General features: G+C 44.2%; 67 protein-coding genes and 1 other RNA gene (1 of these 68 cut by a window edge). 29 read left to right on the forward strand and 39 right to left on the reverse strand.

Going from position 1 to position 88,521, the window contains the following annotated elements; genetic code table 11:
• Positions 1 to 87, reverse strand: partial view of a LytTR family DNA-binding domain-containing protein gene (locus tag EGI32_RS01815; RefSeq protein ID WP_255153649.1) — the 5' end (the start) only. Its footprint begins 270 nt before the window's first position; the window shows 87 of its 357 coding nt (coding positions 1-87); it begins with the start codon at positions 85 to 87; the stop codon falls past the left edge of the window.
• A 299-nt stretch (positions 88 to 386) separates the two neighbouring features.
• Here EGI32_RS01815 and EGI32_RS01820 point away from each other — a divergent pair, with 299 nt between their 5' ends.
• From EGI32_RS01820 to EGI32_RS01830, 3 genes are all read left to right on the forward strand, one after another.
• Positions 387 to 1,412: a sensor histidine kinase gene (locus EGI32_RS01820; RefSeq protein ID WP_255153650.1), complete on the forward strand. Its 1,026-nt coding sequence runs from the start codon at positions 387 to 389 to the stop codon at positions 1,410 to 1,412.
• Positions 1,412 to 2,116: a LytTR family DNA-binding domain-containing protein gene (locus tag EGI32_RS01825; protein ID WP_255153651.1), complete on the forward strand. Its 705-nt coding sequence runs from the start codon at positions 1,412 to 1,414 to the stop codon at positions 2,114 to 2,116. Before EGI32_RS01820 ends, EGI32_RS01825 begins: the two co-directional genes overlap by 1 nt.
• Before the next feature lie 101 nt (positions 2,117 to 2,217).
• A complete protein-coding gene (locus EGI32_RS01830) occupies positions 2,218 to 4,797 on the forward strand; it encodes a TonB-dependent receptor (protein WP_255153652.1) in 2,580 nt (859 codons plus the stop codon).
• A gap of 341 nt (positions 4,798 to 5,138) precedes the next feature.
• On the opposite strand, the gene EGI32_RS01835 is transcribed toward EGI32_RS01830, so the two are convergent.
• From EGI32_RS01835 to EGI32_RS01905, 15 genes are all read right to left on the reverse strand, one after another.
• Positions 5,139 to 5,912, reverse strand: coding sequence for a prolyl oligopeptidase family serine peptidase (locus tag EGI32_RS01835; RefSeq protein ID WP_255153653.1), 774 nt, complete (start codon positions 5,910 to 5,912; stop codon positions 5,139 to 5,141).
• 8 nt (positions 5,913 to 5,920) lie between these two features.
• Positions 5,921 to 8,146, reverse strand: a complete 2,226-nt coding sequence (locus EGI32_RS01840; RefSeq protein WP_255153654.1) for a glycoside hydrolase family 3 N-terminal domain-containing protein — start codon at positions 8,144 to 8,146, stop codon at positions 5,921 to 5,923.
• Between the two features lie 99 nt (positions 8,147 to 8,245).
• Positions 8,246 to 10,531, reverse strand: coding sequence for a beta-glucosidase BglX (bglX, locus tag EGI32_RS01845; protein WP_255153655.1), 2,286 nt, complete (start codon positions 10,529 to 10,531; stop codon positions 8,246 to 8,248).
• A 282-nt stretch (positions 10,532 to 10,813) separates the two neighbouring features.
• On the reverse strand, positions 10,814 to 11,476 hold the full coding sequence (locus EGI32_RS01850; RefSeq protein WP_255153656.1) for a GDSL-type esterase/lipase family protein: 663 nt from the start codon (positions 11,474 to 11,476) through the stop codon (positions 10,814 to 10,816).
• 107 nt (positions 11,477 to 11,583) lie between these two features.
• The gene (locus tag EGI32_RS01855; protein ID WP_255153657.1) at positions 11,584 to 13,350 is read right to left on the reverse strand and encodes a discoidin domain-containing protein; all 1,767 of its coding nucleotides are present in this window, start codon (positions 13,348 to 13,350) and stop codon (positions 11,584 to 11,586) included.
• A gap of 43 nt (positions 13,351 to 13,393) precedes the next feature.
• A complete protein-coding gene (locus EGI32_RS01860; RefSeq protein WP_255153658.1) occupies positions 13,394 to 14,827 on the reverse strand; it encodes a glucoamylase family protein in 1,434 nt (477 codons plus the stop codon).
• Positions 14,828 to 14,837: 10 nt separating this feature from the next.
• Complete coding sequence (locus tag EGI32_RS01865) at positions 14,838 to 17,000, reverse strand: glucoamylase family protein (RefSeq protein ID WP_255153659.1); 2,163 nt, start codon at positions 16,998 to 17,000, stop codon at positions 14,838 to 14,840.
• A 17-nt stretch (positions 17,001 to 17,017) separates the two neighbouring features.
• Positions 17,018 to 18,388, reverse strand: a complete 1,371-nt coding sequence (locus tag EGI32_RS01870; protein WP_255153660.1) for a glucoamylase family protein — start codon at positions 18,386 to 18,388, stop codon at positions 17,018 to 17,020.
• Positions 18,389 to 18,470: 82 nt separating this feature from the next.
• The gene (locus tag EGI32_RS01875) at positions 18,471 to 20,168 is read right to left on the reverse strand and encodes a glucoamylase family protein (protein ID WP_255153661.1); all 1,698 of its coding nucleotides are present in this window, start codon (positions 20,166 to 20,168) and stop codon (positions 18,471 to 18,473) included.
• Between the two features lie 35 nt (positions 20,169 to 20,203).
• Positions 20,204 to 21,628: a glycoside hydrolase family 30 beta sandwich domain-containing protein gene (locus tag EGI32_RS01880; RefSeq protein ID WP_255153662.1), complete on the reverse strand. Its 1,425-nt coding sequence runs from the start codon at positions 21,626 to 21,628 to the stop codon at positions 20,204 to 20,206.
• A 177-nt stretch (positions 21,629 to 21,805) separates the two neighbouring features.
• Complete coding sequence (locus tag EGI32_RS01885) at positions 21,806 to 22,636, reverse strand: LamG domain-containing protein (protein WP_255153663.1); 831 nt, start codon at positions 22,634 to 22,636, stop codon at positions 21,806 to 21,808.
• Between the two features lie 23 nt (positions 22,637 to 22,659).
• Positions 22,660 to 24,144 (reverse strand): RagB/SusD family nutrient uptake outer membrane protein, encoded by a 1,485-nt coding sequence (locus EGI32_RS01890; protein ID WP_255153664.1) that lies wholly within the window; start codon positions 24,142 to 24,144, stop codon positions 22,660 to 22,662.
• 18 nt (positions 24,145 to 24,162) lie between these two features.
• Positions 24,163 to 27,477: a TonB-dependent receptor gene (locus EGI32_RS01895; RefSeq protein WP_255153665.1), complete on the reverse strand. Its 3,315-nt coding sequence runs from the start codon at positions 27,475 to 27,477 to the stop codon at positions 24,163 to 24,165.
• A gap of 125 nt (positions 27,478 to 27,602) precedes the next feature.
• Positions 27,603 to 28,739 (reverse strand): FecR family protein, encoded by a 1,137-nt coding sequence (locus EGI32_RS01900; protein ID WP_255153666.1) that lies wholly within the window; start codon positions 28,737 to 28,739, stop codon positions 27,603 to 27,605.
• A 159-nt stretch (positions 28,740 to 28,898) separates the two neighbouring features.
• Positions 28,899 to 29,477: an RNA polymerase sigma-70 factor gene (locus tag EGI32_RS01905; protein WP_255153667.1), complete on the reverse strand. Its 579-nt coding sequence runs from the start codon at positions 29,475 to 29,477 to the stop codon at positions 28,899 to 28,901.
• Between the two features lie 166 nt (positions 29,478 to 29,643).
• Between EGI32_RS01905 and EGI32_RS01910 the strand changes: the two genes are divergently transcribed.
• The gene (locus tag EGI32_RS01910) at positions 29,644 to 30,024 is read left to right on the forward strand and encodes a response regulator (protein ID WP_255153668.1); all 381 of its coding nucleotides are present in this window, start codon (positions 29,644 to 29,646) and stop codon (positions 30,022 to 30,024) included.
• Between the two features lie 50 nt (positions 30,025 to 30,074).
• Here EGI32_RS01910 and EGI32_RS01915 read toward each other — a convergent pair whose 3' ends face one another.
• The 6 genes from EGI32_RS01915 to EGI32_RS01940 all read right to left on the reverse strand — a co-directional run bounded on the left by EGI32_RS01915 (position 30,075) and on the right by EGI32_RS01940 (position 38,868).
• Complete coding sequence (locus EGI32_RS01915; protein WP_255153669.1) at positions 30,075 to 30,662, reverse strand: chemotaxis protein CheB; 588 nt, start codon at positions 30,660 to 30,662, stop codon at positions 30,075 to 30,077.
• Complete coding sequence (locus EGI32_RS01920) at positions 30,644 to 31,456, reverse strand: protein-glutamate O-methyltransferase CheR (RefSeq protein ID WP_255153670.1); 813 nt, start codon at positions 31,454 to 31,456, stop codon at positions 30,644 to 30,646. Before EGI32_RS01920 ends, EGI32_RS01915 begins: the two co-directional genes overlap by 19 nt.
• Positions 31,453 to 31,839, reverse strand: coding sequence for a response regulator (locus EGI32_RS01925; RefSeq protein ID WP_255153671.1), 387 nt, complete (start codon positions 31,837 to 31,839; stop codon positions 31,453 to 31,455). The genes EGI32_RS01920 and EGI32_RS01925 overlap by 4 nt, the downstream gene beginning before the upstream one ends.
• A gap of 137 nt (positions 31,840 to 31,976) precedes the next feature.
• A complete protein-coding gene (locus EGI32_RS01930) occupies positions 31,977 to 35,579 on the reverse strand; it encodes a response regulator (protein ID WP_255153672.1) in 3,603 nt (1,200 codons plus the stop codon).
• Between the two features lie 133 nt (positions 35,580 to 35,712).
• The gene (locus EGI32_RS01935; RefSeq protein WP_255153673.1) at positions 35,713 to 37,170 is read right to left on the reverse strand and encodes a response regulator; all 1,458 of its coding nucleotides are present in this window, start codon (positions 37,168 to 37,170) and stop codon (positions 35,713 to 35,715) included.
• A 456-nt stretch (positions 37,171 to 37,626) separates the two neighbouring features.
• Entirely contained in the window at positions 37,627 to 38,868 is a 1,242-nt protein-coding gene (locus EGI32_RS01940; RefSeq protein WP_255153674.1) for an MFS transporter, read from the reverse strand.
• Between the two features lie 369 nt (positions 38,869 to 39,237).
• On the opposite strand from EGI32_RS01940, the gene EGI32_RS01945 reads away from it, so the two are divergent.
• Complete coding sequence (locus EGI32_RS01945) at positions 39,238 to 40,083, forward strand: AraC family transcriptional regulator (protein ID WP_255153675.1); 846 nt, start codon at positions 39,238 to 39,240, stop codon at positions 40,081 to 40,083.
• Positions 40,084 to 40,162: 79 nt separating this feature from the next.
• Here the strand turns inward: EGI32_RS01945 and EGI32_RS01950 are convergent, their stop codons facing one another.
• Entirely contained in the window at positions 40,163 to 40,933 is a 771-nt protein-coding gene (locus EGI32_RS01950; RefSeq protein WP_255153676.1) for a DUF4595 domain-containing protein, read from the reverse strand.
• 408 nt (positions 40,934 to 41,341) lie between these two features.
• Here EGI32_RS01950 and EGI32_RS01955 point away from each other — a divergent pair, with 408 nt between their 5' ends.
• Together EGI32_RS01955 and EGI32_RS01960 are read left to right on the forward strand one after the other, a co-directional pair.
• Positions 41,342 to 41,854, forward strand: a complete 513-nt coding sequence (locus EGI32_RS01955) for a hypothetical protein (protein ID WP_255153677.1) — start codon at positions 41,342 to 41,344, stop codon at positions 41,852 to 41,854.
• 32 nt (positions 41,855 to 41,886) lie between these two features.
• Positions 41,887 to 42,738, forward strand: coding sequence for a prolyl oligopeptidase family serine peptidase (locus EGI32_RS01960; protein ID WP_255153678.1), 852 nt, complete (start codon positions 41,887 to 41,889; stop codon positions 42,736 to 42,738).
• A 166-nt stretch (positions 42,739 to 42,904) separates the two neighbouring features.
• Here the strand turns inward: EGI32_RS01960 and EGI32_RS01965 are convergent, their stop codons facing one another.
• Together EGI32_RS01965 and EGI32_RS01970 are read right to left on the reverse strand one after the other, a co-directional pair.
• Complete coding sequence (locus EGI32_RS01965; protein WP_255153679.1) at positions 42,905 to 43,441, reverse strand: hypothetical protein; 537 nt, start codon at positions 43,439 to 43,441, stop codon at positions 42,905 to 42,907.
• A 159-nt stretch (positions 43,442 to 43,600) separates the two neighbouring features.
• Positions 43,601 to 44,077, reverse strand: a complete 477-nt coding sequence (locus EGI32_RS01970) for a Dps family protein (RefSeq protein ID WP_255153680.1) — start codon at positions 44,075 to 44,077, stop codon at positions 43,601 to 43,603.
• Positions 44,078 to 44,547: 470 nt separating this feature from the next.
• Between EGI32_RS01970 and EGI32_RS01975 the strand changes: the two genes are divergently transcribed.
• The 10 genes from EGI32_RS01975 (at position 44,548) to EGI32_RS02020 (ending at position 57,954) form a co-directional block, all read left to right on the forward strand.
• Entirely contained in the window at positions 44,548 to 45,243 is a 696-nt protein-coding gene (locus EGI32_RS01975; RefSeq protein ID WP_255153681.1) for a LytTR family DNA-binding domain-containing protein, read from the forward strand.
• A 101-nt stretch (positions 45,244 to 45,344) separates the two neighbouring features.
• A complete protein-coding gene (locus EGI32_RS01980; RefSeq protein WP_255153682.1) occupies positions 45,345 to 47,546 on the forward strand; it encodes a hybrid sensor histidine kinase/response regulator in 2,202 nt (733 codons plus the stop codon).
• 417 nt (positions 47,547 to 47,963) lie between these two features.
• A complete protein-coding gene (locus tag EGI32_RS01985) occupies positions 47,964 to 49,001 on the forward strand; it encodes a cupin domain-containing protein (RefSeq protein ID WP_255153683.1) in 1,038 nt (345 codons plus the stop codon).
• An 11-nt stretch (positions 49,002 to 49,012) separates the two neighbouring features.
• Complete coding sequence (locus EGI32_RS01990) at positions 49,013 to 49,732, forward strand: YoaK family protein (protein WP_255153684.1); 720 nt, start codon at positions 49,013 to 49,015, stop codon at positions 49,730 to 49,732.
• Positions 49,733 to 49,817: 85 nt separating this feature from the next.
• The gene (locus EGI32_RS01995) at positions 49,818 to 50,639 is read left to right on the forward strand and encodes an alpha/beta fold hydrolase (protein ID WP_255153685.1); all 822 of its coding nucleotides are present in this window, start codon (positions 49,818 to 49,820) and stop codon (positions 50,637 to 50,639) included.
• Positions 50,640 to 50,792: 153 nt separating this feature from the next.
• Positions 50,793 to 51,281 carry a GNAT family N-acetyltransferase gene (locus EGI32_RS02000; RefSeq protein WP_255153686.1) on the forward strand — a complete coding sequence of 163 codons (489 nt, stop codon included), beginning with the start codon at positions 50,793 to 50,795 and terminating at the stop codon, positions 51,279 to 51,281.
• A 59-nt stretch (positions 51,282 to 51,340) separates the two neighbouring features.
• Positions 51,341 to 51,712, forward strand: a transfer-messenger RNA (tmRNA) gene (gene ssrA, locus EGI32_RS02005).
• A 527-nt stretch (positions 51,713 to 52,239) separates the two neighbouring features.
• Positions 52,240 to 55,440: a chemotaxis protein CheB gene (locus tag EGI32_RS02010; RefSeq protein ID WP_255153687.1), complete on the forward strand. Its 3,201-nt coding sequence runs from the start codon at positions 52,240 to 52,242 to the stop codon at positions 55,438 to 55,440.
• Positions 55,441 to 55,646: 206 nt separating this feature from the next.
• Positions 55,647 to 56,903 carry a DUF4476 domain-containing protein gene (locus tag EGI32_RS02015; protein ID WP_255153688.1) on the forward strand — a complete coding sequence of 419 codons (1,257 nt, stop codon included), beginning with the start codon at positions 55,647 to 55,649 and terminating at the stop codon, positions 56,901 to 56,903.
• Positions 56,904 to 57,045: 142 nt separating this feature from the next.
• Positions 57,046 to 57,954, forward strand: a complete 909-nt coding sequence (locus EGI32_RS02020) for a pirin family protein (RefSeq protein ID WP_255153689.1) — start codon at positions 57,046 to 57,048, stop codon at positions 57,952 to 57,954.
• Positions 57,955 to 58,177: 223 nt separating this feature from the next.
• Here the strand turns inward: EGI32_RS02020 and EGI32_RS02025 are convergent, their stop codons facing one another.
• Complete coding sequence (locus EGI32_RS02025; RefSeq protein ID WP_255153690.1) at positions 58,178 to 58,375, reverse strand: hypothetical protein; 198 nt, start codon at positions 58,373 to 58,375, stop codon at positions 58,178 to 58,180.
• 174 nt (positions 58,376 to 58,549) lie between these two features.
• Positions 58,550 to 59,296, reverse strand: a complete 747-nt coding sequence (locus EGI32_RS02030) for an NUDIX domain-containing protein (RefSeq protein ID WP_255153691.1) — start codon at positions 59,294 to 59,296, stop codon at positions 58,550 to 58,552.
• Positions 59,297 to 59,456: 160 nt separating this feature from the next.
• Here EGI32_RS02030 and EGI32_RS02035 point away from each other — a divergent pair, with 160 nt between their 5' ends.
• Positions 59,457 to 61,910 (forward strand): glycoside hydrolase family 3 protein, encoded by a 2,454-nt coding sequence (locus EGI32_RS02035; protein ID WP_255153692.1) that lies wholly within the window; start codon positions 59,457 to 59,459, stop codon positions 61,908 to 61,910.
• A 180-nt stretch (positions 61,911 to 62,090) separates the two neighbouring features.
• The gene (locus EGI32_RS02040; RefSeq protein WP_255153693.1) at positions 62,091 to 63,881 is read left to right on the forward strand and encodes a MutS family DNA mismatch repair protein; all 1,791 of its coding nucleotides are present in this window, start codon (positions 62,091 to 62,093) and stop codon (positions 63,879 to 63,881) included.
• A 260-nt stretch (positions 63,882 to 64,141) separates the two neighbouring features.
• Here the strand turns inward: EGI32_RS02040 and EGI32_RS02045 are convergent, their stop codons facing one another.
• The 4 genes from EGI32_RS02045 to EGI32_RS02060 all read right to left on the reverse strand — a co-directional run bounded on the left by EGI32_RS02045 (position 64,142) and on the right by EGI32_RS02060 (position 69,902).
• On the reverse strand, positions 64,142 to 64,804 hold the full coding sequence (locus tag EGI32_RS02045; protein WP_255153694.1) for a protein-L-isoaspartate(D-aspartate) O-methyltransferase: 663 nt from the start codon (positions 64,802 to 64,804) through the stop codon (positions 64,142 to 64,144).
• A gap of 107 nt (positions 64,805 to 64,911) precedes the next feature.
• Entirely contained in the window at positions 64,912 to 65,949 is a 1,038-nt protein-coding gene (locus tag EGI32_RS02050) for a hypothetical protein (protein ID WP_255153695.1), read from the reverse strand.
• An 82-nt stretch (positions 65,950 to 66,031) separates the two neighbouring features.
• Complete coding sequence (locus EGI32_RS02055; protein WP_255153696.1) at positions 66,032 to 68,101, reverse strand: carboxy terminal-processing peptidase; 2,070 nt, start codon at positions 68,099 to 68,101, stop codon at positions 66,032 to 66,034.
• 79 nt (positions 68,102 to 68,180) lie between these two features.
• Positions 68,181 to 69,902 (reverse strand): phospho-sugar mutase, encoded by a 1,722-nt coding sequence (locus tag EGI32_RS02060; protein ID WP_255153697.1) that lies wholly within the window; start codon positions 69,900 to 69,902, stop codon positions 68,181 to 68,183.
• 141 nt (positions 69,903 to 70,043) lie between these two features.
• Between EGI32_RS02060 and EGI32_RS02065 the strand changes: the two genes are divergently transcribed.
• Positions 70,044 to 71,078, forward strand: a complete 1,035-nt coding sequence (locus tag EGI32_RS02065; protein ID WP_255153698.1) for a DUF2279 domain-containing protein — start codon at positions 70,044 to 70,046, stop codon at positions 71,076 to 71,078.
• Between the two features lie 120 nt (positions 71,079 to 71,198).
• Here the strand turns inward: EGI32_RS02065 and EGI32_RS02070 are convergent, their stop codons facing one another.
• The 3 genes from EGI32_RS02070 to EGI32_RS02080 form a co-directional block, all read right to left on the reverse strand.
• On the reverse strand, positions 71,199 to 71,396 hold the full coding sequence (locus tag EGI32_RS02070; RefSeq protein ID WP_255153699.1) for a hypothetical protein: 198 nt from the start codon (positions 71,394 to 71,396) through the stop codon (positions 71,199 to 71,201).
• A gap of 295 nt (positions 71,397 to 71,691) precedes the next feature.
• Complete coding sequence (locus tag EGI32_RS02075; RefSeq protein WP_255153700.1) at positions 71,692 to 73,863, reverse strand: S46 family peptidase; 2,172 nt, start codon at positions 73,861 to 73,863, stop codon at positions 71,692 to 71,694.
• A 90-nt stretch (positions 73,864 to 73,953) separates the two neighbouring features.
• Entirely contained in the window at positions 73,954 to 74,442 is a 489-nt protein-coding gene (locus EGI32_RS02080; RefSeq protein WP_255153701.1) for a phosphoribosyltransferase family protein, read from the reverse strand.
• A 75-nt stretch (positions 74,443 to 74,517) separates the two neighbouring features.
• Between EGI32_RS02080 and EGI32_RS02085 the strand changes: the two genes are divergently transcribed.
• Together EGI32_RS02085 and EGI32_RS02090 are read left to right on the forward strand one after the other, a co-directional pair.
• Positions 74,518 to 74,781, forward strand: coding sequence for a hypothetical protein (locus EGI32_RS02085; RefSeq protein ID WP_255153702.1), 264 nt, complete (start codon positions 74,518 to 74,520; stop codon positions 74,779 to 74,781).
• Positions 74,672 to 75,994: a (Fe-S)-binding protein gene (locus tag EGI32_RS02090; protein ID WP_255153703.1), complete on the forward strand. Its 1,323-nt coding sequence runs from the start codon at positions 74,672 to 74,674 to the stop codon at positions 75,992 to 75,994. The genes EGI32_RS02085 and EGI32_RS02090 overlap by 110 nt, the downstream gene beginning before the upstream one ends.
• On the opposite strand, the gene EGI32_RS02095 is transcribed toward EGI32_RS02090, so the two are convergent.
• The 3 genes from EGI32_RS02095 to EGI32_RS02105 all read right to left on the reverse strand — a co-directional run bounded on the left by EGI32_RS02095 (position 75,987) and on the right by EGI32_RS02105 (position 77,977).
• Complete coding sequence (locus EGI32_RS02095; protein WP_255153704.1) at positions 75,987 to 76,370, reverse strand: hypothetical protein; 384 nt, start codon at positions 76,368 to 76,370, stop codon at positions 75,987 to 75,989. The two genes, EGI32_RS02090 and EGI32_RS02095, sit on opposite strands and share 8 nt — an antisense overlap.
• Positions 76,371 to 76,560: 190 nt before the next feature.
• A complete protein-coding gene (locus EGI32_RS02100; protein WP_255153705.1) occupies positions 76,561 to 77,259 on the reverse strand; it encodes a LysE family translocator in 699 nt (232 codons plus the stop codon).
• Between the two features lie 178 nt (positions 77,260 to 77,437).
• Positions 77,438 to 77,977 (reverse strand): YceI family protein, encoded by a 540-nt coding sequence (locus EGI32_RS02105; protein WP_255153706.1) that lies wholly within the window; start codon positions 77,975 to 77,977, stop codon positions 77,438 to 77,440.
• A 222-nt stretch (positions 77,978 to 78,199) separates the two neighbouring features.
• On the opposite strand from EGI32_RS02105, the gene EGI32_RS02110 reads away from it, so the two are divergent.
• Genes EGI32_RS02110 through EGI32_RS02125 form a run of 4 tightly spaced genes read left to right on the forward strand, consistent with a single transcriptional unit; the run spans position 78,200 to position 81,980 of the window.
• On the forward strand, positions 78,200 to 79,060 hold the full coding sequence (locus EGI32_RS02110) for a UbiA family prenyltransferase (RefSeq protein ID WP_255153707.1): 861 nt from the start codon (positions 78,200 to 78,202) through the stop codon (positions 79,058 to 79,060).
• Positions 79,057 to 80,151, forward strand: coding sequence for a type III polyketide synthase (locus tag EGI32_RS02115; RefSeq protein ID WP_255153708.1), 1,095 nt, complete (start codon positions 79,057 to 79,059; stop codon positions 80,149 to 80,151). The genes EGI32_RS02110 and EGI32_RS02115 overlap by 4 nt, the downstream gene beginning before the upstream one ends.
• Complete coding sequence (locus EGI32_RS02120) at positions 80,144 to 80,851, forward strand: methyltransferase domain-containing protein (RefSeq protein ID WP_255153709.1); 708 nt, start codon at positions 80,144 to 80,146, stop codon at positions 80,849 to 80,851. Before EGI32_RS02115 ends, EGI32_RS02120 begins: the two co-directional genes overlap by 8 nt.
• The gene (locus EGI32_RS02125; RefSeq protein ID WP_255153710.1) at positions 80,844 to 81,980 is read left to right on the forward strand and encodes an NAD(P)/FAD-dependent oxidoreductase; all 1,137 of its coding nucleotides are present in this window, start codon (positions 80,844 to 80,846) and stop codon (positions 81,978 to 81,980) included. The genes EGI32_RS02120 and EGI32_RS02125 overlap by 8 nt, the downstream gene beginning before the upstream one ends.
• 93 nt (positions 81,981 to 82,073) lie before the next feature.
• Here EGI32_RS02125 and EGI32_RS02130 read toward each other — a convergent pair whose 3' ends face one another.
• Complete coding sequence (locus EGI32_RS02130; protein WP_255153711.1) at positions 82,074 to 83,123, reverse strand: hypothetical protein; 1,050 nt, start codon at positions 83,121 to 83,123, stop codon at positions 82,074 to 82,076.
• Positions 83,124 to 83,210: 87 nt separating this feature from the next.
• Between EGI32_RS02130 and EGI32_RS02135 the strand changes: the two genes are divergently transcribed.
• Both EGI32_RS02135 and EGI32_RS02140 read left to right on the forward strand, forming a co-directional pair.
• Positions 83,211 to 83,990, forward strand: a complete 780-nt coding sequence (locus tag EGI32_RS02135) for a (Fe-S)-binding protein (RefSeq protein ID WP_255153712.1) — start codon at positions 83,211 to 83,213, stop codon at positions 83,988 to 83,990.
• Positions 83,991 to 84,110: 120 nt separating this feature from the next.
• Positions 84,111 to 84,620, forward strand: coding sequence for a hypothetical protein (locus tag EGI32_RS02140; protein WP_255153713.1), 510 nt, complete (start codon positions 84,111 to 84,113; stop codon positions 84,618 to 84,620).
• A 76-nt stretch (positions 84,621 to 84,696) separates the two neighbouring features.
• Here the strand turns inward: EGI32_RS02140 and EGI32_RS02145 are convergent, their stop codons facing one another.
• Positions 84,697 to 87,051: an outer membrane beta-barrel protein gene (locus EGI32_RS02145; protein ID WP_255153714.1), complete on the reverse strand. Its 2,355-nt coding sequence runs from the start codon at positions 87,049 to 87,051 to the stop codon at positions 84,697 to 84,699.
• A 354-nt stretch (positions 87,052 to 87,405) separates the two neighbouring features.
• Here EGI32_RS02145 and miaB point away from each other — a divergent pair.
• Positions 87,406 to 88,521, forward strand: a 1,116-nt coding sequence (gene miaB, locus EGI32_RS02150) for a tRNA (N6-isopentenyl adenosine(37)-C2)-methylthiotransferase MiaB (protein WP_255153715.1), incomplete at its 3' end; no start/stop codon positions are given.

The raw sequence follows: 88,521 nt of genomic DNA on the forward strand, positions 1-88,521 counted from the left end.
GAATTTGACTTTATAAGCTTTGTACTCGGATTTGATAAAAACAAATTCGAATTTTTTTGTAGCAGTGTTGGTAAGAATAGAAGGCATGTAGTGTTGGATTTAATATCAGGTTAATTAATAAGCGCTACATAAAAATAGATGCACCGCAAAAAAGGGAAATCACAAAATCGGTGAACTGGTCAATTTTATCGGTGTTACCGCATTAATTATTTTTTTTATCCCAATGCATGTGCAACAGGCATTTTGAAAGACAAGAGCAAGGATTTATATGCTGCATATGGGAAACAGGATTTGGTCGCCGAAAAAGGGGATTATGTCGCATAATCACGCCAGATGTGTCAAATGAAGATTTTCATTACTACTTTAGCAGGATGAAAAAAGCTGGTTTGAAAAAATGGCTCCCCGTACTCATCCATGTAACTGCATGGATACTGCTTTTTTCGCTGCCATACCTGCTTCGCCCCACCTATAATCCCGACGAAGCGAAGCGTAAAGTTGAAACGAACGCCGGGTTCATTGTTGCCAGGATAAATGACCTGCTTTTGGTCTGCCTTTTTTACCTGAATGTGATCGTGCTGATGCCGGGATTATTTTATAAAAAAAGACATATTTCATACCTTTTAAGCCTCATTGCCTGCTTTGCCTTCCTGTTTTTCTCCAGTTTTTACCTGAACCTGAAATTCAATAATCCGTCCGGACATCTGAACTGGAGATGGCATTTACTTTTTTGCACCTTTGCTTTCTTATTTATACTGGCATGCAGCATCGCTTACAAAACCATACGTGACAAAGTGATCGCGGATGCATTGATAAAAGAAAAAGAAAATGAAAACCTGAAGACCGAACTTTCATTGTTGCGTTCACAGGTAAGTCCACACTTCATGTTCAACGTGCTGAACAATATGGTATCGCTGGCACGAAAACAATCTGATCTGCTGGAACCCTCGCTGATAAAGCTTTCTTCGTTGATGCGGTATATGCTATACGAAACAGGCGAAGAAAAAGTATCGCTTGAAAAAGAAACCGAATACCTGCAAAGTTATATAGACCTGCAACAGCAAAGGTTTGGAAAGAAAGTAGTGGTAACTGTTTCAATTGCTGAGCCCGACCGTTCCTATGAAATAGAACCGATGCTGCTGATACCATTTGTTGAAAATGCTTTCAAGCATGGTACGGGAATGATTGAAGATGCACAGATTGACATCGCCCTGAAAGCGCAAAATAACACGCTTGATTTTTCCGTAAGCAACAGGTATACCCGTAACAGCACAGAAGAAAAAGACAAATCGAGCGGCATAGGGTTACCGAATGTACAACGCAGGCTGGAACTGCTTTACGGCAATAAACAACATTTAGAGATCAGTAAAAATGAGTATACTTTTACAGTTCAACTTCAAATTCAATTAACCTGATGATCCGTTGCATTGCTATCGATGATGAGCCGTTGGCGCTTGAATTGCTCGAAGATAATATCAGCAAAGTACCATTCCTGCAACTGGTGGCGGCATGCGACAATGCGCTCGATGCGATGAAGATCATGGAAAAAGAACCGGTAGACCTGATCTTCCTTGACATTCAGATGCCTGGCCTCACCGGCCTGCAGTTTATCAACAGTATGACGGCAAAGCCAATGATCATACTCATAACGGCTTACGAAAAATATGCGCTGGAAGGATTCAACTTAGCAGTTACCGATTACCTGGTAAAGCCCGTTTCGCTTGATCGGTTTGTAAAAGCCTGCTACAAGGCAAAAGAATTTTACGACCTGAAACATTCCGTAAAAGAATCAACAGGTACACCCAACGATTATTTTTTTGTAAATGTAGAATACAGCCTGGTAAAGATCAGTCTGCCGGATATCGTATACGTGGAGGGCCTGAAAGATTATATAAAGATCCATTTGAAAAGCAGCACAAAACCTGTGGTAACAAGGATGCCAATGAAAACGATCGAAGAACAACTTCCTTCAAAATCCTTTGTCCGGATACATAAATCTTACATTGTCGCCGTCGCTTTCATCACGTCTATCCGTAAGACCAGCGTTTTCATCGACTCTACCGAGCTTCCGGTAAGTGAACTCTATCGTGAGGCCATCACCACTATTACCAACCGGTAATTATTGAAGAAAGCGGATTTGGTCGCAACATTTCCCTTACTCATCTCTTTTGCGCTTACTCTCCTTTTATTGAAATGTAGGTTTGCATAAATATTTAAACAATGAAGAAAATATTCATGCTCATCACCACACTCGTAACTGCTTTCACGGTTTATGCACAAATGCCTTCAGCGCCAATGAGCGGTATGCAGGGCATGCCTGCAACCGGGCATTTGTATGGCAAATTAACAGATAACGCAGGAAAACCCGTAGGAGAAGCAACCGTGCTTCTGATGGAAAACAGGTTTGATTCTGCAACCGCGAAAACAAAACAATTATTATTCAAAAGTATCATTACACAAGCGAACGGAGATTTCAGCTTTGAAGATGTGCCGATGCGCAGTGATTATACTTTGAAGATCAGCAGTACCGGTTATGCCAGTTATGACCAGACTGTTTCCTTTAAACCCGATGGCCCATCTGCAAAATTTTCCACTGACAAAGATCTTGGCAAAATAAAACTCACCAGCGATGTAAAAGAATTGCAATCCATTACGGTAGTATCTTCATCGCCGACTATCAGATTGAATGCTGATAAAAAAATATTCAATGTAGAAAAAAATATCATGAGCGCCGGTGGAACCGGTGTGGATGTGATGCGGAATGTGCCTTCGGTCAATGTTGACATAGACGGTAACATCACCATGCGCAACAGCGCTCCGCAATTGCTGGTGGATGGCAGGCCAACCACGCTCACACTCGATCAGATACCCGCAGATGCGATTGAAAGTGTTGAAGTGATCTCAAATCCTTCAGCAAAATACGATGCTTCCGGCGGCGGCGCAGGTATATTGAACATCGTTTTGAAGAAAAATAAAAAAACGGGATACAACGGAAATGTAAGAGCGGGGATCGATAAGCGTGGTGCATTAAATGGCGGTGCAGATTTTAATGTGCGCCAGAATAAAATAAATTTCAGCGCCTCCGTTTTTGGCAACCAGATGAAAGATCGTACTAAAGGTACGACAACCCGTACCAGTTTGCTCGATGATCCGCAGACTGTAGTATCGCAGGACAATTACAATAAAAACAAAGGTGGTTTTATCTTTGCGAAAACGGGCGTTGATTATTTTGCTACCAACCGGACCACGCTTTCCCTTTCGGGCATAAAAGTTCATGGAGAATTCAATCCGCTGGAGTCTATCAATATCAACACCGACAGCATCTATAATTCGTACAAATCAAATACTTTGAGCCAGCGCACCACCAGCGGTTCACGTGAATTCAACGGCCAGGGAATTGTGTTTGGCTTCAAACATATTTTTCCGAAAGATGGGGAGGAAATGACAGTCGACGCGAATTATTTCGGCGGAAAGAACACCAACAGTTCTTTGTATACTACCAATTACCTCTCCAGTACAGGCAGCCTGGCCAGCCAGGAATTGCAGACACAAAATGGCTATGGCAGTGATAAGAATTTTGTGATACAAACAGATTACACGCTACCCATATCAAAAAATCTGAAACTGGAAGTCGGTGCCAGAGCCGCTATCAGGAGCAGGACAAATGTGCTCGACAATTATTTATATAGTGATAGCGCAAAAGATTATCTATTGATCCCTTCCGCTACAAGTCACTATAAAAACACCGACAACGTATACGCCGCTTACGCCACTTTAAGCAGCACCATCAAAAACTTCAGCTACAAGATCGGTTTGCGTGCGGAAAGTTCCAATTACACCGGCACATTGAATACCACTGGTGAAAAGTTCAAAAACAGTTACCCGGTAAGTCTGTTTCCCTCTGTTTTCTTAAGTCAGAAATTGAATAACAAGCAGGAACTTCAATTAAGTTACAGCCGCAGGGTGAACAGACCAAACTTTTTCCAACTGATCCCTTTTACTGATTACACCGATAAATTGAACATCACCCGTGGTAATCCGAACCTCGTTCCGGAATTCACACAATCGCTGGAATTATCTTACCTGAAGACTTTCAAAGGAAATAATACTTTACTGGCATCGGTATATTATAAACATACCGACAACCTGATCACCCGTTACCTGACCCAGGAAGTGGATCCGGTAAGCGGTAATACAGAACTGATCAACAGTTATATCAATGCCAATTCAAGTTATGCTGCCGGTACGGAACTAACGATGGTCAATAATCTTACAAAATGGTGGGATATTAGCACCAACCTGAATTTCTACAATTCAAAAGTGAATACGGATAACGTGACCGCTGTTTCGCAGGATGCATTGTGGAGTATGTTTGGGAAATTCAACAGTAATTTCAAATTGCCTTCCAACTTTGCTATACAGCTGACCACTACTTATCAATCGAAAACCAACCTGCCGGTAAACACAGGCAGTAGTATGGGTGGCAACCCGATGGGACAAAGCCAGAGTTCTTCACAGGGATATATCAAATCATCCTGGGGGATGGATATAGCGTTCAAGAAAAGTTTTATGAAAAACAATGCCGCCTCTGTTTCGTTGAGTGTGAGCGATATCTTCAGGACCCGCATCAACACCCAATATTCGAGCAGCGATTATTTTGTGCAAACCTACAGCAGGTTACGTGACCCGCAGATGGTAAGGCTCACATTGGCTTACAAATTTGGAAAAGTGGATGCTTCTCTATTTAAGAGAAAAAGCAACGGAGTAAATATAAATGCAACTGAAAGTATTCAGCAATAGAAATTGCAAATAAAAAAGTAGTTTTCATGAATGGGGATTAAGAGTAGTCATGTCGGTTTTCCGGCATGACTTTTTTAATTAATTACGGGCTGCGGGTGACCGGTTAATTGATCGTTTGCGAAGGGAGACGGGAAGTTCATATATGATCTGTCCCTTCTTATGTGGACAGAGTTTTTAAACCGCAGAGAACAAGAGGGAGCAGAGTTTTCGCAGAGCCTGCAAATATTGGTCTGCGAAAACTCTGCTCCCTCTTGTTCTCCGCGGTGAAGATATCTTCGCTAATTATAAAGCAACAGAAGACAACCGAAATTGCTACCGAAACTCCGGTCACGCACAACTCCCTATTTCTTCTTGTGTGAAAATAACCACGGCAAAAGTTCGGGCTCAGCAAATGTTGCATCCCAACTGTTGTGGTTCGCTTCCGGATATACCGTCATTTTAACTTCGGCATTGAGTTTCAGCAAAGCTTCGGCCATATCGAGCGAATATTTCGGCGGCACTACATCGTCTTTTGCACCATGAAATAACCATAGGGGAATATTTTTTATTTTTCTTGCAGTTTTGGGATTTGCGCCGCCACAGATAGAAAATGCTGCCGCAAAAAATTTCGGGTTACGCCTTAACAATTCCAAGGTACCCATTCCGCCCATGGATAATCCGCCGACGTATATCTTATTGCGCTGAACAGGATATACATTTATCAGGTCACGCATGAGATATTCGAGTAGCGCCATAGAAACTGTTGGCGCACCTGCTTCCAAAAATTTGAACACGCGGGGTGTATCTTCCGAAACAGGTAATTGCACATTGCTCCAGAAGCTGTTATCAGGGCACTGCGGAAACACTACGATCGCCGGGAACTTTGTGCGGTTACTATCAGCTAAAAATAATTTGCTGCCATGTACCAACTGAGCTTCATTATCATTTCCTCTTTCGCCCGAGCCATGAAGAAAAATGACCATCGGGTATCTTTTACCGGGATCGTAATTTTTGGGAAGCAGAATGCGGTAAGGTAAAGTATCGCCGTTCCCGATAAACATTTTTTTCTGAAAGAGACTATCCTGCGCCTGCAATACGAATGGAAAAATAAAAAGTACCAATAACAATTTCTTCATGCGGATGATTATTTTATCAGTTTAAAATCTGTTTCTTTAACATTATCACTATTCGTGCCAATGAACAATTTAAAATCACCAGGCTCTGCTACATATTTCAATTGGTCGTTATAAAACTTAAGGTCTTCAACAGTCAGTGTAAAACTGACCGTCTTCGTTTCTCCTTTTTTGAAAAATATTTTTTGGAATTTTTTCAACTCTTTTACAGGTCTGCTTACACTTGCGGCAAGATCGCGGATGTAGAGCTGCACTGTTTCTTCGCCATCGGCATTGCCCGTATTTGTTACGGATATGTCCGCAACCAGTTTACCTGATGAATTGATGGTTGTTTTATTAAGCTTTATATCACCATAAGAAAAACCGGTATAACTAAGTCCGTACCCGAACGGGTAAGCCGGGCTGTTACGCAGATCGATATAACCTGTTACATAAAAATTAATCGTATCACTTGCTGCTGCATGCCCCGTGTTGAGATGATTGTAATAGATCGGCGACTGCCCTTCTGTTCGGGGAAAACTGATAGGTAATTTTCCGGAAGGGTTATATGCACCCGTAAGTACATCACCAATTGCATTGCCCGCCTGCGATCCGAGCCACCAGGTATAAAGAATCGCATCGGCCTGAGCAGCCGCTTTATCAAAAACCAATGGCCTTCCGGCGTTGATCATGAGGACTATTTTTTTTCCGGTAGAATGCACCGCTTTTATCAGCGCTTCCTGCATACCCGGCAAATGCAGGTTGCTCCTGCTCTTGGCTTCACCACTCATATCCCTGGCTTCACCAACACTCATGATCACTACATCTGCTTTCGCTGCAACTTCCATTGCTTCCGCAAAGCCGGATGTATCTGTGTCATTGATATTACAACCTTTGGCATATAACATTTCTGTATTCCTGCCGAGGGCATTTTTTATTCCATCCCATTGTGTCACGATAGTCAAAGAATCATCGGGCCATTCCATGCTCCAGAAGCCGAGATTGTCTTTTACCGCTTTCGCAAATGGGCCGATCATAGCGACCGTTTTTATTTGAGCGGAGAGAGGCAACAAATGATTTTCATTCTTTAACAAGACGATACTTTTACGGGAGAGGTCACGTGCGGCGGCCATGTGCGCCGGTACATTTTTCTGTGCTTCTTCTCTTGCCTCGTTAGAAAATTTGTAAGGGTCGTCAAATAAACCGAGTTCAAATTTTTTGATCAGGATCCTTTTTACTGATTCATCCACGAGTTTCAACGGCACTTTTCCCTCCTTCACCAATTTTGCCAGGTGGTCTTTGTAGGCGCGGCTTTCCATATCCATATCACACCCGGCAAGTATCGCATCCATCGCGGCTTCTTTGTAAGTAGCCGCATATCCGTGGCGTATGATACCGCCGACTGATCCCCAATCGCTCACAACGATGCCATCAAATTTCCATTGTTTCTTCAAGATATCTTTTACAAGATAAATATTGGCAGTGGCAGGGATGCCATTCAAAGTATTGAACGAGTTCATCACCGAGCCCACACCTGCGTCTACAGCAGCTTTGAAGGGAGGAAGATAATATTGCCAGAGTGTATTGAGGCTCATATCTACAGAATTATAATCACGGCCACCAACGGCCGCACCGTAGGCCGCATAATGTTTCACGCAAGCCATTACGGCATCTGTATTCCCGATCCCCTTACCCTGAAAACCTCTTACCCTTGCAGCCGCGATCAGCGAACCGAGATAAGTATCTTCTCCCGACCCTTCCATTACCCTGCCCCAGCGGGCATCACGGGCTATGTCTACCATGGGGGAAAATGTCCAGTGGATGCCACTTGCAGCCGCTTCAGTACCGGCTATGCGTTCGGCCAGTTCGATGGCTGTGATATCCCAACTCGCTGCCTGTCCGAGGGGAATGGGAAATGTGGTACGAAATCCGTGTATCACGTCCTGCCCGAAAAGCAGCGGTATTTTCAACCGCGACTGCATAGCCATTTCCTGTATTTCCCTTGTGTGTTGCACTCCCATCACGTTGAGCATGGATCCTAACTGGCCATTACGCAACTGGGTTTGCTTATCGCCATCTTTGGTGATAGGCCCTGTATGCGCCCAATCGCCGCTATATTGATTGAGCTGCCCGACTTTTTCATCGAGCGTCATCAGCTTCAACACCGAGTCTGCCCGTTGCGCAAAAGTCTTACGTTGTGCCTGGCTGAAGGAAATTCCATTGGCCAATAAAATGAGGAGGAATAATTGCTTTTTCATGCTGGTTATTTTACAATCGATAAAATAAGATGATCGCCTCAATGATAGACGGGCAAACCTATTGGTTTGCCCGCAAACTATCCTGTTTATTTTTATGCTTTACAATAATTTAAAAGATGCTTCTTTTACATCGACACTGTTACCTCCGATGAATACTTTGAAGTCACCAGGTTCTGCAACGAATTTGTATTCGCTGTTGTAGAACTTAAGATCTTCTGCAGAGATCGTAAAAGTTACTGCTTTACTTTCGCCTGCTTTCAGGAATATCTTCTGAAAACCTTTCAATTCTTTCACCGGGCGTGTAACGCTTCCTACAAGATCGCGGGTGTACAACTGCACTACTTCCGCACCATCCCTGTTGCCGGTATTTTTTAGTGTAACCGTAGCCGTTATGTTACCCGTTTTACCAAGTGTAGCGCTGCTCAATCTGATATCGCTGTAGCTGAAAGTTGTGTAGCTCAGGCCATATCCAAAAGGATATAAAGGAAGATTGGATACATCGAGGTAATTGGAACGGAATTTCTGAAACCAGAGGCTGTCAGTCAGCGGACGACCGGTGTTTTTGTGGTTGTAATAAAGCGGTATCTGGCCTACATTCTGAGGAAATGTGGTCGTCAATTTACCCGAAGGGTTCACATCACCAAACAATACATCTGCAATCGCGTTACCAGCTTCAGAGCCACCAAACCATACGTTGAGGATGGAAGGAACATTCGCTTTTTCCCAGTTCAATACCAACGGCCTTCCGGTGAATAATACCAGTACCACAGGTTTCCCGGTTTTTACCAATACCATCAAAAGATCTTTTTGTGCCTGTGGAATTTCGATGTTGGAGCGGCTGGAACTTTCCCCGCTCATTTCGGAAGATTCACCCAGCGCCGCTATGATAACATCCGATTGATTGGCAATCGCCAATGCTTCATCCATCATCTGCTGTGCAGTACGGCCATCTCTTACCAGATCACGGCCAAACATGGTAGCCCTTTGTTCAAATAAAGAATCAGCATCGAGGTTCGAGCCTTTGGCATATAATATTTTTGCATTGCTGCCCAGCACATTCTGCAATCCTTCCCTCACAGTGATGGCGGTTTTGAGGTCGGTTGCCACACTCCATGTTCCCGGCATATTTTCTTTTGTATCCGCCAGAGGCCCTATCAACGCTATAGTTCCGCCTTTTTTCAGCGGCAATAAATTGTTCTGATTTTTCATCAACACAAAACTTTCTGCGGCTGTTGTTCTGGCTGCTTTGATATGTGCAGGAGTGTAAATATCCGTTTTAGCCCTTTCTTCATTCAGGTATTTGTATGGATCCTTAAAAAGCCCGAGTTTGTATTTTGCCTCCAGTATCAGGCGACAGGCATCATCGATATCCTTCTGGGTTACTTTTCCTTCCGCCAGCGATTTTTTCAATGTAGTAAGAAATCCTTCACCCACCATATCCATATCCACACCTGCCTTCAAAGCCAGTGCTGACACGGTCTGCAGGTTGCCCATACCATGATCGATCATTTCATTGATACCCGTGTAATCCGTTACCACAAAACCTTTGAAGCCCCATTGTTTACGCAAAACATCCGTAAGCAGCCACTTGTTACCAGTTGCAGGAATACCATCCACCTCGTTGAAGGAAGCCATCAGGCTACCGGCGCCCGCATCCACAGCGGCTTTGTAAGGAGGCAGATAATTGTTGTACATGCTGATGCGGCTGATATCTGTTGTGTTATAATCACGGCCGGCTTCGGCGGCTCCATAAGCTGCATAATGTTTCACACAAGCCATGATGCTGGTATTGCTGCTGTAATCATTTTGCTGGTAACCTTTCACCATTGCCCTGGCGATCTGCGAACCGAGGTACGGATCCTCACCGCTACCTTCTGAAATACGGCCCCAGCGTGGATCCCGGCTGATATCCACCATCGGGCTGAATGTCCAGCAGATGCCATCGGCGCTGGCTTCCACCGCAGCTATCCTTGCGCTGTTCTCAATCAGTTTCAAATCCCAGGTGCAGGACAAACCCAATGGAATCGGGAAAGTTGTCTGGTAACCGTGGATCACATCCATACCGAAGATCATCGGGATTTTGAGGCGGCTTTCTTCCACTGCTACTTTTTGCACGGCACGGATCTTTGCAGCAGTCTTAATGTTGAACAAACCTCCTACTGCCCCTTCCTTTATCTTTTTACCTATATCGGAGTTAGATGCCTGCCCCGTTACGATATCTCCTGACCCAGGCAGATTGAGTTGACCGATCTTTTCATCGAGGGTCATTTTTTTCATCAATGCATCGATGAAGGGTTTCATCTTTGGATCGGTAGTGGTCTGTGCTGTTGAATTGATGGCCGCAAACAATGCGATCAGCATCATCAACCTTTGCATACTTTTCATGTTGTGTCGTTTTATCATATCAAAAAATATCCAGGCAAGCTCACCTGATTTTCAGTTAATTTATTTTATCAAAAATAACAATACTTCCGCCACCGGCCGAGAGCCTTGAAAGGAGGCGGAAAATATTCGCTTCTATTTGAAGCAATGGCCTCAAGATACCAATGTTTTCAATACTATCGAGCAATTAAAGCATAATAATTCATTCGTTCCTCTGTTGTTTTTATCTTATTAAAATAATTTAAAAAAACAGGCAAATATGAATACTATTAACTTTCATCTTACTCATTTGACCAGGTAAGGCTCTATCGCTTTTTGCCAGATGGCATATCCTTTTGCATTCATGTGTAAACGATCTCCAATGAATATATCCGCCATGACTGTCCCATCCGCATTGAACATTTTAGTGTAAACGTCTATGTAAGCCGCCTTTTTTTTCTTCTTCAAAAACTTCCGGATCGCTTTATTGGATGCTATCATTTTTGTCCATAAGTGCTCGCGGCTCGGACTTGGCTTGATGGAAACGAATGCGATAGGCACACCCGGTAAATTTTCGCGGATCATGTTGAACAAAGTCTTGAAACGACCGGTGACCATCTCCGCAGTAACTGTGTCGGAAGATGCAAAATCATTTTCACCACAATAGATCACCACTTGTTTTGGATGATACGGATAAATGATATCCGGTGCATAACGGATCACATCGGGCAACGATGAGCCGCCGAAGCCACGATTGATGATAGGATACGCTGGAAAATATTGCTGCACATCCTTCCACTTGGTAAAAGAAGAGCTACCTACAAACAATACCTGGCCCTTTGCAGGAAAAGAAATGGAATCGGCTTTTTTGAAAGCGGCTATATCGTTGGCGAAGGGTTGGGCTGTTGCCGCTGAGATCACCACAAAAAATGCGATAGAAAAAAATCCGGTAATTTTTCTGAAGTTCATTTTGATGTTATTTTATAAGATAAACACCCGGAGGTTTGTTTTGCATTTTGATGTTCATAAAGGAAGATGCTCTGTCAGACCCGGAAGTTTTAAAAACCTCCGGGGTTTTATTCCACCTTCATCACTTTGGTCCTTTCCGAAACGCCGTTTTCATTAATGGCTTCGATAGAGAAATAATATGCCTTCTGGCTATCCATTGTTTTCAACCAATACTCATTTACATCGTGCACCATGATGCAGGTGTACAATTTATCAGGAGCTGTGCCGTACCAGATATTCCATGCCCAGGCTTTTTCATCGGGGCTCCATTTTACCCAGGCACTGCGTTTGTCTTTTTCTGTACGGAGCACAACCAGTTGTTTCACTGCGGATGGTTTTTCCCCGGTACCTTTTCCAAAAACCCGCAATCCGCTGATAGCAAATTTGCCGGTTGGCATATGTACATTTTCGAGCCTGATATAACGTGCCTGAACTGCCTTTGGCAATTCTATATAGTCGTGCGGCACGTCTGTTTTATTTTTACTTTTATCCATCAACATGTTCCACTTTTTTCCATCAAGTGAATAAAATAATTTATACTGATGATAGGTGGTCGTTTGTTTTCCAAGAAACTCTGCATCCTGATCGGCGTAATTTATCTGCACTGCATTTACTGTTGATACAGCGCCCAGATCGGATTGTATCCATTCCCCCGCATTGCCGGTGGTAGCGCTCCAGTAGGTCTTGATACTTTCGTCTACCGCGTTATTGGCATTATACGCATTCAGTGTGGAAGAAACCATCACTGGCTTTTTGTAATTGAGCAGCATCCAGCCGGTGAAACCTCCATTACCACCGGGTGCATTTTCTGCCGCAGTAGAAGCGGAAGGAATGTGATGCGGATAATCGCCGAAGGAAGTATTGCAGTACATCACATCATCCTTGTCAAACCCTGCCGGCCAGATACCGATCCTGCGCTCGAAATTATTTTTTACAGAAATGGATATGGTAGATACATGCCAGTAATTTTTCAGGTTATCCGTGAAGGTTGCTCCATGACCAGCGCCTCTTGCAAATCCGCCGGGTTTGAAACTCAACGGATCCGATTGTGGCGTGAACGGCCCCAATGGTGTTTCGCCAACAATCACCCCGTCCGCATAACCACTGAATTCGGTCCCCGGCGCACCATACTGGAAATAGTATTTGCCATTGTGTTTGATCACTTCCGAACCTTCGATGAACGGATCCAGGAAAGTATTGTCCATGTATTCGCCGAAACGCTGCCAGCCGTAACGCCAGTCTTCCAGCAGGTACATTTCTTTTCGTGTGCCGATGGGCTGCATCGTTTTCCTGTTCAGTTCCACTCCGTAAGTCGGATAACGGTTGCTGCTTCCGTTATACATATAAAAACGTCCGTCGTCATCCGTGAAGAAAGCTGGATCCCAGCCGCCGATGGCGAAGGAATCTACCAGTGGTTTCCAGACATTATTTTTAGGATCGGTGCTCATCCAGATGGTAAATTTATCGGTGTAGGTAGAACCGAACACCAGCATCGTATCGCCGATGATGCCTACTGCCGGTGCACAGAGTTCATCGTATACACCGCCATTCCAGGGGCGCAGGAATTTTTTGGAATTGAAAGTCCAGTTGAGCATGTCATGGCTCCACCAGTATCCCCATTGGTTGGTGCTGAACAAATAAAAATCTCCCTTGTAATTTACGATCACAGGATCCGCTGTGGCCCTGTGTTTTCCCCACTCACTGAAGTTTGGGATCGGCGTGTAACCGTAGTCGATATTGATGGGATTGCAGTAGGTGGTTTGTTGCGCAGACGAATCTGTGAAGCTGAACAGGCAACACATGACTGCGAGAGAATATCCGGTTAGTTTTTTCATTACTATCACTTTTGTTTTTTAAGATCGAAGCCGGGGCTTCAGCCTACTTAATCCATTTACTTTTAAAACCAAGCTTTGTCAAACCATTCTGCACATCTTTATTTTGCATGAACAATTTCCATATCAATCCGCTCCGGTAATTTTCTATCATCACGATGATCGGCCCCTGATCGATGGCCAGGTGCGTTTTTGCATACCAGTTTTTTTCTTCGCTGAAACCATCGGCGAATCCGTAATCGCTCCAGATCTTACTGCCGAGGTTGTAATAAAAATGTTTCAGGGCCTGCATCGAATATTCGGGCGTAAAAGGAAATGAAGACAGGGCGGCGGTAGGTTGAATTACACCGAGGTCAACCTCGGGGCAATGCGCCACGTAGCCTTTATAACTGTCACCTGCTGTCAGGCCCCAGCAATTCTCTCCATAACCTTTAAATTTTTTCGGGTTCTCGATACAGTATGCCCGATTGATGAGTGTGTGGTTCTTCGTTTGCAAAGCATAATCGATCCTGTTATCATCGGTGAGCCCGGTGGGATCGATTCCCATAAATGTATATTGCTCAAAAAACAACGGGCCGCCTTTATCGAAGTTGCCTAACGGTAACGTGTAGCCGTAATATTCTTTGCCGTTTTTCCACGAGGGGCTGCCTACCCAGCAATTGTTGTATACCTCTCTTGATATGGGGTGCCATTTGGAAGATGCCGACATGATATAAGTGATGAGCGCTTCATCATACCCGTATACAGGAAAATTCATCTGGAAATCATTTGTCGGGCTCCAATGCCAGTACAGGTTTTTATTATCGTTGTTGGTATGCCAGTTCCAGTTGGCGGAATTCCACATCTGCTCTACCCTTTTTTGAAAATAACGTTCCTTCAGTGTGGTACCATTAAAATATTCTTTGGCGGTGAGCAATCCCATCATTAGATAGGAAGTTTCTACAATATCTGCTCCATCATCGATCCGGTCGAATGGAATCGTTTTGCCGGTAATGCCATTCATGAAATGGGGATAGATGCCATGATAACAATCTGCTTTTATGAGGAAGTCGACGATCTTTATCAGTCGGCCCAATGCCGTATCCCTTCCTATCCAGCCGCGATTGACCGCTACTACGGTCGACATGATGCCAAATCCTGTTCCGCCGATAGCGCAGGCGTCTTTTCCAAATGTACCTTTACTGAGGTTGGGTTCATCGTATGCTTCATTGATGTAATCCCAGTAATATTCAGCATGTACCGTATTGTCTCTTTCAAGCGCCAATCCGCTTACAGGATGCGCCCCATGCCAGAAGAACCTGAATGTTTGCCGCTGAACGATATCCAGCAAAATGCTGTCGCTCACGCCACGCATGATCCCTGTTGGTGCGATGCTATCCGGACCGTTTCCATATTTACCTTTTGTGAGCGATACACTTTTCTGGGCATTCACATTTGTCAATGCAAGGAGCAATACAATCGATAAAAAGCTTTTCATCATCTGTAATTTTTTATTTCGTGATGCTTGTTTCTTTTTGCAATTTTTGTAACCCGATCATCACTTCCGGATTTGCCATGAACATTTTCCAGATCAATCCCGACCGGTAATTTTCTATCATCACCGTCATGGGAGCCTGGTTCAATCCCATGTATATTTCAGAGCACCAGTTGTTGGTGAGGTCGAATGCATCCCTGAAACCATATTCACCCCAAAGAAATTTACCATGATTGTAATAATAATTTTTGAGTGCTTTCATCGATTCAACAGGAGTATATGGAAAAGATGAAATGGCGCCTGTTGGGGCGATCTTTCCATGATCCTGGGCGATGTTAGGCTCATCGGCAGAATAACTGAAAGGCCCGTCACTGGCAGTAAGCCCCCATGCACTATCACTGTAGCCAAGGTATTTTTTCGGGTTCTCCACACAATAAGTATAATTGATCTTCGCGATATTCTGGTTATTGACAAAATAATTATTCGTGTATTTATCCTTCAGGTAAGCGGGATCGTAGCCCATGTAAGAATAATGTGTAAAGAACAACGGGCCGCCGTTTGAAACCCCTACATCGAGTTTGATGCCAAAGTAAGTTTTGCCATTGCTGTACTTTGATCCATCAGTTGTTCCGCCCCATGCAGAACGATATTGCTGCCCCGTTGAATCCTGGTTGGCCCAGCCTGAATAATACATCGATGCCGGAACGCCATGTGTGGGTGAAGCAATGGCCAGCAGGTAAGTTACCATGGTTTCGTTCCAGCCGATGAGTTTGTGATTGATCACCCATTGTTTGTCCGGGGACCAATGCCAGTAAAGGAATTTGCTGTTCGGATATTGTTTGAACCAATCCCATTCCACACCAAGCCAGAGATCACTGATCTTATCGCGGATGAATTTTTCTTTTTCATTATCCGCCGAAAAATATTGTTTGGCTGCCAGCAACCCTTCCATCAAAAAGGAAGTTTCCACGAGGTCGGCGCCATTATCTTTCCTTCCGAAAAACGGCTCTGCTTTTCCATCCGGGCCATTGATGAAGTGAGGAAAAGCGCCATGAAATTTTTCTGCCTTCGATAAAAAGTTCACCACTTTCACAAATCGTTCTACCGCTTCTTCGCGTGTGATGAATTTACGTTCAGTGGCCGCAATGATGGCCATCAACCCAAAACCTGCAGCACCGGAAGCTATCATACTTTGCCTGCCGGGAATATTTTCTTTTGCCAGCCCGCTGAAGTTTTCAGCTCCTTCCCAGTAATAACGAAAGGATGCTTCCTGCACCATGTCTAATAATTCGCCATCTGTCATCGTTCTCGTAGCGGCAGCAACAATATCCGACATGGGGGATTCCTGGAAATCATTTCCCAGGTAACTGATCTTGTAAGAATATTTTTTACCTGTTTCACCAGTGTAATCCGAATAACGTCCGATCGCTGCATCCTGTATCCCTACAGGGTTGTATGCCCGTCCCTCTTCAGACCGATAGACCTGTACATAACGAATAGCAGATGATGTATCTTTTAGCCAGGTAATGTCTACATGTTTTGCATACCCTTTTGCAGACAATAACTGCGGCGCTTTTGCAACAGGTTGGAAAAATTCTTTTACTGTAAAACCGATATCATCGATATATATCGTATTACTCTTTCCATCTTTCGATTGCTGTTCAAAAACGATAGCAATCACCCTGTTCGGGTACGATAATTCACTTCCAAAAGTGCTGGTATGGATGAGTACACTTTCCCAGTCCTTTGTTTTTTTTACCCGGAAAGAAACCGGTTTGCTATATGTGCTATCTGTGTATTGGAAACGCACCAGCGGCAGATCTTTATCATAAGTGCTGTCGCTTTCTACTTTTATATGAAAAGAGAGGAATGTAGGTTTACGGAAAAAATCCATGCCGCGTTTTTCCTGGTGAAAAACGGAAGCCCTCCAGGTACCTGTAGAACCATTGATGTATTGCAAGCGCAGAGAATTGCCGGGGGTAAAAAAAAATTCGCCACTTACCGGAAGTTTATTTTTTTGCTGCGCAATGAATGAATTTCCTTTGGAACTTGTGTTGCTGAAAAAATAATTTCCTTCCATCATACTATTGGTGAAGAAATCGTAGTTGTATAATTTTTCCTGCGCACCAGCGCCAAGGGAGGATGCAAGAGCCAAAATGGCGAATAATTTTTTCAGCATGCAATCGGTTTTAAAGATTAATCGGATATAGCGGGACTTTTTTGCGGAACCAGCCATGGGCTTCTGAAATCAAACTTTTTCAATCCTGCCTGTATCTCCGGACAACTCATGAAAAGTTTCCACAAAAGCCCGGTGCGGTAATTCTCCATCATCACTATGATGGGGCCCTGGTCGATGGCGAGATGCGATTCAGCATACCAGTTCTTTGTTTCGTTGAACGCATCCACGAATCCGTATTCGCTCCATATCTTATTGCCGAGGTCATCATAAAAATGGCGCAGTGCTTTCATTGATTTATCGGGGGTGTATGGAAATGCTGAAAGCGCTGCTGTCGGCGTTATCGTACCTGCATCGTTGGTAGGTGAATAGGCATTGTATCCATCGTAAGTATCTCCTGCGGTTAGGCCCCAGCAATTGGGACCATAGCCTTTGAATTGTTTTGGATTGTCTACGCAATACGAATAATTGATGAGTGTGTGATTCTGATTCTGTTCCCAATAATCGGCATACCTGTCTTTCAATCCACGGGGATCAAGCCCCAGGAAAGAATACTGCGAAAAAAATAACGGGCCGCCATAATCGAAACCTAACGGTAACTTATACCCGTAAAAAGTTTTCCCGTTGGTGAAAAAATTACTTTCTGCCCAGCCGCGATGGTATACTGCCGACGACACAGGATAACGGTCACCCGCAGACGCTAATACATACATGATGAGGCATTCGTTGAAACCACGTACCGGGAAATTCATCGCCCAGCCATTATTGGGGCTCCAATGCCAGTACAACACTTCCTGGCCACCTTGCGTAAACCAGTTCCATTCTATACCCTCCCACAGCCAATTGATTCGGCTGCGCAATTCCCTTTCTACCCTATTGTCTTTATTATTAAAATATTGCCGTGCGCAAAGCAATCCCTGGAAGAGGTAGGATGACTCAACAAGGTCTGCCCCGTCATCTTTTCTGCTGAATGGGATCGTTTTGCCGGTGCTGCCATTCATCCAATGCGGGAACACGCCGTGATAGCTGTCTGCCTTGAGTAAAAAATTAACCATCTTCAGAAGAAATTTGGCCGCGGTATCACGGCTGATCCAGTTCCTTTCTGCTGCCACGATCACCGACATTACACCGAAACCCGTACCACCGCTGGTCACCACATCATTTCCGTAACCAAAATTCTCATTGCTGCGTTCCCTCGAAAGACCGCTTACAGGATGTGCAAAATCCCAGAAATAACGAAAGGTCTGTTTTTGTACCAGCTCTATCAAAGCGGTATCCGACAAGTTCTTCGGCCGTTTCAGCGGATCGAATACCGGTGTTTTTTTCTGCGCTTCGCAGGAAAAGCTGGTAGCAGTAATAAGGAGTACAAGAATGAAATTGAAATGTTTCATACTATCAGGTTAAAAGTTGAAAGTTCAAGGTTCAAGGTTCAAGGTCCAAACCTCCGGGGTTTTAAAAACCCCGGAGGTTTTTTTATAAATACGGTGCTGTAAAACCAAGCGCTGTCATGCCTGCTTTTACCTCAGGTGCGCTGGTAAACAGGTTCCACAATAATTGAGTGCGGTAATTTTCTATCATCACTATGATCGGCCCCTGGTCGATCGCCAGATATGAATCTGCAAACCATTGATCATGCAGGGAGAAAGCGTCGACAAATCCGTATTCCTTGAAAAGTTTATCGCCAAGTACATAATAATAAAACTTCAATGCTTTCATTGATTCGGTGGGGGTATAAGGAAAAGATGAAAGTGCCGCTGTTGGCGCTATTACCCCTACATCATTGGTGGGAGAACTCGCGGTATATCCACCGGAAATATCACTTGCAGTAAGTCCCCATACAGAATCACTATAGCCGTAATAATTTTTCGGATTGGCTTTGCAATAATTGTAATTGATAAGTGTATGATTTTTCGTTTGCGTAGCATAGTTAGCATATACATCCGTCAATCCGTTTGGATTAATACCAAGAAAAGAATAATGTTCAAAAAATAACGGGCCGCCGAGATTGGGACCTAACGGCAACGTGTAGCCGTAATAAGTATTTCCGTTTACAAATCCTGCACCTCCATTATTCGCCCAGCCATTGGTGTACACAGCTTTCGGAATGCTATGTGTAGCAGAAGATGCCCCCAATACATATGTGATGAGCGATTCGTTCCACCCCTGTATCTTCATATTGATGCTGAACCCGCCGGTATTGCTGTAATGCCAGTACAAAACATTCTGGTTGTTCTGCCTGAACCAATCCCATTCTACCCTGTTCACGATCGTATTGATATCGGCCCGTAACGTGGCTTCATCACCTGCATTGGAAAAATATTGACGGGCGCAGATAAGTCCCTGGATGAGATAAGATGTTTCAACAAGATCGGCGCCGTTGTCTGCAGCGCTGAAAGGAATGATCGCGCCGGTTGTACCGTTGAGCCAATGCGGGTAAGCGCCTTTTACGGTTTGCGCCGTATTTTTCAAAAACCCTACTATCTTTTGCATACGCGCCAACCCTTCGGCACGTGTGATAAAATTCCTGCTCACGCCTGTGATCAGTGCCATGATACCGAAACCGGAACCTCCGCTGGTAACGGTTTCGCCGGAGGTATTACGCTCCCTTGCCAATCCACTTACCGGATGTCCGAAGTCGTAGAAATATTTAAACGTTTGTTTTTGTACGAGGTCCAGCAATGCATTGTCGGTGATGTCAGGAAATTTTCTTGTAGAATCAATCCCGGTGGTAAGATTGATGGTGACCGCAGAAAGGAGATTTCCACCTGTTGCAGATTTAAGACCTGTTGATGCGAGTATGGAATATTTTGCTAAATAAGGTAATGGTGCTGTTGGCTGAAGCACTACAGTACTATCGCCGTTTTCGTAGCTGTATGTTGTCAACACCGTGGCATTGCTGTTGTTCCTGAAACTGATAGCGCCATTGGCTACACTGGTCCTGCTCAATGCCGCATTGAATGAAAGCTTTATGACAGGACTAGCATTTAACCCGATATAATTCAAACCGGAACTTACTCCATTTACTCTTACAGAATTAAACGAAAAGCTTGCCGGCGGGGGATCCACAGGCGGTGTAGGGCCACCTCCATCACTGCTTTTTTTGCAGGAATTAAAACATACCAGCAAAGCCAGGCAAACCAACAACCCTTTTGTTTTCATGATAATATTCATCGGTTATATTTTTTATTCAAAACAGTATTCAGCAATTACCAGGTAAAAGTGGCTACAGCCCCGGCAGGAATATTTGCCGTGGCCTGTTTTTTATTTGATTCAATATTAAATATTGCGTCCGTTTTATTTTCATTCAGCACCAGCAGGACTGTTTTTCCCGCAGGTGTTTTAAATGCTACGTTTGGCAGATTTGCAGGCAACGAACTTTCGATACGCACCGAGCCGGCCGGAACAAATTTTGAAGCATGGGCAATGATATAATAACTCACATTCCTTTTGATATCGTTGCCGGGGCCTATCGTAAGTGCGCCCTTGCATTCGGTGCAGCCACCCGGCGTATGCGGTTTGAACTCCGGATCGTTGGCCAGGTTCCATTCAAGCGCATTCCTGCTCCAGTTGCGCATGGTGCAAATGATCACATTTTTGATGGCCCATTGGAGGTCGCCATCGAAAGTGCCGTTTGACCCGGTCCATTGCTCGGTGAAGTAAAGATGTTTGTCAGGATGCGCTTTGTGCACAGCCGACATCGCTTCCACTTCGCCTACGTACAAATGGAACGCCGAGCCATCGATATATTTTCTTGCTTCTTTATCATTGAGTATGGTGATGGGATATTCGGGGTGATCGCAGTTGTGATCAAACAAAATGATCTTCGTTTTGATACCTGCTTTTTTAAAAGCTGGGCCAAGATGATTTTTGATGAAGTCTGCCTGTTGCAAGGCTGTCATCCAAAGACTGGGATTGTTCTTCGGATTTTCCGGTTCATTCTGTATTGTGATGGCATCCACCGGAATTCCTTTTGCTTTCATCTGCTGAATGTATTTCACAAAATAGTTAGCGTACACGCTGTAATATTTTGGCAGCAGTTCTCCGCCTTTTGAGTTCTCATTATCTTTCATCCACTCCGGGGGGCTCCAGGGTGAACCTAATATTTTTATTTTCGGATTGATGGCCAGTATCTTTTTCAAAACGGGGATAAGATTGGCTTCATCGGGTGCCAGGCTGAAATTTTTCAGCTGCACATCTGTTTGCCCTTTAGGCATATCATCATAACTGAACACTACTGAATCAAGATCGGAAGCGCCGATGCTGATGCGTATATAACTCACACCGATGGAATTTTTATCACGTCTGAATAATTCGTTGAGTATTTTTTTCTTCTTTGAAGGTTCGAGGTTGTTGATCAGCCAGGCACTGCCGCCGGTGAGGGCGTAGCCGAAGCCGTCGATCTGTTGAAATGTTTTTTGTGGCTGGATGGTAATAACGGGATGATCACTTTTCTGAACAGAGAATGGGATAGCTGGTTGCTGCTGCAGCAATGCCGACTGATCCGGTTTGGTAAGCCAATATTCAACTCCGGTATTTTTCACCTGCTGGCTGTACACATTTTCTCTTGCCAGTAATGCCAGGCAAACAAGCAGGAAATGAGCTGCGACCGCAACTGTTTTTCTTTGAATCATGATCTGTTTATTTGGTGGGCAACCGGATAATTTTTCTCCATTTCACACTTTATCGGAAAGAGAAAATTAAGGCTGTCATTGTTGAAATATGACAGCCTTAAAGGTACTTAATTATATCGTGGTGAAGATTAAAAAAGGGTGCTCGATTTTACCGAAGCACCCTTTTAAAATTAAATTTTATTTCCCTTTACCCTGAAGGATCACCATAGCGTTCACTTCCTGATCGGTCAATACTGATTTGTAAAGACGAACTTCATCCAGTTGGCCTGTAAGGAAACTTGCCCATGGTTCAGGACCATGATTGGTCAAAGATGGAGTAGTCATAAAATGGGTACATCCAAACACCAGATTACCTGAGTTGGTAAAATTCAGATTACCGTAACCGGCAAAAGTTTGTGTATGGATCAGGTTACCATCTTTGTAAACTTTAGCGGTAGATGTAGCACCATCGTAAGAGATCGTAATGTTTGTCCATGCATCAAACAAGCCATTGATACCATCCTTTGAAATGGTCCTGTCTCCGGTTCCATTATAAATGAAAGCCCTTAATTTACCAGCGGTGGCTGTACTTCCATTTTCATAGAATACATCAATATCACCCCAGAAATTTCCATTGTGAGATAAAGATACTGTACCAACGATCCCGACTGAAGGCGGTGGATTTTTAACCCAATAGCTCAAAGTCATGCTCGTAAGTGCTTTGATAGCTGCGCCTGGAGTAAATTGAACATATTTATTGATACCACCCTGCATTGCCTGTCCTTTGAAACCAGGTGTGAAGCTGGTACCTGTATTAACACCTGAAGTTCCCGATACGCTATCCACAAGGCTTCCATCAAATGACCAGTACCCTACGAGGTTAGCAGGTTGTATTTGAGATACGCTTGAGTAACCACTAATGGTAAACGGTGGCGCGTATGTCTTCGGATCGAATTTGTCGTAGCACGAAGCCAGCGCAAGGCCGAGCGTCAGGCTACCCAAAATCATTTTGAAAGATATTTTTTTCATATCAATATTTTTATGAGTAATGATTAATAATTCGGGTTTTGCGTCAATAAGCCTGCGCTCAGATCGATCTCGTTCTGCGGGATCGGCATGAGTTCGCTCTTACCTGCCACGAAACCTTTGCTACCGAATACTGCGGGACCACGGCCCTGGCGGATCACGTCGAAAAGACGATCGAATTCCATTGCCATTTCAGACCTCCTTTCGCGATAGATAGCGGCACGCAGCGTGGCCTGATCGGTAGTAGTTACCGGCGGCAATACTGTCAATGGGTTTGAACCCCTTGCACGTGCCCTTACCGCGTTCAATGAAGTAAGCGCCTGTGCTGTATTTGCACCGCCCAATTCATTGGCAGCTTCTGCATTCATCAGCAGAATTTCTGCATACCTCATTACCCTGATATTCTGTTCAGCACCTTCGTTACATGCACCCGGGTATTGACCAAACGGAACATATGATTTCTGGTTGTACATCGGGTTGTCGCCAGTTGCCGGGATCACATCACCTTCAGGGGTAGTTTCTCCGCGGAAGATGATGGTAGCATCCCTGCGTGGATCGCCTGGCTCGTAAGAAGCAGCGAGGTCAGCAGTAGGAACGTTGAAACCCCAGCCGCCGCCAACTGATCCCCTTACACCCTGTACCTGTGAGTACTGGGAATTGGATGCGTCGCAATTACCTGCGATGTATTTTGCCTGGATCTCAAAGATAGATTCCACGCTGTTTTCGTTCGCCACCCTGAAGAGCGCTTCGTAATCAGGATACAGCTGATAACCCATTCCCATTACCTGGTTGGTATAGGTCAGTACATCTGCCCATTTTTTCTGATACAAAGCAACTTTTGCATGCAGGCCAAGAGCGGCACCTTTGGTGGCACGGCCTACATCGGCTGCAGGGTATGACTGTGGCAATACTGCTGCGGCATCGGTCAGGTCTTTTTCAATTGCTGCCCATACATCCGCTTTAGGCGTACGTGGAAGGTTATATTCAGAGGCATCTTTAGGTACATTCAACCTCAATGGCACATCGCCGAAGGCACGCACCAGCCTGAAGTAAGAATATGCCCTTACAAATTTCGCTTCCGCGAAATAACGTGCTTTCAATGTTTCGTCCATGGTGATAGCAGGAACGTTGTCCAGTATCTGGTTGGCGAAATTGATATTCTGGTATTGCCCTGTCCAGAAATCAGCCAGCTGGCCATCTGTAGGGCTGATACCGAAATTGTCATAAGAATTGAAGAAAGTTGCATCCGTCGGGCTGCTTCCTTTTTCAGCATCATCGGAACCCATGCTTTCGATGGCGATAGGTGCAAATGATACGTTCTTCCATTCCCTGAGGTTGGCGTACATCGCGTTCACCGCTTTGGCAGCATCTTCCGGAGTTTTCCAGAACTCAACGCTTGGCTGTGTAGCCTGCGGAGGCACATCAAGAAAAGTTTTCTTACATGCCCCAAGCAACAGCATCGATGCAAGTACCGAAGCTGAAGCGACTCTTTTAATATTATTATTTTTCATATCGAAACTGTTTATTTATTAGAAAGTAACGTTTACACCTAAGTTATAAGTAGCAAACAACGGATATACATTCGCATCGATTCCGGCATTGGTTGGTGTACCACCAACTTCAGGAGAGAAACCGTTGTATTTGAATACAGTCAGGATGTTCTGCGCATTTGCATAGGCCCTGATCTTTTTGATACCCCACCTGTCGGTCATTTTTGAAGCGATGGTATAACCCAGTTGCAGGTTCCTGATCCTGAAATAGCTTCCGCTTTCTACATAGAAGGAATTCGGCAGGTAGTTGTTGCCACCACCGATGCTTGCAGAAGGGTAAGTATTGGAAGTACCTGCACCATGCCAGCGGTTGTCGTAAAACTCTTTAGAGAAGTTTTCGTTACCATACCTCAGGCCAAGGTTAGCATTGTAAACGTCTACATCCGCTACACCCTGCAGGTCAACTGTAAGATCAAATTGTTTGTATGCCCAGTTGGTGCTGAGGCCATAAGTGTATTTAGGATTCGGGTTACCCAAAGCAACTTTATCCCTGCCATCGATCACACCATCGTTGTTCTGGTCAACATATTTGAAATCACCTGGTTTGGTATTGATCTTCTGTGCAGAAGCATCTACTTCAGCCTGTGTCTGGAAAATACCTGCTACCTGGTATCCGTAGAACTGGCCGATCGGCTGTCCGAGTACGGTACGTGTTGCAAGCCCACCACCTGTAGAAGCTGCGCCACCTGCATAGATCGGGTTAGCACCTGTGGTTACTTTCAATACTTTGTTTTCGTTGGCACTGAAGTTACCAGCGATTGAATAGCTCAGGTTGCTGTTGATGGTACTTCTCCATGATGCTGCAAATTCAAGACCCTGGTTCTGGAAGGTAGCCTGGTTACCAATGATAGAGGCAGAACCTGTACCGATGGAAGTTAGTACCGGAATACCGAAGATCGCATCTTCTGTTTTTTTATTGTACCAATCGATCTCAACAGTCAAAGCGTCGTTCAGGAAACCAGCTTCGAGGCCGATATCCGTACCAACACCTGTTTCCCATTTGATGAATGGAGGAACGATAGAGTTAACGCTTGCACCTGTATAAGCTGCACCGCCAAAGATCGCTGTAAGGTATGCACCCTGGTTAACGGTCAATACGGAAGGATTGATAGGTACTACGCTGTTACCAATCTTACCGTAGCTACCCCTGAGTTTCAATGTGCTGAAAATTTTCTGGGTTTCCATGAATTTTTCTTTGCTGATCACCCAGCCCGCACCTACTGAAGGGAAATAACCCCAAAGGTCGCTGCCGAAAAACTGTGAGCTCGCATCCGCACGCATAGAAGCCGTAAGGAGATATTTGTTTTTGTAAGCATAGTTCAACCTTCCGAAATAAGAAGTGCTGGTGTTCAATGAACCGCCATCTACCACATTCCTTGTGGCATTGTTGCCTAAAGCAAGGTAAAGATCGCCTTCACTGCTGTATGGAACACCTTGTGCGGTACCTGTCACTGTATAATATTTATTGCGTTGGGCAGACTGGCCAACCAGTACCTTGAAAGTATGGTCGCCAAATTTATTATCATAAGTAACGGTATTTTCCAATATCCAGTTTCTTGTCTGATTTTTATTGATGCTCAGCTGGCTGATGAGGTTACGTTGTTTCAATGTAGCGGTATATACCGGGGTATAACCACGTACATCGCCATCGCCGAACTCACCACCGAAACTGCTGCGGAGGGTGAAATGTTTCGCGAATTTGAATTCACCGAATACGCTACCGGTAAAACGGTAGTTCTGTGATTTCTGGTTGAAGTAATCGATCGTTACCTGCGGGTTGAAGTTATTACCATCACCCAATGCGTAATCGCTTGGATCTCCATATGTACCATCTGCGTAATATACAGGTACTACCGGACCTGCAGCGTACAACTGGTGGAAGATACCACCCGGGATGTCATTCGATTTGCTGAATGCACCTGTAATGTTATACCCTATTTTCAGGTTAGGGATGATCTGGAAATTATTTACAAAACGGGCTGTATACCTTTTGTAGTTATTGGTTTCCACATTACCATCCTGGTTGAGGTAGCTCAATGACAGGTTGTAATCGGATTTATCCGTACCGCCACTTACAGAAACCTGGTGGCTGGTTACCAGTGCATCCCTCATTATCTGGTGGTACCAGTCTGTTCCTTTACCAAAGTTGGTATTGGCAAACAAAGGCTGAGCACCATTTTGTGCATATAATTCGTTGATGATAGTGGCGTATTCGGTTGCGTTAGCCATTTTCACCTGGTTGGTTACCGTCTGGAAACCTACATAACCGTTGTAGTTAACAACAGCTTTGCCGGCACGTCCTTTTTTGGTTGTGATCAAGACCACCCCATTGGCGGCCCTTACACCGTAGATAGATTCACTGGATGCATCTTTCAATACACTCAATGTTTCGATATCATTATTGTTAAGGAAAGAGATATCATTATACCATACCCCATCAACAACATACAACGGGCTTGCAGTACCATAGATGGTACCTACACCACGGATGCGGATCTCAGGTGAAGCACCCGGAGCCCCGGAGTTAGTGATCTGCACACCCGCCACTTTACCTTGCAAAGCGCCGATCGGGTTGATGGAAGCCTGTTTTGCCAATTCTTCCCCTTTGATATTTGTAACTGCACCGGTCACATCAATTTTCCTCTGGCTGCCATAACCAACCACGATCACCTGTTCGCCGGTTTTGATAGAAGGGAACAATTGAACGCTTACATCTGTACGGCCACCTACTGCTACTTCTTTTGGTTCGTAACCAACATAACTGAATACCAGGATGGCATTATCTGCCACGTTCAGGCTATAGTTACCATTACCATCGGTAGAAACACCGCCGCCGTTCTTTACATTTACGCTGGCACCCGCTAACGGACGGCCATTTTCATCAGTTACCGTACCCGTTACACGGACATCGGCCACCACTTCATTTCCGGTTGGTTTATACAAAACAACCAGGTCATCTTTCATCATTTTGTAAGACAAACCGGAGTTTTTAAGCAAGGTACTCAACACTTCCGGAAGATCCGCTTCCCTGAAATTCGCATCAATTTTCAATTCAGAAGGGATAAGGCTGTTGTTGTACACAAAGCGGTATTCGCTTTTACTTTCCAGCATGCTGATCGCTTTGGTGAGGTCAACACTTTTTAATTTGAGGGTTATCTTACTCTGGCTCTTTGCCTGTACCGATAACTGCATGAAGAACAGAAGCAGTACTGTAGATACCAGCTTCATGCTATTCATCACCTTTCTCCTGAATTTCTCACTTCTGAAGAAAGCAATTTGTTTGGCAATAATCATGTTTTACTTTTTAAGATTAAACAATAGCTAATTAATCGTTTTTTTGGTTTTAGCAGTGCCGGGTTGCAGCCCGGTGCTGGTTTTGGATGTTTGTCTTTTCGTTTTATGGCATAGATCGTATTTAATTAATAAATGATGATGGAATTATTTTCTGTCTTGTAATTAAAATTATAAGAAACCTGCAGCGCCTGTATTACCTGCATGAGGCTTTCGTTGTTGAAATTGCCGGTAAACTTCTGGCTTTTCAGTTTCTCCGATTGAATATCTATTGGTCGTCCGTACCAACGCTGTAAGGTCGTTGCGATAGCGCCTAGGTCTTCATTGCGGAACATCAGCTTGTTTTGTGTCCAGCCGATCTCTTTGATGATATGTTCTTTCTCATCCATATCCAGGTGGGCTACAGCTATAAGGGGAGCCACAGTGGTATTGTGCTGCTTTGGATCTGCAGATTTAACATCTTTGGCCAGGGCAGAATTTTCATTTTCGCCCGTACTCAGCACCGATATTTTTTCGTTGGGCTTGAGTATGATCTTTTCGTTGCGGCGGTTCTTCAGTGTTACTTCTATGGAACCTTTTATCAGCGAGGCTTCCGAAGATTGTTCACCCGGGTATGCCTTTACATTGAAAGTGGTGCCCAACACTTTTATATCCATCGCCGGAAGGTGTATCACAAACGGCTTGGATTTATTTTCTGTCACTTCAAAATAAGCCTCCCCTTCCAGCGTCACCTCACGGGTATTGCCAAGGAAATTATCGGGGTAACTCAGTTTACTGTCAGAATTCAGGATAACATTCGTTCCATCCGGCAATTTCACCTGCGAGCGGGATCCCGGCCGGGTGGCGATATTGTTCTCCGAATGTTTGAGGGTATCTTCTTTTACAGAACCGTTACCGGAGAGTATCATGAACAGCAACGCCAATCCTGCCGTAACAAGAAAAGACGATAAGACTATTTTCTTTTTGTAAGTAGCCCAGAAACTACGTGGTTGTTCCTGTTCTTCCGGCAACTCAACAGGTAATGTATCTTGAACTTCTTCACTGAGCGGTTCTACAGAAGCAATTTTCAAACGAAGGTTGCGAAGGGCTTTTTCTTCCGCTTCCGCTGTCAGTTGTTTGTATTTATGGGAAATAGCAAGATTGGAAATGATATCCCTGTATTGGGGATAGTGTATATATAACAACTCCAGTTCAGTTGTTTCATCAACCGAAAGCTCTCCAGCAATCTGTTTGGAAGCTAATATCCAGAACCTGTTTTCGTCCAATATGGCAGTTTATACATGGAAGGACTTAAAAATGGAAGGATACCCCCAAAGGGACGTTAACTTTTTTTTAAGAATTTGAAGAGGATTAGAGATTAGGGGTTAGGAGAGGTTTAGAGGTCGTTCTAACAGCGAATAATTCTAAACTCTAATCCCTGATCCCTAAACGTGTCGGTATGATTTCATCGCCGTGGCAATTTTTTTCAGGGCTATACCCATTTGATTTTCAACGGTTTTGATAGACAGGTTGAGGACTTTGGCTGCTTCTGCGTATTTGAGCCCGTCTTCTTTCACCAGCTTGAAGACCGCTTTGCATTTATCGGGAAGATTGTTGATAGCTTTTTGCAAACTCCCTGATAACTCCTTGGCAATCAATAATTCATCTGAATTACCCGTAGTTACCTGGATATCTGTTCCATTGGCATATTCTTCTATCCAGCAGACTTTTTGCTTTTTTGCCTTGTATAAATAAGTGAGGGAAAGATTTTTTACTGCCACATAGAGAAATACCCGGAGGTTTTTGATCTCGGGAAGTGAGGCCCTTTTTTTCCAGAGTTGCACAAACACATCAGATACAACCTCCTCGGCAATATGCTGGGATTTGATGATGCTGAAAGCAAACCTGTGCAGGTCGCGGTAAAGCAGCAGGTATAATTTTTCGAAAATAGCCGTATCGCCGCTGGCGGCAAATGAAACTTGCAGGTCCTCTATAGAAGTATGTATGTCATTGGTTTTTGACATTGCGGCAAAACAATTTGATTTTTTAAAGGTAGGTAAAAATAGTATTTCTCAAATAGAAGCAATGAAAAAATGCAATATGGACAATAATAGCTTCAAAATAATTAACTTACAGCCCGATTGATTTTTCAGAAAACGGTCAAACAACCGCATTGAAACAACTTTATTTATGGCTTATAAGATATTGATCTACGATGACGACAAGGATATCCTGGAAGTAACCGCCGCGATCTTAAAGATGCGTGGCTTTGAAGTATCGTGCAGGGATAATTGTCGCGAGATCACCCAGGATGTTGAACAACAACAACCGGATGTGATATTGATGGATAACTGGCTCCCGGATATCGGCGGCGTGAAAGCCGTTCAGTTTTTGAAGAGCACCGAAGAATTTAAAAATATCCCCGTAGTATTTTTCAGCGCCAACAGCCACGTGGAAGAATTAGCCCGCGAAGCCGGTGCAGATTACATGCTGAAAAAACCTTTTGAAATAGCGGACCTGCAGGCGTTGGTGACGGAAGCAGCCGAGAAATTCAGAGCAAATCTGGTTTAGCAGGAGATTAGGGTTTAGGGTTTAGAAAGATCTTCGGTTTGAACAACCTTCTAATCCCTAAACTCTGTATTTATCCATTCTGCAATTTCAACCACTCCTAAAATCATATCCACATCATTCTGTTCTATCGCCTGCCTCGGCATATACCCAACTAATGCTTCATCGGGATCCTGCACAATGAGTTTCCCCCCGCATTCCTTTACATAGATCATGGCATCGGCGCCATCTGCGTTAGCACCGGATAAAAGTATGGCTGTAAGACCTTTTCCAAATACATCGGCTGCAGAGCTGAACGTGACATCAATGCTCGGACGGCTGAAATTCACTTTTGCGGAAGCATCCAGCGAAAGTGTCTTATCCTGCTCTATGAGTAAATGATAATCCGGTGCCGCAATGTAAACCGTGCCAGGCACAAGGATATCTTTTTCATCAGCTTCCTTTACGGTGAGTTTTGTCTTGCTGGCAAATAATTCTACCAGGCCGTTATCCGATTGATTGTTGCGGTGCAATACGATGATAACGGGAACGGGTAGCCGCTTACCTAACAGCGGCAGCAGATTCATCAGCACTTCCAGGCTACCGGAAGAGCCGCCGATCACGATCAGTTTTTCGGGAGAAGTCATCGTTTCTTTCTCCATATCTTTTCTTTGTTAGCTATTTGCGAATAATAGGGCGCAATGGCCGAAAACTTCAGCGACTCTTTGCTACCCAGTGCCAGGAAACCCAATGAATCCAGGCTTTTATCAAACAATTGCAATACCCTCGCCTGCAGATCCTTGTCGAAATAAATGAGCACATTACGGCAGAGTATCAGCTGAAATTCGTTGAAAGAAGAATCCGACACCAGGTTGTGCGTGGAAAAAACCATCTTATCAGACAAAGCCTTATCGAACCGGGCAAAATTATAATTAGCGGTATAATAAGAAGAGAATTCGTGCCGGCCACCGGCCTTGATATAATTCTCCGAATTCTGCCTCATCTGGCTCATCGGAAAAATTCCTGCCTTGGCTTTCTCCAATACTTTCTGATTGAGGTCGGTTGCATAGAGGATCGCTTTGTGCAGCAAACCTGCTTCCTTTAAAAGTATGGCCATGGAATAAACTTCTTCGCCTGTTGAACAACCGGCATGCCATATCCTGATGAACGGATAAGTGGCGAGCACAGGCACGATCTCGGTCCGCAGCGTATTGTAGAATCCCGGATCGCGAAACATTTCCGTCACATTCACCGTAACTTCCTCTACGAAATGAATAAAGAATGCCTGGTTTTCCAATACCCTTTGCCTGAGGTCGGCAAAACTGTTACACCTTTCTTTTACATAAAAGGCATTCACTCTCCGCATCAGCGATGCCCGAGAATAACCGGTGAAATCATACCCATAATATTGTATGATCTCTTCCAGTAAACCTTCCAGTTCTTCATTTGTTGTCATCCTCTCGAATTATTTCCGGTAAGCAATCCCCCCATCACCTGCAGCAATTTATCTACATCCACGGGCTTGGATACATAACCATCAGCACCCGCTGCAAGGCATTTTTCTTCGTCGCCTGGCATAGCCTGCGCTGTTACTGCTATCAGCGGAAGATGCCGCAGCAATGGCTCATGGCGTATCTGCCCGATGAGTTCGTACCCATCCATACCGGGCATCATCATATCTACCAAAGCCACATCTATGGCCGGATCTTCTTTGAGCAGCTGCAATCCGTCCTGTCCGCTGAAAGCAGAAAGGCAGTTGAAATTCCTGGCTTTCAGTACAGCATTCAACGCGAATATGTTCCGTTCATCGTCATCGATGATGAGGATCTTTTTATGCATATATTTTTATTACACGAATTTGACGAATTACACGAATCAAAGCGCAAGCCTGAAATTTTCACCCCGCTAAAAAAAACCGATAGTTTCACCATTCACTATTCACTATTCACTATTCACTATTCACCTTTCACCATTCCCTACCTGTTCTCATACAACCAGATCCTCAATAACGATACCAGCTGATCCATGTCCACCGGCTTGGAAATATAATCCGAAGCGCCTGCCGCAATACATTTTTCCCTGTCGCCACTCATCGCCTTTGCCGTCACTGCTATGATAGGAAGATTTTTGTAGCGCTTTTGTTTACGTATGTTCCGGATGCTTTCGTAACCGTCCATCTCGGGCATCATGATATCCATCAGTACGATGTCGATAGCAGAATTTGCTGTCAGCAGATCGATCGCTTCCTTACCATCCATCGCCGGAATGATGCGCAGCCCGTATTTCTCCATCGCTTTTGTCATGGAAAAAATATTGCGCACATCATCATCCGCAAGCAGTACAGTTTTTCCTTTCAACACACTTTCCTGCATTACGGAATGCTCAAAATTAGGGAGCCCCTTTTTACTATTCTCCTGCACCATATGGAGGAAGAGGGTCACTTCATCGAGGATGCGCTGGTAAGAATTAGCGGTCTTCAATACGATCGCGTCTGCATATTTTTTCAACTTGAACTCTTCCGGCTGCGATAATTGTTTGCCGGTAAAAAGTATCACCGGCATGCTTTCCAGCCCTTCGCTCTGTTTCACTTTTTCCAGCAATTCTTCATAACTATTATCCGTAATACCCATATCGAGTATCACACAATCAACTTCACTTTTGTGCAACGAAGTGATACTGTCTTCGAGGCTCTGGTTGATCTCTGTATGCACATTATAAGTGCCGAGGTAATAAGCCAATGCCTTAGCATGTTTGTAATTCTCTTCGATGATCAGTACTTTTTTCTCTTTCTTACTCAATACAAATTCTATCTTATCAAATATCGTATTCAGCTGCTCGAACGCTACCGGCTTGTTGATGAAATCGATCGCACCTTTCAACAGGCTTTCTTTTTTCACTTCAAAAGAAGACATGATATGAACCGGGATATGCCTGGTGGCCGCATTGTTTTTCAGGGTTTCCAATACTTCCCAGCCATTCTTCACAGGTAACTGGATATCGAGCAAGATCCCCGCAGGTAAATATTGTTTCGCCAGTTCGATCCCCACATCGCCCCTTACAGCAGCCACTGCCTTATACCCTTTCTGGCGGGCATATTCCACCAGCGCTTTTGCGAATGCGGTATCGTCTTCAATGATCAATAATATCTTGTCATCGGCTGTAATAACTGCACGATCGTCTTCAATGTCTTCGGGAATGATATCGGTATGATAACGTTTGTCTTCCGCTTTGATCCCGATACCGCTTATGGGCGCTGCCTGTTTCTTTTGAACCTTTGGTTCCGGCTCTTTTTCCCCCGCAGGAAACTGCACATAATGTACGGGAATGCACAATACAAACTCGCTTCCTTCGCCAGGCGTGCTGGTAACAGTGATCTCTCCACCCAGTAATTTCGCCAGCTCGCGGCTGATGGATAATCCAAGCCCGGTGCCGCCAAACTTACGGCGGGTAGAGCCATCTTCCTGCTGAAACGCTTCAAAGATCAGGTCGAGTTTATCTGAACTGATACCGATGCCGGAATCTTTTACAAGAAAACAAATGAAGCCTGGCCTGTTTTCCGGACAATTCAGCGTAAGCTGTACAAATCCTTTCTGGGTAAATTTGAAAGCATTCGATAATAGATTTTTCAACACCTGCTCCAGGCGCATCTTATCCGTTTCTATTACGGCAGGTACGTTAGAATGTACATCTATCCTCCACTCCACGTTGTTCATTTTCGCCATCGGCTCAAACAGGCCATTCACATCATGGATCATTTCGCTGATCGGTACAGGCAGGGGCTCGATGGTCATTTTGCCTGCTTCAATTTTTGAAAGGTCCAGTATCTCGTCTATCAGTTGCAGCAATCCATTGCCCGAACTTTGTATCACCTGTGCATACTGCACCTGGTCGGGAGTAAGATTTTGCTCATTGTTTTCCGACATCAGCCGCGAAAGCAATAAGATCGAATTCAGCGGTGTACGCAACTCATGCGACATATTTGCCAGGAACTCCGATTTATATTTTGTAGACAAGGCAAGTTCTTCCGAACGTTTCTGTATCTCATTATTTTTCTCAATGATGAGCTCATTTTGTTGCGACAGCATCCCTGCCCTTTCTTCCAGCAGGGTATTTGTTTCAATGAGTTCTTCAGACTGCACTTTCAATTCTTCTTCCGATGTCTGCAGTTGCTGTGCCTGCATTTCCAGCTCTACGTTGATCTGTTCGAGCTCGCTTTGCTGGCTCATCAGTTCTTCTGCCTGCGCCTGTGTCTCTTCCAATAGTTCCTGTACCTTCTGGCGTGTCTGAACAGTATTTACAGCTATGCCGATATTTTCCCCGATCGAGCCGAAAAAGGCTTTATCCCTTTCCGTATAGTTATTGACAGAACCCAGTTCGATCACCGCTTTGATATTTCCCTGGTAAAGAACGGGCAGCAGTGCAATGTTGGTGGGTTGTACGCTGGCGGCAGCAAAACTTATGCTGATTTCATTTTCAGGAATATCTTTCACCACGATCATCTTACGGGTGCGGGCGCATTCTCCGGGAAGCCCTTCACCCATTCTGAATGTCTGCATGGATGGGTTTTCGGCCAGGGCGAAACCATTTTGCAAAGAAAAGCTTTCATCGCTTTCCGCGATATAAAATGCCCCCACCAGGCTATCCGTATAAGACGAGATAAAACTCATCAGTTTTTGCGAAAGGCTGTTCATGTCATTTTCGCCCAGTATTGCATCATTGAGGCCGGCTACCCCGGTCTTGAGCCATTCCCTGTCGGCAAGCTCGGTAAAGGAAACCTCCAGCGAATGTGCCATCTTGTTGAGTGCGCCTGAAATGCTGGCCAGGCTATCCGTATCAGCATCCTGTACCCGAACGCTGTAATCGCCGGAAGATATCTGCCCGGCAATATGATTGATCATTTCTATACGGTTACTGATGGCGATATCTTTGTTCAGCAATTCTTCCTGTAATCTTGTTTTATCTGCAATGTCTTTTTTCACTTTCAGGTAAAACACGATGGTGATGAGTAACGCAAAAAATGCGGCAACTACTATCAACACAGGTGTAAAGGCGGAAAACCTGTTCATCGTTGCCGTCCTTGCATCAAGCAGCGTACGTTCACGATCCGTCATATTTTTTACGATGGCACGCACACTATCCATGAAAGATTTACCCCTGTACAATTCATTCAGTTCAATCGGGGCATTATTTTTACGCATATCTATCAAAGCCTGCAGACTGGAAAACCTTCGTGTTACCAATTCGCTCAACTCTGCCAGCCTTACCTGCTGCATGTTATTATCGATGGTCAATTCTTTTAATGCTGAAATATGCACTTTTACTTTATCGAATGCGCCATTGTACGGATCGAGAAAAATTTCTTTGCCGGTCAGTAAAAAACCACGTTGCCCGGTTTCCGCATCTTTCATATCGGAAATGGTCTGATCAAGATGCTGCACCACTTCAGTGGTATGCGCTACTTCGGCCGAACTGTGCAGCAGGCTGCGGATGCTGATAAAAGATGCGGCGGAACTAAGTATCAGGATCAGCAGTGAGATGCTGAATCCAATGAGAAGGTTTCGGTTCAGGGATGACTTCATAAATCAGTTACAGTTTTATTTTAAGGTGATGCTGGTTGCTGGATGCTGGATGCTGGTTATCGTAGCGAAGAAAGAAGCAGTTCACAAAAATTATGAACATCCACTATCCAGTATCCAGCAACCAGCATCGGTTTTACTTTTGCGGCAATTCGATCCAGAATACGGAACCCTTGCCCGGCTCACTTTCTACACCAAAACCGGCGTGATGTTTTCGCAGTATCTCTGCGCAGATGTAAAGCCCTATGCCGAGCCCCTGCGGCGTTGAATCCGTATCGGATACCCGGAAAAATTTATTGAAAATATTTTCACTGTCGGCCCGGGAAATGCCGATACCAAAATCCTGCACGCCAAAATAAACCTTTCCATCTTCCTGTTTGCGGGTGATGAGTTTTATCTCTTTCGAATTGGGCGCATATTTTACCGCATTACTTACAAAATTGATGATCACCTGCTCGAGGCGCACTTCATTGGCCATCACTTTCACTCCTGCCCTGCCTTCGCGGGTGATATCCCGGGAAGGATATATCTGCTGCAGCATTTCCACCGTACGGTCGATCAATTGATCGAAATCCGTTTCTTTCAGATCAAAATTCAGCTTGCCGTTTTCAATTTTAGAAATATCCAGCAGATCGTTGATGAGTGTATCCAGTTTGTTTACCTGCATCAGAGTCCTGTCTACATAAGGTTTTGTTTCCGTTTCAGGCGGGGTAACAGTGTCGAGTAATTGCACATAAGCCTTGATGCTGGTGAGCGGCGTTTTCAGTTCATGGCTCGCGATGGTAAGAAAATCATCCTTACGTTTTACCGCCATTTTTTGCTCATTGATATCGGTGAATGTGCCCACCCATTTTACCACGGCACCATTTTCGATGATGGGTATCGCGGTAAGCAGGTGATAATGCCATACCTCACTTTTCAGCTTGCGGATGCGCACTTCCGCTTCCAGTTCCCTGCCCGACATCACGGCATTGTTCCACAGGTCTTTTATAGGAGCGTCTTCGGGATGGCTGGAAATGAATTTGGTAATGGAATCGCTGTACAGGTACCAGTTTTCATTTACGAAGTCGATCAAACCTGCGGAAGTCGCTGTGAAAGCGATCTGCGGAATGGCTTCCAGTATACCGTGCAGTTCCTGGGCTTTTTCCTGTATCTGCTGCTCCGTCTTTTTGCGGAATTCTATTTCCGACCGAAGGCTTTCCTGCATCAGGTTGAGCTCGCGGTTTTGTTCGTATAAGCGGACGAATGTTTTTACTTTAAGCAACAAGATATCCGGATCGATGGGTTTGATGATATAATCGATAGCGCCGGAATTATACCCTTTTGTAATGAACTTTTTTTCTGTGCTTACCGCTGAAAGAAAAATGATGGGAATATCTTTTGTCTGGCTGTTGCCCGAAAGTATCTCCGCCACTTCAAAACCATCCATTCCCGGCATTTGAACATCCAGGATGATGAGTGCATATTTTTGCTTGAGTGTTTTTTTGAGGGCTTCTTCACCGCTGCCTGCCGAGTCTACCGGGAACGAATGCAACTCAAGAATAGACTTGAGGGAGAAAATGTTTTCCGGCCGGTCATCTACAATCAGGATCATGCTTGCGGGTTAATGAATACAGTCAGTTAAATTTTTAATATTTTATTGAATGTGTGCTAAGATACGTTATGAATAGCGGTAAAAAACCTATATATTATATAACATCCGCACACAACAATTCCACCTGGATTTTATCCGGATGGGTTATGATATCCTAAAATGTGCCAAAAATTTTTACGTAGTAAAGCTTTGTATCCCGCGGGCAAGGTAAAGATGAATGGGGAAAAAGATGCCTGATTGGGGAATCGGCATGTTTCAATATTATTTGGATAGTATCAACCAAGAACATAAAAACCCGGTCATTTATCATTGGTACTTTTTTGCCTGGCGGTAAATTTTTCCTCGACAGGCCGGCAACAGTATTCCCTGCCAACTCCTTCCCTTGCTACTGCCAGTCAGCTGGTCACTATTTCTCCACAAAAAAATACAAAGATCATATCAGGTGCAACTCTGGGATCATAAGATCACTTGCTGTCCCGCCTTAGTTCTTTTCCTGTTTAACCTTACCACCGCATACATCACAACCGCGGACAAGCCGATCAGTAACGCGTAGCTTAAACCCAGGTTGCGCTCGTCTTTGGCGGGAATGGTAAACACTACTGCATAACTCAGTATAGAAACGATCACATACACTATACCTCCCGCCAGGCCACCGGCTATGGCCGCGTTTTCAGGAAACTGGCGCATGCTGAAAGTGAAATAATTATTGTAAGTGTAACCCGCCGTTACATGAATTAAAAATGCGAACAGCACCAGTGTGAAAAGATTGCTCACAAAGCCCACACTGAGCAACATGAGCACGACAAAAAATATCTGCAGGATTATATTCACCGAAAGTTTTTTGAAGAAAGGCCTGTTAATCGTGGCTTTACCAATAAACCCACCAGTCATCCATGCAAGACCGAGTATGAGTGAACAATACCCGGCAACTACCGGTGTAAGATGAAATTCGTGCTCGATGATGAATGGGCCGGTCATATTATACACCATCACCATGGAGTATGCAAAACCGAGGATCACCAGCCCCAGCGTGAAATGTGCCGTGCGGATCATTTTGGCATATACTTTTATAATGCGGCCCAGATCAAAACCTTTGATCTCTTTCAATGTTTCCCCACCGAAAATGATCTCCAGTACCAGTATCACTACCGCATAAACTGCCAGGAAATAAAAATTAGATTGCCAACCAAATACATCCTGCAGGTAACCGCCCAGGAACGGCGCCAGTATGGGCCCGGTAGACCAGATGATGGTGAATATGCTGAGGTAATATTTCAATTTATCGCCGGTAAATACATCCACGAAATACGCCCGTTTGGAAACCACTATCAATGCTACCGTAATGCCGTGCACTGCCCGCATGGCGTAGATCAGGTAGATATTATGCGTCATGCCGATGATGATGCTCGCCAAGGCAAAAACCACCAGTCCGCCGAGGCCGATCTTATACCTTCCGTAACTATCGAGCAGGCTGCCGACAAATAATTGCGAGAGGCCATAACTGATGAGAAATATCGTGATCGTCATTTGCACCTGTATGCTGCCTGCGTGCAAACCTACCCCCATAGAAGGTAATGAAGGAATATAAATATCAATCGCAAAACCTGATAACGGTATCAGTGCCAATGATAAGAAGGTGGCGATGCCCTGGTTATTTTGTTTGATCCTTTTTATAGGCCCCTGTGTTGCTATGTCCATATCCTTGATTCTTTAGATATATAATTTGAAATACGAATTACACGAATTATACGCGTACCCTGTTCAATAATTAGATGAACGGGCATTTTCACCCGTTGAGGCGTGTTGGTTAGATGCCGGGATTAAACTACCGTCGCTATTGGAATAGCGGGATTTGACTATTCCCCGTGCTAACAACATTCAACATGTCAGGAACTACTTCCCCATTCCCCCTTACCCTCGACACCTTTATAACGAGATTTTCTATCCCACCGAATGTTTCCGGAATGATTGCTTTCATATTAATTATCTTAAAACAGAAAAACAAAATTATACCATTAATGACAAACAAATTGGTACAATTATGATATAAATTGGTATTTTTACCCCATGCAAAAGGAAAATATTTACGAACCGTTCTCTATAAAGTTTGTGACGGCAGATGATTGCCCCAGGCCCGGGCACGGGCATAATTTTTTTGAACTGGTGTATGTGATCTCGGGCACCGGCACTCAATCCATCAATGATAATACTTTTCATTACCGTGCCGGGCATATGTTCCTTATCACACCGGAAGATTCCCATTCGTTTGAGATTGAAACAACGACGGAATTTTTCTTTCTTCGTTTTACCGATATCTATCTAAAGAACAGCAGCCTGCTTTCCGATAATATCCAGCGGCTCGAATTCATTTTGCACAATGCCAATCACCGCCCTGGTTGCATATTAAAAAACCATAGCGACAAACCTTTTGTGGGATCCACTGTGGAAGCCATCCGGCATGAATTTGAAAACAAAGATCTGTACAACCGGGAGTTGGTGCAGCAAATGGTGAATACACTGATCATCATCGTGGCACGCAACATAGCCCGTTATCTTCCGGAGCAGGTGAATATGGGTACTGAAGAAAAAGCGATGGATATTCTGCAATACATCCAGCAGAATATTTATTATCCCGAAAAATTGAAAGCATCCAGCATCAGCAGCAACTTCGCGGTTTCAGAGGCATATATCGGACGCTATTTCAAACGCCATGCAAATGAGACTTTGCAGCAGTACATCACCAATTATAAAACTAAGATGATCGAGCACAGGCTGCAGTTCAGCGACAAACGCCTGAACGAGATCGCGGGTGAATTCGGTTTTACTGATGAAAGCCATTTCAATAAATTCTTTCGCAAACAAAGCGGGCAAAGCCCGAAGGCATACAGGAAGGAAATGAGGGAAGCTGTTTAGATCATAAAAAAGCCGCCGCATATCTCAGCGACGGTTAAATGTTGAACTGACTCCATTCAGCCTGACAACTATTTTTTAATTATTTGTCGTACTTATATACCACTTTTGATACATCGCCGAAAGAATTTTTTGACTCCAGCTTTACAGGATAACCTTGTGAATCGAGTGTATACATAAAATCAACAGAAAAAGAAGGAGTGCTGTCTGCATAACTTGTTGTCGATTTCTTTACCAGGTGTTTGGAATTTACCCCGATGATATCTGTGACAGCACATTCAAACCTATACAGATCAATTCCTGTGATATCCTCGAGGTTGAAGTATTCGTAAGTTATATAGTATTTCAACACGCCATTGATCCATACATCAAAGCGGGTGATGTCGCCATTTGTCCAGGTATACACTTTTTTTATCACATTTCCATTGCTTCGTGTATCCGTAACAGATAGTAGTTCACCTGCCTGGCCATATGTATAAACGTATTCGGTTGTATAGGGCGAGTTCGCTACGTAAGCCGCATTCCCATTAAGTTTCACCACACGTTTGTTTGCATCCAGGGTTGCTGTCGCATCCAGCACCAGCCTGTTTTCCAATGGCCTGAAGTCTTTTACAGATATCGAGTTGCCATTGTATACTAATGTATAAACATCTTCAGGGTAACCAGCTTTGATAACACGCCCCTGAACATCATATTCATAATTTACTGTGTCGGTATAATACCCGCTGAACGCCTGCTGTACAAGGTGCTTTTTCGCATTTGCGGGAACAGGTGTTGGAGCAACAACCTCTTTGTTACAGGAAGACAATAAGATGCCCGTAAGCGCCAGGGCGCTGAAAAATACAGATTTCATTTTGTTATTTTTTAAGTGGATCAACGAGGATGTTTTGTTGGTATCCTCAATTCGGATGCAATGATAAAACGCGTTACCGGAATGAGAAAGCATTGCTATCCCAACGGCTGACCTGAATGATTTAACGGAAATAGCATCCTTATAATAAAGAGAAGATATATCGCAGATTACAAATGGATGAAGGGGATTGCGCAGATTGTTTTCACTGCGTGAAAACGGAAATGCAGTTTATGCTAATAGAAACAATTACATATACTGGATTTCTTATAAAACTACCGAAACATTTTAAAAGAAATCTGTGCAATCACACCAATCCCTTATAATCTGCGATTTCCCTATTAAAAAACAGGAAAAACCCTGTAGGACGGAAATTTCAGTATAACTAATATTGCATTCTAATTCTAACTTATGTTCTGGAAAAAGAAATCAGCAACCCTATTATCGGCTTTCAAAGAGAGGTTTGTCTGCCTGGGACCTGAATACCTCAAAGAAAGTTTTTCAGACCAGGGAGATTTTCATGATGCCGCCAAAGAGAAGCTGATGGCCTGCATCAGCAACAGGGAACTTACCCACAAGGAAATAGAAGAACTCAATAACCGCTATGACTTTGACCTCTGGCAGGGAATGGTGTGGATCAATGCGCCCGATTATAAAAGATATTCGAAAAACATCATCGAATCGCCCCGGTACCGCCTCACGGATTTTGCAGCTACGCTGAACCAACAGGAGATCGGCAAAATAATGGAATACTTCAATTTTGAATTGTTTTATAGCGCCAACGATATCGCCCTCGTATCAGGTATATTGGGAAGAGATCTGCTGATCGATTGCCTCTGGAACCAATATTCGAAAGTGACATTGCGGGTAGAGCACAAACAGGCGGAATATAATTATTACCGCAGGGAATTTAAAAGACCCTGATAGCTGCAACTAAATATTCTTATATTTATGGCATGAGATACGGCATCATTTTACTGGCATTGCTGGCCGCATGCAGCAACACAAAAAATACTGCCAGCACACTCACACAACTCAGGCTCAACGATGTGGCCTACGGATCGTTCCCCAGCAGCAAAATGGATGTGGCATTGCCTGCAGGCAGGACGTCCAAAACGCCTTTCGTGATCATATTACACGGCGGTGCCTGGACATTGGGCGATAAGGTTTGGGGCGGCAGAACGCAGGATAGCCTGCTGGCGCATGGCATCGCTTCTGTAAATATCAATTACCGGTATGCCGACAACGACCGCACCCACTACCAGGAATTACTGAAGGATATAGATACTGTTATCAGCTTTTGCAGACGCTACTCTTCGGAATGGAATACCCGCAGAACGAATTTCGTCATGAATGGCGAAAGTGCCGGGGCCCATCTGGCGCTCCTGTATGCCTATACCACTTCCAATAAGATCAGCACTGTCATTGCAGAATGCTCCCCTACTGATTTTTCAGACACCGCCATGCTCAATCATTATGCGCAGGCCGATGCGAACGTGCTTTCGGCGATCGGTAAAATGACCGGGGCTGTTTATACAAAAGGGAGACCGCTGCCTGCGCAATATATTGCTGCAAGCCCGGTGAGCCATGTAAAAAATATCCCGGCTTTATTTTTTCACGGTACTGCCGATCAGCTGGTACCTTACTCACAGGCACTCAAGCTGGAAGCGGTGCTGAAGCAAAAGAATTTTACACACAAACTCGTATCGATGCCGGGCGCAGGCCATGATGTAGGATTCAATACCCCGGAAGGAAGAAAACTGATCTATGGGGAAATGGTGGATTGGGTGTGGAAATATGGAAAATGAAGCCTGATAAAGCAAAATGGGGCACGAATAAAAAACACAGATTTTAAAAAGACAAAAGGATTGCGCATTTTTATTTTGCGCACGCGAAATAAAAATGCAGTTTATACAATAATTCGCCTGTATAAACTGCATTTCTAACCTTTTAAGACCAACGTGCATTCAAAGCTTATTTATTCAGCACAGCATTTTTAATCCCGATCAATATCACTCCCTGTACATTATAGGGAGCCGTGGCCAATCCAAAATCTTTCGGATCGATGATCAGTTCTGCATTTAGCCGTGGCTGATAAATATTGTCATTCCCATTCGCCGCAAAAGGCGCATCGGTCGAAATAAACAAAGTAAACGGTAATTCCATCTCTTTGGACACTTCATTCAGTTGGGCCGTCAACAACATCTTCGACATTTTCCCATTGTCTGCCGTAGTCATAAAATCTATTTTTTCCAAAGGAAAAGTGCCTTTCAGAACCAGCTTCAATTCTGGTGCATCATCCATACTACCGCCCGGTATCAAAGGGTTCAGCACAATGGAAGCTTTAAATTCGCGGGTGGATTCCCCAATAAAAAAATACGCTTCAGTTTTGGCCGTACCACTCACCACATCATTGATCTTTTTTGCCAACACCACTTCGCTGACGGCCTGTTGAGCAAATACCGCCGGAAACTTCAATAACAAAGTGAAAAGAAGGAGGATTGTTTTCATTGCCAACTTTTTAAAAATTACGAATGGAAAGGTAATCTTAATAATATTTCTATTCAGTAAATACCCCAAAGATTTGACTATTTACCATTCACTATTCACCATTCACCATTCACCATTCACTATTCACTATTCACTATTCACTATTCACTATTCACTATCTCACCCCCTGAAATGCGATCTTAAGAACCACGCCATCTGTTCGTGTTTTTCCAGCAACCCTGTAATGAAATCGCTGGTGCCCAGATCCCCATAGTCGTTGGCAAATGCGTTGATATTGCCGCGGATGAATTCAATCACACTTTCGTGATCTTCCAGTAATTCTTTGAGGAAACCCATGCTGTCGTTTTTGCGTTCGCTGTACTCCGACAAATGCGTGAGCTGAAGCAATTGTGCAAGTGTGGCCGGTGCATAATGGCCGATCATGCGGATGCGTTCCGCAACACTATCCATCAGTTCGTCGAGCTGTTCGTACTGCCCTTCAAAAAAAATGTGCATGCTATGAAAATCCGGCCCTTCCACATTCCAATGCGCATTGCGGGTTTTGGTGTACAATACAAATTCATCCGCCAGGAGTTTTCCCAATTGAGCTGCCACCTGGCTCCTGTTTTCTTCGCTGATCCCGATATTCGTTTTCATGTTGTTTAGTTTTTAAAATGATTAATTTTTTTGAATGATTGTACTGTAAAGCTATATTTTACCCAGGCTAAATGCAAACTGTTTTCGTTGAAAAGGCAATTTGAATCGTTGAAACCGGTAGTATGTAGCCGCAAAATTTTGCAAGGGCTAAAATAATAAAGGGCGAATGAAACGGAGATCAGGAGATGCGGTGTATATTGTATAATATTTTGCATGTTCTATATTCTTACGGGCATCATACGCTCCTTCCGCATCCACCGCGGATTTCAGCCTCTTTTGAAAACGAAATACCCCCCGTTGGCCTGTTCATTCAATGATACCGGGATAAACATTTTAGAAATCTACCCGGATCGTAATGAGCTGTTGTGAAAGACCAGGCTTAAATAAAAAACTGTTGTTAAATAATTGTCACGGGGATACATTTACAACTGTGGCATTCTGTTTATCTTGCGTCCATCAAAACACTTTTTATGAAATGCCTCATCATCGATGATAACGAAATAGCCAGGACGATGCTGGCGCAACTGGTCAGCCAGGTGGACGACCTTACCGTGAGCGCCGAATGCAGCAATGCGATGGAAGCCTATAATTTCATCCAGAAAGATCCTGTAGACCTCTTTTTCCTGGACATCGAAATGCCTGGCATGACGGGGCTTGAACTCACACGCAACCTGGGCGACTGCTGCCCTGTGATCATTTTCACTACTTCCAATAAGGAATATGCCCTGGAAGCATTTGAACTCAATGTGGCGGACTACCTGTTGAAACCTGTTACCCCGGCAAGGTTCCTGCAAGCCGTCAACAAAGCCCGCGACATCCTCAACAGCCAGCAGGAGGAAGTGAAGTCGACGGGTGAAGAATTTATTTTCATCCGCGATTCAAACGTGATCCGCAGGCTCAGCATGAATGATATCCTATATGCGGAAGCCCTTGGCGATTACGTAAAATTATATACCACCGAAAAAATGTACGCCATTCACAACACGCTGAAATCTGTGGAGGAGCGATTGCCATCGGATAAGTTCCTGCGCATCCACCGCTCATTCATCGTGGCATTGAATAAGATAGATACGCTGCAGGATGGCGCCGTGGTGATCGGGCGAAAACCTTTACCCGTAGCCGATTCGTACCGAAAAGCGCTGAACCGGAAAATGAACGTACTATAGCTTTCCCAACGACAGATATCCGGCATTCACCGTCCTGAAAAGCCATTCCGGCGAACAATATCGCGGCAACTATTTTTTTAACTGAAATTACTTCTTTTGCTATGATCAATTTTGACAAGATGAGCACCAGGCAGTTTATTTCAATGATAGTTGTACTTTTTGTAACAGGCACTTTATCGCTCGTTTTTGTACAATACAATTCTTCTTCCAATGTAAACAGGTTGATCAACGGCAACAGCCGCTTGCTGAAAGAGCTGCGCACCAGCAACCATCTCCGCGAAGTGGAACGGGACATCATATGGGTGGAAAGCCGCATCAGGGCCGCGATTGCCACGGATGACATATCGCACCTGGAAGGTGTGGACGACAAAGTGGAAGAAGTGCAGAATTACCTGGATACATTGATAACGTTAAGCCCGGATCAAAAAAACATCGGCTACATCAAGCGCCTCGGTGTGCTGATCGATAAAAAAAAGGATACCAAAGATCAGCTGGTGACGGAATATACCAGCACCGGCAAAATGGATAACACGATCATGATCTCTAACCCCGGGGCAAGGATCATTTCGAATGAGATCAGCCAGCTTACCAAAAAGATCAATGATAACCGGCAACTCGTAATGCAGCAACTGACCACTTCTGTAGAACGGGATGCCCGGCGGGCCAAACTGTGGAACGGCGCCATGATAGGCCTGATAGTGCTGCTCGGCAGCGGCTGGCTCTGGTTTATCATCAGCAGGATACGCCAGCAAAACAGCCTGATACAACAGCTTGATATTTCAGAGAAAAAAGCCCGCGAATCGGCCGCCGTAAAGGAAAATTTCATGGCAAACATGAGCCACGAAATACGCACACCGCTCAATTCTATCCTGGGTTTCACGAATCTTCTTTCGCAGAAAAAACTGGATGCCGACTCAGGAAAATTTGTTTCATCCATACAAAAGGCAGGCGAAAACCTGCTCGCCATCATTAACGATATTCTGGATCTCTCGAAGATCGAGGCAGGCATGATGCGGATTGAACATACCCGGTTCAGTGTGCGTGGGCTATTCGATTCCATCCGCACTTTGTTTCACGAGCGGGCCAGGGAAAAGGCGTTGGCATTACAGCTTACGATCGACCCGGATGTTCCCGATACATTGATAGGCGATGCCACGAGGCTTACCCAGGTACTGGTAAATCTTATCGGAAATGCCATCAAGTTTACTGCTGCCGGCAGCATTTACATTGATGTGTATGTAAAAAATAAAATTGAACAGAATATAGATTTAGGTATCCGTATCACTGATACGGGCATCGGAATTCCGAAGGAAAAATTAACGGAAGTGTTCGATCGTTTTCACCAGGCAGAAGATTCCACAACACGAAATTACGGTGGTACCGGACTGGGTTTATCCATCGTAAAAGACCTTCTCGACATACAGCACGGAGGAATTTCGGTAGAAAGCGAACCCGGCACGGGCACTACTTTTACACTTTTCATTCCGTACCTGATCTCCCCTGAACAGTTGAACGAAGTAGCGGTTACGGAAGATGACCGCTACAAAAACATTTCAGCCTCCTCCGTAAAATTGCTGGTGGTAGACGACAATGAAATGAATCAAAGCCTGATGACGCACCTGCTGGGCAACTGGGGTTTTCAGCATGAAGTAGTAGGCAATGCGGCCACCGCGATCGCATTGTTGCGCCAGCAACCGATAGACCTGGTATTGATGGATATACAGATGCCTGAAATGGATGGTTATGCGGCTACGCGTTTTATCCGCCAGGAAATGGGCTCCGATGTTCCCATAGTAGCAATGACCGCACATGCGCTCGCGGGAGAAAAAGAGAAATGCCTGAGCTTCGGTATGAATGATTACCTCCCAAAACCTATCATTGAGCATCAGCTGTATAATGCCATTTTAAAATTTACGGGTAAAGAAAAAAAGCCACTCGTTTTTTCCGAAAATATAGAAAATGCAGGTTACCAATTCATCCATACCGGTTACCTCAAAGACATCAGCAAAGGCAATATTGTATATGAGCAAAAAGTGACGGAGCAGTTTTTGCGGCTTGTTCCCGCATCGCTTGACAAGATAGGCAATGCCGTATCATCGGGTGATATCGCGGCTTTACGTGCGGAGGCGCATGACCTGAAAACGACTGTTTCGATCATGGGGCTTACAGAAATATTGCAGCCTGTACTCGACTCTATTGAGCAGGCGGCGGATGTAAATGCAGCTGCAGCAGGTATTGCAGCATTGAAGAATATTTGTGCAAATGCGTTGCCAGAAGCGCAGCATTTTTTTGAGGGGTTGTAATAATCCCACACTTTATTTTATTTTACGAATTTTTTTTCAGTTTAAACTCTTTATACTCCACGGCCGTTGGGCCGGGCGTTTGCGCTCCCCACAGTACTGTGCAGGACTGCAAACGCTGGTTTGGAACAAATACCGCTTCGCGATTCATTCCAATTTTGCCTACGGCAAAACCCCACCGGCTGAGGCGTCTCTGCAAACAATGATATTCTTCGCGAAAGGAACTATGAATTCAAGAATATTCAGATTTTGAAACTTTCAAATTACCGAGGTACTTATTATCCACTACCACCCTGCAGATTGAACATTCCAACGACCATAATTGCCTGTTGGACGAATATTGCTTCCAAGCCCTGTATTGCCAGAGTATTTTTATAACAGAAAGCAGGCAACACTTTTCTTCATCACAAAACTTCTATCATGAACAATCAGCCACTCAGTTTCAAATACGAATTGGAAAAGAAAACCCCACGTACTTCCGATGGCGGCACTACCAGGGGGGCTTCTGTAAACGATTTCCCGGCGTCGGCAGGCATTGCCGGGGTATCCATGAGATTACAACCCGGCAGCATGCGGGAACTGCACTGGCACGCCAACGCAGCCGAGTGGGCTTATGTGGTGAGTGGCACCGTACGCACTACCATCATACATCCGGATGGCAGCAGCTATGTCGACAATTTCTCCGAAGGGGATGTATGGTATTTTCCAAAGGGATATGGCCACTCGATACAGGCCACCGGCACCACCGAATGCCACTTCATCCTGATCTTCGACAATGGAAATTTTTCGGAAGACCATACTTTCAGCGTTACCGATTTTGTGGCTTCGATGCCCCCGGAAATTGTAGCCCAAAACCTTGGCCTGTCGTTGGAAGAAGTAGCGGCATTGCCGAAAAAAGAGGCCTATTTCGCCGCAGGCGTAGTACCGGATGAATCTTCCTTTGTGGCCACACCGAGGCCGGAGATCGAACTCACCACTCCTCATCGCTATCCTTTGCATGCGCAACAACCCAAGGTGGTTCCCGGCGGCGGCACGCAGCGATTGGTATCGGCTAAAGAATTTCCCATCAGCACTACCATGACAGGTTCTGTAATAGAACTGCAACCCGGCGCTATGCGTGAAATGCACTGGCATCCCAATGCGGACGAGTGGCAATATTATCTATCCGGCCAGGCCGAAATGTCTGTCTTCCTTGCGGAAGCCACGGTAGTGAAAGAAGAATTCAATGCAGGCGATGTGGGTTATGTACCCATGGGTGCCGGGCATTACATCAAAAATACCGGCACTACGGTTTGCCGGGTGCTGATCGGGTTTAACAGCGGCCGCTACGAATCGATCGATCTCAGCGAATGGCTATCCGGCAACCCGGCTGATGTGGTCAGCACCAACTTTGGATTAGCGGAGGGTGAGATAGAAAAATTACCGGCAAAAAAATCATTCATTCTTCCAAAGAAATAAACCGGGCAATTATGAACCAGGCAATTCCTTCCGCATTGAATGACCAGGCTATTGTATCGCAGAAAACAGGCGTACAGGAAAGGATGGCCATTTTTCTGGCATTGATTGCCGGATATATTGATGCCATCGGGTTTATCAAATGGAGAACGTATGTTTCATTCATGAGCGGGAATACCACGCAGCTGGGTTTCAACCTTTCACAAAAAAACATAGACCTGGCTTTACCGGCCGCAACAGCCATCGGTTCATTTGTAACAGGCATATTTCTGGGCACCTCCCTTTCAATGCGCCAAAGACCAGGCATCAGGCCGGTACCTTTCATGATCGTTGCAGGGCTGCTGCTGATGGATATGATATTGGCATTCAACTTTACCATTCCACCACTGGTATCCATCGCTATGATCAGCCTGGCAATGGGTTTCATGAATACGATCCTCACCACGGTAGGCAAAGAAAAAGTAAATACAGATTTTGTAACAGGTACACTCAACAGCCTTGCGAGGCAGGTGGCCATGGCGGGAATGACATCAGACAGGCAACAAAAACAACAGCACAAAACTACCGCCTGGCACCTGTTACTTATCTGGGGCGGGTTTGTTGCAGGAGCATTCAGCGCAGCATTTTGTATGCATCAACTGGATGAATGGGCATTGGGGTTTCCGGCGTTGCTGCTTTTATCCGGCATTTTTCTCTGGCATTTGCTATTCACTGAAAACATGGATGATGTATGATCTATGATGTATGATAGATGATGTATGATGGATGATGGATGATGGATGGCCTTAAATTTATTTTTAACTATTAAAATTTACAACAATGAGCACAATCAAAGTACAAGACGGCACAGAAATCTATTACAAAGACTGGGGCACCGGGCAGCCCATTGTATTTCATCATGGATGGCCATTATCCGGCGACGACTGGGATGCGCAGATGATGTTTTTCCTGGCGCAGGGTTACCGCGTGATCGCACACGACCGCAGGGGACATGGACGCTCTTCGCAGGTTTCGGAAGGGCATGACATTGATACTTACGCAGCAGATGTTGCCGAACTCACCCGCTTCCTCGACCTCAAAGATGCCATTCACATCGGGCATTCTACCGGCGGCGGCGAAGCGATCCGTTATGTAGCGAAATACGGGCAGGGCCGTGTAGCCAAAGCGGTATTGATCAGCGCCATTACTCCGCTGATGTTACAGACCCCGGCAAACCCCGATGGTGTACCACTTTCTGTATTCGATGAAATACGCGAAGGCACTGCCACACAGCGGGCGCAATATTTCAACGATTTTCCTGTTGCATTTTACGGCTTCAACCGCGAGGGCGCAAAAGTATCCGAAGGGCTTAAGAAAAACTGGTGGCGCCAGGCCATGATGGGCAGCATCAAAGCACATTATGATGGCATCAAAGCTTTTTCGGAAACGGATCTTACCGAAGACCTGAAAGCTGTAGAGGTGCCGGTGTTGGTACTGCATGGCGAAGACGACCAGATCGTTCCTTATGCCAACTCGGGACCAAAAGCGGCAAAATTATTGAAGAACGGCCAACTCATCTCCTACCCCGGTTTTCCGCATGGCATGCCGGCAACAGAAGCAGCAACGATCAATGCCGATATACTCAAGTTCATTAAATCCTGAGAAACGCCACAACAGGTCAAAGGCCGTCCGTAACCGGATGGCTTTTGTTTTTTATAGAATTCCAGGGTAACTGATACCATTTTATATTTACATAATACCCTTTGTTATCGCGATAGTTGCACAATAAAATTTTAATTTTGATAAAGATCATTTATGTCACAGGAAATCAACGGCAATCCCGATGTAAGGATCGTGGAGTATCAGCCGGAACACAAGTCTGCCTTTCGCTCGCTCAATGAAGAATGGATATCCACTTATTTTGAAATGGAAGAAACGGATTACAAGGCACTTGATCACCCGGAAGAATACATTCTCAGCAAAGGAGGCAAAATATTGGTTGCGCTTTACAATGATGAGCCATCGGGAGTTTGCGCCCTGATAAAAATGAATGACGGTAAGTATGATTATGAACTGGCGAAAATGGCGGTTTCGCCTAAGGTACAGGGAAAAGGCATCGGGTGGTTGCTCGGACAAGCCGTGATCAATGCCGCAAAAGAACTCGGCGCCTCTAAGATCTACCTGGAAAGTAATACTATTTTAAAACCCGCTATCAGCCTGTATTACAAACTGGGGTTTAAAAAGATCGTGGGGCATCCTACACCGTATAAACGTTGTAATATCCAGATGGAACTGGATTTGTAATTTCAACTCCCGAAGGCAAACGTTGTTTCATTTATATTCCGTAATTTTGCCCATTACCCGGGGCTGACCGGTTTTGACAGCATAGATCTTTGCAAGTGTAAGCATGTAGTGCGTTGGATAATTAGCACTTAAATCTGAATATTCAAACTTTATATGGCAATACTCAGTATGCCATGGCTGCTTAATCGATAGATTAGCATCCATTAGGGCCGCCGGGCAGGTTCGCCTGTTACCATGCTCCGCCGCCGACTCAAAACAAAAACGGGCTGCTTCAACCGAATGATGTGACGGTTGATTAAGAACATTCTTCTAAGGATATAGTTGGTTGGTTAGGTCCCTGCTTTATCCCGACAATTAATAACTAAATAAACATGTAGAAAGCTTGTGGCGAATATGTTTGGACCAGGGTTCGATTCCCTGCAGCTCCACTTTTTCACTTACCAGATTATGCTAATGCCGGTCCCGACAATAATTTCGGGAGCGGCATTTTTGTTTTTGGTACTTGCCAACATACATATAAGCTCAAAATTTATTAGTAATTGGGTGAAGGTAGCAGAAGCCTGAATATGTAAACAAACCCTGGCAAAGTCACTTATATACTCATCTGCTTATTTCCATTTATAAGAAGAGCCTGCACAACTGTTGATATAATTCTTCGGGTGCAAATGGTTTTGCCAATATATCATCTGTATTCGCGTCATTAACGGAATTAAATTAAGTCCACATTCGACATGCCCTCAGACACTTTGGTATCCCATTTGTTTAAGGTAAAGCCTGCAAGGATCGCATAGCAGATGAACATTGGGGAATACTTCGGGGTATTATTTGCTCATGTAGAAAAAAGGCCGGAATCTTTATAAATAAATCATACACCCTCGATTAAATGGTGTAGCTTGAATATAGTCTTCAATTCACCTGATTTCCCTTACCCCCTATCGTTCACTATAAATAAGCAATTATGCACTCCGTTCCCCACCACATCATAGCCATTGGCGCTTCTGCCGGCGGCATGGAAGAGATCAATGAATTTTTCGATCATACACCAATGGATGGAGTGTCGTATGTCATCATCCAGCATTTGTCGCCGGTATTTAAAAGCAGGATGGTAGAGTTACTCGCGAAGCACAGTAAATTATTGGTAAAAGAAGCGGAAGATGATATGCTGGTACTCACCAATGAAGTGTACCTGATACCCCACGATAAATTTATGACGATTGTGAACGGAAGGTTCATACTAACAGAAAAAGAACAAGTGAAAGGGCCCCACCTCACTATCAATACTTTCTTTACCTCCCTGGCGATCGACTGTGGTGAAAAGGCCATTTGTGTGATACTTTCCGGGTTGGGCTCAGATGGTACGGAGGGTGCGCAGCGGATCAAAGCGGAGGGTGGCATGGTGATAGCCCGCGATCCGCGGAACGCCGAATTTGGCAGCATGCCGGCAAGCGTGATCTCGGCCGGTGCTGCCGACCTGATACTTGAACCTTCGCAAATGCCACGGGCCATAGAGCAATACCTTGCCCAATACGAAGCCGTATTCATAAGCAGCTCAACCGACGAAAAGGACCTGAAAGATATCCTTGAATTGATAAAGGAACAGTTGCCGCTGGATTTTAGCGGTTACAAACGGCCCAGGATTTTAAGGAGGATAAAAAGAAGGGCTTCCGAAAAAAAGGTCAGCAACCTCGAAGATTATGTTGCTTTGCTGAAAAATGATCCGGAAGAAGTAAAAGCGCTGGCGCAGGACTTCCTGATCAGCGTAACCTCTTTTTTCAGGGATAAGGAATCATTTGAATTTTTACAATTGAACTGTGTGCCCAAAATATTGGCAAAGCTACAGGATGGGGAGGAACTCAAGATGTGGGTGGCCGGATGTGCCACCGGAGAGGAAGCCTATTCATTCGCCATCATCATTCATGAGTTGTTGAAGGATGGGCACAAAGATGTTGTCGTAAAAATATTTGCAACCGATATCGATAACAACGCACTCGCGGTAGCCGGCAAAGGGCTGTACAGCTCAGCCGTTGTAAAGGATATCAGTGCCGAGCGCCTTGATAAATATTTTACCAAAGAAGGTAACCAATACCGGGTAAAACACGAGATCCGGAAAATGCTGATCTTTGCACAGCACGACCTGGTAAAAAATCCTCCTTACTGCAACATGAACATGATCAGTTGCCGCAACCTGCTGATCTACATGTCCGTTGACCTCCAAAAGAAAATTTACCTGATGCTGTTGTTCGGGTTAAAAACGGACGGATACCTGTTTTTAGGCAGCAGTGAAAATCCGGGAACTATTGCTCAACACCTGGAAACGGTCAATAAAAAGTTCAAGATATTTAAGAGCCTTCAAACAAAAAGATCTGTTTACTTTGATGGTTTTGCCCTGCCACAGATGGCGGATGTAAGAGAGGCGCAGCGTGCGGCAGCGAAGCCGGAAAGTAACCAGCACATCTTTAACTCCCTCACCGAAGCCGTCAATAAAACATTAATTGCTGACCTCGATTACCTGGCAGTTTGTATCGATGAAAACAATACGGTATTGAGAACATATGGCGATACCACCCGGTTCCTGTTGCAAAAGAATTTCACCTCCAACATTGTAGAATTACTTCCTATACCGTTAATGGCTGTATTCAACACCAGCATCATCAGCGCCAGGAAGAACAATGAAAGAGTTATTGTTAACGGTGTTCCTCTTAAGGAAAATGGTGGAAAAAGAATAGATCTTTCGGTGTATCCATTGAATATCCAGCATGGTTCATCCAGGATATTCCTGGTGGTGTTCAATCATTCAGCTGATGAAGCTACATTGCAAACCATTGCTGCCCCTTATGATGAAAAAAAGCATTTCGATGAATATATCAATATACTTGAAGACGAACTCAACAACCTGAAAGACAGGCTGCACAATACTTATGCACAACTGGATGCTTCCAACGATAATATGCAATCTTATAACGAAGAGTTGCTTTCGGCCAATGAAGAAATGCAAAGTACCAATGAAGAGATGCAAAGCGTAAATGAAGAATTGCAAACCATCAATACGGAATACCAGTTAAAAAACAAGGAATTACTGGAGCTGAATGATGACCTCAACAATTATTTCCGAAGCAATATTCATGGCCAGCTTTTCGTGAACAACGACATGTTGCTGATGAAATTTTCTCCGGGAACAGTCAATCTCATCAATTTGTTGCCAACGGATATTGGCCGCCCATTAAGCAATATTTCCACCAATATAAAATTCGAGACCCTCATCGATGATATTAAACTGGTGTTATCAAAAGGTACCATCATCACTAAAGAGATCCAAACCAACAACGGTAGCTGGTACCAGGTGGTGACCATGCCATATATCCAGCAGATAGGCAATAAAAAGGATGGGGCCATCCTTACCTTCAACGATATTACAGCCTTAAAAACAATGCAGGATGAATTGAGCAAAAAAAACAAGAGCCTCATCCGGATCAATGGCGACCTCGATAATTTTGTACACACGGCCTCGCATGACCTTTTAGCGCCGTTGAGTAATATCGAGCTCAGCATCAATGTGATGAATAAACTGAATGATGTAGATCCCGCCCTCAACAATTTTTTAGCCATCATCAACAACTCCGTAAAAAAATTCCGGTCGTTGATCACAGAAATATCCACCATCGCTAAAATAGATAGTGATATGCTCCCGGCAGAGATGGTGGATATAGAAGAACTGATCCAGGATGTAGAATGGAGCCTGAATGATAAAATAACCGGATGCAATGCCGTGCTCAATTGCCACCTGGATATTACCCGGATCCTCTTTTCGAAAAAGAGTTTGCGGAGCATCTTATTTAATTTGATCTCTAACGGGATAAAATTTAACGAAAAATCACCCGTGATTGATATCACGACCACCAAAACCGACGAAGGCTTTCTCCTCACAGTCAGCGATAACGGTATAGGAATGAAAGAAGAAGATGTTGAAAATATCTTTGGAATGTATAAACGGTTAAACCCCACCCTCGAAGGACAGGGAGTAGGATTATATCTTGTGAAGAAAATTGTTGATGCGGCGGAAGCTACAATTCACGTAAAAACCGAAATTGGCAAAGGCAGCACCTTTAGCATTTACTTCGATAGCAGCGTTGAAACCAACGGGCTAATGGCAATAAGTTAATCCATATCCATGTGCATTCGGGTAGTCAACTCCCATGAGTTGTCAACTCATTTTATCCCATACCGGAAAAATTATCAAAGCGATCGGGTATTGGCCGGGTTTTTAAAATAATTAAAAAAGAAAATGTTGTTAATTCATTAATAATCCAATAGGTATATTATATTTCCCCCTTTATATTTGAAAAATAATAAACCAAAAACTTAAATATGCAAAGAAAGTTACTCTGCCTGATCGCTGCCTTTTTTATCGTCTTCGTTTCGTTTGCGCAAAAGAAAGCAAACATGATCTTTTTTACCCCGAATGAAGAAAAATTTTATTTGATCGTTAATGGTATCCAGCAAAATGCGGAACCGATGTCCAATGTAAAGATCACAGACATGAGTTCACCGATGGTGTACAATGTTAAAGTGAGGTTTGACGACAGTAAACTCGCTGTTATCAATGATAAAGTATCCCTCGAACCGGGAACGGAAAAATCGTGGAGTATCCAGGCGAAGAAGAAAAAAAATGCCGGGGAAAATGAATTTGTAATAAAAACTGCCGGGGAGATTGATCTTGATGAAACCCCCAGTGCCACCAACTTTGCCCCCGAACAGGTGATCGTTTATCATACCACTCCTTTGCCCAATATCAATGCAGATGGTGTTTCTATCAGTATGAATGTAAATGAACAGAGTGCTAATGTCAGCTTTAATGTGCAGGGCGGAACCACTACTTCTACCAGTACGAGCGTGCAAACCAGTACTACTACTACAAATATGCACGGCGGTGGTTATTGCCGCAACCCGATGGACGCCATCAGTTTCAGGCAGCAACTCGAAAGGGTACGTAGCCAGGGTACCGCCGCAGGCAGAAAGATCATCGCTGAAAAAATAGCGCAGACCAACTGTCTTACCTCCAGCCAGGTGTACGAATTATGTGACGCCATGTATATGAATGCCGATAAAATGGCACTGGCCAAGTATAGCTACACCCGTTCTTTTGATCCACAGAATTACGAAGAAGTTTTTAAGGCGCTTCCCACCAACAGTATGGTGCAGGAACTCAACAACTATATTGAAAGCATCAGAAATTCCGGAGGCAATTTCCCTCCTGTTCCGCCTACCCCTCCTACTCCCGCCACTCCGGTAGTAATTGAATATGTGCCAGGCTACAATGGACCTTATGGCTGCCCTCAACCCATGAGCCGGGCAAATTTCGCATCCGCGAAAAGTACCATCGATGATGCCGATTTTGAAAATACGAAACTGAGCACAGCTAAAACAATCGTGGAATCCAATTGTGTAACTACCGACCAGGTAGTAGAGATCTGTAAACTGTTTGATTTCGAAAACAGCAAACTCGAATTTGCCAAGTTTGCTTATGCAAAAACATATGATAAAGGGAATTATTTCAAAGTGGCGAAAGTGTTTGATTTTGACGCATCCAAACAGGAATTGAATAAATATTTAAAAGGAAAGTAATCGTCCTGAAAAGTAAGTGCAGTCCCCCGGAAAAAATCCGGGGGACTTTTTTTATACACGTGTTGATGCTGTTCATGACACCGACGCCGCCGTAGTAACCCTTCACGATACTTTCGTAACTTTATTCTTTAAACAATCACCCATGTTAGACATCGTAATAGATTCCCGCGAAGCGATATTATCGCCTGGATTTTCTGTTAAACGTATCCTTCCGTTTCGCCAGAGAAGAATGGTAGGCCCCTTTATATTTATGGATCATGGGGGGCCCATCAGCGTGCCGGCCAGCACCAGCCTGGATGTATTGCCGCACCCGCATATCGGGTTATCGACCGTGAGCTACCTGCTGGATGGAAATGTGATGCACAGGGACAGTCTTGGTGTAGAGCAGTTGATAAAACCCGGTGAAGTAAACTGGATGACGGCCGGAAAAGGCATCGCTCACAGCGAACGTTTTGAAGACCCTTCGGTACTCGCTGCCGGTGGACTGGAGATGATACAGACCTGGGTGGCACTTCCCGAAAAGGATGAAGAATCTGATCCTTCTTTTAAAAATTATACCGCAGAAGAATTACCCGTCTTCACCGACAAAGGTGTATGGATGCGGCTGATAGCAGGTGATGCTTACGGATTAAAAAGTGATGTAAAAACAAGCTCGCCCTTGTTTTATTTACATGTTGAACTGGAGCAGGGCGCCACTTTTACCTTACCCAAAGAACATAGTGAAAGAGGTATTTATATTGTACGCGGAAGCCTGGAATTAAATGGGGTTACCTATGCCGACGGTAAACTACTTGTGTTTACCAAAGGTGCAGAGCCCATTCTTCTGGCAAAAGAAAAAACTACCATGATGATGTTGGGTGGTGAACATATTGGCGATCGTTACATCTGGTGGAATTTTGTATCGAGCCGCAAAGAACGGATCGAACAGGCGAAAGAAGACTGGAAACAAGGCAGGATATTATTGCCTCTAACCGATAATCATGAATTTGTACCGCTGCCAGACGACCGTACAAAACCTGCAGGCGGGCCACCTCCGGGGGCATTGTCGTGATTGCCTAAGGTAAAGTACAATCTTACAAAAATGGGCGGTTGCATCTAAAAGCAGTCCATCACAAATTTGCAGATACGCTTTTTCATGTCAGCATTAGCGTTCTTACAATTATTTTTCATGACTGTAGTCATACGCTGTCCGATCTACAGTTAGTCAATCAAAAACCCACCAGTACTCGCTGATGGGCCGGTTTATATTTCACAAATTATGCACTACTAAAAACTTAATGGGTGATGTAGATCAGGATTGTAACAGCTGGTTCGTTTTTCGGATCAATAGCGTTATTACTATATTCTCTCACCGGCATTTCCACTACTATCGCCCCCTCATCCTCTCCGGGACGTTTTGCTATGGTAAGATGAGTATGTGTTACTTTCCTCGCAAAACCCAATGCTTTCATTATTTTTTTGACGGCAGACATGACTGGATCAGTTTACTTCTGCACCCACAATACAAAAGCCACACCATAGATAAAATCCCGGGGATGCCAACGCCATCAATTTTCGATGAGCGGGCAAAAACACCCGTTAAGTGCAATAAAAACTACAGAAATCTCTAACGAGTGGATTCCCCGTTGAGGCATAAATTACTGAACTCACCAACCCTCTTTCAATCCGTCTTTCAATGCCTGCTGGTATTTTTTTACATTAAAGCAATAAAGATTGGGCGACCGGTGTGCCCCACCCTTACGGGTTTCTTCAAACTGATCGAGGATATCATAACTGATCATCTTGCGATAAAAGTTTCCACGGTTGAGTTTTTTATTGAGGATAGTCTCATACAATCTCTGGAGTTCGGGCATGGTAAATTCTGCCGGTAAAAGATTATACCCGATCGGTTTATAATTCAATTCTTTGCGAAGCGTCAGCAACGCCTTATCGGTGATCTCCCGGTGATCCATCATGAACGGGGGCAGGTCTGAAATATCTTTCCATTCGCAGGCGGCAGAAAAATCATCCGTTATCGGCGTCACATCTTCGTAATCTACCAGCGCAAACATCCCTATGGAAATGAACCGTTGTTTGTTCCACAACGAATCAGGGTAATCTTTAAAAAAACCTTCGGAGCGGTTGAGGCTGGTGAACGTACCAAACTCCTGCAGGTAAATATTTTCGGCGCCCGTACGCTCCTTCAATATCCTGCTGGCCGCTTCATGTACGTTCTCCGTCTTGAGCATGTACCCACCGGGTAAGCCCCATAGTTCCTGGTCCTTCAGCTTTGTCAGTAATACTTTCAGCATACCGCCATGAAAACCAAACACCACACAATCCACTGAAATATGCGGCAGGTAGATCCTTTTAGCTTCCGCGGATTTTTTTTCCAATAGTTTTTTCAGCTGCATCCTGCAAATGTACGCATGTAAAATATACAGCACTATATATAAAATGAGTGGGTAAAAGAAAAATATGGCCGTTTTCAACTTTTATTACTAATATTGCTTCATAATGAAGCAATGAAGTTTCGTTAGCCCGATTGTTACTTTTCATTTTAAAAAATAAATGATGTACAGCCATATCAGAAAATCTTCCCTCTTCGTCCTCACCGGATTGGTTTTTGCAGGAATTTCCTGGAAAGAAAAAAGCAACATGGATCATCCTGGAAAAAAAACACCGGTATTAACTATCAATGGTTTCACATTTGCCGATCTGAATGGTAATGGCAAACTCGATGTCTATGAAGATACCCGGTTGCCGGTCAGTGCTCGTGCAGCCCATCTTGTGGAGCAGATGACGGATGAGGAAAAAGCGAATTTCCTGATCGGTACCGGTATGCCTGGCTTCGATGGGCTTACCCCCGTAGCAGGCGCTGTAGAAGGCCGCGTGCCCGGTGCTGCAGGCGGAACGTATGCCATACCGCGACTCGGAATACCGGCAATCATCCTGGCAGACGGCCCCGCCGGCTTACGCATCAAACCGGTAAGGTCGGACGATCGCAAAACCTATTATTGCACTGCATTCCCTGTAGGCACATCACTGGCATCTACCTGGAATACAGACCTGGTGCAGGCTGTAGGCAAAGCCATGGGAAATGAAGTGAAAGAATATGGTGTGGATGTGTTACTGGCCCCCGCACTCAACATACACCGCAATCCCTTGTGCGGAAGAAATTTTGAATATTATTCGGAAGACCCACTGGTATCGGGCAAGATAGCCGCGGCAATGGTAAATGGCATTCAATCCAATGGTGTAGGCACTTCTGTAAAACATTTTGCCGCCAACAACCAGGAAACGAATCGCCTTTCAATCAACGAGCATGTGAGCGAAAGGGCTATGCGTGAAATTTATCTGAAAGGTTTTGAAATAACAGTAAAAGAATCGCAGCCGTGGACGATCATGTCTTCTTACAACCTCGTCAACGGCACATATACTTCCGCGAGAAAAGATCTGCTGACAGATATCCTGCGCAACGAATGGGGGTATAAAGGTATGGTGATGACAGATTGGTTTGGCGGTTTCGCAGGCTTCGCTTCCATCAAAGCCGGTACCAGCAACTCTATAGAACAATTGAATGCCGGCAACGATCTGCTGATGCCGGGATTACCTTCGCAACGCGATGCGATACTGGCTGCCATTAAAAGCGGGGGCATTCCCAAAGAAGTAGCAGACCTGAATGTAAAGAGGATCCTGGAACTTGTAATGCGTTCGCCCGTGATGACGAATTACAAATATTCCGATAAGCCCGACCTGAAAGGTAATGCGGATATAACCCGCAAAGCTGCGGCTGAAGGAATGGTGTTGTTGCAGAACAAAGCTAACGTTCTCCCCTACACGAAAACAGGCGGAACGATCGCCGGCTTCGGTGTCACCTCCTATGATTTTATTTCGGGAGGAACCGGCAGCGGGGATGTAAACGAAGCCTACACCATTTCATTGATTGACGGCCTCACAAATGCAGGGTTGAAAACAGATGAAGAATTGAAAAACCTATATATCCCATTCGTAGCAAAAGAAAAAGCGGCCGAGCTTGAAGGCCGCAAAAGCAAAGGCATTCTTGCCTTGCCGCAACGCCTGCCGGAGCTGGAGCTGAGCGAGCAACTGATCGCAAAGAAAGCAGCCGGCACGGATATCGCCATCATCACCATCGGAAGAAATTCCGGTGAGGGTGGTGACCGGAATGTTGACAACGATTTCAACCTGGCCAAAGATGAAATACAGTTGATCGACCGGGTATCTTTGGCATATCACAAAGCAGGCAAAAAAGTGGTGGTCATCCTTAACATCGGCGGTGTGATAGAAACCGCCAGCTGGAAAAACAAAGTGGATGCCATCCTGCTCTCGTGGCAACCCGGCCAGGAAGGCGGTAATTCGGTAGCAGATATCTTTACGGGTAAAGTAAATCCTTCAGGAAAACTTACCATGACTTTTCCGGTAAAATATGAAGACACTCCTTCAGCATCCAATTTTCCGGGCACACCGGCCAATGATCCGAAAGAAGTTACCTATGCCGAAGGTATCTATGTTGGCTATCGTTATTACAATACATTCAATGTAAAACCTTCCTTTGAATTCGGCTACGGGTTATCCTATACTGATTTTCAGTACAGCCATATAAAGATCGGAAATACGGATGCCGCTGGTAACATTACCGTTACAGCCGATATAAAAAACACCGGAAAGACTCCCGGCAAAGAAGTAGTACAATTATACATTTCAGCCCCTTCCGGGAGTATTGACAAACCTTCGGAAGAACTGAAAGCTTTTGCGAAGACAAAATTACTGGCACCGGGAGAATCAGTTACAGTTTCATTGACACTGGCACCTAAAGATCTTGCCTCTTTCATACCCGCACAACAGTCATGGATAGCCGAAAAAGGTAAGTATAGAATTTCCCTCGGCACTTCATCAACAAAGATCAGGCAATCCGGCAATCTTTCGCTGGACAAAGATATGGTAGTGGAAAAAGTACATCCGGCATTTGCGCCCGATTTTAAATTCACCGACCTGAAAGCACGTTAAATGGTAAACGACAAACAGTGAGTAACGGCCGGTGTTTCCACACCGGCTGTTTTTTTTCTGAACAGGTGAATTTTCTTTATAGATTTTAAAACAACGCTACAATTACATTGAGCTACCACATATAATACCGCAGGTACTTTATTTGCCGGTATGAATGTATCTTTCCGGTAAATTGATGCAATGACCCCGGACTCGTATTACAAAGACCGCCTGGCCGAATTGACCACCGAACATAAAAGATTATCGAATAAAAAATCAGTGTTCGGCATACTTCGTTTTGGCAGCATAGCGGCATTGATAGCGGCATTTTATTTTTTGTGGTCGCTGGGATGGCTTTACGTGGCAGTGGCAACAATTGTATTATTGTTTATTTTTATTCAGCTGATATATAAGGACCTTGCCAACAAAGCTGCCATTGAACACCTTGCCCACCTGATACAGATCAACAAAGATGAACTGACCGCTCTTACTTCGGGTTATTATCATTTTGCTGATGGGTCATCGCTACAGCCAAAAGAGCATTATTACGCCAACGATATGGATCTGTTGGGGCATGCGTCACTTTTTCAATTCCTCAACAGGGCCACTTCCGAAATGGGGGCAACTACTCTCGCCGATTGGTTGCTGGCGCCGGCTACTATAGAAGTAATTGCCAACAGGCAATCTGCCGTCAGAGAACTTTGCGACAAAACCATCTGGCGACAAAAATTACAGGCTTATGGAAAAGAAAAAACCATTACACATCGCACACAATCGAGGTTGCAGAACTGGCTTGCGCAACCCGACTCTTTTTCAGCTTTCAAAGCATGGAAATGGCTGAGATATTTTTTGCCCGCAATCATGTTGGGTGTAAGTGCGGCGGCATGGCTGGATATCGTAAGTATGAATGTATTTTATGGCACCCTGTTCCTTTTCGCGGTCATCGCTTTCCAGATAAATAAATACGTGGGGCCGGTGCATGAGCAACTCTCTAAAATGGTGGATGAGCTCGATGCACTTTCGCAAAGTATCGCCAGCCTTGAGCAGGAAAATTTTTCTTCCGGTTTGCTGGTTACATTGCAAAAGAATTTCACGGCCGATGACGGGAATGCTTCCAGGAAATTAAAGCAATTAAAAAAGATCTTAGACAAACTAGACCTGAGATATAATATAGTGCTCTCTGCGCCGCTGAATCTTTGGTTACTTTGGAACCTGCAGCAAATGCTGGACCTTGAGAAATGGAAAAAGAACAATACCACTTCGATCAGTAATTGGTTTAGCGTGCTGGGTGAGTACGAAGCACTCAATAGCTTTGCCAATACAAAGTTCAATAATCCTGAATGGGTCTTCCCGTTGATCACAGAAAATCACTTTTCAATAGAAGCTACTGAACTTGGCCATCCGCTGATCAATGCCGGCAAACGGGTGGATAATTTCATCAACATTCATCAGCGTGGAGAAGTGATGCTGGTGACGGGCAGCAACATGGCCGGCAAAAGCACCTACCTGAGAAGCGTGGGCATCAACACCATCCTGGCGATGGCCGGCGCGCCGGTTTGCGCCCGTTATTTTTCCATCTCCCCGGTACAGGTCATCAGCAGCATGCGCATAGCCGATAACCTTGAAGAAAGCACTTCCACTTTTTATGCCGAATTGAAAAAACTGAAAACTGTCATCGACAAAGTAAATGCCGGAGAAAAAGTTTTTGTTTTATTGGATGAGATATTACGCGGCACCAACTCTCTCGATCGCCACACTGGTTCTGTTGCTCTGGTAAAACAACTCATCAAACAAAAGGCTGCAGCCATCATTGCAACACATGATATAGCCCTGGCGGAGCTTCAAAAAGAATATCCCGACAATATCCTCAATTACCATTTTGATGTACAGGTGAATAATGAAGAACTTTATTTCGATTATAAATTAAAGCCGGGAGTTTGCCAAAGCATGAATGCATCGATATTGATGAAGAAAATCGGCATCGAATTGTGATGAAGAAGATCAGAAGGAATAATCGCAGATTAAAAAAGGATGAAAGGATTTCGCAGATTAATTTCCCCTTGCGTGAAAAATGTAAAATGCAGTTTATAAAAACATCAAGCCTATAATGGTATTGAAGTTTTCATAAACTGCATTTTAGTTTTCTGCTTTGCAGAAAACAATCTGTGCAATCTCCTTCATCCTTTTTTAATCTGCGATTCATCTTCGCTTCGATCACCATTCTTAATTCTTAATTCGTAATTCTTAATTGCCTAGTTGCTTTTTCCCTTCAGCATCGGCACAAAAGAAAAATTATGAAAAGCTTCTTCTGAATAACTTCCATCAGCATTTTTTGTAAGGCGCAACATCCTTTGGTGTTCACCATCTTCATCATCTACCGGGATGATCATTTTGCCGTTGGTCTTAAGTTGTGCTATCAGCTTTGGAGGAACGAAAGGCGCTGCCGCCGTGATGATCACTTTATCGAAAGGCCCGAAAGTCGGCAAGCCCTCAAAGCCATCGCCGTAAAAGAATTTTAGGTTATGATACTGCGATTTAAAAACATACTGTTTCGTCTTTTCAAACAGATTTTTTTGCCGTTCGATAGTAAAAACTTTTGCCCCCATTTCGGCCAGCACCGTTGCCTGGTAAATGCTGCCTGTGCCTATCTCCAGAATTTTTTCGTGTGGTTTTACCTGCAGTAATTGTGTCTGATAGGCTACAGTATACGGTTGTGAGATAGTTTGCCCATCGGAGATCGGAAATGCCCGGTCTTCGTAAGCAATGTTGTCCAATGCTGTATCTAAAAAAAAGTGTCGGGGAATATTGTTCATAGCTGAAAGCACAGCTTCGTCGGTGATACCTTTTTCACGGAGCAGGTCCATTAGTTTTTTCCTCAGGCCCTTATGCCTGTATGTGTCTTCAAATTTTCTCATTGCAGCCCGCAATTTAATTAATAATCAGCAACGACTGATTATTAATTAAATGGGGTTACTGAACAGTTGATTATTTTTTTTAAAAAATTAGCCGGCTTTAAAATTCATTATTTATAATGTGGAGTATGCTCATCAAAGAAATGATTGACAGCTTTGTTCCAGTCATTCAAAACTGTATTTCTTTCTTTATTAAGATCCTGGCCCGCTTTATTATAATCCTGGGATGCCTTGTTAATTTCATTCACCATTTTATTGTAGTTATCCCTGTCTTCGTTGGTAGGGCTGCTTTTTTTCTCAAATTCTTTCTTCGTGGTTTCGAAACGTTGTTTGGTCAAAAAGTAATCACTTATTGTGCTCATTTTGCCTTTTGCCTCATTTACATAAAAGTTAAGCATCGTTGAAGTTGCCGATACCAGGTCATTATCGCCCTCATAACTTTTTATCGACTTCAGCTTTTCCAACCCTTCCTGGGCATATTTAAGCAGCGATCCTTTGCTTTGTTCGATACCTGTAATATTTCCCTTGGATACTGCTTCCAGCAGGTAATTTTCCTGCACCGAAGCCTTGAAAAATATAAGATAGACTTCGTGGTAATATTTATTCAGCTCACTGACTTTTTTGGTCATATCGCCAAGCTTGCTTTTACCTTCTACCAGCGTAACATTATTTTTTGCAGCAAAACTCTCACTCGCGGTTTTCATACGTTCGTTCGCTTCATCCAGCTTCTTATCTACCATCTCCTGGGCCATCAGGAAAGCCTCCATCTGATCATAACTCTGTTCGGCAATCTCTTCCATGTTCACTATCTTACTATAATCATCATTCAATACATTGTAGTAAAATTTCATAAAGTTCACCGCCGTATCCCGGAGGCTTTTATCTCCTTTGTAAGATGGCATCCCGCTGATATTCATCCTTGCTTCCTGAACTTCATCCAGTAATTTCGAGCGTAGGTTCTCTACCTTCTTTGCCCGTTTTCCATGCGCAGCGGCGCTGGCATAACTCATGAATTTTTTCGAAATATTTTCCTGTTGCTGGCTGATTGCTCCCATATAATCCCCCGGGTTCTCGAAGTTTTGTGCCAGGCTTTTGGTAGAAAAAAGAATTGCAACGCCCATAAAGACGATGGGTAGAAATGATCTCATAAGGTTAATTTTTAAACAAATTAATAATTAATAGGTGAAAAAAGTATTTTTTAAAACTTTTGTTTTGCATTTATTCAACAGGTCACTTTGTCCAGTCCAGCATTATCTTATAAGCTTCTGCCACCGTATGGTCGGCGCTGATATGTTTAAGATAAGTCGCATTGATCATTTTACTTTGTTCGGTTGATTGATTGACCTGTTGCTGATCAAAATTATTGTTGGTAACGGAAATAAGTGTTTTCTCTTTTTCATCGCTTAATTTATCAAACATACTCATGGTATTTTTGTAATAGGCCACATAACTGTTCCATTGCAGCGGCACCGTTCTGCCCGTTTTATATTTAGTGATCCATTCCCCTACAGATTCAATATTTGTAAAATATTCATCACCGCTGATCCGTTGCCGGGCAGAGGCTTTCAGTTGCGCAACAGGCAATGCCGGCAATGGCCTGTAAATGCCTTCTTTACTGTTGTCAGGCTGTAACGCACTGGCGTTGGACTTTTCCTTGTATGAATCGCCGGCGTAGATATCCGGTAAAACGATGTCCGGCTCTACCCCTTTCCATTGTGTGGTGCTCCCATTGACCCGGTAAAATTTATTTTCCGTCACTTTCACAAAATCGGTGTAGTTGCCATTTTTCGATATAGTACCGGTATCCATTGGCAATACCACCTGTGCTGTACCTTTGCCATACGTAGTTCCACCTACTATCAATGCACGGTTGTAATCCTGTAATGCAGCGCTCACAAATTCACTGGCACTGGCACTCGCTCCATTCACCAACACCATCAATGGCCCGTCGTATACCGTTCCGTGATTGGGGTCTTTCAGAAAATGGACTTTCCCATCCCTGTCTTTCAAAGAGGCGATAGGCCCGATATCGATAAAGATCCCGGCTAGTTGCATCCCCTCCCACATGCTGCCGCCACCGTTATACCGCAGATCCAATATCAATCCATCGATATTATCTTTTTTCAACTTTACAATCTCTTTGCTCACATCGTTGGCACAACCATCGTACTGAGCATCTGTCTGCCCCTCTTCTTCCCGGCTATAAAAGCCAGGCAGGCTGATGTAACCGATATTTTTCTGCCCATGCAATACATAACTTTTGACGATGCTTTCATCGTCACTGATCTTTTCCTTGTGAAGCTTAACCGTTTTTATTTCACCCGAAGCGGTGCGTACCGTAACTTCCAGGTCAGCCTCACTATCACCACTCAATAAATTTTCCAATTCTTCCGCAGACATTTCTTCGACTGTTTTCTCCTTTGCGCCGGTTTTCACTTTAACCAGCACATCACCGGTATGCAACTGTCCGCTACGCCACGCACTCCCGCCCGGCTGCAGAAAACTGATCACCACTTCTTCCTTTTCATTCACCGACAGATCAAGCCCGGCGCTGAATTCGGAGGCACTGGTAGCTGCATCCCATTCTTTTTTCTCAGACAGATCCATGTAGCTGCTGTGTGGATCGTAACTCCAGGAAATGGCATTCAGGTAATCATCCTGCATCGATTGGAGCAGTTCGGCAGGTGTTTTCAAAAGATTCCGTATCTGGTTAAGCTGTGCCTTCTTTCTTTTTTGGCGAGCCGCTGTTTCAAGTGTAGAAAAATCAGTTGGTAAAGTTGGCGGCAATTCTCTTTTTGCAGATACCATATCATCCACTATGGTTCCTAAGACCTGCCATTTAAGAAACTGTTGCCAGCGTAGGGCAAGTTCCTGGTCGTTGGCTGCATAAGCGGCAAATGGCCAACTGACAGCGTCAGACCGGGTAAGATCAATGGGCTTCGCCAATACCTGGCTAATCAGGCTATCCGCTTTTTTCAGTTTTGCCTGGTAAAGGGAAACCGATAAATTAAAGAAACCCCACCCATTTCCCTGCAACTCATCATCTAGTTTGTACTGGTATGCTGACAATGCAACCATATCCTTTTGTGTAAACAACAACTTGTCATCGTCCAGTATTTCGATCCAATGCCTGTACAATAAGGCCGATGCTGAATCATTCCATATCCGTGGCTGGTAATGATATTTATCCAGGAAACGTTTTAAGACCTTCACCTTCTGCGGAAAAAGATCGGGCGATTTTTGTTGTGCATTGGCAACTGAGCATGCCAATAGTAAAAATAAGGGCAGGATTTTTCTCATAAAGTTTGTAATAACGAATTACAAATGAACACTTATTATCGTCTTCATTCGTAATTCGTATTGGATCATTCGTAATTGACTACACCCCAAGTTCTTTCTCGATGCGTTTGATCTTCGCATCCAGCTCCGCTTCTGTAGCATCGAACTCGTCAGCTGAAGCCAGTGGGGTATTCACACTGAAATAATATTTTATCTTAGGTTCGGTACCGCTGGGCCTTGCAGAGATCACGCTGCCATCCTGCAGCAGGAACTGAAGCACATTACTTTTAGGCAGATCAATTTTCCATTCGCTGCCATCCAGTAAATTTTTCCCTACCTGCAACTCATAGTCGAGCAATTTTTCTACGGCTATGCCGTCAAATTTTTGTGGCGGATTTGCCCTGTCCTCTTCCATCATCTTCGCGATCTCCGCAGCGCCATTCATTCCCTTCTTGGTAATGCTTACCAGGTTTTCTTTGAAGAAACCATATTCCACATAAAGATCCACCAGTTTATCAAACAGGCTGCGGCCTTTATTTTTTTCATACGCCGCCATTTCGCAAATGAGCGCTACAGCGCTTACAGAATCCTTATCACGCACTTTATCGCCGATCATCAATCCAAAACTTTCTTCACCGCCAACGATGTAATTTTCTTTTCCTTCTTTTTCTTTGATCAATGATGATATCCATTTGAAACCCGTCAATACATTATAACAAGCCACATTATTTTTTTCAGCGATCAGATCGATCATGTTGGTGGTTACGATCGTTTTGATCACCATATCATTCGGCTGTGCAATGCCTTTGGCTTTGCGGGCTTCGATCATGTAGGTGAATGCGAGCAATGCTGTCTGATTGCCATTCAGCAATATCCATTCGCCCTTATTATTTTTTACGCCTACTCCCACCCTGTCTGCATCCGGATCGGTACCCAGCAAAATATCTGCATCCAGTTCTTCAGCCTGTTTCAGGCCGATGCTCATCGTTTCTTTTTCTTCAGGGTTCGGATAAATGACCGTCGGAAAATTTCCATCGGGAACACTTTGTTCTTTCACAATATGAACATTGGTGAAGCCGAATTTTTCCAGCGCCTGCGGCACCAGCATGATGCCTGATCCGTGAATAGGCGTATACACGATCTTGAGGTCGTGCTGCGCTTTACATACATCCGGGTAAACGCTCAATCCTTTCACCATTTCGAGGTATAGCTCATCTACTTCTTTACCAATAATAGTGATATTGCTTTCGCCACCGCTCCATTTCACATCATCGGTAGATTCGATCTTCTCTACTTCAACGATCACATTTTTATCATGTGGCGAAACCATCTGTGCGCCATCGTCCCAATATGCTTTATACCCATTGTATTCTTTCGGGTTATGGCTGGCAGTACATACCACACCACCTTTGCAACCAAAGTGACGGATGGCGAAACTCAGTTCAGGCGTAGGGCGCAGGCTTTCAAAAAGAAAAACCTTGATACCGTTTGCGCCAAATACATTTGCGGTGATCTCTGCAAAATCGCGGCTGTTGTTGCGGCAGTCGTGCGCTATCGCTACGCTGATCTCGCCGGTGAAACATTGTTTCAAATAATTTGCATAACCCTGCGTAGCCATACCCACGGTATATTTATTCATTCGATTGGTACCGATGCCCATGATGCCACGAAGGCCTCCCGTACCGAATTCGAGATTTTTATAAAATGCATCCGCCAGTTCATCGGGATTTTCCGTTTCCATTTTGCGGATCACTTCTTTGGAAGCTTCGTCGTAGTTACCTGACAACCACTTGTCTATCTTTTGTTGAATTTTTGTATCCATATGGTGATATTTTAAAGTCTTCAAATGTAGAATATTCGTATGTTATTCAGCACATTAAAGTTATTTTTGTTTTTTATGAACCGAGTTGAATATCATTCCTGCAATACCTTAACCAGATTTTTTCCCTGCACAGGCAAATTAATGTTCATCTCTTTATTATTTTGTGTTATTTGTACCCCGGGATTTTCACAACAGAATATTCCAACTAAGACTGCCAATACGTTTGAATATGCTCTCTCCGACAGCATTATTACTCCACCAGAACCTGTGGGAAATGGATTAGGTGATAAACGTACCGTTTGCATTTGTTTGGATGGGATAAGTGATAAAACCAGGAAAAATCGTATCAAAACCATCGCCATCATCAACGTTGCCGGCTACGGCGCAGCAATGGCCGGACTTTACGCAGCCTGGTATAAAGATTACCCGCAGGGAAAATTTCATGCATTCAACGATATTTCCGAATGGAAAGGCATGGATAAGATCGGTCATACGTACAGTGCCTATGCCGAAAGCAAGGCCAGCATGGAACTCTGGCGCTGGACAGGGATCGATAGAAAAAAAAGGATCCTGCTCGGTGGTTTCAGCGGTGCCATTTATCAGACCACTATTGAAATACTGGATGGGTTCAGCACCGAATGGGGCTGGAGCTGGGGCGATTTTGGCGCTAATATCCTGGGAAGCGGCATGCTGGTGGCACAGGAGTTTGCCTGGGATGAACAACGGATACAATTCAAATGGTCGTTTCACCGTAAAAGTTATGATGACCCCGGCCTGAATGCACGCAGTAATGATATTTTTGGAAAAAGCAGCCCTGAACGTTTTTTAAAAGATTACAATGGCCAGACGTACTGGCTGAGCACCAGTTTAAAACCTTTTTTCCCGCACTCCCGGATCCCGGCATGGCTGCAGGTTTCGGTGGGTACCGGTATCGAAGGGGTATTTGGCGCGAGAAGCAATGTAGCCAAAGATGACCAGGGGGTTGTCACTTTCGACCGTTCGGATATCAAAAGAAGAAGGCAATGGTATCTTGCTCCTGATATAGACCTCACTAAGATCAAAACGAAAAAGAGAGGGGTGAAACTTGCGCTCACCTTACTCAACATCATAAAATTCCCAACTCCTTCGCTGGAATACAGCAAGGGGAAGATGAGTGTGAACTGGTTCCACTTTTAGATGTATGATGTGAGATGTATGATGTATGATTTCTTTAATATTTAAGTCTGTACGATTTCCGAAAGTCCTTCAAACTGAAAGACATCATAGATCATACATTCATAAGACTAGTAAAGCCTATCACTTTCCAACCTGATTAATAGAATACGCCGGTTTTGTAATAAATATATCAGTGCGGATATTCTTGATATCTTCTTCCGTGATCACGTCATTGACATCGGAGAGATGTTTGCGGATTTTTTCTTTAGTAGAAGTATCAACTAAAATTTGGGAGATATTTTCAGCAGCGTTCATGAGAATTTTTTGAAGTTGGCCCATATCCGAAAATTTTATGTGGTTAAATGTAAACCTTTATCCTAATGCGTTATTTACATTTTTTGCACATGGGCTGCGCAAAGCTACCTTAAATAATCTATTGGTTTACAAGGATTTCAAGGCTTAACAATTCGGTAATATTGTGCATAAAAAAAGCCGGAAATGCCGGCTTCATTCATTATATTTTTGTGAAATATATCAGGAAATTGTCTGCGAAAACTCTATTAACTCATGTCCTCAGCGGTTTGAAGTCGCTTAACCGCTGAGAACATGAGAACGCAAAGTTTACGCAGAGATTTTATTTTCCTTTTTTCGGGTGCACGATCTTCATCTCATCCACCAACCTGGTTGCTCCCGCAAATTTGTCCACGATAAACAATACATAACGGATATCTACCATAATATTGCGGCAGATCGACGGGTCGTAATTGATATCGCTCATAGTGCCTTCCCATACCCGGTCGAAATTCAGTCCGATCAGATTTCCATAGGCATCCAGCGCCGGGCTGCCGGAGTTGCCACCTGTTGTATGATTGGTAGCAATGAAACAAACCGGCATCACGCCGTTTTTACCATATCGGCCGTAATCCTTGTTTTTATACAAGGTGAGCAGTTTTGCCGGAACATCAAATTCGTAATCTCCGGGTTTATATTTTTCCATCAGCCCATCCATATCGGTAAAATATTCATACTTCACCGCATCCCTGGCTGTATAGCCCGCTACTTTTCCATAAGTTACACGAAGTGTACTGTTGGCATCGGGATAGAATTTTTTGTCGGTCATCACTTCCATTTGTGCCCTGGTGTATGTGCGCTGCAACTGGTTGATCTTTTCCTGCATCGGAGTCAGTGTTGCCAATACATTTTTTTGAAAAGTCTGCTGGATATCTGAAAACAACTTCAACGCATCAAAAGCTTTGATAGCATCAACCGCTTCTGTAGCCGGTTTGGCAAGGATCGCATCAAGATTGCTTTGAGTATACAATCCCTGCTGACTGTACAGTTTGCCGCCGAGCGCCGCATAACTGTTATCAGAAGCGTCGAGCCATTGCAACAAGACAGGTGAAACATATGCTTTCGGCTGATCTGTCACATACATTTCAGCCAATGACTCAAATACGGAACGGTCTACTGTCGCGTCATACTCTTCCAACACCGCAGCAATAGCAGGTTTCACCGTTTTCAATTTATCCTGGTAACCAGCTTCCCCGTTCCTAGTGTAAGCCGTCACCAACGAATTCAGGTTCATCGCGATTGCATTCAACTCTATCTTATTAATGATCTCTGTGTAATAATCGCGGGCAAGCCCGAAAGGTTTGAAAGAGGCATAAGCCGCATCCAGATCGGTCAGCAGATTGCCATAACTTTCTTTCCATGCCGCATTTGCTAATACCCTCTTTTGAAATTCCGCTTCGTACGTTTTTTTCTTATCTACGGCATTGGTGCGTGTGAGCCCCTGTATTTCACCCTGCCATTTTTTGTACGCATTTTGTATGCTGGCATATTTTGCTGCATATTTTATCTTAATCGCTTCATCCTTGCGCATGTAGCGGTCTATCACAGCCAAAGCTTTATCACGGATCGCGATCTTCGCCGGATCATTCACCGAGCGGATCTGCTCTACCGCCACACCTGGCAGGTATTCCGTGGTCCTGCCCGGAAAACCGAATACCATCGTAAAATCATTTTCGGCTATGCCATCCAGTGAGATCGATAAAGATTTTTTAGGCGTGTAAGGAATATTGTCGGTGGAATAAACAGCCGGCTTATTATCCTTTGATGCATAAATACGGAACATGCTGAAATCACCGGTATGCCTTGGCCACATCCAGTTGTCGGTATCTTTTCCGAAGTTGCCGATAGCGCTTGGCGGCGCTCCCACCAGGCGTACATCCCGGTAAGTTTCGGTAACGAAAAGATAGTATTGATTCCCTTCAAAAAAGCCGCGGACAAATGCATCCTGCGTCGGTTCTTTTTTAGCATTCACTTTTATTTTCTCCATGTTCTTTTCAATAACACTCATGCGTTGTGCTTCCGTGAGGCCCGTAGTTATTCCTTCGAGCGCTTCCTTGCTCACATCATCGATGCGGACGATGAACGTGGCATACAATCCTTTGTTAGGTATCTCATCCGCATTGGTAGGCGCCCAGAACCCATCGCGGATATAATTGTGCTCGAGTGTAGAATGATTTTGAATGGCATCGAAACCGCAATGATGATTGGTGAGCACCAGTCCTTTGGAAGAAATAAGTTCGCCGGTACAGAACCCGCCAAAACTTACCACGGCATCCTTCAGGCTACCTTTATTGATGCTGTAAATGTCTTCGGCGCTGATCTTCATGCCGAGGCTTTTCATACGTGATTCATTGAGCTTGCCCAGCAATTGCGGCAGCCACATGCCTTCATCCGCTTTTGCGAAGAGGGAAATAATGGAAAACAGTAATACTAAAAGGGATTTGTTAGGTTTCATATAGTGAATAGTCAATAGTGAATAGTCAAACCTTCGGACTTTATGAAGAAGGTACAACTTGAAAAATTCGTAATTCGTAATTCGTAATTGTCAATTGTTCTCCAGTCTCGCTCCCAATACCTCTCCCCCTTCCACATCCACCACAATATTTTCCTGCAGTGTGGTAGACACCGAGAGGCCTACATAATTAACATCGATGGGGAATTGTTTATGGGTTCTTTCTACAAGCGCCAGGGTTTGTATCTGCCGGGGATGCTGTTGCAGTAAAGGTTTCAACGCATATAGCATGGTGCGGCCGCTGTTGGCCACATCGTCTATCAATAAGATGGTCTTATTATTAAAATCGGTTTCCTCGCTGAGTTTTATCTCACCGGGATTTTTTTTATCGATCTCAAGGGATATTACCCTCACAAAACCGGGAAATACTTCCAGCAGGTATGCTTCGATCTTTTGGGCAATGAATATCCCGTTTTCTTTTATCCCGATAAGGATGATCTCCTTATTCTCATAATTGCGTTCCGCTACTTCAAGCGCCATCCGGCGAAGTTTTTTATCGGCGGTATGTTTGTCTAGGATCATATTTATTACACGAATTTTACGAATTACACTAATTAGCGATATAATATTTGGGGATTTCCCAAAACCGAAAAACGATTGTACGAATTGAAAGCCAACTTTGCGCCTTTGCGTTTCTTTGCTCCTTTGCAGCTTGCCCCGCCGAATGGCGTGGGTGAAAATCCTTCCAAAATTATTCATTCTAAGCTTCTAAAAGCTAATTTTTCTATCTTAGCTGTTACAAATTCCGTTTATGCAGTATTTACCGCAGGTAATTTTCGTTTTGTTAGCCGCCGCAGCCAGCATTTTATTCGCCAGAAATATCCTGCAGATCAGGCGCAATATTTTGCTTGGCAGGGATGAAGACCTGTCGGATAACACTGCCCTTCGCTGGAAGAATATGCTGCTGCTGGCTTTCGGGCAAAAGAAAATGTTCCGCAACCCTATGGTAGCCATACTTCACCTTTTTGTTTACGTAGGTTTTGTAGTGATCAATATCGAAGTGCTGGAAATAGTACTGGATGGGATTTTGGGTACGCATCGTCTTTTTCTTGAAACGCTGGGCGGTTTTTATACTTTCCTCATCAATGTTTTTGAAATACTGGCCGCCACCGTGCTTATTTCGTGCGTCATTTTTCTTGCCCGCAGAAATATCATCAAACTCAGGCGTTTTATCAGCAAAGACCTCAACGGCTGGCCCCGCAGCGATGCCAATTATATACTTATCACCGAAATAGTGCTGATGGCACTTTTCCTTACCATGAACGCTACCGACAGGGCTTTGCAATTGCAGGGTGCAGCACATTACCATACCACAGGGCATTTCATCATTTCGGATGGACTTTCGGGTTTGTTCAGCGGTATGTCGACCGGCACGCTTGTATTCATCGAACGTAGCTGCTGGTGGCTGCACATCATCGGCATCCTGGCGTTCCTCAATTACCTCCCCTACAGCAAACACCTGCATATCATGCTGGCATTTCCGAATGCGTATTATGCAAGGCTGCAGCCCATGGGTGAAATGAAGAACATGGTGAACGTACAGAACGAAGTGAAATATATGATGCAGCCGGAACTGGCTCCTTCAGGTGATGCACAACCGATGAAATTCGGCGCCAAAGATGTGCAGGATCTCAGCTGGAAAAACCTGCTGGATGCCTATAGCTGCACCGAATGCGGCCGCTGCTCTGCCGCCTGCCCGGCAAACCTTACAGGAAAATTATTAAGTCCACGAAAAATAATGATGGACACCCGCGACAGGGCGACTGAGGTTGGAAAAAATATCGCGAAAAATAAAGAGTTTGTTGCCGATGGCAAAACATTGGTAAACGATTACATCACCGTAGAAGAACTGAGGGCTTGTACCAGCTGTAATGCCTGTGTGCAGGAATGCCCGGTGAGCATCAATCCGCTGGAGATCATACTGGAACTGCGTCGTAGCCTCGTGATGGAAGACAGTAATGCACCGCAGGAATGGAACGGCATGTTCAGCAATATTGAAAATAACTTCGCTCCGTGGAAGCTAAGCCCGGATGATCGCGACCAATGGGCTGCCGAACTTGAATCTTCTAATTAAATTTTTTAGCTTTCAATTCCTTTATCGTGTGCTCAGTACATCCGTTGCTCAACGGAGTAATGGTGATAAGGAATTTCCCAAATAAGGCATTGTGGCTGGCCATTACCAAACTGGAATTTTTGAAATATGTGAATTGCCCGGGATCGAATGGTAAGGTATCGGGAATATGCAGACGCGGAATATCCGGATGAAGTAAATACAAAACCGATAGTCCTGTCAGGCTCAGCGTAATGATATGAACTTCCGAATCGAGCTTACGGTAAATGGTAGCGGTGCGGAATTCGATAGAAGCATCAAAACATACCACATGTTCTTCTGTCATTTCCAGGTGGAAATCCGAAATGAATTTTACCAGCTGATCCTGCGTTGCTTTCATGGTGGTTGTTTTCAAAAAATATTCCAGCTTACCTCTGTAAAAATAATGCCAGAATAGCGGATATGAAGAATTCCATCCATCACCCGGCAAATGGCTGCTGCAAAAAAGATTGCAGACGGATAAGACCGGGTGCATATTAAAAGCGCCTCATCCCCATCATTCATCCGATTCATCAAAAGTTACCGGAAGTTCAGTTTTCCTGCACAATTGTTTCATTGTGCTGATCCTCGATCTTATGCATTTTTTCTTCGATGCCCTTGTGGCGCAATAGTTTTATGAGCTGTATGATAGCCGTGATGGCGAAAATACCGCCGATGATCCAGTTAAGATATTGCTGGCTGTTGGCGATGCGACCCACTAACCAGGCGCCGCCGAATATAAAAACACAGTTTCCCAACAATGTTCCGATACCAATACCAATTATATAGGAGTTGTACTGACGATTTTTAGGCTCCAGTATTTTTTTTGTGAATAAAACTGTGCTCCAGCCAAACCAGAATGGAATTTGTACAGGATTAATAGCGCACATTAACATTCCCAGTAAAAAACGATGCATGTTAATATTTTTCAACGGAGATTCATGACCGGTAGTTCCTTGTTTTGTTGCAGCAATAAAACTTCCAACAGCAAGAGCTAAAATGATTGCAAACGTAATCCATTCCATAGCCCGCATTACCTTTTCTTGTTTCCTTACCCAATCAATACCAACTAGAGAAATTCTGACGTAAACCATCTCTACCAGCAACGACCCTAACGAAAAATAAATAGCTTGTGTAAAGCCTTCTGCAAGACCAATATCCATGGCAGCGATATTAAGTGTACCCAGCGGCAGCGAACCCAGAAAGCTAATGACAAGCCCCCAACAAAAAATACGGAGAATTTTAGGCATGCACCAAAGTTAGTTGATAGTGGATAATTGATAATTAATAATGGATAATTAATAATTTTTCGGCCTGACTTACTTACACCAATTCAACAACTCCTTACTTACATAAAAAAGCCGCAGTGGTAAACTGCAGCAATTATCTTGTAAACTTCCTGTCGGTGGCCGGTCGTCTGTCGTCTCCTTACTTCGCGTATACTTTCAATTCCACTTTCACATTATCGCTCATCGTAGCGCTGCTCTTGCCTACACCATAATCCAGCCGATTGATCTCAAATTCACCCGAAAAAAGAAAACCGCCTTCGTTGGAAACGGCATTGAACGGGAAGCTGATGACTTTGGTTACATCTTTGATTGTAAGATTACCAGTGAAAACATAAGCTCCCGGAGTGGAAGTGGTAGCTATTTTGGTGCTGACGATGCGGATGGTCGGGTATTTTGCCGCATCAAAAAAATCAGCATTCCTGAGATGGTTATCGCGACGGTCGTTGTCGGTATCCACCGTATTTACATCGGCGGTCACATCAACCGAAGAAGCCGCAGGATTTTTCATATCGATCCTGATCGTCCCTTTCAGTCCGCTGAGATCGCCGCCGGTATTGATCGCCATGTTCTTGATAACAAAATGAACCTTGCTGCCCAGATCCTGTGGAGTAAGTGTTTTCTGGGCATATAATCCCACGAAAGAAAAAAGCAAAATGGCCAGGAATAAAGTATTTTTCATAAACGAAATTTTTGATACACAAATTAAACGCATTATTTTAAAAATATATCCTAAAGTTCTTTTAACAAAACTTACCTAAATTACGTTAATAGCAAAGGGAGGCTGGAGGCTGGATACTGGCATTTTATAAATTTCGAAGATTATTATAAATTTTAATTTTTAAGAAATATCGAGCAACCAGCATCCAGCAACGGTTTCCCCAACTAATCCCTTTCGCATCATATGCTCCGATCTTCCACCATACAATTACTTCGTTTCCATTTTTCCTTATTCCTGATGCCGGTGTATTGGTTTGCTCTGAGCCAGGTACTGGAAGTCAATTGGGGCCGGGCCTTGCTGGTATTTATCATTCTCCACCTGCTCGTTTACCCTTCCAGCAACGGTTACAACAGTTATATGGACCGTGATACTGAAAGCATCGGTGGGATCAAAAATCCCAAAGCCCCCACAAGGCAACTCTTTTATGCTTCCGTTACGATGGATATAGTGGCGATATTGCTCAGTTTTTTTATCAGCCTTTATTTTGTAGTGGGAATATTTCTTTACATAGCCGCATCGCGGGCTTATAGTTACCGGGGCATCCGGTTGAAAAAATACCCGGTGACAGGTTACCTGACGGTCATTTTTTTTCAGGGTGCCATCACCTACTTCCTGGTAAAACATGGCTGCAGCAGCGCCTTACAGCTATCCGTATCACCGGTAGCGATGGCGGCGTCTTCATTGCTGGTGGGCGGGTTTTATCCGCTTACGCAGATATATCAGCATCGCCAGGATAAAGAAGATGGAGTACGTACCTTGAGCATATTGCTGGGTTACAGGGGCACGTTTGTTTTTACAGCGATCATCTATTTCATCGCGATGTTGATGCTCGGCATCTATTTTGCAGAGAATCTGGAGTTGGACAACTTCATCATCTTTCAAACCTTTATGTTGCCTGTACTCGTATATTTTTTCTGGTGGTTCTATAAAGTGCATAAAAGTGTGGACAATGCAAATTTCACCAACACCATGCGCATGAACCTGCTGGCTTCCGTCTGCACCAATGCGGCATTCATCACGATTTTAATAGCAGATAAATTTTGAGTAAGATCACTTCTATAGCAACGAGTCTCCCGGAGTTCAAACACACACAGGATGACTTATACAAATTTTCCGACAATATTTATTCTTCCAACGAAACTGATAGCAGGAAGCTGAAATTCATTTACCATCAAAGCGGCATCAGCACACGCTATTCGGTAATTCCTGACTACAGCAGCCCCAGGGAGCAATGGACATTTTTTCCCCCATCAAAAGACCTTGAGCCTTTTCCTGCGATAGAACAGAGGATGAAGTTTTATTCAAAAGAAGCGGCTAAACTTTCCATTTCGGCGATTGAAAAATGTATCGGTACTAAAATATCAAAAACTGACATTACTCATCTCATTACGGTCAGCTGTACCGGCATGAGTGCGCCAGGGCTGGATCTTGACATCATCGAACAAATGGGACTGCCCAAAAATATCGTCCGCAGTTCTGTGAATTTCATGGGATGTTATGCCGCCATCCATGCCATGAAAATCGCGGATGCTTTTTGTAAAAGTTCCTCCGCAGCAAATGTGATCGTGGTATGCACGGAGCTTTGCACGCTGCATTTTCAAAAAGATATTTCTGTTGACAACATCACCGCTTCTTTATTATTCTCCGACGGATGCGCCGCGATGTTATTTCAAAACGATGTTGCAGAAAAAGGGATCACCCTCCGGAATTTTTTCAGCGATGTGAGTTTCAAAGGCAGACAGGACATGGCCTGGGAGATATCTTCCAAAGGTTTCCTGATGACATTATCGGGTTTTGTACCCGACCTGATCAAAGAAGATTTTGAAGAGCTGGTGACCACTTCGCTGAAAAATGCGGGCAAAACAAAAGCCGATATCACGCATTGGTGTATACATCCCGGCGGCAAAAAAATCCTGGATACTATCGTACGAAGTCTTGCTATTGATAATAAAGCATTGCAACATTCATACACCGTATTGAACGATTATGGCAATATGAGTTCAGCTACCATCGTATTCGTGCTGCAAAAAATACTGGAAGAATTAAGCGCCGAACCTTTACAGGAAGCTACCATTTTTGGCGCCGCGTTTGGCCCGGGACTCACCATGGAAACTTTTACAGCTACTTATGGTTAAGCTTTCTACCAGATCGAACCAAAAAGAGATCCTTGACCGGGATGATATCCCGTTTGAAGACATCCGCCAGAATATGCGTGAGCTCAATACGATCAACAGTCTGCTCGGAGGGCATCGTATAACGTTGACGGGTATACGAATTTTTGTAAATGAACATGCAGGCACTTCCCCCATCAGCTTCTGCGAGATCGGCTGTGGTGGTGGCGATAACCTGAATGCCATTTATAAACATTGCCGGCATTCAAAAAACGCCCTCTCCCTCACCGGAATAGATATCAAAAAAGAATGCATTGATTTTGCGCAGCAGCAATACCCCGCAATGCCCGTGGATTGGCTGATCAACGATTACCGGCTGATAGATTTTAAAGAGAACAAGCCTGGGGTGATTTTCTCTTCCCTGTTTTGTCATCATTTTACTGAAGAACAATTGGTGGCACAACTGCAATGGATGAAAGCGAATTGCCGTTCCGGATTTTTCATCAACGATCTTCATAGAAATGTATTCGCCTATTATTCCATCAAATGGCTGACGAAGCTTTTTTCAAGGTCTTACCTCGTAAAAAATGATGCGCCGCTTTCGGTAGCCCGTGGTTTTACCAAAAGCGAATGGAAAAATATTTTTACAAAAGCTGGTATCTCCAACTACAAGATCCGCTGGAAATGGGCCTTCCGGCACCTGATCATTTTCAAACATGCATGATTCCATCTACGATACAGCCATCATTGGTGGCGGACTGGCCGGACTGAGCCTATCCATTTTGCTGGCGCAAAAAGGAGCTAAAGTGATCCTTTTTGAAAAAGAACAATACCCTTTTCATAAGGTCTGCGGCGAATACATTAGTCTGGAAAGCAAAGATTTTCTGCATGGCCTCGGACTTGATATCGAAGAACTGGAGTTACCCATCATAACAAAACTGGTGGTAACGGCACCTGATGGTACACAACTGAATCAGGACCTCGACCTGGGGGGATTCGGGATCAGCAGGTTTACGCTCGATCAATACCTCAAAAATATTGCGGAACAAAAAGGCGTAACTGTTTTGGAAAACTGTAAAGTGACTGATACAGTTTTTACGGATAACATGTTTACTATCAAAAACAATTCCGGTGACTTTCAGGCAAAGGTCTGTTGCGGTTGTTTTGGCAAAAGAAGCAATCTCGACATCAGATGGAAAAGGCCGTTTGTAAAGCAGGTAAATAACAAACTCAGTAACTACATCGGCGTGAAATATCATATCAGGACTAAATTTCCTGACGATACCATCGCGTTGCATAATTTCAAAAATGGCTATTGCGGCATATCCAGGATTGAAGAAAATAAGTATTGTCTCTGTTATCTTACCAATGCACAAAATCTTAAAGAGAGTAATAATTCCATTGAAGAAATGGAGAAGAATATTCTTTCAAAAAATATCTATCTCAAAGAAATATTCGAGCGAAGCGAAAAATTATATCAATCACCTTTATCGATCTCCCAGGTATCTTTCATTAAAAAATCCAGGGTGGAAAATCATGTATTACTGCTCGGCGATGCCGCCGGAATGATCACGCCACTGTGTGGCAACGGTATGAGTATGGCGATGCATGGAGCAAAAATTGCTGCCGAAAATATTGCAGATTTTTTACAGGCTAAGATCAGCAGACAAAAAATGGAGCATTCTTATGATGAACAATGGAAGAAAGAGTTCTCTTCACGGCTTCGCACCGGGCGCATTATTCAGCGGTTCTTTGGGAAAAACTGGACAACGAATTTATTTATCAAAGTGATGAAACTATTTCCTTCGCTGACAAAATTCATTATCCAAAAAACTCATGGAAAGCCGTTTTAATTAATAATGAATAATTAATAGTTAATAATTACAAACCGTAAAGAACAAAAAGATATATCATCCGAAATAATTAATAATTATTAATTATTAATTCTACCCTATCTTCTCATCCGCTGCTTTCATCACTTCAAATAATTTCACCGTTTCTTTCCTGAATTTCATTCCCCGAATAAACGCCCATGGTTTTACACCGAGCGACGCATTGTAACGGCTGATCGTGTATAGCGCTTTCCAATGTTTGAGGATCTCTTTGTGTGCATTACGCAAAGTATAACCCGTATCGTAAAAATGATTGGGTTCGGCACCACAGCCATTGTATTCAAGTATGGTGAAATTTTTTCCTTGTTTCAATTCAGCAATACTGTTGCACATGATATCGTATCGCCCGTAAAAAAAATCGTTGATGCTGATACTGATATCATCGAATATTTTCAGCAGGTTATCATCGATCTCATTTTTGAGATCCACAAAATGAGCGCCCCGGTTGTGGTTGGCGGCATAGCTTAGAATGTACTTTTCGCCTGCAGGTACCACATTATCCCAGTTTTCTTTGTGCTTGCTGTGCAACTCACCCACACGCTTAGACGCTTTTTCATGCAGCGCCACCAATTGCGAGAGCGTATGTTTTCCATCGCCGATCACATGCAATGGTATCTTATGTAAGAATCCGGTGATCACACCTTTTGCTTCTTTCGGGTGGCGGATATGAAAAACACTCACTTCGATCGGGTAATGCACCATCGCCTGAACAATATATTCCACCGGAATGTTGCGGTGATAATGCAGCAATTCCTCTTCGTTATCTACTTTACGAAACAGGATACCCTGTCCGCCGACTTCCGGTTTTACAATAAACGGATATCGGATATTATTTTCGTCCAGCCATTTCCGTATGGAAACTATGTCATCCGTTGGCAATACATTGAACGTGGTGGGATAAAGATGTTTTGGCAGCAGGTCGTACATTTCCCGTTTGGGTTCGCCTTCCATTCCGCCAAAAGTGAGCTTTGGATTGCTGGGAGTAAAAAACCAGACTGCGCCGGACTTTATCATGTACCAGCACCAGTAAGGCACCAGGGGTGCATAGATGAGCTTGAACGGCCATGCTTCCCAGTTCTTTATTTTTTGTATGAGACTTTTCAAATCAGTAGTTAATTTGTAAAAATAAATGCAATTGGGCAAACATCAATGATAAAATGTTGTTTACTTTGTTGTAATAAACCTTATAACATGCATGTACCAACAATGGCTGAGATGATGGCAAGTGGCGAAAATCCGGAAATATTATTCTGGGTTGGGTGTGCCGGAAGCTTTGATCAGAGGGCGCAAAGGATCACCAAGGCATTCGTGACGATACTGGATAAAGTTGGAATAAAATACGCCATTCTCGGTAAAGAAGAAATGTGCACCGGCGATCCTGCCAGAAGGGCCGGCAACGAATTCATGTTCCAGATGATGGCTTACCAGAATATCCAGATACTGAATGGGTATGGAATTAAAAAGATCGTGACCGCCTGTCCGCATTGCTTCAATATATTGGGTAATGAGTATCCCGAATTGGGCGGTACGTATGAAGTGATCCACCATGCTACTTTTTTGCAGCAATTGATAGATGGCGGTAAGATCAACATGAAAGAAGGCGGTGCGTACAAAGGAAAAAAGATCACTTACCACGATAGCTGTTACCTTGGCCGTGCCAATAACATTTACGAAGCCCCGCGAAAAGTACTGGAAGCGTTGGATGGCGAACTGGTGGAAATGAAACGTTGCAAAAGCAACGGGCTTTGCTGCGGTGCCGGCGGGGCACAGATGTTCAAGGAAGAAGAACCGGGTACAGTGCGTATCAATATCGAACGTAGCAATGAAGCGCTCGAAACAGGCGCAAGCATCATTGCGGCAGCCTGCCCTTTCTGCAACACAATGCTTACAGATGGCGTAAAAAATAAAGAAAAAGAAGACGAAGTAGCCGTGATGGATATCGCGGAACTGGTGGCAGCCTCAATGATGTAAAATCTATGATGTAAGATCTATGATCGCTTTCAAACGAAAGTTGGTACACATTATAGTTAGTACTTGAAAATTGAAGACCTCAGATCATACATCTTAGATCATAGATCATACATTTGCATTATGGATTTCAACATAGCCGAACATATTCCCGAAGATTTTCACGACAGCAGCAGGGTGTGGATATACCAGTCAGATCGCTTATTTTTTATGAGCGAAGCCCTCGACATGGAAAAAACATTGCAGGATTTTGTCAGTAGCTGGAACAGCCACGGCACGCCGGTAAAGGGTTACGCCAATCTATTCTTTGGCCGCTTCATCATTTTCATGGCGGATGAAACTTCTGCAGGAGTAAGCGGATGCAGCACCGACAGCAGTGTGCGGGTGATCAAAGAGATCGAAAAAAAGTATGGGGTTGATATGTTCAACAGGCAACTGCTCAGTTTCTATGTAAAAAATAAAGTAGAGCAGATACCGCTTTCCCAATTGAATTATGCCCTGGAAAATGGCCTCATCACCGGCGATACATTATACTTCAACAATACAGTACTCACTAAAAAACAATTGCTGGAAGAATGGATAACCCCGGCAAAAAACAGCTGGCTGAAGAGCAAACTTCATTACACGAATTAAAACGAATTACAGGGTTTTTAAAACCCCGGAGGTTTTCAAAACCTCCGGGGTTTAGCCACTTCGCTAATTCGTGTAATCATTTCTTTTTCTTCTTCGTGGCTTTCTTAAACGTATACGCCAATGCCAGCTTATAATTCCGGCTGTTGTTGCGATAAAAACTCTCCAGCGTATACCCGGGCCCGTAAGTATAATATTTATTCTGCTGCTGCCTGAATGGATCGATGATATTGAGGCTTACGGATAAATTTTTATGAAATAATTTCTGTTGTATCCCAACGCTCATGCTGAGTGTGCTGCGCAAACTTCCTTGCGGATTGGCAAAACGGCGGTAAGCAAAATTGCCCGTCATGGTGAGCAATGGATTGACTGTGTAATTTCCGGTAACAGAAGAATTCAAAGAACCGCCATTGCGAAAGCGGTTGACAGTACGATCGTGCTCACTGTAAACATTGTAGCTATATCCCGCACTCACAGTGGCTTTGATCTTTTTCCCGACATTGAATCCCCCCCACGCACTGCTTTCATATTCCTTGCGGCCGCTGAGGTTTTGCCAGGTGGTAAAGGTTTTCCCATCGGCCTGCAACGTACGTATGGAACTGAATATCTGCTGCAGGGCATTGTAGCCGATGGATAAGTTGATATTGAATTTCTTGTTCCAATACCCCCCTATCACGTCAAAATTATCTGAATAATACGGCTGCAGGAACGGGTTACCAAAACGTGTATTGTACGGATCGGAATAATCCACACTCGGATTGAGATTGCTGATGCCCGGCCTCTTGATACTGCGTTTATAGCTCACCGTCAGACTGTAATCGTTGTCCCACTTTTTATTCAGCGTAGCAAATGGAAGTGTGCTGTAGTAAGGGTTTGCGTAATTGTTGGCATTGTTCACGATATCGAAAGAGGTGCGGCTGTATTCCTGCTGCAATCCGGCGGTGATGAAAAAATTCTTTTTTACTTCGTAACGCAATGCAGCCCTCACCGCATATACAGCCTGGTAGAAATCAAATTCATTGCTCAGTACAGGGTTTTCTGTAAGCACATTCTCCGGCTTTTTCAGATAGGCCGTGTGAAGGGTATTGTAAGTATGATAATAGTTGATATTTCCACCAACGCTCAGGTAATATTTATTGTTGGCCATAGGCCTGTCGTAGTTGAGCCGCAGCGAATAGGTCTTGTTGGTGGTATGCGTATTTTGCTGCTGCGTAGAGTCCGTACCGGTAAAGCTTCCATCCGGAAAAAGGAATCGCTGATAATAATTCCGGAGGTTATCGTAGTTACCCAAGGCGGCGCTCCCATTGACCGTAAATATGGTCGGGACATTTTTTCCTTTAAAAGTATAGGTGAATGCCGCTGAAGGATTGCCACTTTCCGTTTCGCTGCCCACACTCCTGTTGCTCAGTTTATACAATTCCTTGAACCGGTTGATATTACTGTAACGCGTATTATTTATTCCTGCATTATCGTTGGCATTGTACAGCAAAGTCATATTCACGCTGCTTTGCCTGGTCAGCTGGTAATCCACGGAAAGCCTGCTGTTAGGGCGTTTTGTGTAACTATTGCTGGATCCTGCAGTGTTGAAATAATTGGTGCTGTCGGCATACATATTCTGCCTGTTGCTGTAGCTGATACCACGGTATTCATTGTAGCTGTACCCCACATTAAAATTCAGCGAGAGTTTATTTTTTCGATAGTTGATATTCCCGCTGGTACTGGCTTCGCCCCGGGTGCCATACGCTATGTTCAGCCTTGCACTAAAGCCGACCTTTCCTTTTTTTGTAACGATGTTGATCACGCCGCCGCGTTCATTGGCATACTGCGGCGGAGGCGTGGTGAGCACTTCAATTTTTTCTATCATGCTGCCCGGCATGCTTTCCAGGAGATCCTGCAATTGCCGGGCATCCAGTTCCACGGGTTTATCATCGATCAGCACTTTCACTTCCTTCCCCCGCATCAGCAATTTTCCATCTTCGTCTACACTTACCAGTGGAGTCTGTTTCAACAGTTCAGTCGCGTTGGCGCTGTTGCTTAATGCCGATTCCGAAGCATTGAACGTAATTTTTCCATCCTTGTTTTCGTACAAAGGTTTTTCTGCGTAAACGATCACTGCAGAAAGGTCCGTTGAACCTGAAGAGGCCGATAATTTTATATCTGCCAGGTTAAAATCCGACCGTTCCCTCCTCACATAAATGCTGTCGATGCGAACGGGAGCAAATCCTACCGCAGAAACAGACAGCCGGTAATACCCGAATGGTAACTTTGAAAACTCAAAGCCGCCGTCTTTATCGGTAAAAGTGTAAAAAATTTTTTGAGTATCACCCATGTTATTGGCGATGACCGAAGCGCCTTCCACAGCTTTGGAATTGTTGATCCCCAACAAGTTCCCTGCAATGATACCAGACGTGGAATCTCTTTGTGCTAAGGACAACTGGCTGACTAAACAACAAATAATAAGCAGGTGAAGTTTCAAAAAGGTGATTTTTCTGCAAAATAAACTGAACTGGTGAAGAATGTATCATGAACCATCCGGAATTTGATGAGTTCTTAGGAAATCTATCAGATGTCTACTGAACCCTCACGCAAATATGAAAAACTTTGAACGTTTCACTATTCACCATTCACTATTCACTATTCACTATTCACTATTCACTATTCACTATTCACTATTCACTATTCACTATTCACCATTCCCTATTCACCATTCACCATTCACTATTTTCTGCCATCCTGTCACCATTCTGCTATTTTCAGTATCTTTGCGCATTAAATTTATTTCGGGACGATGCAGGAACTTCTTTTGGCTAAGACACATGATGAAACGCGGCAGGGCGAAGCATTTGCGCCTGCGCAGGAGCCTGTGGCTGTCAATGGCAAACGCTTTTACATTGAGAGTTATGGTTGTGCGATGAACTTTGCAGATAGCGAAGTGGTGGCTTCCATTTTACAAAAAGAAGGATTTGGCGCCACTACTGATGTAGATACGGCTGATCTTATCCTGATCAACACCTGTTCTATCCGCGAAAAAGCGGAAGACAGGGTACGTAAACGCCTCACCGAATTCCGGCAACTCAAACGATCTAACCCGGGCCTGGTGGTGGGTGTTTTGGGCTGTATGGCCGAACGCCTGAAAGCCAGTTTTATAGAAGAAGAAAAACTCGTGGATATAGTGGTAGGCCCTGATGCTTACCGCAGCCTTCCCGGCCTCATTGAAGAAGCCAATGGCGGGCAGAAAGGGGTGAATGTATTGCTGAGCCGCGAAGAGACCTATGCCGATATTGCGCCGATAAGGCTAAACAGTAATGGCGTAACCGCTTTTGTGAGCATCATGCGTGGCTGTAACAATATGTGTTCTTTCTGTGTAGTGCCTTTTACCCGTGGCCGCGAACGCAGCCGCGATGCAGCCAGCATCGTGCAGGAATGTGAGGCATTGTTCAACGAAGGCTACCGCGAAGTGACCCTGCTCGGACAAAACGTAGACAGTTACCATTGGATAGATGAACAGAAGGACGAGACGGTGACGTTTGCACGCCTGATGGAACTGGTAGCCAATATATCGCCGTTGCTGCGCATCCGTTTTTCTACTTCTCATCCGAAAGATATTACCGATGATGTATTACACATCATGGCGAAATATGAAAACATCTGCAATTACATTCACCTGCCGGTACAAAGTGGCAGTACAAGGGTTTTGCAGATGATGAACAGGACATACAGCCGCGAATGGTACCTGGCAAAAGTAGATCGCATCCGCGAAATATTGCCGGATTGCGGCATTTCCACCGATATGATCGCGGGTTTCTGTACCGAAACGGAAGAAGAGCACCAGGAATCACTCAGCCTCATGGAATATTGTAAATATGACCTGGCTTACCTCTACTTCTATTCCGAAAGGCCCGGA

This window comes from Ferruginibacter sp. HRS2-29 (assembly GCF_024343615.1).
In the GTDB taxonomy this organism is placed as follows: domain Bacteria; phylum Bacteroidota; class Bacteroidia; order Chitinophagales; family Chitinophagaceae; genus Ferruginibacter.

Excerpts from the sequence above, each read along its gene's own strand:
- EGI32_RS01825 (WP_255153651.1), top strand. The coding sequence starts at position 1,412 with ATGATCCGTTGCATTGCTATCGATGATGAGCCGTTGGCGCTTGAATTG.
- EGI32_RS01830 (WP_255153652.1), top strand. The coding sequence starts at position 2,218 with ATGAAGAAAATATTCATGCTCATCACCACACTCGTAACTGCTTTCACG.
- EGI32_RS01835 (WP_255153653.1), bottom strand. The coding sequence starts at position 5,912 with ATGAAGAAATTGTTATTGGTACTTTTTATTTTTCCATTCGTATTGCAG.
- EGI32_RS01840 (WP_255153654.1), bottom strand. The coding sequence starts at position 8,146 with ATGAAAAAGCAATTATTCCTCCTCATTTTATTGGCCAATGGAATTTCC.
- bglX (WP_255153655.1), bottom strand. The coding sequence starts at position 10,531 with ATGAAAAGTATGCAAAGGTTGATGATGCTGATCGCATTGTTTGCGGCC.
- EGI32_RS01850 (WP_255153656.1), bottom strand. The coding sequence starts at position 11,476 with ATGAACTTCAGAAAAATTACCGGATTTTTTTCTATCGCATTTTTTGTG.
- EGI32_RS01855 (WP_255153657.1), bottom strand. The coding sequence starts at position 13,350 with ATGAAAAAACTAACCGGATATTCTCTCGCAGTCATGTGTTGCCTGTTC.
- EGI32_RS01860 (WP_255153658.1), bottom strand. The coding sequence starts at position 14,827 with ATGATGAAAAGCTTTTTATCGATTGTATTGCTCCTTGCATTGACAAAT.
- EGI32_RS01865 (WP_255153659.1), bottom strand. The coding sequence starts at position 17,000 with ATGCTGAAAAAATTATTCGCCATTTTGGCTCTTGCATCCTCCCTTGGC.
- EGI32_RS01870 (WP_255153660.1), bottom strand. The coding sequence starts at position 18,388 with ATGAAACATTTCAATTTCATTCTTGTACTCCTTATTACTGCTACCAGC.
- EGI32_RS01875 (WP_255153661.1), bottom strand. The coding sequence starts at position 20,168 with ATGAATATTATCATGAAAACAAAAGGGTTGTTGGTTTGCCTGGCTTTG.
- EGI32_RS01880 (WP_255153662.1), bottom strand. The coding sequence starts at position 21,628 with ATGATTCAAAGAAAAACAGTTGCGGTCGCAGCTCATTTCCTGCTTGTT.
- EGI32_RS01885 (WP_255153663.1), bottom strand. The coding sequence starts at position 22,636 with ATGAAAAAAATATCTTTCAAAATGATTTTGGGTAGCCTGACGCTCGGC.
- EGI32_RS01890 (WP_255153664.1), bottom strand. The coding sequence starts at position 24,144 with ATGAAAAATAATAATATTAAAAGAGTCGCTTCAGCTTCGGTACTTGCA.
- EGI32_RS01895 (WP_255153665.1), bottom strand. The coding sequence starts at position 27,477 with ATGATTATTGCCAAACAAATTGCTTTCTTCAGAAGTGAGAAATTCAGG.
- EGI32_RS01905 (WP_255153667.1), bottom strand. The coding sequence starts at position 29,477 with ATGTCAAAAACCAATGACATACATACTTCTATAGAGGACCTGCAAGTT.
- EGI32_RS01910 (WP_255153668.1), top strand. The coding sequence starts at position 29,644 with ATGGCTTATAAGATATTGATCTACGATGACGACAAGGATATCCTGGAA.
- EGI32_RS01915 (WP_255153669.1), bottom strand. The coding sequence starts at position 30,662 with ATGGAGAAAGAAACGATGACTTCTCCCGAAAAACTGATCGTGATCGGC.
- EGI32_RS01920 (WP_255153670.1), bottom strand. The coding sequence starts at position 31,456 with ATGACAACAAATGAAGAACTGGAAGGTTTACTGGAAGAGATCATACAA.
- EGI32_RS01925 (WP_255153671.1), bottom strand. The coding sequence starts at position 31,839 with ATGCATAAAAAGATCCTCATCATCGATGACGATGAACGGAACATATTC.
- EGI32_RS01930 (WP_255153672.1), bottom strand. The coding sequence starts at position 35,579 with ATGAAGTCATCCCTGAACCGAAACCTTCTCATTGGATTCAGCATCTCA.
- EGI32_RS01935 (WP_255153673.1), bottom strand. The coding sequence starts at position 37,170 with ATGATCCTGATTGTAGATGACCGGCCGGAAAACATTTTCTCCCTCAAG.
- EGI32_RS01940 (WP_255153674.1), bottom strand. The coding sequence starts at position 38,868 with ATGGACATAGCAACACAGGGGCCTATAAAAAGGATCAAACAAAATAAC.
- EGI32_RS01945 (WP_255153675.1), top strand. The coding sequence starts at position 39,238 with ATGCAAAAGGAAAATATTTACGAACCGTTCTCTATAAAGTTTGTGACG.
- EGI32_RS01950 (WP_255153676.1), bottom strand. The coding sequence starts at position 40,933 with ATGAAATCTGTATTTTTCAGCGCCCTGGCGCTTACGGGCATCTTATTG.
- EGI32_RS01955 (WP_255153677.1), top strand. The coding sequence starts at position 41,342 with ATGTTCTGGAAAAAGAAATCAGCAACCCTATTATCGGCTTTCAAAGAG.
- EGI32_RS01960 (WP_255153678.1), top strand. The coding sequence starts at position 41,887 with ATGAGATACGGCATCATTTTACTGGCATTGCTGGCCGCATGCAGCAAC.
- EGI32_RS01965 (WP_255153679.1), bottom strand. The coding sequence starts at position 43,441 with ATGAAAACAATCCTCCTTCTTTTCACTTTGTTATTGAAGTTTCCGGCG.
- EGI32_RS01970 (WP_255153680.1), bottom strand. The coding sequence starts at position 44,077 with ATGAAAACGAATATCGGGATCAGCGAAGAAAACAGGAGCCAGGTGGCA.
- EGI32_RS01975 (WP_255153681.1), top strand. The coding sequence starts at position 44,548 with ATGAAATGCCTCATCATCGATGATAACGAAATAGCCAGGACGATGCTG.
- EGI32_RS01980 (WP_255153682.1), top strand. The coding sequence starts at position 45,345 with ATGATCAATTTTGACAAGATGAGCACCAGGCAGTTTATTTCAATGATA.
- EGI32_RS01985 (WP_255153683.1), top strand. The coding sequence starts at position 47,964 with ATGAACAATCAGCCACTCAGTTTCAAATACGAATTGGAAAAGAAAACC.
- EGI32_RS01990 (WP_255153684.1), top strand. The coding sequence starts at position 49,013 with ATGAACCAGGCAATTCCTTCCGCATTGAATGACCAGGCTATTGTATCG.
- EGI32_RS01995 (WP_255153685.1), top strand. The coding sequence starts at position 49,818 with ATGAGCACAATCAAAGTACAAGACGGCACAGAAATCTATTACAAAGAC.
- EGI32_RS02000 (WP_255153686.1), top strand. The coding sequence starts at position 50,793 with ATGTCACAGGAAATCAACGGCAATCCCGATGTAAGGATCGTGGAGTAT.
- EGI32_RS02010 (WP_255153687.1), top strand. The coding sequence starts at position 52,240 with ATGCACTCCGTTCCCCACCACATCATAGCCATTGGCGCTTCTGCCGGC.
- EGI32_RS02015 (WP_255153688.1), top strand. The coding sequence starts at position 55,647 with ATGCAAAGAAAGTTACTCTGCCTGATCGCTGCCTTTTTTATCGTCTTC.
- EGI32_RS02020 (WP_255153689.1), top strand. The coding sequence starts at position 57,046 with ATGTTAGACATCGTAATAGATTCCCGCGAAGCGATATTATCGCCTGGA.
- EGI32_RS02025 (WP_255153690.1), bottom strand. The coding sequence starts at position 58,375 with ATGTCTGCCGTCAAAAAAATAATGAAAGCATTGGGTTTTGCGAGGAAA.
- EGI32_RS02030 (WP_255153691.1), bottom strand. The coding sequence starts at position 59,296 with ATGCAGCTGAAAAAACTATTGGAAAAAAAATCCGCGGAAGCTAAAAGG.
- EGI32_RS02035 (WP_255153692.1), top strand. The coding sequence starts at position 59,457 with ATGTACAGCCATATCAGAAAATCTTCCCTCTTCGTCCTCACCGGATTG.
- EGI32_RS02040 (WP_255153693.1), top strand. The coding sequence starts at position 62,091 with ATGACCCCGGACTCGTATTACAAAGACCGCCTGGCCGAATTGACCACC.
- EGI32_RS02045 (WP_255153694.1), bottom strand. The coding sequence starts at position 64,804 with ATGAGAAAATTTGAAGACACATACAGGCATAAGGGCCTGAGGAAAAAA.
- EGI32_RS02050 (WP_255153695.1), bottom strand. The coding sequence starts at position 65,949 with ATGAGATCATTTCTACCCATCGTCTTTATGGGCGTTGCAATTCTTTTT.
- EGI32_RS02055 (WP_255153696.1), bottom strand. The coding sequence starts at position 68,101 with ATGAGAAAAATCCTGCCCTTATTTTTACTATTGGCATGCTCAGTTGCC.
- EGI32_RS02060 (WP_255153697.1), bottom strand. The coding sequence starts at position 69,902 with ATGGATACAAAAATTCAACAAAAGATAGACAAGTGGTTGTCAGGTAAC.
- EGI32_RS02065 (WP_255153698.1), top strand. The coding sequence starts at position 70,044 with ATGTTCATCTCTTTATTATTTTGTGTTATTTGTACCCCGGGATTTTCA.
- EGI32_RS02070 (WP_255153699.1), bottom strand. The coding sequence starts at position 71,396 with ATGGGCCAACTTCAAAAAATTCTCATGAACGCTGCTGAAAATATCTCC.
- EGI32_RS02075 (WP_255153700.1), bottom strand. The coding sequence starts at position 73,863 with ATGAAACCTAACAAATCCCTTTTAGTATTACTGTTTTCCATTATTTCC.
- EGI32_RS02080 (WP_255153701.1), bottom strand. The coding sequence starts at position 74,442 with ATGATCCTAGACAAACATACCGCCGATAAAAAACTTCGCCGGATGGCG.
- EGI32_RS02090 (WP_255153703.1), top strand. The coding sequence starts at position 74,672 with ATGCAGTATTTACCGCAGGTAATTTTCGTTTTGTTAGCCGCCGCAGCC.
- EGI32_RS02095 (WP_255153704.1), bottom strand. The coding sequence starts at position 76,370 with ATGAAAGCAACGCAGGATCAGCTGGTAAAATTCATTTCGGATTTCCAC.
- EGI32_RS02100 (WP_255153705.1), bottom strand. The coding sequence starts at position 77,259 with ATGCCTAAAATTCTCCGTATTTTTTGTTGGGGGCTTGTCATTAGCTTT.
- EGI32_RS02105 (WP_255153706.1), bottom strand. The coding sequence starts at position 77,977 with ATGAAAAATACTTTATTCCTGGCCATTTTGCTTTTTTCTTTCGTGGGA.
- EGI32_RS02110 (WP_255153707.1), top strand. The coding sequence starts at position 78,200 with ATGCTCCGATCTTCCACCATACAATTACTTCGTTTCCATTTTTCCTTA.
- EGI32_RS02120 (WP_255153709.1), top strand. The coding sequence starts at position 80,144 with ATGGTTAAGCTTTCTACCAGATCGAACCAAAAAGAGATCCTTGACCGG.
- EGI32_RS02125 (WP_255153710.1), top strand. The coding sequence starts at position 80,844 with ATGCATGATTCCATCTACGATACAGCCATCATTGGTGGCGGACTGGCC.
- EGI32_RS02135 (WP_255153712.1), top strand. The coding sequence starts at position 83,211 with ATGCATGTACCAACAATGGCTGAGATGATGGCAAGTGGCGAAAATCCG.
- EGI32_RS02140 (WP_255153713.1), top strand. The coding sequence starts at position 84,111 with ATGGATTTCAACATAGCCGAACATATTCCCGAAGATTTTCACGACAGC.